The organism is Pseudonocardia sp. (assembly GCF_035305885.1).
Classification (GTDB): Bacteria; Actinomycetota; Actinomycetes; order Mycobacteriales; family Pseudonocardiaceae; genus Pseudonocardia.
This window is the reverse complement of the sequence record NZ_DATGOP010000113.1, coordinates 1-85,765: the sequence shown is the minus strand read 5'-3', so window position 1 is coordinate 85,765 and position 85,765 is coordinate 1. Positions and strand designations below refer to the sequence as shown.

Here is an 85,765-nt window from a genome sequence, read left to right as displayed (position 1 = left end):
CTAGTCCGGCCGGACCAGGGTGTTGCGGAAACCTTGTCCACTCGGACAAGCCTGTGGGGACCGCCACGCTTTACGGTCCTGCGCATGCTTCGCAGCACCCTGCTGGCCGCGGCCCGGTCGGGCACCGTGCGCGCCCTCGTGGAGGCGGGCCCGTTCGACCCCCTGGTGGACCGCTTCGTCGCCGGCACGACGGTCGACGCGGCGATCGAGGCGGCGCGCCGGATCGCGGCCGACCGGTACGTCACGGTCGATCACCTCGGTGAGGACACCACCGAGCGCGCGCAGGTCGACGCGCACGTCCACGCCTACCGCACCCTCCTGGAGCGCCTGGGGAGGGAGGGGCTCGCCGACCGGGTGGAGGTGTCGGTGAAGCTCTCGGCGTTCGGGCAGCGGCTGCCCCGCGACGGCGACAAGATCGCGCTGGAGGCGGCGCGGCAGGTGTGCGAGGCGGCGGCCGCGGTGGGCACCACCGTCACCGTCGACATGGAGGACCACACCACCACCGACGTGACGCTCGCCACCGTGCGCGACCTGCGGGTGGACTTCCCCTGGGTGGGGGCGGTGCTGCAGTCCCAGCTGCGGCGCACCGAGGCGGACTGCCGGGACCTCGCGGGGCCCGGCTCCCGGGTGCGGCTCTGCAAGGGCGCCTACGACGAGCCGGAGTCTGTGGCCTACCGCAGCGCCGCCGAGGTCGACAGGTCCTACGTCCGCTGCCTCAAGGTCCTCATGGCCGGGGAGGGCGTGCCGATGGTGGCGACGCACGATCCGCGGCTGATCGCGATCGCCCGCCACCTCGCCGACCGCAACGGGCGCTCGGTCGACGACTGGGAGCTGCAGATGCTCTACGGCGTGCGCCCCCAGGCCCAGACGGATCTCGCGGCGCGCGGGCTGCGGGTTCGCGTCTACCTGCCCTACGGCACCGAGTGGTTCGGCTATTTCATGCGGCGCCTCGCCGAGCGCCCGGCGAACATGGCCTTCTTCCTGCGCTCGCTCGCGACTCGCGGCTGAATCGTAACGCCGTAGATCTTTACGGGCACCCGGCCGGCGTGCCGAGAATGTCAAGCCCGACGGGGAGGAAAAGGGATGTCCGATCAGGCCTACGAGATCGCCGCGCTGGTCGTGTACTTCGCCGCGATGATCGGTATCGGCTATTACGCCTACCGGCAGACCGGCAACCACGAGGACTACATGCTCGGGGGGCGCAAGCTCCCACCGTGGACGGCCGCGTTGAGCGCGGGCGCATCGGACATGTCGGGCTGGCTGATGATGGGCCTCCCCGGCGCCATCTACGCCGCGGGGCTCGTCGAGGCCTGGATCGCCATCGGCCTCACCATCGGCGCCTACCTCAACTGGTTGTTCGTGGCGCCGAGGCTGCGCTCCTACACCGAGGTCGCGAAGAACTCGATCACGATCCCGAGCTTCCTCGAGAACCGCCTGCACGACACGTCGCGGGCGCTGCGGGTCGCGTCGGGCGCGATCATCCTCGTGTTCTTCACCTTCTACGTCTCGTCGATGCTGGTTGCGGGCGGCCAGTTCTTCGTGATCGCGTTCGACGGCCCCTACCTGGGGGGCGTGCTGCTCGTCGCGATCGTGACCCTGGCCTACACCCTGTTCGGCGGCTTCCTCGGCGCCTCCCTGACCGACGTGGTGCAGGGGCTCATGATGATGTTCGCCCTGCTGGTCGTGCCGGTCATCGCGATCTCCGCGGTCGGCGGGCTCGACGAGACGACCGCGGCGATCCGCGAGGTCGACCCCAACCACCTGTCCCTGCTGGGTGACGCGACGCTGTCGGCGACCACGGTGGTCGGCATCATCTCCGCGGCGGCGTGGGGGCTGGGCTACTTCGGTCAGCCGCACATCATCGTGCGCTTCATGGCCATGCGGGACGCGGCGGCGGCCGGCCCGGCGCGCCGGATCGGGATCGGCTGGATGGTCCTGTCGCTGATCGGGGCGGTCGCGTGCGGGATCATCGGCGTCGCGTTCTTCACGCGCACGGCCGCCACGCTCGACGACCCCGAGCTCGTGGTGCTGGCGATGGCGCAGGACCTGCTGCACCCGGTGCTCGTCGGCTTCGTGTTCGCCGCGGTGCTCGCGGCGATCATGAGCACGGTGTCGAGCCAGCTGATCGTCAGCTCCTCGGCCTTCGTGGAGGACCTGTACAAGGTCTTCGGGCGCGACACCTCGGAGCGCGCGCTGCTGACGCTCGGCCGGGTGTGCGTGCTGGCCGTCGCCGTGATCGCCGGCCTGCTGGCCCTCAACCCGAACAACACGATCCTCGACCTGGTCGCGTTCGCCTGGGCCGGCTTCGGCGCCTCGTTCGGCCCCGCCATCATCCTGTCGCTGTTCTGGCGCAAGCTCACGAACTGGGGTGCGCTCGCCGGAATGGTCGCCGGCGCCGTCGTGGTCTTCGCCTGGGACGCCTACGGGGAGGCCATTTCCGGGGTCGACCTGTACGAGATCGTGCCCGGGTTCATCGCGAACCTCGTGGTCGCGGCCGTCGTCAGCCGGATGACCTACGTGCCGAATGCGGAGATGGAGCGCGAGTTCGACACGGCGGTCGAGGTCGCGGGCCGCAAGAAGGTGGCCGCCGCGTAGCCGTCACCCGGCGGAACGCAGTTCGAAGACCGCAACCCGATCGGCGATCCCGGCGAACTCGTCGGGATCGCCGCTTTTCACCAGGCCGAGCCGCACGAAGAACGGGACGCCGTGCGGCACCTCGGTCGGGAAGGCGCGCACCACGGTGCGGCGCAGCTCGGGGTCGGTGACCTCGGTCAGCGTGACCTCCTCGCGCCTGCGTCCCCGGGCGAGCTCGCCCCGGCCCGCCGCCCGCGCGTTGCGGGCCCAGTCCGACTGCGGCAGCGCGGCGACCACGTAGCGGCGGCCGTCGACGGTCAGCGGGGAGACGGGGGTGGGGCGCGGGGCGCCGGAGACGCGGCCCGGCACGGTCAGCACGTGGATCGTGCCGAGCCTCAGCCCGGCCCGCTGCACCAGCCTGACCAGGCGGTTCGCCGCGGGGAGCCAGCTCGGCAGGGCGGTCGTGGCCATGTGAATCCTTTCGATCGTCGAAGTAATTCGCGACCGAGGCTAGACTCTTTCGAGTGTCGAAGCAATCGGCGGTGGAGCGGGCAGCGCGCGCCGCGGCGGAGTTCGGCGCGGCGGCCGACGCGGTGGACGAGGCGGCGGCGCTCGCGTTCGGCGTCAACCGCACCGACCTGCGCATCCTCGCCGCCGTCGCGGGCGGTCCGCGGACGGCGGGGCAGGTCGCCGCGGCCGTGCAGCTGAGCCCCGCGGCCGCCACGACCGCGATCCAGCGGCTCGTCGCGCGCGGCCACCTCACCCGCGAGACGGACCCCGAGGACCGCAGGCGCGCGGTCGTCGCGTTGACCGCCTCCGCGCGCGAGCTCGTCGACCGGATCTACGGGCCGCTCGGGGAGGCCGGGACCGCGCTGCTGCGGCGCTGGAGCGCGGCCGAGCTCGAGCTGATCGCCGACTTCCTGGAGCGCGGCCGGGCGATGCAGCTCGCGCAGGCGGAGCGGATCAGGGGGATGGCGGCACCGGGATAGCCCGGCGCGCCGCCCTCGAGGCTCGACCTCGGGCCCGCCGCGCGTCATCCTTTTACGGTGCTGAGCACGCGGTTCACCGAGCTCGTCGGCTGCGACGTCCCGATCCAGCAGGCACCGATGGGGCTGATCTCCCCGTCCGGGCTCGCGCTCGCGGTGGCGCGGGCGGGCGGCGTCGGGACGGTCAGCGCGCCGCTCGGGGTGCAGCCGCAGGAGCTGGCTGCGCAGTTGGACTCCTGGATGGACGCAGGCGCGGGCGCGCTCGCCGTCAACTTCATCACCGAGCAGATCGACCCGGAGGCGGTCGCGGTGGCCGGTGCGCGGGCGCGGATGGTCGACTTCTTCTGGAGCGCCCCGCACGCCAAGCTCGTCGACGCGGCGCACGAGGGCGGTGCGCTGGTGAACTGGCAGGTCGGGTCGCTGCCGGACGCCGTGCTCGCCGCCGAGGCCGGGGCGGACGTCGTGACCGTCCAGGGCCGGGAGGCCGGTGGGCACGTGCGCGGCGACACCCCGCTCCTGCCGCTGCTCACCGCCGTGCTGCGGGCGGTGGACGTGCCGGTGCTGGCAGCGGGCGGCATCGCCGAGCCGCGGGCGCTGGCCGCGGTGCTCGCGGCGGGCGCAGCGGGCGCCCGGATCGGCACCCGGTTCATCGCGACGTCGGAGTCGGGCGCCCACCCGGAGTACGTCCTGGCGCTGCTCGCCGCCGGCCCGGAGGGCACGGAGATCACCGACGGCTTCGCGGACTGCCCGATGTGCGCCACGCTCCCGCGGGCGCGGGTGCTGCGCTCGGCGATCGCGGCCGTGGCCGCCGTCGAGGGCGACGTGGTGGGCACCCTGCCGAGTGGCGACGGCGAGCAGCCGATCCCGCCGCGGGCCGGGTTGCCCCCGCACAAGCAGGTGAACGGCCGGATCGACGCGATGGCGCTCTACGCGGGCAGCGGCGTCGAGCACGTCACGGCCGTGCGGCCCGCCGCCGAGGTCGTGCGGGAGCTCGCCGAGGGGGCGGAGGCCCTGCTCCGGGCCTGGTGAGCGGGCGTCCCGGGGGCGCGCGCCGCGGTCGTCGCGGGTAGCGGTCGATCGCTGCCGCCGCGGGCGCCGGACAATCTCCCCATGAGTGCGACTAGCTCCGAGGGCGGGTCGGACGCGCCTGCCCGCCGCCCGGCTCGCCGGCAGGCCGAGATCGCGGCCTACGTCGTCGAGCACGGCACGGCCACCGCCCACGAGCTCGTCGAGGCGTTCGGGGTCAGCCTCATGACCGTGCACCGCGACCTCGACGCGCTCGAGCGCCAGGGCGTCGTGCGCAAGTACCGCGGCGGCGTCACCGCGCAGCCGACCAGCGTCTTCGAGAGCAACGTCGCCTACCGCCTCAACACCGCGCAGGCCCAGAAGCAGGCGCTGGCGCGGCGGGCGAGGGACATGGTCGAGCCCGGCATGTCGGTGATGCTGGACGACTCCACCAGCGCGCTCGCGGTCGTGCGCCTGCTGGAGGGCGTCGCGCCGCTCACGGTCGCGACCAACTTCCTGCCCGCGATCTCGCTGCTCACCGCGATGCCCGACGTGCGGCTGATCGTGCTCGGCGGCATCTACTCGCCCACCCACGACTCCTTCGGCGGCGTGCCGTGCGCCGAGGCCGTGGAGGCACTGCAGACCGACCTGCTGTTCTGCAGCGTCTCCGCGGTGTCGGCGACCCACGCCTACCACCAGGAGCAGGAGATCGTGCTGGTCAAGCGGGCGATGCTGCGCGCGGCGCGCACCCGGGTGCTCATGATCGACAACGCCAAGCTGAGGCGCACCGCGCTGCACCGGCTGGCCCCGCTCACCGACTTCGACCTCGTCCTCGTCGACGACCAGGCACCCGCCGACCAGGTGGCCGCCCTGCGCGACAAGGGAGCGCGGGTGGAGGTCGTCGAGGTGTGAGCGCTCCGTGCACGACCGGATGCAACCCGATCGGGGGCATGATCGGGGGAGATCGGGCGAGAGGGGGCGCGCAGGATGGAGCGCGAGAACGAGGACCCGGCGATCCGAGCGCTGGTGGAGCTGAAGGCGGGGCTGGAACGCACGATCACCGCGCTGGGCGAGGCGTCCGCCCGCGCCGATGAGCTGATCGAGCGCCGCAGGGCGGGCGCGTCCTGGTACACGATCGTGACCACCGAGGAGCGGCCGCTCGTCATCGAGACGATCTCGCGGGTGCTCGACGACCTCGGGGAGCTGGGCAGCCGGTTCCGGCGCGAGGAGGCGCGGGCGCTGCAGCGCGAGAACGTCAGCATCACGCGGATCGGTGAGCTGTTCCACGTGAGCAGGCAGCGCGTGTCGACGCTCCTGCACGGCCCGCGCTCGCGCCCGGAGGTCTGAGGGCCGGTCGAACCGGTGCCCGAAACGGCGCCGGGCGGTCAACTCTGTGAACTAACACCGAACATCACACTCTGGGGCTGTTCTTCATCATCTTCGGCTGATAACTTCCTCGCCCGTGACGCCCACCACGACGAGGAGGCGGGCATGACCGCTGTCGGGCAGCCGGTCCGAACGCGCCCGGATGCGCCCGCGCAGCGGGGGCCGGGGGCGCGGAAGCGCCCGCTGCGGGAGTACGGGTTGTTCGCGCTGATGGTGGCGCCGACCTGATCGTGATCGCGGTCTTCGCGTACTGGCCGATCGCCTACAACGCCTACCTCAGCCTGACCGAATGGAACATGATCGCGGTCCGGCCGACGTTCGTCGGATTGGCCGACTACGCGCGCACGCTCACCGACCCCGCCTTCCACCAGACGCTGTGGACGACCGTGGTGTTCACCGGCCTCATCGTGGCCGGCAGCGTGGTGATCGGCCTCGCGCTCGCCGTGCTGCTGAACCTCCCGCTGGCCGGCCGCGGGTTCGTGCGCACGCTGTCGTTCGCGCCGCACGTGCCGTCCGGGGCCGCGGTGGCCACGCTGTGGTTGTTCATCTTCGACCCGGGCTACGGGATGGTGCGGGTGCTGCTCGACCCGCTCGGGATCACCGCGCCGAACCTGGTGAACGACTCCGACGGGGCGCTCGTGGCGCTGGTCCTCGTCTACCTCTGGAAGAACATCGGCTTCGCCGGGCTGATCTACCTCACCGGCATGCAGAGCCTGCCGCGTGAGCTCGACGAGGCGGCGCTGATCGACGGCGCGGGCGCGTGGACCCGGTTCCGACGGGTGACGCTGCCGCAGCTGCGGCCGATCACGTTCTTCCTCCTGATCACCACCGTGATCGGGACGTTCCAGGCCTTCGACGTCATCGCGGTGATGACCAACGGCGGCCCCGGCGACGCGACCACCACGCTCAGCTGGGCGATCTACGAAGAGGGCTTCGAGGCGTTCGACGCCGGGAGGGCGGCCACGATCTCGGTGATCATGTTCGTGATCCTGCTGGTCGTCACGGCCGTCCAGGTCCGCGTGATGGAGAGGCGGGTGCACCCGGCATGACGCCCGTGACGACGGCGGAGCGGGGCCGCCCGGCCCGCCCGCAGCGCACGCCGCGGCCCGTCCGCGCGGTGCAGTACGTGGTGCTCGTCGGGGTGGCCGCGCTGTTCCTCGGCCCCCTGTACTGACTCGTCACCACGTCGCTGAAGCCGGCCGACGAGATCTACCAGGCCCCGCCCGAGTTCTGGCCCGCCACGCTGACCTGGGAGAACTTCGAGCTTGCGGGGCAGGCCGCCCCGTTCGACCTGTTCTTCCTCAACTCGACGTTGGTCACCGTGGTCGGCACCGCGCTCAAGGTGATGAACGCCGTGCTCACCGCGTACGCGTTCGTGTACCTGCGGTTCCCGTTCAAGAACGTCCTGTTCCTGGGCGTGCTCGGCGCGATGATGGTGCCGGGCCACGTCGTGCTGCTGCCGAACTACCTCACGGTGGCGAGCCTCGGCTGGATCAACACCTACGCCGGGCTGATCATCCCCGGCATCGGCTCGGCGTTCGCGACGTTCCTGATGCGTCAGCACTTCCGCACGCTGCCGCGCGAGGTGACCGACGCGGCGTCCGTGGACGGCGCGGGCCACCTGCGGACGCTGTGGCAGGTGGTGCTGCCGATGTCGCGGCCGATGCTGATCACGGTGCTGGTCATCACGGCCGTCGAGGAGTGGAACCAGTTCGTCTGGCCGCTGATCGTCACGAACACCGTGCAGATGCGGACGCTGCCCGTCGGCCTGCTGCTGCTCAAGGACCAGGAGGGCCCGACGAACTGGGGCACGATCATGGCGGGCGCCGCGCTCGTGCTCGCCCCCATGCTGGTGATCTTCTTCGTGGCGCAGCGCTGGATCATCGGCGGCATCACGGCCGGGGCGGTGAAGGGATGAGGAGCCGCCGTTCGTTCCTCGCGTTGCTGGGTGTCGCCGGCGCCGCCGGCATCGCCGCGTGCGGGTTCCGCTCGCCGGACGCGGTGTACGCCCAGCCCCCGGGCGTCGTGCCCCCGCAGTACGGCGGGCGCGAGCGCGTGGTGTTCTGGCACTCCTACAGCGGCCGCAACGGCAAGGTGCTCGACGAGATCGTCGGGCGGTTCAACGACTCGCAGGACGACGTCTACGTCGAGGCCCAGTACCAGGGCTCCTACGACGACACCGCGCAGAAGGTGGCCGCCTCGCTGATCGCGAGCCAGGTGCCGGACATCGCGATCTTCTCCGACGTCACGTGGGAGCGGTTCTACCTCAACGACGCCCTGGAGCCGTTCGACGCGTACTTCCGGCCCGGCTTCGACCCGAGCGTGTACGAGCCGCGGCTGTTCGGCGAGGGTGTGCTGCAGGGGCGCAGCTGGTGGATCCCGTTCGCGCGCAGCACGCCGCTGCTCTACTTCAACCGGGACGCGTTCGCCGAGGCCGGGCTGCCGGACCGGGCGCCCGAGACGTGGAGCGAGCTGCGCGAGTGGGCGCCCGCGCTCGCCCGCGTCCAGTCGGCGGGCCGGTCGCTGCGCAGCCTCGCGTTCCTCAAGGTGGACGGGGACTGGCAGTTCCAGGGCAACGTCTGGCAGTTCGGCGGCGCTTACTCCAACGGGCTCGACATCACCATCGACGAGGACGGTGCGGTCGCGGCGGGGGAGTGGCAGCGGCAGCTGATCCAGGACGGCTTCGGATACATGGCGAGCAGCGTCACCACCGACTTCGCCAACGGGCTCGTGGCCATGGCCCAGGACAGCACGGGCGCGCTGCGGACCGTCATGGAGAACTCGTCGTTCACGGTGGGTGCCGCGTTCGTGCCGGGCGAGGTGGACTCGGCGGTGGCCACCGGCGGCGGCGGGATCGGGATGATGCGCAACGCCTCGCCCGAGCGCAAGCAGGCGGCCGCGGTGTTCCTCGCCTACCTCGCCCGGCCGGAGATCGCGGCGCACTGGACGGTCGAGACGGGCTACCTGCCCGTGGTCACCGCGGCGCAGCAGGAGCCCGCGCTCGTCGACCTGATCGCGCAGGAACCCAACTACGGCGTGGCGATCCGGCAGCTGCCGCGGGCCCGCCAGCAGGACGCGATCCGGCTGTACGGGCGCAACGCCAACGTGGCCATCTACACCGGGCTGCAACAGATCTACGCCGACAACGCCGCCCCGAGGGACGTGTTCCGGTCCGTGGCGCGCCGGCTCGAGTCGATCGCCGACGAGGTGCGGCGCCAGTACGAGGAGAAGGTACGACCGTGATCGTCACCGGGCACCGGGGCGCCATGGGCAGCGAGCCCGAGAACACGCTGCGCTCGTTCCGCAGGGCCGTGCGGGAGGGGTGCGACGAGATCGAGCTCGACCTGCGCGTGACCGCGGACGGGCACCTCGTCGTCCTGCACGACGCCACGGTCGACCGCACCACGAACGGGTCCGGTGCGGTCGCGGAGATGACGCTCGACGAGGTGAGGTCGCTCGACGCGGGCCTCGGCGAGCAGGTCCCGACCTGGGCCGAGGCGGTGGCCGCGGTCGACGTCCGGTTCCAGGCCGAGGTGAAGGCGCCCGAGGCGGTGCCGCTGCTCGCCGAGTCGCTGCGCGCCGACCCCGACCTGGCCGCGCGCACGCTCGTCACGTCCTCCCGCGCCGAGGTCCTGCTCGCCGTGCGCGAGGAGCTGCCGGACGTCGAGACCGGCCTCATCCTCGGGCGCACGCCGCCGTTCGCCGAGATCGTCGCCCGGACGGCGGCCGCGCGGGCGCGCACCGCGCTGTGCGGGATCGCGGGCCTCACCGCGGAGGGCGTCGCCGGCCTGCACGAGCGCGGCTTCGAGGTCACCGGGTGGCCGGTGCCCGACGGGGACGTCCTCGCCGCGGCGGTCGAGCTCGCGGTCGACGGGATCACCACCGACCACCCGGACGTCGTCTGCGCGCTCGCCCGCGCGAGCTGACTGCGGGGCGTGAGACCCACGCCACTGAAACGCCCGGCTCATCGCGGGCGAACTAGCAGGCGGCACCCACGCGGGCCGCAAGCAGCGCAGAGCTAGGCCCTCCGGTCGACCCAGCACGCGGCGACCAGGAGGAGGTCTCGAAGGCTGGCGAGCGGACGGACGGATTGCTCCGAAGAGCGTTCCGCACCGAGCCGAGCACCGCCGGAACCCCGGCGGGAACCCACCCCTTCCGCGAGCGCCCACCCGCGCGCGGAACCAGCCCGTCCGCCGCCACCGCGGCGGATCGAGGAGACCTCGCAAGATGCAGCACCAGCAGGACCCGAACGGCCCGAACACGTACTACCAGGGCTACGGCGCGCAGCCGCCGCAGTACCCGCCCGCCCCGCCGCAGGCCTACGTCCAGCCGCCCGCGCCGGAGCCCGAGCGCAGTTGGCGCAACGCCAAGATCTTCGGCGGGATCGTGGCGGGCCTCGTGCTCCTCGGCATCGTGAGCGGCGGGGGCGACGACGACCCGGCTGCGGCGACCCCGGCGAGCGCCGGCGGCGCGGCCACTCCGGCGCTGGCCACGCCGCCGACCGAGCCGGCCCGGAGCGGGGTCGTCCCGGCGGGCCAGGCCGTGGACGTGGGCGACGGGTTCCAGGTCACGGCCGAGCCGCTGAAGTCTTCCCGGCCGCGCATCGGCGGGCCCCTGCTCTGCACGACCGTCAGCTTCGTGAACGGCACCGACGAGCGGGTGTCGGTGCACCCGTGGGAGTGGAAGCTGCAGGACCCGAACGGCGCGGCCGTGATGAGCACGATCGCGTTCGACGGCAAGGACACCTTCACCGGCGCCGACCTCGCCGTGGGCGGCAAGGGCGGCGGCCGGATCTGCTTCGACGACCCCGGTCTGAAGGGCACCTACCAGCTGCTCTACGACGGCTGGTTCCAGGGCGGGGAGCAGGCGTGGGCGACCAGCCGCGGCTGACCCTCGCCGCGGTGAGACCGGTCCCGGGCGCGTTCGCACCGGTTGCGCGCCCGGGACCGGCGCCTAGCCGCCGAGGTGCTCCAGCGCCTCGGCGAGGTCGACGACGTCGGCGTACTTCGCGTCGAGGTCGCGCAGGTTCTGCTCGTGCAGCTGCGCGCTCCGGTCCGCGCAGGCCTGGCGGACGACCTGCGGGTGGAACCCGTGGCCCAGCGCGTCCGTCGCCGTCGCCCGCACGCAGCCGGAGGTCGACACGCCGGTGACCACCACCGTGTCGACACCCTGCGCATGCAGGGTCGCCGCGAGCGACGTGCCGAAGAACGCCGACGCGTACTGCTTGACCACGACCGGCTCGCCGGGGGAGGGATTCAACGCGAGCTCGCCCCAGCCGCCCACGGCGTCCTCGGCGAACGCGGCGAGGGCGGGCACCTTCCGCACGAACAGGCCGCCGTCGGCGAGGCCCGAGGCGTAGCGCACGACCGTCCAGGCGACGGGGTGGCCGGCCGCCCGCGCGGCGTCCACCAGCTGCGCCGTCGCGGCGACGGCCTGCCCCGGCTCGGGCAGCGCGAACGGCCCGTCCGGCTCGGTGTAGGCGCGCACGAGGTCGACCACGACGACGGCGGGCCGCCGCCCCCACCCGACCCGCCCGGAGAACGCCGGGCCGTGCGGGCCGCTCACGCGTCCGACCAGACCGGCCGCTTCGGAGCGGGCAGGCCGGTCTCCTCCTCGCAGCGGGCCAGGATCTCCTCCAGCGGCGGGCCCATGTTGAACACGGGCAGCTCCGCGGGGCGCGCGGCGCGCATCTCGGCGCGCAGTGCCTCCGTCGCCGCCTCGTCGAGGCCCTCCTCGCCGATGACCACCCCGTAGCGGCGCGCGCCCTCGACCGTGACCAGCCCGCGCCGGACCTCGAGCTCGACGAGCGCCGGGTCGCGCTCGAGCGGGTCGCCCCACCCGCCGCCGCCCCAGGTGACGAAGTGCAGCACGTCGCCGGGGTGGACGGGCACGTCGTGGCACTTGCTGGGCAGCACCTCGCGGGTGCCGTCCGCGCGTTCGATCCACTTCCGGCCGCGGGCTCCGGGGAGCCCGCCGTTCACGCCCCACGGGTAGGTGAGCCAGCGGTCGTCGTGGATGGCGATGGTGCCCGGCTCCTCGAAGACGTACGCGACGTCCACGCCGTTGCCGCCGCGGTGCAGCCCGGGGCCGCCGGTGTCGGCGACGGTCTCCCACTTCTCGATCCGCAGCGGGTAGTAGGACTCCAGGTACTCGCACGGGATGTTGACGAAGCTCGGCCACAGCGAGTGGCCGTCCGGCCCGTCGCCGAGCGGGCGGCCCGGGATGCCGCCGAAGCCGATCGAGTAAAGCTGGAACCACTCGCCCTTGCGCTCGCCGGACGTGTAGTGCCCCGAGTACATGAAGTGCGGCGACGAGGAGAAGCCCGCGGCGTTGAGCAGCGCCGGGTTCGTCTGCCCCAGCAGGCCGCCGAACAGGTCGAACACCCGCCCGACGCCGTGGTTGCGGCCGTTGAGCGAGGCCGGGTGCTTCGGCTTCCAGTACGAGCCCTCCGGGATCGTCACGTCGATCAGCGGGTAGAAGCCGTCGTTCCACAGGATCTGCGGGTCGGCCACCGTGATCATGTAGATCCCGAAGAACATCCGGGTGAGGTTCTCGTTGATGTAGTAGTTGATCGGGCCCGCCGCCTGCGGGCTCGACCCGGTGAAGTCGATGTGCACCTTGTCGCCGGTGCGGGTGAGCGACATCTTCAGCTCGTAGGGCCCGTAGCCCACGCCGTCGTCGCAGATGTAGTCGGTGAAGCTGAGCGTGCGGCCCTCCTCGAAGACCGTGTGCAGCAGCACCTTCATCGCGTCGTAGTTGCGCTGCAGCAGGGCGTCGAGAGCCGACAGGTACGTCGCGGTGCCGAACCGCTCGCACATCTCCACCACGCGCCTGCCCGCGGTACGGCACGCCGCGACCAGGCCGTTGAGGTCGGCGCGGTTCCAGTCCGGCATCCGGACCTGGTTGAGGATGATCCGCAGCGCGTCCTCGTTGAGCACGCCCTTCGCGTACAGCTTGAAGGGCGGGATGACCACGCCCTCCTCGTAGATCGTGCGGGCGTCGGTGGGCATCGAGCAGGGCGTCTTGCCGCCGACGTCGGACATGTGCCCGAACATCGACGCCCAGCCGACCACCCGGCCCTCGTGGTAGATCGGCATCACGAGCAGCCAGTCGTTCGCGTGGCTGATCGCGGCGCCGCAGGCGTACGGGTCGGACGTCATGAGGATGTCGCCCTCTTCGATCGTGCCGTCGAACCCGTCGAGGAAGTCGGGCACCGAGAGGCCGAACTGGCCGACGACCATCTTCCCGCTCGGGTCGCCGATCAGCGGGAACTCGTCGTGCTGCTCGCGGATGCCCGGGGAGAGCGCGGTCCGGAACAGCACCTCGTCCATCTCGTAGCGGGCGTTGCGCAGTCCGTTCTCGATCAGGTCGAGGGTGACGGGGTCGACCTCGACCTTCTCCACCTCTCCGGTGGCGGTCTCGATGATGCGGGCCATCACGCCTCCTGTTCCGATTGCCGTCGCTTCGCTCCGGCGAGCTCGCGGGGCCGCGAAGACGCCGTCCTGCTCCTCCGGTGCTCGGTCACTCGTTCCCCGCTCCCTGCGCGCCTCCCCCGCAGGACGGCGTCGCCCCGCTCGCCTCGGGACGGATCAAAAGGCTGCCCGACGGGTGGACCGTCGCCGCGTGGCCGGGCAGCACGAGGGTGGTCGAGTCCATCTCGGTGACGATCGCGGGGCCGGCGACGACGTCGCCCGCCCGCAGCCTCGCGCGGTCGTACACGCGCGCGTCCACCCACGCCCCCGACACGTGGATCGGGTGCGTGTCGACCAGCGCCGCGGCCGGGTCGCCGTCGCCCTCCGGCAGGTGGGTGGCGGCCACCTGCGGGCGCGGGCCGGACACGGTGGCCCGGGCGTTGACGAGCTCGTGGTCGGCCTCGAGCAGGAACGAGAACAGCCGTTCGTGCTCGGCGTCGAACGCGGCGGCGAGGGCGCCGAGGGCGTCCCCGTCGAGGTCGGTGACCTCGACGGGGATCTCGAAGCCCTGCCCGTGGTAGCGCACGTCGACCTGGTAGGCGGTGGTCTGCTCGGACTCGGGGACGCCCTGCTCGGCGAGCCGGGCGCCCGCCTCGGCGGCCAGGTCGCGCAGGATCGCCGCGAGGTCCTGCGAGGTCAGGTCGGCGAAGCGGCGCAGCACCGTGCGGGCCGCCTCGCTGCGCGCCGAGGTGGTGGCGTCGCCGAGCGCGCAGAGCACGCCCGGCGAGGGCGGCACGATCACCGGCCAGGCCCCGGTCAGCTTCCCGAGCGCGTTGGCGTGCAGCGGGCCCGCGCCGCCGAACGCGACGAGCGCGAAGTCGCGCGGGTCGAAGCCCTGCTGGACCGACACCAGCCGCAGGCCGCCGAGCATGTTCTCGTTGACGATGTCGACGATCCCGGCCGCGGCCGCCTCCGGGCTGGGCAGCCCCATGGCCTCGGCGACCTTCCCGACCGCGGCGCGGGCGGCGTCGACGTCGAGGGTGATCTCGCCGCCGGCCAGCGTGGGCGGGAGGTAGCCGAGCACCACGTTGGCGTCGGTGACGGTCGGCTCGGTGCCGCCCTTGCCGTACGCCGCGGGGCCGGGGTCGGCGCCCGCGGACTGCGGGCCGACCCGCAGCGCCTTCGTCAGCTCCGGCACGTGCGCGATCGAGCCGCCGCCTGCGCCGACCGTGCGCACGTCCACGCTCGAGGCGCGCACGGTCAGGTCGCCGACCTTCGTCTCGCGCCCGATCCGCGGCGTGAGGCCCTGCACGAGGGCGACGTCGGTGGAGGTGCCGCCCATGTCGAACGTGATCAGGTCTCCGATGCCGCACTGCTCGGCGATCCACACCGCGCCGGTGACGCCGCCCGCCGGGCCGGACAGCAGCATCGTCACGGGCGCCTCGACCGCGGCGTCGGCCGAGGACAGCCCGCCGTCGCTGCGCAGGATCGCGAGCTCCCCGCCGACGCCGCCCTCGGCGAGCTTCCCGGCGAGCCCCTGCACGTAGCGCTTCACCTGCGGCTGGACGTAGCCGTTCGCGACCGTCGTGACGGTGCGCTCGTACTCCCGCAGCTCGGGCAGCACGTCCGACGACAGCGACACCGGCACGCCGGGCAGCACCTCGGCGGCGATCTCGGCGATCCGCCGCTCGTGGGTCGGATCGGCGAACGAGTTGATCAGCGAGACGGCGAGGGCGTCGATCCCGGTGAGCGTCGCGAGCTTCGCGCGGACGTCGGCCTCGTCGAGCGGGCGGATCACGCGGCCGTCGGAGGCGATGCGCTCCTCGACCTCGACGGTGTTCTCCAGCGCGGCGAGGGGCTCCGGCTTCGGCCAGATGATCCAGCCGGCGAGCCCGCCCGGGACGTAGGAGCGGGCGATCTGCAGGACCTGCCGGAAGCCCTTGGTGGTGACGAGCCCGACGGTGGCGCCCTTGCCCTCGAGGATCGCGTTGGTGGCGACCGTGGTGCCGTGCAGCACCTGGGACACGTCCGACAGGGCGATGCCCGCCTCGGCGCACACCTTGTTGATCCCGTTGAGCACGCCGACGGACTGGTCCGACGGCGTGGAGGCGGTCTTCGCCCGCCAGGTGGCGCCGGTGGCCTCGTCCACCAGCAGCACGTCGGTGAACGTGCCTCCCACGTCGACACCCAACCGGTAGGTCATCGGTGGTCCTCCTGCTCGTGGGCGGCCCGCAGCATCACGGCGCGGGCGTTGTGGATGTGTGCGGTCATGACGGCCTGCGCCCACGTCGGGTCGCCCGCCCGCATCGCGGCGACGATCTCGGCGTGGTGGGCGAGGCTGCGGCGCAGCGAGGCCTCGTCGTAGGCGTGGAAGTTGCGCAGCTGGATCGGGGCGTGGATCACCCCGGCGAGCGCCGTGGCGAGGGCCGGCTGGTCGGCGATCTCGACCAGGCGCCCGTGGAACTGCCGGTTGAGCGGGACGAGCGCGTCCAGGTCCTGGTCGGGGCCGGGGAGCCCGACGGCGAGCATCCGGTTCGCGAGCTCGTCGAGGGCGGCCACGTCGTCGGCGCTCGCGCGCGGAACGGCGTACCCGGTCAGGCGCGGCTCCAGGGCCGACCGCAGGTCGAACACGCCCTCCAGCTCGGCGACGCTCCAGCTCGCCACCCGGGCCCCGCGGTTGGGCACGAGCTCGACCAGTCCCTCGGCGGCCAGCCGGGTGAGCGCCTCCCGGACGGGGGTGCGGCTCACCCCCAGCCGCTCGGCGAGCTCGACCTCGCCGAGGCGGGCGCCGGCCGCGAAGTGGCCGTGCAGGATCAGCTCCCGCAGCGCGGACAGCGCGCGCTCGGTGGAGGTCATCGTCCGTGTCACACGTCACCCCGCTCGGCAGATTGTGTGCAATCTATGGCCGGAGGTTCCGCCAGGCAATGCTCCTGCCGTAAATTCGCCGTGAATGCATACAAAGGGGGATCGCGTGGGTGATCTACTGAGCTCCGGTCCGGCGCCGCGCGCCCGGCTGCGCGAGCTGCTCGCCGGGCCCGGCCCCGTCGTCGCGCCGGGTGCCTACGACGCGCTGTCGGCGCGGCTCGTCGAGCAGGCCGGGTTCGACGTCGTCTACATGACCGGGTTCGGCACCACGGCGTCGCTGATCGGCCGGCCGGACGTCGGGCTGCTCAGCGGCACCGAGATGGTCGACAACGCGCGCCGGATCGCCGCCGCCGTCGACGTGCCGGTGATCGCCGACGCCGACACCGGATACGGCAACGCGATCAACGTCGTCCGCACGGTGCAGTCCTACGAGCAGGCGGGCGTGGCGGGCGTGCACATCGAGGACCAGGTCATGCCCAAGAAGTGCGGGCACATGAGCGGCAAGGCCGTGATCGGCGCCGACGAGATGGTCGGCAAGATCCGCGCCGCCGTCTCCGCCCGCCGCGACCCCGACTTCGTGGTGATCGCCCGCACCGACGCGGCCGCCGTCGAGGGCCTCGACGCCGCGCTGGAGCGCGCCCGCGCCTACGCCGAGGCGGGCGCCGACCTGCTCTTCGTCGAGGCCCCGACCAGTGAGGACGACATCGCCCGGGTGGCGGGGGAGCTCGCGGGCGTCGCGCCGCTGGTGTTCAACTGGGCCGAGGGCGGGCGCACCCCGCCGCTGCCGCTGGACAAGATCGCCGCGCTCGGGTTCTCGCTCGTGCTGTTCCCGATCGGCACGCTGCTCGCCGCCACCGCGGGCATCCGCTCCCTGCTCGCCACCCTGCGCGCCGACGGCACGCCGGCGGCCGCGCTCGGCGACGTGCCGTCGTTCGACGAGTTCACCGACCTGATCGGGCTGCCCGAGATCCGGACGCTGGAGCAGCGGTTCGGCGCGTGACTGGATCGCGGGCACGATCGCCACGTCGTAGCGCGCCGGCCGCGGGTCCGCTGTGAGCAGGGGGATGTCCTCGATCTGCGGCTGGGCCACGAGCAGACAGACGTGCGTGTCGAGGAGGGCCTTCATCCGCCCTCGAACGCCTTCTGGAGCCCGTCGGGCAGCGGATCGTCGAAGTCCTCGGGAACCTCGAACACGCCGCGATCGGCGCCGAACGTGCGGCGGGCGCGGCGCCGCACCGGGACGAGTCGGGCGACCGGTTCACCGCTGCGCGTGATGACGACCTCCTCGCCTTCGGCGACCCGGCGCAGGAGGTCGGACGGCGTTGTCTCGGCCTCGTGGTCCCCGACCTCGACCACGGGGGAGAGAGCTTGGCCAAGTCCTTGGCTAGGGACACGCCGAAGCCCCGGCCGGTCGGGTCGCGCCGGTCGGCCTACCCTCGGGTCATGAGCCGGGACAAGGTGCGGGTCGCCGTCGTGTTCGGTGGTCGCAGCAGCGAACACGCGATCTCCTGCGTCTCCGCGGGGGCCGTGATGTCCCACCTGGACCCGGAGCGCTTCGAGGTCGTGCCGGTCGGGATCACCCGCGAGGGAGCCTGGGTGCTGGCCACCTCGGACCCGCGCGAGCTGGTGATCTCCGACCGCGCCCTGCCGTCGGTCGAGGCGGGCGGCACCGCGCTCGCGCTGCCCGGCGACCCCACCCGTGGCGGCCTGGTCGTGCTCGACCAGGACCGGGCGGGCGAGGTGTTCAGCGGCGTCGACGTCGTGTTCCCCGTCCTGCACGGCCCCTACGGCGAGGACGGCACGATCCAGGGCCTGCTGGAGATGGCGGGCGTGCCCTACGTCGGGGCGGGGGTGCTGGCGAGCGCCGCGGCCATGGACAAGGAGTACGCGAAGAAGCTCCTCGCCGCCGAGGGCATCCCGGTCGGCGACCACGTCGTGCTGCGCCGCGGCCGCGAGACCCTCACCGCCGAGGAGCGCGAGCGGCTCGGGTTGCCGGTGTTCGTCAAGCCGGCGCGGGCGGGCTCCTCGATCGGGATCACCCGGGTCACCGACTGGGCCGACCTCGACGCCGCCATCGCCGTTGCGCGCGAGCACGACCCGAAGGTGCTGGTGGAGGCCGCGATCGTCGGGCGCGAGGTCGAGTGCGCCGTGCTCGAGTTCCCCGACGGCACCGTGCGCGCGAGCGTCCCGGCGGAGATCCGCATCGTCGGCACCGGCCCGGACGGGCGCAAGCCGGAGTTCTACGACTTCGAGGCCAAGTACCTCGACGACGTCTGCGAGTTCGACGTCCCGGCGAAGCTCGACGACGAGGTGGCCGAGCGGCTGCGCGCGATGGCCATCGACGCCTTCCACGCCGTCGACGGGCAGGGCCTCGCCCGCGTCGACTTCTTCGTCGGGCCCGACGGCGAGCTGACCTTGAACGAGGTCAACACGATGCCGGGCTTCACCCCGATCTCGATGTACCCGCGCGCGTGGGCGGTGACCGGGATCGACTTCCCGACCCTGCTCGCGACGCTGATCGAGACGGCGCTGGCCCGCGGCACCGGGCTGCGCTAGCGGCCCAGCCGCTCGACGAGGGCCGCGACGACCTCGTCCGTGGTGGCGGTGCCGCCCACGTCGCGGGTGAGCACACCCGCCCCGGTGGTGGCGTCGATCGCCTTGCGGACCCGCTCGGCCTCGTCGGGCAGACCGAGGTGGTCGAGCATGAGCGCGGCGCTGCCGATGGCGCCGATCGGGTTGGCGAGGCCCTGCCCCGCGATGTCGGGCGCCGAGCCGTGCACGGGCTCGAACATCGACGGGAACCGGCGCTCGGGGTTGAGGTTCGCGCTGGCGGCGAGGCCGAGGCTGCCCGCGAGCGCGGAGCCGAGGTCGGACAGGATGTCGGCGTGGAGGTTGGAGGCGACCACCACCGACAGTTCCTCGGGCCGTAGCACGAACTTCGCCGACATCGCGTCGACGAGCACGCTCTCGGTCTCGACGTCGGGGTAGTCGGCGGCGACCCGGGCGAAGACCTCGTCCCACAGCACCATGCCGTGTTGCTGGGCGTTGCTCTTGGTGACCGAGGAGACCTTCTTGCGCGGGCGGCTGCGTGTGAGGTCGAACGCGAACCGCATGATCCGCTCGCAGCCCTTCTCGGTGAACAGCGCCGTCTGCAGGGCGACCTCGTTGCCCGGGCCGCGGCCGGCCAGGTTGCGCCCGCCGAAGCCCGCGTACTCGCCCTCGCTGTTCTCCCGGACGACCACCCAGTCCAGCTCGGCCTCGTCGGCCCGGCGCAGCGGGGAGACGACGCCGGGGTGGAAGCGCACCGGGCGCACGTTGGCCCACTGGTCGAAGCCCTGGCAGATGGCCAGGCGCAGGCCCCACAGGCTGATGTGGTCGGGGACCGTGGGCCAGCCGACCGCACCGAAGTAGATGGCGTCGAAGCCGCGCAGCACCTCGAGGCCGTCCGGGTCCATCATGCGGCCGGTCTTCTCGTAGTAGCCGCAGCCCCAGGGAAACCCGGTCCACTCGAACGCGAAGCGGCCGCCGGACGCGGCGGCGAGGGCGTCGAGGACGGTCCGGCCCGCGGCCACGACCTCGACGCCGACCCCGTCGGCCGGGATGGCGGCGATGCGGAACGTGCGCTTCTCGGTCGGTGCGGGCATGGGGCCAGTGAATCCCGGCCGCGTGGCCGCGTCCAAGACGCGCTGCCGATCCGACGGATAGGTCCTGCCTATCCGTCCAGGTCGACGGGGGTGTACTCGCGCGCGGTCGCGAGGAAGGCGCGTGCGGCCGGCGTGAGCGGCGCGGCCCGGCTGAGCAGGGCGATGTGCAGGTGGGCGGGCGGGTCGAGCCGGACGGCGCGCGCCCCGGCCCGCCGCGCGAGCGGGGCCCACGCCGCGGGCAGCACGGCCAGCCCGACGCCGTGCATCACCAGTGGCAGGATCGACGTGCGGTGGGCGACCTCGGCGGCGATCTCCACGTCGGTGCCGGCGGCGACGATGTCGTCGACCACCTGGCGCATCCGGCTGCCGGCCGGGGAGGCGATCAGACGGGTGCCGGAGAGGGCGGCGCGCGGGACGGGATCGCCGTCGGGGAAGCTCGGCCCCGGGCGGCCCACGAGGACGAACGGCTGGTCCTCGAGCGGCAGGACGTCGAGCCCCGGCGGTCGCAGCGGGCCGGGCGCGCCGACGAGCCCGAGCTCGCCGACGCCCTGGCGGACCTGCTCGACGACCTCGTCGGGGGTGAAGGCCGCGGCGGCGGAGACGGTGACACCCGGGTGGTGGCGCAGGAATTGCGTGGTCAGGGTCCCGAGCGGCTCGATGCCGGGGGACGGCATGGTGACCAGCTCGACCCGCCCCCTGCGCAGGCCCTTGAGCGAGTCCATCGTGGACCGGGCGGTGCGCAGGTCCCGCAGGACCTGGCGGGCCGGCTCGACCAGCTCGGCGCCTGCGTCGCTCAGGACCACGCCGCGGCCGATGCGGTGGAACAGCGGCACGCCCAGCTCGCGCTCCAGGGCGGCGATGGCCTGGGACAGCGACGGTTGCGCGATGTGCAGCTTCTGCGCGGCTCGCCCGAACCCCTCGTTGTCGACGATCGCGAGGAAGTACTCGAGCTGCCGGGCGTCCACGGCCGGCGCGCTACTCGGGGTCCTCGTGGCCGTGCACGAGCCGGGTCAGCGCGGGGCCGAGCGCGTGGCGGTTCTCCCCGACCCGCACCCAGCGGGGCCCGCCGAACGGGGCCTGCTCCTCCACCATGATCACGACGCCCGGGTAGATGCCCAGCTCGCCGAGGTAGCGCAGGGCGGCGCTGTCGCGGTCGGACACCCGGTCCACCCGGAACCGGCTGCCCGCGGGCGCGGCGTCGAGCGGCTCACCCCAGCCCTCCTCGTGCGGGCCCTCCCGCGGCGGGATGGGGTCGCCGTGCGGGTCGTGCGTGGGGTGGCCCAGCGCGGCGTCGATCCGTTCCTCGAGCCGCTCGGACAGCGCGTGCTCGAGCAGCTCGGCCTCGGCGTGCACCTCGTCCCACGGCACGTCGAGCACGCGGGCGAGGAACGTCTCCAGGAGCCGGTGGCGGCGCACGACGCGCAGCGCGGCGCGCTCGCCCAACGCCGTGAGCCGCAGGGTGCGGCTGTCGGGACGCGTGAGCAGGCTGCCGTCCTCCAGCCGCTTCACCATGGCCGAGACCGACGGCGCCGACACCCCGAGCTCGTTGGCGAGCTGACCCGTGGTGACCGGCTGACCCCGGTGGGCGAGGTGGTAGATCGCCTTGAGGTAGTCCTCGGTCGCCCGGGACATCGTCACCATGGTGGGAATCGTATGTTGCGTCGCGTCAGCGCACAGCGACCGCGGTGGCGGGCAGGGTCTCGCGCACGACGTCGGACACGTGCTGCAGCGGCGCGCTACCCGCGTCGACCGGCAGGGTGAGCGCGACGTAGACCGGTCGGTCCACCGCGATGTAGCTCACCTGGACGGGTTCGGGGAGCCCGTCGTCGAGCTGCAGCCAGCGCACCCCGTTCACCTCGAGCAGCGGCGACGTGGGCGACAGCTCGGCCGGACGGGGGAGCCCGCAGCGGAGCACGACCGGGCGGGGTGAGGCGGCCCAGGCACGCACGCCGGGCAGCGACTCGGCCTGCGCGATCGGGCGGGGCGACAGCGGGCTGTCGGGGCCGTCCAGCTGCTCGGGGAGCGCGGCGAGCAGGGCCGTGCACTCCGGGCTCGAGGCGTCGGGGGACTCGACCGGGGCGACGGCCAGCGGGCCGGTGTCGGGCGGGGGCGGCTCCCCGATCCCCCGCACGCGCGCGGTGATCGCGATGGCCGCGACCGTCACGGCGAGCAGCAGCGGCAGCGCGATCGCGATCGCCACCGGAGGGGAGAGCCGGGTGGGCACGACGTCAGGACAGGTGCACCACCGGGCAGGTCAGCGTGCGCGTGATCCCGCTGACGCCCTGCACCTGCGCGACGACGAGCTGGCCGAGCTGGTCGACGTCCTCGGCCTCGGCGCGCACGATCACGTCGTAGGGCCCGGTGACGTCCTCGGCGGACACCACGCCGGTGATCTTGGAGATCTCCGCGGCCACGGCGGCGGCCTTGCCGACCTCCGTCTGTACCAGGATGTAAGCCTGCACCACGGCGAGCCCCTTCCAGTTCGATCATCGGACGTAGGAGAGTCGGAAGCCGAACGTACCGGAGGTGACGCCCGTGACCACATCACAACCGTCCCCGACGGGCGACGCGGAGGCGGAGAACACACTCGCGGGGCTCGGCGAGTTCGGGTTGATCGCGCGGCTCACCGAAGGGCGCAGGCACTCGCCCGCCACGCTGCTCGGCCCCGGCGACGACGCCGCCGTGCTCGCGGCCGCGGACGGGCGGGTGGTCGCGACCACGGACGTGCTGGTCGCGGGCGTGCACTTCCGGCTCGACTGGTCCAGCCCGCAGCAGATCGGGCGCAAGGCGGCCGCGGCCAACCTCGCCGACATCGCGGCGATGGGCGCGGTGCCGACCGGTCTGCTCGTGGGCCTCGCCTGCCCGTCCGACAGCCCGCTCGAGGTGCTCTCCGGGCTCACCGACGGCGTGTGGGAGGAGGCGCGGTCGGTCGGCGCGGGCGTGGTGGGCGGCGATGTGGTGTCCTCCCCGACGCTCGTGTTGTCGATCACGGCGCTCGGCTCGCTGCAGGGCCGGGAGGCGGTGACCCGGGCCGGGGCGCGGCCGGGGGACACGGTCGCGCTCGCCGGGCGGATCGGGTGGGCGGCGGCCGGGTGGGCGGTGCTGGCGCGCGGCTTCCGGTCGCCGGTGGCCGTGGTGTCGGCGCACCGGGTGCCCGAGCCGCCCTACGCGGCGGGCCCGCAGGCCGCGGCCGCGGGCGCCACCTCGATGATCGACATCTCGGACGGGCTGCTCGCCGACCTCGGCCACGTCGCGCGGGCGTCCGCGGTGCGGATCGACGTGCGGACGGCCGCGCTGACGGTGCCGGACCGACTGGTCGACGTCGGCGCCGCGCTCGGCATCGACCCGATGCACTGGCTGCTCACCGGCGGCGAGGACCACGCGCTCGCCGCGACCTTCCCCGGCGAGGTGCCCGAGGGCTGGACCGCGATCGGCACGGTCGCCGAGGGCGATCCGGAGGTGCTGGTGGACGGCCGGGTCTACGACGGCGGCCCGGGCGGGTGGGACCACTTCACGCGGTGAGCGGCGCGGCGCGCTCAGCGCGGTGACGCCGGCCCGGCCACGGTCGGGCCGATCACGCTCCGCAGCGTGGCACCAATGATGGCACCTCTTTGCGGTTCGAGCGGCACCCGCTCGTGCGCATGACCTATCCCGACGGGCACGACGGCTGGCTCGCCACCGGCTACGCCGCGTGCCGCGCCGTGCTCGCGGACCGCCGGTTCAGCTCCCGCTACGAACTGATGCGCCTGCCGGTGCCGATCGCGGGCGCGCCGCCCGAGCTGCCGCCCGCACCGGTCGGCGACCTCACCGGGATCGACGCGCCCGAGCACACGCGGCTGCGGCCCCTGCTGGTCGGCTGCTTCACCGTGCGCCGGATGCGGGCCCTCACCCGGCGCGTGGAGGAGATCACCGCGGATCGGCTGGACGCGATGGAGCGCGCGGGCGCACCGGTCGACCTGGTGGCCGAGTTCGCCTCGCCGATCCGCGCCCTCGTCATCTGCGAGCTGTTCGGCGTCCCGTACGGCGACCGCGACGCGTTCCGGCGCCACGTCGCCACCCTGACCGACATGGGCACGGCGGCCGAGGAGAAGGGCGCCGCCGTCGAGGCCCTGCAGGCGTACCTGCTCGACCTGGTGCGGGCCGCGCGCGGCCGGCCCGGCGACGACGTCCTCGGCAGCCTCACCACCGGCGACCTCACCGCCGACGAGCTCGCCGGTGCCGGCGCCTTCCTGCTCGGCGCCGGGCTGGACACCACGGCCAACATGCTCGCCCTCGGCACGCTCGCGCTGCAGCGCCACCCCGACCAGCTCGCCGCACTGCGCTCGGAGCCGGGGATCGTCGAGAGCTCGGTGGAGGAGCTGCTGCGCTACCTCACGATCGCGCACACCAACGTCCGCGCCGCGCTCGAGGACGTCGTGGTGGAGGGGCAGCTGATCCGGGCGGGCGAGAGCGTCACGATCGCGATGCAGGCCGCCAACCGCGACCCCGCGCGGTACCCGGACCCCGAGGTGCTCGACCTGCGCCGGCGCGCCGCCGGCCACCTGGCCTTGGGCCACGGGATCCACCAGTGCCTCGGCCAGCAGCCGGCGCGGGTCGAGATGCGGGTGGCGTTCCCCGCGCTGTTCGCCCGGTTCCCCGCGCTGCGGCTCGACTGCGCGCCGGCGGACGTCCCGCTGCGCACCAGCTCCACCATCTACGGCGTGCACCGCCTCCCCGTCGCGTGGTGACGGCTCGCCGTCGAGCATGGTCGGCGGCTCGGCGGGCGGCCCCTTGTGCGAGCGGCGCCACGGGCCTTACGGTGATCTGACCAACAGCGGACCTCGACGATGTCGGGTGGGCGGCGCCGCCGCCGTCGTCACCGGCATCAGTGGTCGATCCGCTCCCTTGGCCGGCGTCGCGCCGTCGCGCCGCCACGTGTCTCGCCGAGGGAGCACCCCATGTCGTTGCACGTGTCCGCAGCCGACGTGCCCGAGGAGCAGTCCCGGGTCGCCGACATGACGCTCACCACCCGCGCCGTCCACGGCAACCAGGCATCGCTGATGATCGCCACGCGGCCGGCCGGGTACCACTCGAGGCCCCACACCCACGACTGCGAGCAGCTGAACTGGCTGCAAGCGGGCGAGATGTGGGTCTTCATCGAAGACCGCGCCTTCCACCTGCGGGCGGGCGACTTCCTGCGGGTGCCCGCGGGCGCGGTGCACTGGGCGTGGAACACCTCGCCGGCGCCCTGCACCATGGTCGAGGTCCACGCCCCCGGGATGCAGGCGGACCCGTCGATCGCGCGCTTCGCGGTCGGCCTGTACGACGAGCAGGAGGTTCCCGCCCCGACCGGGTCCCCGGTGAACCGGTTCCTGCCCGAGGACTCGGACTTCGACCCGAGCATCGCCGAGAAGCAGGTGGGGTGAGCCCCGTGGTGAGCCCCGTGGTGAGCACTGCGGATCTCGAACTCGCCCGCCCGCGGTGCGATGCTGCGCGGATGGGCCCGCGAGCCAGCCTGGTCGTCGTCGGATACGCGAAGGTGCCGCGCACCTCGGGGGCGCACGGGGCCGCCGAGGTGCTCGCGGTGAGCCTGCGCGTCGACAAGGAGACCGGAACGGTGGTCGACGTCGACTCGACGGCCGTGAGCTCGGTGGTCCGCGCGTGGGTCGCCGACCTGCTGCTGGGCATCGACCTCTCGGCCGACATCGCGCCCGTGCTCGCGGAGGTCGACGAGAACTACCTGAGCAACGCAGCTGGCTCGCTGAAGCAGGCGATCTTCGACGCGTGGCGGCGCTATGCGGCCTACCGCGCGGCCCGCTGACCCGCCTTCCGGCCTGCGCAGCGCGTTCACGTCCGGTCCGGTGGTCGTGCCGGGCTGCCACGACCCGCTGAGCGCACGCCTGGCTGCCGAGGCCGGAGCCGCCGTGGTGTTCCTCGCCGGGAGCGCGGTGGGGCGGGCGCTGTTCGACCAGCCCTCCGTGCCTCGCTACGGGGCGCCGACGTACCTGCGCTACGTCGAGCTCGTCTGCCGCGCCTCGCCGGTGCCGGTGATCGTCGACGGCGAGGACGGCTTCGGCGACACGGTCCGTACCTGCGCCCGCCTCGCCGCGGCCGGGGCCGCCGGCGTGATCGTCGGCGACTCCCGCCCGGACGGGGGCCTGCGCCCCGCGGAGGCCTTCGCCGCCGAGATCGCCGAGGCCCGCCGGACCGGCCTCCAGCTGGTCGTCGCCCGTGCCGACGGGATCGCGGCCGACCGGCCCGGCACCCTCGCCCGCGTCGCCCGCTACCGCGCGGCCGGCGCCGACCTCACCCTCCCCCTGCTCACATCCGTGCTGCGCACGGAGTCCCACGCCGAGCAGCTCGCCACGTTCGCGCCGCTGGCGGGCGCCGCGGCCGGGACGCTCGCGCTGCACGCCCGGCGGATCGACCAGCTCCCACCGCTGTCCCGCCTGCCCGCCGGGATCGCGGCCGTCTTCGTGACCGGCATCTCCGTCCCGACCTCCACCGACCACATCACCCGCGTGCTCTCCGCACGCCGAGGAAGGTGAACCGACGATGACGTCGCCCACCGGCATCGAGACCCGGACCCTCCGCAAGATCAAGTGGCGGTTCATCCCGCTGCTGTGCTGCTGCTACTTCGCGCTCTACCTCGACCGGCTCAACATCTCGGTCGCCGCGCTGACGATGAACGACGACCTCGGCATCACCCCGGCCGTGTTCGGGCTGGTCGCGGGCGTGTTCTTCTGGACGTACTCGCTGCTCGAGGTGCCGAGCAACTACGTCGTCTCCCGCGTCGGGGTGCGGGCGTGGGTCACCCGGATCATCATCAGCTGGGGCCTGGTGACGATGCTGACCGCCGCCGCGCAGGGCGAGGTCAGCCTGATCGTCCTGCGGCTCCTGCTCGGCGTGGCCGAGGCGGGGTTCGCGCCCGCGATGATCGTGCTCGTCGGGCTGTGGTTCCCCGCGTCGAAGCGGGCGGGCGCGATCTCACTGATGATCATCGCCGTGCTGCTCTCCGGCTTCGGCACCCCGCTGTCGGCGATGATCATGACGGGCATGGACGGCCTGCTCGGCCTGCCGGGCTGGCGGTGGATGTTCCTGGTCACCGGGCTGCCCGCGGTGGTGCTCGGCTTCGTGTTCTACGCCGTCATCCGCAACGGCCCCGAGGAGGCGACCTTCCTCGACCCCGAGGAGAAGCGGTGGCTCGCCGCCCGGCTCGCCGAGGACGACGCCGCCCTCGGCGGCCGCGCCGCGCACCCGTTCCTGCGCGGCGTGCTGAACCCGCGGGTCGCCTACCTGGTCGTCATGTACATCCTGTTCGCGTTCAGCCTCTTCGGCTTCCAGTTCTTCGTGCCGCAGATGCTGCAGCAGTTCGGCCTGGAGACGGTCGCGATCGGCTGGGTGGCCGCGCTGCCCCCGCTGCTCGCGCTCGGCCCGATGCTGTGGTGGTCGCGCCACTCCGACCGCACCGGCGAGCGGGTGCTCCACTACGCGGCCGCCGCGGCGACCGCGGGCGTCGGGTTCCTCGTCGCCGGGTTCTCGATGAGCACGCCCGCGGTCGCGATCATCGGGTTCTGCATCGCGGGCATCGGCCTCTACACCTGCATCCCGATCCAGCTGGCCATCCCGTCGACGTTCCTCACCGGCGCCGCGCTCGCGGGCGGCATCGGGGCGATCAACGGGCTCGGCAACATCGGCGGCTACATCGGCCCGCAGGTCACGGGCATCGTGCGGGAGGCCACCGGCGACTTCACGGCCGCGGTGTTCGTGCTCAGCGCGAGCATCTTCGTCGCCGCGATCCTCGCGGTGCTCTTCTCCTGCTGGCAGGGCCGCCGGCCCGCGGCCGCCGGGCCCGCGGAAGGCCCCCGGGTCGGCGCGGGGAGGACGGCGTGATCGATCTTCGGGGCCGCGTCGCCGTGGTGACCGGGGCGGGGAGCGGGATCGGGGCGGCGACGGCCCGCCTGCTCTCCGCCTCCGGGGCGGACGTCGTGGTCGTCGACATCGACGGCCCCGCGGCCGAACGGACCGCGGCGGACCTGCCGGGCCGCGCGATCGCCGTCACCGCCGACGTCGCGCGCGAGCCCGACGTCGACCGCTACCTCGAGGCGGCCGTCGAGGCGTTCGGCGCGGTCCACCTGCACCACCTCAATGCCGGGATCGCGGGCCCGGCCGACCCGATCCCGGACGTGGACGTGGCCGGCTTCGACCGGGTGATGGCGGTGAACCTGCGCGGGCCGTTCCTCGGGCTGCGCGCGGCGTTCCGCCAGTACCGCCGCCAGGGCACGGGCGGGGCCGTCGTCGTCACCACCTCCATCGCCGGCCTGCGCGGGAGCAACGACCTGTTGCCGTACCAGATCTCCAAGCACGGCCTGCTCGGCCTCGTGCACGGTGGCGCCGTGTACGGCGGGCCGGTCGGGGTCCGGGTGAACGGCGTGGCGCCCGGCCTGGTGCCGACGGGGCTCGCGTCCGACGACCTGGTGCGGCGGGGCAGCACCGTGCCCCAGCGGCGCACCGGGACCCCCGAGGAGGTGGCGAGCGCGGTGGCGTTCCTGCTCAGCGACGCCGCGGGCTACGTCAACGGCGAGGTGCTCTCCGTCGACGGCGGCGCCGCGGTGGTGAGCAGCGTCCGCGCCTCCGGTGGGGCGGGGGCGTGGGACCCGTCGGCCGTCGACGCCTACAGCCGCGGCCCGGCGACCGGCGGGTAACGATCTCGCGCCTTTTCGCGCCTTTCCCCGTGCGACCGTCCTACGCTCGTGAAATCGAGTCGATGACGCCTCGGGGAGCCCTCATGCGGATGACGGAGTTCGACCGGCGACGGTTCCTACAAGCCACGGGCCTGGCCGCGCTCGGCGGCACGCTCGCGGCCTGCGGCGGCGGGGGAGAGGAACCACCGGGCGGCATCGTGGAACCGACGGCAGCCGCGCCGGAAGGGACCTTCAACGAGCCTTCCACCAAGCTGTCCGGCTCGCTGTCGATCCTGATGTGGAGCCACTTCGTCCCGGCCCACGACACGTGGTTCGACCCATGGGCCCAGGAGTGGGGCAACCGGGTGGGCGTGCAGGTCACGGTCGACCACATCAACTACGCCGAGCTTCCCGCCCGCACCCAGGCCGAGATCCAGGCCGGGCAGGGCCACGACCTGATCCTGCACATCGCCCCGGTGCCGCAGTACGAGCCGAGCGTGCTCGACCTCACCGACGTGGTGACCGAGGCCGACCGCAGGCACGGCGCGCAGCTCGACCTGTGCCGCAAGTCCAGCTTCAACCCGACCACCCGCAAGTTCTTCGCGTACACGCCGGCGTGGGTCCCCGACCCCGGCGACTACCGCACCAGCCTGTGGACGCCGGTCGGGCTGCCGAACGGCCCGACCACGTGGGACGAGCTGCTCCGCGGCGGCGCCGAGATCAAGAACAGCCAGGGCGTCCAGCTCGGCATCGGCATGTCGCAGGAGATCGACTCGAACATGGCGGGCCGCGCCCTGCTGTGGTCGTTCGGGGCGTCGATCCAGGACGAGGCCGAGCAGGTGGTGATCAACTCGCCGCAGGCCGTCGAGGCCGTCGAGTTCATGACCCGGCTCTACAACGAGGCGATGACGCCCGAGGTGTTCTCGTGGAACGCGGCGAGCAACAACCAGGGCCTCGCGGCGGGCCAGCTGTCGTACATCCTCAACTCGATCTCGGCGTGGCGGACCTCCCAGGAGACCGACCCCGAGGTGGCCAACGACATCGGGTTCACCCGGGCACTGCGCGGGCCCGCGGACGCCCGCGTCGCGAGCCACGTCATGTACAACTGGATCATCCCGACCTACGCCGCGAACCCGGACGCGGCGAAGGAGTTCCTGCTGCACTACACCGACAACCTCGACGTGGTCGCCTGGGAGTCGCGGCTCTACGACTTCCCGGCCTACCCCGACGTCGTGCCCGACCTCGAGGCCTGGCTCAAGGACGACCCGTACGGCGCCCAGCCGCCCGACAAGCTCGCCCTGCTGGCCGACGCGGTCAACTGGAGCACCAACGTCGGGCACCCCGGGCCGGCGAACACCGCCGAGGGCGAGGTGTTCGCGACGTTCATCATCCCGAACATGTTCGCCCGGGCCGCCCGCGGCGAGGTCTCGCCGCAGGAGGCCGTCGCCGAGGCCGAGGCGCAGATCAAACCGATCTTCGACAACTGGCGGGCCCGCGGGCTGATCGGGACGGGTGGGACCTGATCCGTGTACACGGTCGAGGTCAAGAACCTGTACAAGCACTTCGACGGCGTCCACGCGATCGACGGGATCGACCTCGCCACCGACGAGGGTGAGTACCTGGTCCTGCTCGGTCCGTCGGGGTGCGGGAAGACGACGCTGCTGCGCACGATCGCCGGCCTCGAGGAGCCGACCAGCGGCGACGTGCTGATCGGCGGGCAGGTGGTCACCGGGCTGCCCCCGCGGGCGCGGCGGATCGCCATGGTGTTCCAGAGCTACGCCCTCTACCCGCACAAGACGGTGCTGGCCAACATCGTGTTCCCGCTGAAGGCGGCCGGGGTGCCCCCGGAGGAGCGCGAGCGCAAGGCCCGCACCGCGGCCGGGATGCTGGGCATCGAGCACCTGCTCGACCGCAAGCCGCGCCAGCTGTCTGGCGGCGAGCGCCAGCGGGTGGCGCTCGCCAGGGCGCTCGTGCGCGACCCCGCGGTGTTCCTGCTGGACGAGCCGCTGTCGAACCTCGACGCCAAGCTGCGGGCGAGCGCCCGCGACGAGCTGAAGCGGTTCCAGCAGGAGATCGGGACGACCACCATCTACGTCACGCACGACCAGAGCGAGGCGATGGGGCTCGGCGACCGGATCGCGGTGATGTCGCAGGGCCGGGTGCGCCAGATCGGCCACCCGGTGGAGATCTACGACGACCCGGCCGACACGTTCGTCGCGACCTTCATCGGGTCCCCGCCGATGAACCTGGTGCCGCGCGGCGACACGCTCGTCGGGTTCCGGCCCGAGCACCTGCTGCCGGTCGAGAACGTGCGCGGCGAGCGCGTGACGACCACGCTCGAGGTGCAGCGCATGGAGTACCTGTCCGGCGACCGGCACGTCTACGGCACGGTCGACCTCGGTGAGGGACCCACCCGCGTGATCGCCCGCCTGCCCGCCACCGTCGAGACGCCGATCGCGGTGGGGGAGCGGCACGAGTTCGCGGTGCCCGTCGAGCGGCTGCGGTTCTTCGACGCGGCGGAGGGCAAGCGCACCGCGCCGATCCGGCTGGGGCCGTAGATGGCGGCACCGCCGGACGTCGCCGCCCGCCGCCGTCTCGCCGACCGGGACGGCGCGCTCGCGTGGATCTTCCTCTCGCCCGCGGTCGTCTACATCCTCGCGCTCGTCGGGCTGCCCTTCGTCCTGGCCGTCGCGTTCAGCCTGTCCGACGTCACCGGCGGCGACCCGAGCTTCGACTGGGTCGGGCTGCAGAACTTCGAGCGGATCTTCAGCGACCCGGTGTTCTGGCGGTCGCTGCGCAACACGTTCGTCTTCACCGCCGTGTCGATGTTCTTCATCGTGCTGTTCGGCAAGGTGCTGGCGAACGTGCTGATCGCGGACTTCAAGGGCCGCTGGCTGGTGCGGTTCCTCGTGCTGCTGCCGTGGACCACGCCGGTGGCGCTGTCGACGATCACTTGGCTGTGGCTGCTGGACTCGGTGTTCTCGCCGATCGACTGGGTGCTGCGGCAGATCGGGCTGCTCCAGACGAACATGTTCTGGCTCGGGCAGCCCACGCTCGCCATGGCGTCGGTGATCGCCGTGCACGTGTGGCGGCTGGTCCCGCTCGCCGCGGTGATCATGATGGCCGGGCTGCTGTCGATCCCCAAGGACGTGCAGGAGCAGGCCCTCGTGGACGGCGCGGGCTACTGGCGGCGGATGTTCGAGGTCACGATCCCGCTCACCGCCCCCGTCATCGCGATCTCGGCGCTGTTCGGGGCGATCTTCACCTTCACCGACATGACCGTGGTCTACGTCCTCACCCGCGGCGGCCCGACCAACGAGACCCAGGTGCTCGCCAGCTGGGCGTTCTTCCGGGGCATCGAGGGCAGCGACATCGGGCAGGGCGCGGCGATCGCGCTGTTCCTGTTCCCGCTGCTGCTCGCCGCGGCCATCGCGATCCTGCGGGCGGTGCGGCGGATGGAGGTCGGGTGATGGACCGGCTCGTCGTCACCGATGCCGACCGGCACCGTTACGCGCGGCGCCACCGCGCGGGCCGCATCGCGCTCTACGCCATCGCCGTGATCTCGGCGCTCGCCGCCGCCGGGCCGTTCGTGTGGGCAGCGATCACCACGTTCAAGCAGGACAGCGACCTCTACCGGCGGCGCAACAACCCGTTCATCTTCAACGAGACGCCCACCACCGACCACATCGGGCTGCTGATCAACGACACCGGGTTCGTGACGTTCGCCTGGAACACGCTGTGGGTCGGCGTGCTGGTCGTGCTGATCACCCTGGCGCTGTCGCTCCCGGCGGCCTACAGCCTCGCGCGGCTGGACCGGCCGTGGGCGGGCCCGATGGGGATCGCGATCTTCTTCGTCTACCTGGTGCCGCCCACCCTGCTGTTCCTGTCGCTGTCGCGGCTGGTGGTCGCGCTCGGCCTGCAGGACTCGACGTGGTCGCTCGTGGTGATCTACCCGACCATCACCGTCCCGGTGTCGGTGTGGCTGCTCATCGGGTTCCTCAAGACGATCCCGAAGGACATCGAGGAACAGGCCATGGTCGACGGCTACAGCCGCGTGGGGGCCATGGTGCGGGTGGTCGTGCCGCTGCTGTTCCCCGGGATCGTCGCCGTGATCGTGTTCGCGTTCACGCTCACGGCCAGCGAGTTCATCTACGCCCTCGCGTTCATCTCGCCCAGCGCGGAGAAGGTCATCAGCACCGGCGTGCCCACCGAGCTGGTCCGCGGCGACGTGTTCTTCTGGCAGTCGCTGCAGGCCGCCGCCGTGCTCGTCGCGGTGCCGATCGCGTTCGTGTTCAACCTGTTCCTCGACCGCTTCATCGCCGGCTTCACGCAGGGGGCGGTGAAGGGCTGAGCGGTGAACTTCAGAACTTCAGGAAAGCCACATCCATGAACGTGGGCTTCGTGGATGTGGCTTTCCTGAAGTTGGGGGGAGGGGTCAGGTGACCTCGCGGTCGTCGCGGTGGGCGCCGTAGTACTCGACCTGCCGGGCGAGCACCTCCCGCATGGGGGTGCCACGGGGGACGCCGTAGACGGTGCCGGGGAAGTCGAGCTCGCGCTGCACCTCCCACAGCTCGTCGTGCCGGTCCGGGGAGAACAGCTGCGCCGGGTCGCCCGCCGCGATCCAGCCGATCGGGACGACCGTGCCGGGGACGAGGCGGGACCGGACGTGCAGCACCGCGTGGATCCGCAGCTCGCAGCCCGCGCCCGCCACCGCGCCGGGGAACAGCGCCGCCCCGGTGGCGATGAACACCTCGTCCTCGACGGTGGCGCCGTTGACGTGCGCGTGCGGCCCGACGAGCACCGCGTCGCCCAGCTGGGCCCGGTGCGCCGCGCGCCCGCGGACCAGGGCGTTCTCCATCACCACGACGTCCGCGCCCACCCGGACCTCGCCGTCCTCCGCGGTCAGCACGGCGCCGTGCAGCACGCGGGCCCGCTCGCCCAGCACGACCGCGCCGCACACGACGGCCGACGGGGCGACGTACGCCGACCCCGGCACGACGGGGCGCCGACCGCGGTGCTCCAGCAGCATCCGACCACCCTAGGCCGGGCCGCCCGAACTTCAGGAAAGCCACTTTCATGAAGCCCAGGTTCATGAAAGTGGCTTTCCTGAAATCCCGGCGGGTCCAGGTTGTCGTAGACGAGCCGGTCGATCACGCCGAGCGAGCAGAAGCCGAGTCGCTCCGCGGTGGCGGCCCACTCGCCGAGGGCGGTCGCGTCGGCCTCGGGGACGGCGGCGGGCAGGCCCATTCCGATTCGCATCGGACACCTCCGAGCTGTGAGGCGTCGAGGATGCCCGCGGTGCGCCCGCCGGGTCGTGAACGGATCGGACAGCCGCCCCGGTCAGCGCGGCGCGGCCTCCACCGGCGTGCGCGGCGGTTCTGCGGCGAGCGACGCGAGCAGGCCGAGCCGCTCGGCGTCGGCGGTGCCCGGCTCGGCGTGGTAGGCGATGACCTCCACGCCGTCGGAGCCGTCGGCCTGCAGCTTCGACATCCACAGGCGCATCTCGCCGACCTGGGGGTGGTTCAACCGGACCGCCTTGCTGCGCGGCGGCTTCACGTCGTGGCGGGCCCACGCCTTGCGGAACTCCTCGCTCGCCAGCGAGAGCTCGCCGACGAGCTGCACGGCGCGCGGGTCGTCGACGTCGGGCCCGAGCTGGTTGCGGAACGTGGCGACGAGCTGCGGCGCGCACCGCGCCCAGTCCGGGTACAGCAGCTGCTCGGCGGGGTCGAGGAACAGCGACCGCAGCCGGTTCTCGCCCACCCGCAGGCTCGGGGCGAGCGCGGTCGCGAGCGCGTTGGCGGCGAGCACGTCGAAGTAGGTGTCGACCGCGATCGCGGGCACGCCGATGACGTCGAGCAGCTGCGCGGTGTGCGGCGGCACGGACCGGCGCCGCGGTCGCCGGGCCCGGGTGCGCGGCCGCGGCGCGGCCAGCTCGTGCAGGTACGCGGTGGCGGTGTCGTCGAGCCGCAGCACCCGCGCGATCGCGTCCAGCACCTGCGGCGACGGGTTGCGGTCGCGGCCCTGCTCGAGCCGCAGGTAGTACTCGGCGCTGATGCCGGCGAGCATGGCCACCTCCTCGCGGCGCAGCCCCGGCACCCGCCGGATCCCGTGGGCGGGCAGGCCGACGCTCTCCGGCGTGACCAGCTCCCGGCGGGCGCGCAGATAGGTCCCGAGCCGGTTCTCCTCGCGCACGTCCCCCACGGTAACCGCGCGGATCGCCACGTCGGGTGTCCCTGCCGGTACCAGTGACGCCGGGGACCTGGGTGGGCCGGGCGTCCCCGCGCACGATCCGCGGCATGGGCATCGACACGACCACCACCACCCTCCCCGGCGGCACCTGGACGATGGGCGGGCTGACCGTGACCCGGTTCGGGTACGGCGCCATGCAGCTCGCCGGCCCGGGCGTGATGGGGCCGCCCGCCGACCGCGACGGCGCCCTCGCCGTCCTGCGCGAGGTCGTCGAGCTGGGCATCACCCACATCGACACGGCCGACGCCTACGGCCCGGTGATCACCAACGAGCTGATCCGGGAGGCGCTGCACCCCTATCCGGAGGGGCTGCACATCGTGACCAAGGTCGGCGCGGTCCGCGACGCGCAGGGCGGCTGGCCGGTCGCCCGGGAGCCGGACGAGCTGCGCCGGGCCGTGCACGACAACCTCACCCACCTCGGCCTCGACGTGCTCGACGTCGTCAACCTGAGGGTCGGCAACGCCGTCGGCCGCGAGGAGGGCTCGATCGCCCAGGCGTTCGAGACGCTCGTCGAGCTCCAGCAGCAGGGCCTCATCCGCCACCTCGGGATGAGCAACGCGACCCCGGCGCAGGTCGCCGAGGCACGGTCGATCGCACCGATCGTGTGCGTGCAGAACCTCTACAACCTCGCCCACCGCGAGGACGACGAGCTGATCGACCGGCTCGCCGAGGAGGGCATCGCCTACGTGCCGTACTTCCCGCTCGGCGGATTCACCCCGCTGCAGTCCGAGGCGCTCTCGGCGGTCGCCGCCCGGCTCGGCGCGACGCCGATGGCGGTCGCGCTCGCCTGGCTGCTGCAGCGTTCGCCGAACATCCTGTTGATCCCCGGCACGTCGTCGGTGGCGCACCTGCGCGAGAACGTCGCGGGGGCGGGGCTCGCGCTGGCCGAGGAAGACCTCGCGGAGCTGGACGCGATCGGCCGCTGAGCCCGGTCAGCGAGCCGGGATCAACGACGCGGGATCAACGACGCGGCACCGGCACCCCGCGGATGGAGGCGTCGAGCAGCTGCACCGGGTGCAGCAGCGGCAGGTCCTCACCGAGGTGCTTGCCGATCTGCAGCAGGCAGCCCGGGTTGGCGGTCACGACCAGGTCGGGCTCCACCGACCGGACGTTGGCCGCCTTGCGGGCCCCCAGCTCGGCCGCGGCGTCCGGCATGACCAGGTTGTAGATGCCGGCCGAGCCGCAGCACAGCGCCGCCTCGGGCAGGTCCACGAGCTCCAGCTCGGGGATGGAGCGCAGCACCTCCCGCGGCTGGGTGCGCACCTGCTGGGCGTGCCCGAGGTGGCAGGCGTCGTGGTAGGCCACCCGGCCCCGGAACGGGTGCCGCGGCGCCCGCGGGCCCAGGTCGGCGAGCACCTCGTGCACGTCGCGCACCCGCGCGCTGAACGCCTTCGCGCGCTCGGCCCACTCCGGGTCGTCGGCGAGCAGGTGGCCGTACTCCTTCATCGAGGAGCCACAGCCGGCGACGTTGGTGACGACGTGGTCGACGTCGAGCTTCTCGAACACGGCGATCTCGCGCTTCGCCCTGGCCAGCGCGCTGTCCTCGCGCCCGGCGTGCAGCTCGAGCGCGCCGCAGCACTGCTGCTCGCGCGGCACGAGCACGTCGCAACCCTCCGCGGCGAGCACGCGGACGGTCGCGGCGTTGACGCGGTGGAAGAACACGTCCTGCACGCAGCCGGTGAGCAGCGCGACCCGGGCGCGGCGCTCGCCGACGGCGGGGGTGTGGACCGGCAGCCGGGCGAACGCCTCGCGCACCGACACCGGCGGCAGCAGCGACTCCGCCGCCCCCAGCCGCCCCGGCAGCTTCGACGCCAGCCTCGCCACCGCGGGGATCCGGCGCAGCCGCTGGTAGAGCGCGCCCGGTACGGCGGCGGCCCGCAGCCGCCGCTTGTAGGGGAACAGCGCGAAGATCGCCTTGCGGAACCAGGCGTCCTTCCACTCGCGCGGCACGTTGCGCTCGATCTGCGGGCGCACCGACTCCAGCAGCCGGTCGTACTGCACGCCCGACGGGCACGCGGTCACGCACGCCATGCAGCCCAGGCACCGGTCGATGTGCTCGGTGAACGGCCCCTCCAGGCCGATCTCGCCCTTGGCCGCGAGGTCCATGAGGTAGATGCGGCCGCGCGGCGAGTCCATCTCCTCGCCCCACAGCTGGTAGGTGGGGCAGGTCGGCAGGCAGAAGCCGCAGTGCACGCAGTCGTCGAGCAGGTCGCGCTCCGGCGGGCGTCGGTCGTCGAAGCTGCTCGGACGGGTCTGCGGGATGTTGGTCTCGGCGGAACCGGCGGGGGTGCTCATCTCACATCCAGGGGTCGAAGCGGCCCGGGCCGAACCGGCCCTGCGGGTCGAGCTCTGCCTTGACGGCGCGCAGCACGGGCAGCGCGGACGGCGGCGGGCCCCACGCCGGGGCGGTCGCGCCCTCGGGGCGGGAGCGCAGCACGGACACCCCGCCCGCGGCGTGCACGCGGGCGTGGGCCGCCGCCACGGCGTCCGGGGGCAGCGTGACGGTGGCGACCCCGGTGCCCAGGCCCGCCGTGACGGTGCGGGTGGGCAGGTCGGCGAGCACGCCGGGCAGCCGCGACGGTCGCACCCCGATCCGCAGCGTGGCGAGGTCGGGCTCCCCGCGCACGAGCTCGGCGTGCCGCTCCCAGGGGTCTGCGTCGGCGACCTCCCCGGCGCCGAGCGCGGCGCGGAGGCGCTCCAGCCGCGCGTCCAGGGCGCCCGCCGTGCCCTCGATGCGGACCAGCAGCACGCCGTCGGAGGTCCACTCGATGGCCGTGGGCTCGTGGGGCCCACCCAGCGCGGTGGCGGTGTGCGCGGCCGCCTCCTCCAGCGAGCAGGGGATGACGAGCGTCGCGGTGCGCTCGGGCCGCGGGTGCAGCCGAAGCACCACCTCGGCGAGCACGCCGAGCGTGCCGTAGGAGCCGTGCAGCAGCTTGGCGAGGTCGTAGCCCGCGACGTTCTTGATGACGTGGCCGCCGCTGCGCGCCACCGTGCCGTCGGCGAGCACGAACGTGACACCGATGACGAGGTCGCGCAGGGAGCCGTGCACGAGCGCGGCGGGCCCGGCGTCCGCGGTGGCGATCAGGCCGCCGACCGTGGCGCCGTCGGTGACGCGGGCGGCGTCGAACGCGACGTGCTGGCCGTGCGGGGCGAGCTCGTCCTGCAGGTCCCGCAGCCGGGTGCCCGCCCGGACCGCGACGGTCATGTCGGCGGGGTTGTGGGTGATCACCCCGGCGAGGCCGGTGGTGTCGAGGACCGCGTCCACGGGCGCGAGCCGGCCCGCCCACCCGGCGGCGGTGCCCGCACCGGCGATGCCCACCGTGCCCGCGGTGTCGAGCACCGCGTCGCGGAGGGACCGCAGGTCCGTGGGCCGCAGCGGCGCCGCCGTCGCGTTGCCCTGGCTCATCGGACTCCTTCCTCGCACCCTGCCCGCGACCCCTGCGGGGTCACAGGCGCTCGATGACGCCCGCCTCCTCCAGAGGGTGGGGCCGGTACTTGCCGGGCCGCTCGCCGCACAGCCGCGGCGTGGGCAGGACCTTGCCGGGGTTGCACAGCCCGCGCGGGTCCCACGCGCTGCGGACGCGGCGCATGACCTCCAGGTCGTCGACGCCGAACATCTTCGGCATCGAGCACGCCTTGTCCGCCCCGATGCCGTGCTCGCCCGAGAGCGACCCGCCCAGCTCCACGCACAGCTCCGCGATCTCGCCGGAGAGCTTCTCGGCGCGCTCGGTCTCGCCCGCGGCCGCGTTGTAGAGCACGAGCGGGTGGAGGTTGCCGTCGCCCGCGTGGAAGACGTTGGCCACCCGCAGCCCGGCCGCCTCGCCCATGGCGGCGATGCGGTCGAGCACCTCGGCGAGCCGGGTGCGCGGCACGACGCCGTCCTGCACGAAGTAGTCGGGCGAGATGCGGCCCACCGCGGCGAACGCCGCCTTGCGCCCCCGCCAGATCGCCGCGCGCTCCTCCGGCGAGCCCGCGATGTGCAACCGGGTGCAGCCGTGCCGGTCGCAGATCTGCTTGACCTGCTCGAACTGCTCGTCGCACTCCTCGGCCGGGCCGTCCAGCTCGACGACGAGCGCGGCGGGCACCCCCACCGTGTAGCCGGCGTGCACCGCCTCCTCGGCGGCCTCGATGGCGAGCGTGTCCATCATCTCGACGGCCGCCGGGACGATGCCCGCCGCGACGATGTCGGACACCACGTCGCCCGCCGCGGCGACCGACGGGAAGTCCGCCAGCAGCGTGCGCACCGTCTCCGGGGTGCGCAGCAGCCGCACCGTGACCTTCGTGGTGATGCCGAGCGTGCCCTCCGAGCCGAGGAAGAGCCCGCGCAGGTCGGGCCCCGCCTGTTCGCCGGTGTCGGAGCCGAGCGTGACCAGCGAGCCGTCCGGGAGCACGACCTCGCAGGACAGCACGTGGTTGGTGGTGAAGCCGTACTTGAGGCAGTGCGCGCCGCCGGAGTTCTCCGCGACGTTGCCGCCGATCGTGCAGACCTGCTGGCTGGACGGGTCGGGGGCGTAGTACAGCCCGTGCGGCGCCGCGGCCGCGGTGATCTCGAGGTTGGTGACGCCCGGCTCGACGACCGCGCGCCGGTCGACGGGGTCGACCTCCAGCACCCGCTTGAGGCGCGCGAGGCTGATCACCACGCCGTCGGCCACCGGGACGGCCCCGCCGGAGAGGCCCGTGCCCGCGCCGCGCGCGACGAACGGCACGCCGTGCTCGTGGCAGACGCGCACCGCGGCGGCCACCTGCTCGGCGTCGCGGGGCAGCAGCACCAGCTCCGGCGCCACCCGGTACCCGGTGAGCCCGTCGCACTCGTACGCCCGGCACCGCACCGGGTCGCTGATCACGTCCTCCGGCGCGAGCGCCGCCTCGAATGCCCGCACGACCCTGCTGTCGATGGTCATGGAAGGGCCCCCTTCGTCGCGGGTCCACACCTTCCATGGAGACTACGACCGCGATCCCCGGAGCGCCCGGCCCTCGAGGGTGCCCGGACCGGTCCCGCACCAACGGAGAACGTTCGGGAGGTCGAAGCGGTGGGTCCCCGCCGGAAGCTGCAGCTGGCCCTCGTGCTCGTGGCCGCCGTCGTCGTGGGGCTGGCGCTGACCGGCGCCGTCGGCCCCGCGTCGGTGGACCCCGTGCCCACAGCCGTCGTCACGCGCTGAGTCTCGCTTCCGCGATGCGGAAGTTCAAGTCCGTCTGGTAAAAAAGCAGCCGGGCGGGTACCCGCCGTGCGCAGGCTGCCGACCGGAGGGTGAGACATGAGCGCACCACTGCAGATCGACCCCGCGCTGAAGGCGTTCGTGGAAGACGAGCTGTTGCCCCGCCTCGACCTGACGGCGGAGTGGTTCTGGAACACCCTCGCCGCGCTGCACGAGCGGTTCGACGGACGGATCCGGCAGCTCCTGGCCCGCCGCGACGAGCTGCAGGCCCAGCTCGACGCCTGGCACCGCGAACACGGCGCGGGCGACCCCGCCTCCTTGGAGGCGTTCCTCACCGAGATCGGCTACCTGACGCCGCCCGCGTCGCCGAAGGTGCAGGTCGACCGGGTCGACCCGGAGATCGCCCACATCGCGGGGCCGCAGCTCGTGGTGCCGGCCACCGTGCCCCGCTACGCCCTCAACGCCGCCAATGCCCGGTGGGGCTCCCTCTACGACGCCCTGTACGGCACCGACGCCCTCCCGCTCGACCGCGAGCTCGCGCCCGGCTACGACGAGGAGCGCGGCGCGCAGGTGATCGCGGAGGCCGACCGGCTGCTCGACGAGTTCTTCCCGCTCGCCCAGGGCAGCCACGCCGACGCCACGGCCTACCGCGTGGAGAACGGGCGGCTGGTCGTCGCCACCGGCGCCGGGGAGACCGGGCTCGCCGACCCGGCGCAGTTCGCCGGGTATCGCAGCCGCTCCGCTGACGGCGTGGAGGCGGTCCTGCTGCGCCGCAACAACCTGCACGTCGAGCTGACCATCGACCCCGAGCACCGGGTGGGCCGCCAGCACCACGCCGACGTCGCCGACGTCGTGGTCGAGGCGGCGGTCACCACGATCGTCGACCTGGAGGACTCCGTCGCCACCGTCGACGGGGAGGACAAGGCGCTCGCCTACCGGACCTGGCTCGGGCTCATGACCGGCGAGCTGGTCTCGGTGTTCGAGAAGAACGGCCGCACGGTCGAGCGGCGCGTGCACGGCGACCGGGAGTACACCGCGCCGGACGGCTCCCCGCTCACACTCCCCGGCCGGGCGTTGCTCCTGGTGCGCAACTGCGGCCACCACATGTTCACCGACGCCGTGCGCGTCGACGGCGAGCCGGTCGCGGAGGGCGTGCTGGACGCGCTCGTGTCCGCCGTCGCGGCCCTGTACGACCTGCGCGGGCTCGGTCGCTTCACCAACTCCCGCGCCGGCAGCGTCTACATCGTCAAGCCCAAGCAGCACGGGCCGGACGAGGTGGCGCTCACCGTCGACCTCTTCGCGGCCGTCGAGGAGGCGGTCGGGCTCGAGCCGCGCACGCTCAAGATCGGGATCATGGACGAGGAGAAGCGCACGTCGCTCACCCTCGACGCCTGCATCGCGGCCGCGCACGACCGCGTGATCTTCGTGAACACGGGCTTCCTCGACCGCACCGGCGACGAGATCCACTCCGACTTCCACGCCGGCCCGGTCATCCGCAAGAACGACATGAAGTCCACGACGTGGCTGCAGGCCTACGAGGACCGCAACGTGGACGTGGCGCTGCGCGCGGGCTTCGTCGGGCAGGCGCAGATCGGCAAGGGCATGTTCGCCAAGCCCGCCGCGATGGCCGAGCTGCTCGCCACCAAGGGCGCCCACCCGGAGGCGGGCGCCAACACCGCGTGGGTGCCCTCGCCGACGGCGGCCACCCTGCACGCGCTGCACTACCTGCGCATCGACGTCGCCGCGCGCCAGCGCGAGCTCGCCGGGCGCGAGACCGACCGGCGGCTGCTGCTGGAGGTGCCGCTGCTCACCCGCGAGCTCACGCCCGAGGAGAAGAAGCACGAGCTGGAGACCAACGCCCAGTCGATCCTCGGCTACGTGGTGCGTTGGGTGGGCCTGGGCATCGGCTGCTCCACGGTGCCCGACCTCGAGGGCGTCGGCCTGATGGAGGACCGCGCCACGCTGCGGATCTCCAGCCAGCTCATCGCCAACTGGCTGCACCACGGCCTGGTCGACGAGGCGACGGTCCGCGAGACGTTCGCGCGGATGGCCGCGCTGGTCGACGAGCAGAACGCGAACGAGCCCGGCTACGTGCCGATGGCGAAGGACCTCGACGGCAGCCCCTCGTTCCAGGCGGCGCTCGAGCTGGTGTTCACCGGCGCCACGGAACCGAACGGCTACACCGAGCGCGTGCTCACGACGTGGCGGCGCAAGGCCAAGGCGCAGGCCGCGGCGGCGTGACCGACGAACGGCGCGATGGTCGGAACCCATCCGACGAACGCGCCGCTCGTCGGAACCGGCTGCGGCCGCACACCCGGGCGGCCGCAGCGCTGTTCGCGATCGGCTACGGCGCGAACCAGTTCAGCTCCCTGATGGTGGTGTACCGGGAGCAGGCCCACTACTCGGCGGTCACGGTCGCGGCGTTCTTCGGCGTCTACGCCGCCGGACTGGTGCCGGGGCTGCTGCTGGGCGGGCCGGCGTCGGACCGGTGGGGGCGACGCCGGCTGGTGCTGCCCGCGCTCGCGGTCTCGGCGCCCGCGAGCGGCGTGCTCGCCCTCGGCGGGGTGCCCACCGTGTCCGAGCCCGCCCTCTACACCGGCCGGTTCGCGTTCGGGGTGGTCACCGGGATCGCGATGGCGGTGGGCAGCTCGTGGGTGAAGGAGCTGTCGCAGCCGCCGTGGGACCCCGCCGCGGACCCGGCCGCGGGCGCGCGCCGGGCTGCCATCGCGCTCTCGGCGGGGTTCGGGGTCGGTCCGCTGGTGGCCGGGCTGCTCGGGCAGTGGGGACCGGCGCCGATGGAACTGCCCTACCTGGTGCACGTCGTGCTCACGCTCGTCGTCCTCGCCGCGGTCGTCGGCGTGCCCGAGACGCGCCCGGGCGGGGCCCGCCCCGGCCTGCGCGTGCACCTGCCCCGGCGGTTCCGCCGGGTCGTCGCGCCGATGGCGCCCTGGGCGTTCGGGGCGCCCGCGCTGTCGTTCGCCGTGCAGCCCGCGGCGCTCGGGCCGCACATCGCCGGGTTCGGGCTGGTCTACGCCACGCTGCTCACCACCGTGACGCTCGGGATCGGCGTCGCTGTGCAGTCGTGGGCGCGGCGGCTCTCCCCGGCGACCGGCTCGCGGCTCGGGCTCGGCGCGCTGATCGCGGGGCTGCTGGTCGCGGCCTGCGCCGCCGCGCTCGGGTCGCCGGTGCTCGCCGTCCCGGCCTCCGCGGTGATCGGGGTGGCCTACGGGCTGCTGCTGGTCGCGGGCCTGGTCGAGGTGCAGCGCATGGCCACGCCCGGACAGCTCGGCGGCCTCACCGCCGTCTACTACGCGGTGACCTACGTCGGCTTCGTGCTCCCGGTGCTGCTCGCGGCGCTCGCCGGCGCGGTGGGCTACCCGCTGCTGCTGGTCGGGGTGGCGCTGCTCGTCGCGGCGAGCCTCGCCGTCGTGACCGTCACCGGGCGGCGGGAACCCGCGGGCCTACCCGCGTGCGGGTGATCGTCCGTAGGCTCGGGGCCGTGCTCGAGCTGCGCCCCACGCCCATCGACCACCCCGACGCGGCCCGCCTCATCGGCGCGCTCCAGCAGGTCTACCGCGAGCGCTACGGCGACGAGGACGCCACCGAGGTCGACCCGCGCGAGTTCGCCCCGCCGCACGGGTACTTCGTCGTCGGGTACGAGGGCGGCGAGCCGGTGGCCTGCGGGGGATGGCGGGAGCGGCACGCGGGGGAGGACGCCGCGCTGCGCGACGGCGACGCCGAGGTCAAGCGCATGTACGTGGCCGAGGCGCACCGCGGGAAGGGCTACGCCCGCGCGATCCTCGCCGAGCTCGAGCGCGCCGCTGCCGCGGCCGGGCTGCGGCGGATGGTGCTGGAGACCGGCCTCGAGCAGCCCGAGGCGATGGCGCTCTACCCGAGCGCCGGGTACGAGCCGATGCCCGCCTTCGGCGTCTACGCGGGTTCTCCGACCAGTCGCTACTTCGCCAAGCCGCTGCGCGTCGCCGACCGGGTGTAACGCAGCGGAACCCCCCTGCCACGCACCGTGCCCCGGACGTGGCGGCGCTTCGGGTGGCGGGAACGCGTGGAGCGGCGAATCATCCGCACCACGGGGGTGGCCGGAGCGAGGAGGGGGCAATGGTGGGGCCCGAAGCTGTTCTCGCGCAGACCGATCTGCGGCTGGACACGACCTGGATCGACTACGTCTTCGTCGTCTTCTACTTCCTGCTGGTCCTGGGCATCGGGGTGCTGGCACGGCGGTCGATCGCGTCGAGCCTCGACTTCCTGCTGTCCGGGCGGGCGCTGCCCGCCTGGGTGACGGGGCTGGCGTTCATCTCGGCGAACCTCGGCGCGATCGAGCTGATCGGGATGATGGCCAACGGCGCCCAGTACGGGATGCCGACGGTGCACTACTACTGGATCGGCGCCATCCCGGCGATGGTGTTCCTGGGCATCGTGATGATGCCGTTCTACTACGGCAGCAAGGCCCGCAGCGTGCCGGAGTTCCTGCTGATGCGGTTCAACGCGACCACGCAGCGGGTCAACGGCATCACGTTCGCGCTGGCGTCGGTCCTGATCGCCGGGGTGAACCTCTACGCGCTCGGCCTGATCCTCGAGGCCCTGCTGGGGTGGTCGCTCGCGATCGCGGTCCCGGTGGCCGCGCTGGTGGTGCTGAGCTACACGTTCCTCGGCGGTCTGAACGCCGCGATCTACAACGAGGTGCTGCAGTTCTTCGTGATCCTGGCGCTGCTGATCCCGCTCACGGTGGCCGGGCTGGCGCGCGTCGGCGGCTGGGACGGCCTGGTCGCGCAGGTCAGCCCGCTGCCGCCCGGGCCGGAGCAGTTGTCGTCGTGGCCCGGCACGTCGCTCACCGAGATCGCGAACCCGTTCCTGTCGGTGCTCGGCATCGTGTTCGGGCTCGGGTTCGTGCTGTCGTTCGGGTACTGGACCACCAACTTCGCCGAGGTGCAGCGCGCGCTCTCGGCGCGCAGCATGTCGGCCGCCCGGCGCACGCCGATCATCGGCGCGTTCCCGAAGGCGCTCATCCCGCTGGTCATCGTGATCCCCGGGATGATCGCCGGGGTCCTGGTGCCGCAGCTCACCACCCTCAAACAGGGCGGCGAGACCGACGTGACCTACAACAACGCGCTGTCGCTGCTGATGAACGAGGTGCTGCCGAACGGCATCCTCGGGGTGGCGCTGGCCGGCCTCTTGGCCTCGTTCATGGCGGGCATGGCGGCCAACGTCAGCTCGCTCAACACGGTGTTCACCTACGACCTGTGGCAGGACTGGATCCGGCCCGGCCGTCCCGACGAGTACTACCTGCGGGTCGGGCGCACGGTCACCGTCGCCGGCTGCCTGCTCGCGATCGGGACGGCGTTCATCGCGGGCAGCTTCGAGAACCTGATGGATTACATCCAGGCGCTGTTCAGCTTCTTCAACGCGCCCTTGTTCGCGATCTTCATCCTGGGCCTGTTCTGGAAGCGGATGACCGGGACCGCGGGCTGGACGGGGCTGATCGGCGGCACGCTCGCCGCCGTCATCGTGGACACGCTGGTGCGCACCGAGGTGATCGCGGTGTCGTCGCAGGCAGGCTCGTTCATCGGGGCGAGCGCCGCGTTCGTCGTGGGCATCGCGGTCGCCGCGGTCGTCACGCAGTTCACCACGTCGAAGCCGGACTCCGAGCTGGTCGGGTTGGTGTGGGCGCTGACGCCGCGCGGGAGCAGGGCCGAAGCGGTCGAGACCCGCGTCGCGCCGTCGGCAGCGGGTGAGGCGGGCGCCGCGGCGCCGCACGGCAGGCCCGCGACGATCGAGGAGGTGCCGACGTCGCTGCACGACGACGAAGGCGCCTGGTGGCAGTCGCCCGCGGTGATGGGCACGTTGGTGCTCGTCCTCACCGCCGTCCTGTACCTGATCTTCGCCTGAACGGGAGGGGAGCACCGTGTCCGAGCACGAGGGCCACCACATCTCGCCGAGCGCGGCGTCGCAGTTGTTCGACCTGCGCACGGTGATCGCCGTGCTGTTCGGCGTCTACGGGGTCATCCTGACCGTGATGGGCCTGTTCTTCGAGGACGAGGCCGAGCTCGCGAAGGCGGGCGGCATCGACATCAACCTGTGGTCGGGGCTCGGGATGCTCGTGGTCGCCGGCCTGTTCCTGCTGTGGGTGTGGCTGCGGCCGCTGGTTCCGCCGGGGGAGCGCGAGTAGCACCCCGGCCCGGCGGACTCAGGCGCGCGGCGTCGGGTAGCGCGGGTTGAACACCTCGAGCGTCCAGGCGTCGAGGACGCGCAGGGCGCGACGGACGGCGTTCGTGAGGCGCGACGTGATCATGTTGTCCTCCTCCGAGGTCTCGGTTGCGGTGTGCACCCGGTACAGCGCGACGGGCTTCTGGATCGTTCCAGCTCCCGGTTGTGAAGCTGCGCACGGAGGGCGCCGGTGACCCGCACCTGGCCGCGGCCGCTGCGGCCCGGCGACCGCGTGGCGGTGGTCCTCCCGGCCGGCCCGCCCGCGCCGCCCCTGCTCGCCGCCGGCCTCGACCTGCTGCGGTCGTGGGGGCTGCGCGTCGACCCGGTGCCGGCGGGCCGCCACCCGCGGCTGCCCTACCTCGCGGGCGACGACGCCGCCCGCGCCGCGCAGCTGCAGGCCGTGTGGTGCGACCCGGACGTGGCGGCCGTGCTCTGCGGCCGCGGCGGGTACGGCGCCCTGCGGGTGATCGACCTGCTGGACTGGGACGCGATGGCCGCCGCGCCGCCCCGCCTGTTCGTGGGCGCGAGCGACATCACGGCCCTGCACGCCGCGCTCGGCCCACGCTGCGGCGTGGTGACGCTGTTCGGGGCGATGGTCGCCACCGACGCGGTGCGCGACCCGCAGGCCGTCGAGCACCTGCGCCGGGCCCTGTTCGACCCGCCGCCGGTGCTGGACGGCGGGCCGCGGGCGTGGACGCTGGTCGGCGGCCGGGCGACCGGCCCGACCGCAGGGGGCACGGTCAGCCTGCTGGCCGCCACGCTCGGCGGGCCCGCGGTGCCACCCCCGCCGGACGGCGCGATCGTGCTGCTGGAGGACGTCACCGAGGCGCCGTACCGGATCGACCGCTGCCTCACCCAGCTGCTGCGCGCGGGCTGGTTCGACCGCGCCGCGGGGGTCGTGCTCGGTTCCTGGCAGGACTGCGGCCCGCCGGAGGAGGTGCTCGACGTGCTCGCCGACCGGCTGGTCCCGCTCGGCGTGCCGGTGGTGGCCGACTTCGGGTTCGGGCACTGCCCCGGCCAGCTCACCGTGCCGCTCGGGGCCGAGGTGGAACTGGACGCCGACGCGCTCACGCTCGCCGTGGCCCACCCCGGCCGCGGGCGGTAGCCGACCGGGCGCCGCGCGTGTCGGCGACCGCTTCCCGTGCCGAACCGCGGAGTTGATCGGTAGGCTGTAGGAGAGAGCCTTGTCCCGGATTGTCCGCTTCCGAGCGCGCACCACGCCAACTTTTCGCGGGACCAGGACGACGATCGGGCCGTTCCGGGTACGTCGTGCGCGAGGGCGCGCCTCGCCCGACGCTGAGCGGACCTCGCACAGCGGATCGACGGGGCCGAGCGGGCCTCGGTGGCACGACCGGGAGGAGACTGCGTGCTCGCGCTCGTGGCAGCGCACTTGGTGGTGGCGGGCCTGCTGCCCCTGGTGGCGACGCGCAGTACGAGGGCGGCGTTCGGCGTCGCGGCCGTCCTGCCCGCCGCCGCGCTGGTGTGGGCGCTCGCGAACGCGGGGCCCGCCCTCGCCGGGGGGATCTTCGAGACCACCGCGTGGTCGCCCGCGCTGGGGCTGGAGCTCGCCTTCCGCCTCGACGCGCTCGCCGTTGCCATGATCGTGCTGGTGTCGGGCGTCGGCGCGGTGATCCTCGCCTACTGCACCGGGTACTTCGGTGCCCGCTCCCCGGACGCCGGCCGGTCGGCGGCGCTGCTGCTCGCGTTCGCGGGCGCGATGCTCGGCCTCGTCCTCGCCGACGACCTGCTGTCGCTGTACGTGTTCTGGGAGCTCACGTCGATCGCGTCGTTCCTGCTGGTCGGGCAGGGCGGCGAGCGGCGCGAGGAGCGGCGGGCGGCCGTGCAGGCGCTGCTGGTCACGGTGTTCGGCGGGCTTGCGATGCTGCTCGGCTTCGTGCTGCTCGGGCAGGCCGCGGGCACCTACCGGATCTCGGAGATCCTCGCCGACCCGCCCCGCGGGGGGCTCGTCACCGCGGCCCTGGTGCTGATCCTGCTCGGCGCGTTCACCAAGTCGGCGCAGCTGCCGTTCCACCCGTGGCTGCCCGCCGCGATGGTGGCGCCCACGCCGGTCAGCGCCTACCTGCACGCGGCGTCGATGGTGAAGGCGGGCGTCTACCTGGTGGCGCGGCTCGCGCCCGCGTTCGCCGACCTCGCGGTCTGGACGGTGCCGGTGCTGGTCGTCGGCCTCGGCACCATGCTCGTCGGCGGCTGGCGGGCGCTGTCGGCAACCGACCTCAAGCGGCTGCTCGCGTTCGGCACGGTGAGCCAGCTCGGCTTCCTGATGGTGCTCTTCGGCGCGGGCGGGCGGATCGCCGCGATGGCGGGCGTCGCGATGCTGCTCGCGCACGGGATGTTCAAGGCCGCGCTGTTCCTCACCGTCGGCGCCGTGGACAAGGCGACGGGCACCCGCGACGTGCGGAAGCTGTCCGGGGTCGGGCGCGCGCTGCCCGGCCTCGCCGTCGCCGCGACGCTCGCGGCCGGGTCGATGGCGGGGCTGCCGCCGCTGCTCGGGTTCGTCGGCAAGGAGGCGGCCTTCGAGGCCTTCCTGCACGGCACCGTCGAGAACCGGGTGGTCGCGGTCGGGCTGCTGCTCGGCTCGGTGCTCACCGTCGCCTACAGCGCGCGGTTCCTGTGGGGTGCGTTCGCCCGCAAGCCCGGCCGCGACCCCACCGACGCCCGCGGCGTCGGGCCCGCGCTGAACGTCCCGGTGTGGCTGTGCGCCGCCGCGGGGCCGATCCTCGGCGTCGCCACACCGCTGGTCGACGCCGACGCGGCGAGCTACGCCGCGGCGCTGCCCGGCGACCCCGCTTACCACCTCGCGCTCTGGCACGGCCTCGGGCTCCCGCTCGTGTTCTCCGCGATCGCGGTGGCGGGCGGCCTCGCGGTGCACGCCGCCCGCGGCCGGCTCCAGCCGCTCGCGGGCCGCAGCCCGTTCGACGCCCAGCACGCCTACGAGAAGACGATCGCGGGCATCGGCCGGGTGGCGGTCGGGGTCACCGGCCGGCTGCAGGTCGGTTCGCTACCGGCCTACCTGTCGACGATCCTGGTGATGTTCATCCTGCTGCCGGGCGTGCCGACGGTGCTCGCGAACGCGTGGCCGCGGGACGTACCGGCCTACCACGAGCTGATCCAGGTCCCGCTCGCGGTCGTGGTGGTCACCGCGGCGCTCGCCGTGACGCGGACGCGGCGCCGGTTCACCGCGGTCCTGCTGGTCGGCGTGATCGGCTACGGGGTCGGTGGCCTGTTCATCGTCGACGGGGCGCCGGACCTCGCGCTCGCCCAGTTCCTCGTCGAGACGCTCTCCCTGGTCGCGTTCGTGTTCGTGCTGCGCCGGTTGCCCCTGCACTTCACCGAGACCCGCCCGTCGCGGCGGGTGCGCGTGCCGAAGGCGATGCTCGGGGCGGCCACGGGGATCACGGTCGCGGCCTTCGCGCTGGTGCTCTCCGCGACGCGGACCGCACCGGCCACCACCAGCGCCGAGCTCACCCGGCTGGCGCCCGAGGCGGGCGCCACCAACGTGGTCAGCGCGATCATCGTGGACTTCCGGGCCCTGGACACCGTCGGCGAGATCGGCGTGCTGTTCATCGCGGCCGCCGGCGTGGCGAGCCTCGTCCTCGCCACCCGTTACGACCGGCGCCGCCGCTCCGGGGCGATCGAGAGCGGGCAGGCCAGCCCACAGCACGAGGAGGACGTGCTCGGATGACTGCGCTCGAGGAAAAGCCCTTCGAGGAATGGGACCAACCCCGCCAGGCCTGGATGCTCTCCGGCGCCTGCCGCGGCGACCGCCACCGCACCCTCCTGCTGGAGATGACCACCCGGGCCCTGTTCGGGACGGTGCTGGTCTTCTCGCTCTACCTGCTGCTCGTCGGGCACTACGGGCCGGGCGGCGGCTTCGCGGCCGGGCTGGTGGCCGGCCTGGCGTTCGTCCTGCGCTACATCGCGGGCGGCAGCGAGTCCGTCCTGCAGGTCCGCCCGCCGGTGGTCATCGGGCTCGGGCTCACCGTCGCCCTGCTCACGGCGCTCGCGCCGATGCTCGTCGGCGCGCCGGTGCTCACCACCGCGAAGCTCGCGGTCGACGTGCCGCTGCTGGGCCACCTCGAGACCCAGACGAGCCTGTTCCTCGACGCAGGCGTGTACCTGTTGATCGTCGGGGTCGTGCTCGACCTGCTGCGTTCGCTCGGCGCGGGCATCGAGCGCGACATCCGCGAGGTGGGGGAGCCCCGCTCATGACCGTCAACCTCGTCATGGCCGCGACGGTCGGGGTGCTCTACGCCACCGGCATCACGCTCCTGCTGTCCCGCTCGCTCATGCGCGTGCTGATCGGCGTCGTCGTGCTGGGCCACGGCACCAACCTGCTGCTGCAGCTCGCGGGCGGACCGCCGGGCAGGCCGCCGATCCTCGGCGGCGTGCCGCCCGAGGAGTTCACCGACCCGCTGCCCCAGGCGCTCGCCCTCACCGCCATCGTGATCACGTTCGCGCTGACGACGTTCCTGCTCGCGCTCGGCTACCGCTCCTACGTCCTGGTCGGCCACGACGAGGTGCAGGACGACGTCGAGGACCGGCGGATCGCGCGCCAGAAGGCGCCGACGGCCCCGCTGGAGAACGGTGACGACGACGGCGAGCCCGACGCCGCCGAACGCACCGCGGACGAGGTCGAGGCCGAGGCGAGGGGGTCCGCCCGGTGAACGCGCTCCTGCCGCTCCCCGTCCTGCTGCCGATGCTCGGCGCCGCGGCCAGCATCGTCGGCAGCCGGTGGGCCACGCTGCAGCGGGTCGTCGGGATCGTGGTCCTCGCCGCGGTGGCGGTGCTCGCCTGCGTGCTGCTCGTGGCCACCGACCGGCAGGGCACGATCGTCGCCGAACTCGGCGGCTGGGACGCGCCCGTCGGGATCGCGCTGGTGGCCGACCGGCTGTCGGCGCTGCTGCTGCTGGTGTCCACGCTGGTCACGCTCGCCGTGCTCGTCTACGCGATCGACCAGCGCATCGCCGACTACGGCCGGGCCACGGCGAGCACCACGTTCCACCCCATGTACCTCATGCTCTGCGCCGGGGTGTCGCTCGCCTACCTCACCGGCGACCTGTTCACGCTCTTCGTGGCGTTCGAGGTGATGCTCACCGCGTCCTACGTGCTGATCACCCGGCGGACCGGGGCGAACCGGATCCGGGCGAGCATGACGTACGTGACGGTCAGCCTGCTGTCGTCGCTGCTGTTCCTCACGGCCGTCGCGCTCGTCTACGCCGCCACCGGCACCGTCAACCTCGCCGACCTGGCCGGCCGCGTGGACGAGTTGCCGACCGGGCTGCAGACGGTGCTCGGGATGATGCTGCTCGTCGTCTTCGGGATCAAGGCGGCGATCGTCCCGATGCACTTCTGGCTGCCCGACAGCTACCCGAACGCCCCGGGCCCCGTCGCGGCCCTGTTCGCCGGGCTGCTCACGAAGGTCAGCTTCTACGCGCTGCTGCGCACCCAGACGCTGCTCTTCCCCCGCGACGAGCCGTGGACGCTCATGCTCGTGCTGTCGGTCGCCACGATGCTCGTCGGGGTGCTCGGGGCGCTCGCCCAGAACGACCTCAACCGGTTGCTGTCGTTCCTGCTGGTCAGCCACATCGGATTCCTGCTCTACGGGCTCGCGGTGTTCGACCCGGCGGGGCTGTCCGGGGCCGCCCTGTACGCGGCGCACCACATCACGGTGCTCGCCACCCTGTTCCTCGTCAGCGGTCTCATCACCCGGCGCACCGGCACCGTCGCCCTCGACCGGATGGGCGGGCTGCTGCGCACCTCGCCGGGCCTCGCGGTCCTGTTCGCCATCCCCGCCTTGACCCTCGCCGGGGTCCCGCCGACCGCGGGCTTCGTCGCCAAGCTCGCGCTGCTGCAGGCCGGCGCGGGGAGCGGCCCCGCAGAGCAGGCCGTGGCCGGCGTCGTGATCCTCGCGAGCCTGCTCACCCTCTACGCGCTGGTGCGCGTGTGGGTCCAGGTGTTCTGGGGTGAACCGCAGCCCGCGGTGCCCGACGCCGACCCGACCGACGAGGTGCTCGTCGGAACGGCGCGCACGTCCGTGCCGATGTACGCGGCCACGGCGGGGCTCATCGCGGCGAGCCTCGGCATCGCCGTCTTCGCCGGGCCGCTCGCGAGCATGACCGAGCGGGCCGGCGTCGACCTGCTCGACCGCGAGCCGTACCGGATCGCCGTGCTGGGGGAGGTGCCGTGACCCGGATCCGCAGGCTGTCCCCCGTGCTGTGGCTGACCCTGGTCTGGGTGCTGCTCTGGGGCACGTTCAGCCCGGCCTCGATCGTGGGCGGCGTGCTGGTCGCGCTGCTGATCACCACGGTGTTCCGGATGCCGCCCGCCATCGACCGGCTCCCGATCCGCCCGCTGCGGGTCGCCGGGCTCGTCCTGTTCCTGATCTGGGACCTGCTCGTCTCCGGCCTGGAGGTGAGCTGGGAGGTGCTGCGCCACGGGCCCCGCGCCCGCGGCGCGATCCTCGCCGTCCCGCTGCTGACGTCGTCGGACCGCGTGGTCACGGTGATGGCCAACGCGATCTCGCTCTCCCCGGGCACCATGGCGCTGCAGATCGACCAGGACCACGCCGTCTGGTACGTCTACACGCTCGGCCCGCGCGACCGCGCCGGCGTCGAGCGGGCCCGGCTGCGCGCGATGGACATCCAGCGGCGGGTGCTCGCCGCGCTGGGCAGCCCCGAGGAGGAGGCGGAAGCGGAGCGCCTCATGGGGAGGATGTCGTGACCGTCGTCTTCACCGTCGTGCTGGTGCTGCTCTGCGCCGCCGGGGCGCTCACCCTCGTCCGGCTGCTGCTCGGCCCCGACACCCTGGACCGCATCGCCGCGCTCGACGTGCTCGTGATCCTCATCGTGGCCGCGGCCGCGGTGTACGTCGCGATCCACCGCGACTCGTCCAACATCCCGATGCTCGCGGCCGTCGCCCTCATCGGGTTCGTCGGGTCGGCGACGGCCTCGCGGCTGGCCGAGCGCAGGAGGGGAGGCCGATGATCCTCGACGTCCTCGCGGCGGTGCTGATGCTCGGTGGCGCCGTGTCCTGTTTCCTCGGGGCGCTCGGGCTGGTGCGCCTGCCCGACCTGCTGAGCCGCATGCAGGCCGCCACCAAGCCGCAGACGCTGGGCCTGCTGCTCATCCTCGCCGGCACCGCGCTGCGGCTGGAGATGGACAGCGCGGTCACGCTCCTGCTGGTCGCGTTGTTCCAGGTGATCACGGCGCCGGTGATCGCGCAGCTGCTCGGGCGCTCCGGCTACCGAGGGGGCGTCGTCCGCCGCGACACGCTGGTCGCCGACGAGCTGGCCGCCAAACTGCCCGAGGACCGCCCGTCCTAAGCTCCCCGGGTGCCCCTCTACGCGCTCGGAGACGTCGAACCGGACATCCACCCCGACGCCTACGTCCACCCGGACGCCGTCGTGATCGGGAACGTCACCATCGGCGCGGAGGCCTCGGTCTGGCCCACCGCCGTGCTGCGCGGCGACGACGGGCGGATCGAGGTCGGGCCGCGCACCAGCGTGCAGGACGGGTCGATCATCCACTGCACCCTGCGCGAGCCGACCATCATCGGCAGCGAGGTCACCGTCGGGCACAACGTGCACATCGAGGGCGCGGTGATCGGCGACAACGCCCTCATCTCGTCCGGTTCGGTCGTGCTCAACGGCGCCCGGGTCGGAGCCGGGGCCGTCGTCGCGGCCGGTGCCGTCGTGGCGCCGGGAACGGAGATCCCGCAGCGCCGGATGGCGATCGGCGTGCCGGCCCGGATCCGGGAGGGCCACGAGGTGCCAGAGGGCTACTTCGACCACGCGGTGCAGAGCTACATCCGGCGCGGCAAGCGGTTCCGCGCCGAGCTGAGGAGGATCGCCTGATGCCGGCACGACCGCTCGAGGAGGTCGTCGAGGCCGGGTGGGCCAAGGCGTTGGCCCCGGTCGCCCCGGTGATCGCGGACATGGGGGATTTCCTGCGCGCCGAGCTCGCGGCGGGCCGCCGCTACCTCCCCGCGGGCCGCAACGTCCTGCGCGCGTTCCAGCAGCCGTTCGACGACGTGCGCGTGCTGATCGTCGGCCAGGACCCGTACCCGACGCCCGGGCACGCGATCGGGCTGTCGTTCTCCGTGTCGCCGGAGACACGCCCGCTGCCCCGTTCCCTGGTGAACATCTTCCGCGAGTACTCCGACGACCTCGGCCACCCCACCCCGTCCACCGGCGACCTCACGCCGTGGGCCGAGCAGGGGGTGCTGCTGCTCAACAGGGTGCTCACCGTCGAGCCCGGCAACCCCGGCTCCCACCGGGACAAGGGCTGGGAGAAGGTCACCGAGCAGGCCATCCGCGCCCTCGTCGCCCGCGAGGGGCAGCCGCTCGTGGCGATCCTGTGGGGGCGCGACGCGCGCAACCTCGTCCCGTTGCTCGGCGACGTCCCCTGCATCGAGTCGGCCCACCCCAGCCCGATGTCGGCCGACCGCGGGTTCTTCGGCTCCCGCCCCTTCAGCCGCGCCAACGCCCTGCTCGAGGAGCTGGGTGGGGAGCCGGTGGACTGGAAGCTGCCCTGACGGCTGCGCAGGCAGGTACCCCTGGGCCGGTGGCCGACGCGCTGCGCCCGGGGAGGCCCCGGTGGACTCCTCGCAGCGCCATGAGGCTTCCTCACCCCGGGTTCCGCTGAACCTGTTCGGCGCTGTCCGGGTCAGCGGCGCCGGGTGGGCCTCACCGGTGGCGCCACGGGTCGTGCGGGGCCGCTTCTCGCAGGTCGAGGGCGCCTGACGGCGTCCGCTCCGCGGATCGCTTGGCGACCCTCGACCCGCCAGCCTCTGCGGCCCCTACCGGGCAGGCATTCGTCGGGCAGGCCCGCGGGCCTGCCCGTATTCGGCGCGGCGCCGCCGGGAGGCGGTTGCCTCGGATGTCGGGTTCCGCGGAACCTGATTCGCGCCCGAAAGGGGTCGGGCCCGGATGGGTCCCTTGCCTGAACATCGCGCTCCACGGGTCCGCCAGCCGCCTGGTGACCCTGATCCGGGCGGCCCGCCGGCTCGTCGCCCCACCCGAGGACCTGTCTCGCGCGGGGGTCGCTGATCTGGCGGTGGGCAGGGGCTCGAGCGCGGCAACGCCGAGGTGATCGTTCACGTGGATGCCTCCACCGGCGCCGCGCTGCCCGGCAACGGTCCGGTGCGGGTGCGGGCGCCGCGCGGCGGCCGGCGCGTGGTGCGGTCCGCCGGGTCGCTCAGCGGAGCTGCGGAGGGCAAACCACCCACCCGAGGCGAGAACCCGAGCGGGCCCCGGGCCACTCGCAGCGAACACACCGACCGGGCGGGGTGCCGAGACCGGCGGAGCGACCAGGCGCGCCCACCGGCGGCCGGGTGACGCGAATCGAGTTCTGCGCAACCCACCCCGGAGGATCGCTGCGCATGATCGTCGGGCGGGGTCGTGACCTGTCAGGAGCCTGTGCCGCCAGGCACCCGTCAACGCCCCTCGCTGGGGCGCCGGCGCCAGGTGGAGGCCGTCACGCGGAGCGATCGGGGGAGCCGGTGCCAACCGGCCGGACGAAGCTGGGACCGGACCGTTAGCGAACGGACCTTCCCAAAAGGGGATGTCCTCCACGAGTATCCCGATCAGAGACGAGCCACCCCGCGGGGAAGGACGGATGATGGGACGACAAGGACGTCGTGCTCAGCTCGCAGCGCTGCTGCTCGCGGCGACGCTCGCCCTGGCCGCGTGCGGCATGCGCGGTGCCGGGGCGGGCGGCGGTGATGCGGCCGGCGGCGAGACAATCACGATCAAGTTCTCGCACGTCGTCGCCCCGGCCACGCCGAAGGGGCAGGCGGCGGAGAAGTTCAAGGAGATCGTCGAGCAGCGGTCGGACGGCCGGATCAAGGTCGAGGTCTACCCGAACTCCGAGCTCTACGGCGACAAGGACGAGCTGCAGGCCCTGCAGTCCAACAGCGTGCAGGTGCTGGCCCCGGCGAGCGCGAAGTTCACGACGATCGCGCCGGCGCTGCAGGTGCTCGACCTGCCGTTCCTGTTCGACAGCGTCGAGGACATCCCGCGGGTCGCTTCGCCCGACTCGGCCGTGGGCAAGGCGATCTACGAGAACGAGCAGCTCGCCGCCAACAACATCAAGGTGATGGGCCTGTGGGACAACGGGCTCAAGCAGCTGTCGTCGAACACCGAGATGCGCACGCCCGACGACCTGGCCGGGCTGAGCTTCCGCATCCAGCCCTCCGACGTGCTGCGCACCCAGTTCGAGAAGTGGGGCGCGAGCGCCACCCCGATGGCGTTCTCCGAGGTCTACAACGCGCTGCAGCAGGGCGTGGTCGACGGCCAGGAGAACCCGTACTCGAACATCGAGTCGCAGAACATGCACACGGTGCAGCGCTACATCACCGAGTCCAACCACGGCTACATCGGCTACGTGCTGGTGATCAACAACCAGTTCTTCCAGGACCTGCCGCCCGACCTGCAGACCGTGGTCCAGGAGGCGGCCGACGAGTCGAGCGCCTACAACCGCGAGATCGCGGCGAAGCTGAACGCCGACGCCCGTGCCACGATCGAGCAGGCGGGCACCACGACGATCACCGAGCTGACCCCGGAGGAGCGCCAGGCGTTCAAGGACCGCGTGGTGCCGTCGGTCTGGGAGCAGTACGCCGACGTCATCGGCCAGGACCTGGTCAACGACCTGCTCTCCCAGCAGACCGCCCAGTAGCGCCTTGGCGGGTTCGGTGCACCGGTTGGACCGGGTGCTGACGCGGGTCGAGAACGTGCTCGCCGCGGCGACGCTCGGGGCGGCGACGGTCATCGCGATCGTCGCCATCCTGGTCAGGTACCTCTTCGGGATCTTCCTGTGGTGGTCCGAGGAGGCGATCATCTACCTGATCATCTACTCGACCTTCATCGGAGCCGTCGTCACGCTGCGGCACAACGAACACGTCAACGTCGACGTCTTCGGCCCGTTCCTGCGGGCGCGGGGGAAGCGCGCGCTCGCGGTGATCGCCGCCGCCGTCACCGTGGTGTACCTGGTGTGCATCGGCGCCTTGGCGTGGCTGCTGCTGTTCGAGCCGTTCTCCACCTCGACGATCACGCCCGCGCTCAAGCTGCCCCTGTGGGTGGTGGAGCTGGCGGTGCCCATCGGCCTGACGCTGATGCTGGTGCGCGCGCTGGAGATCCTCGTGCGCAACGCGCGGGGCGTCGAGGCGTTCGCCGAGGGGGAGCGCTCGCTCCTCGAGGTCGAGGCGGAGGCCACCGGCCTCGACCCGCGTGACGTCGAGCGCAGCGTCAAGCGGGACGACGAGGAGGAGAACGGCCGGTGACCGAAGCCTCGACCGTCCTGCTCGTCACCCTCTTCGCGCTGCTGTTCTCCTCGGCCCCGATCGCGGTGGCCCTCGGGCTCACCTCGTTCGCGTACTTCTTCTACTTCACGACGATCCCGCTCACCCAGGTGCCGGAGCGGCTGTTCAACTCGTTGAACACGTTCCCGCTGATGGCGATCCCGTTCTTCGTGCTCGCCGCGAGCATCATGAGCCGCGGCGGGATCAGCAGGAGGATCATCGCGGCCTGCAACGCGGTGGTCGGTCAGTTCCGCGGCGGCCTGGCGATGACCGGTGTGCTCGCCTGCGTGTTCTTCGCCGCCATCTCCGGGTCCAGCCCGGCCACCGTCGTCGCCGTCGGCACCTTGATCATCCCGGCGCTGATCGCGAACGGCTACCCGCGGCGCTTCTCGACCGGCCTGATCGCGACGTCCGGTTCGCTCGGCATCCTCATCCCGCCGTCGATCCCGCTGATCGTCTACGGGATCTCGACCGAGGAGTCGATCGGCGACCTGTTCGTCGCCGGCGTCCTCCCCGGTCTCGTCGCGGGCGCCATGCTGCTCGCCGTCGTCGTCGGGATCTCGTACCGGCGCGGGTACGGCTCCGGCGACGAGGCGATCGCCATGACGACGGCGGAGAAGCTGCGCGCGCTCCGCGACGCCGTGCTGAGCCTCGCCCTCCCCGCGCTCGTGCTCGGGGGGATCTACGGCGGCGTGTTCACCCCGACCGAGGCGGCCGCCATGGCCGTCTTCTACGCGGTGATCGTGTCGGTGTTCGTCTACCGGGAGCTGGACCTGCGCGACCTCGGCGGGATCCTCCTCTCCTCGGCCCGCACCTCGGCGATGATCATGTTCATCATCGCCAACGGGATCCTGTTCTCGTTCGTGCTCACCTCGGAGCAGATCCCCCGCGACATCACCGAGACCCTGCTGGGCTACGAGCTCGACAAGTGGTCGTTCCTGCTGCTCGTGAACCTGCTCCTGCTCGTGGCCGGGTGCTTCATGGAGACGTCGAGCGCGATCCTCATCATCGCGCCGATCCTGCTGCCGCTCGCGGTGGAGCTCGGCGTCAACCCGATCCACCTCGGGATCATCATGGTGATGAACCTCGAGATCGGCATGGTGACCCCGCCGCTGGGCCTGAACCTGTTCGTGGCCAGCGGCATGTCGGGCATGAGCGTGCTGCAGGTGGCGCGGGCCGCGATCCCGACGGCCCTGGTGCTGCTCGCCGCGCTGTTCCTGGTGACCTACGTCCCGGCGATCTCGCTGGCGCTGCTCGGCGGCGGGTAGCGCGGGGTCGGGGCCCGCACCCCACGACGTGCGAACGGCACCCCCATCCGGCTAGCGGACGAGGGTGCCGTTCGTACGAGTGTCTGCGCTCAGGCGCGCGCGACCTTGCCCGCCTTCAGGCACGACGTGCACACGTTCAGCCGCTTGCGGTTACCACCACCGGCGGCGGCGCGCACGGTCTGGATGTTCGGGTTCCAGCGACGGTGGGTGCGGCGGTGCGAGTGCGAGACGGACATGCCGAAGCCCGGACCCTTGCCACAGACGTCGCAGACGGCAGCCACGTCGGACACTCCTCGGGTAGTGGGTGGGTAGGCCGGGGTTGCCCCGGTCGCGAGGAACCAGGGTACCTGCGCCGTCGCGCCGTCGTGCACGGGCCCCACGGCATAGGCTCGCGGACGTGCCCTCGACCCTCGACATCGCGCTGCTCACGAGATGGACGCGGGCTGCCACGGCCGCGCTCGAGCGGCACTGCGCCGAGATCGACCGGATCAACGTCTTCCCGGTGGCCGACGGCGACACGGGGACGAACCTGCTGCTGACGATGCGCGCGGCGGCCGACGCGGTGCGGCGGTCGGCGCGGGAGAACGGGGCGGGGCGGACGGCGGCCGCGGTGGCCGCCGCGCTGGCGCGGGGCGCGCTCGTCGGCGCCCGCGGCAACTCGGGCGTGATCCTGTCCCAGGTGCTGCGCGGGCTCGCGGAGGCGGTGGCGCGGGCCAGGCGGCCCGCGGGTGCCGTGCTGGCCGACGCGCTGCAGCGGGCGCACCGGCTCGCCACCGCCGCGGTGAGCAGGCCGAAGGAAGGCACCGTGCTGTCCGTGCTCGCCGCCGCCGCGCAGGCGGCCGCCGAGGTGGAGTCCGACCGGCTCGAGGACGTCGCGGTCGCGGCGGCCGAGGCGGCCGGCGCTGCGGTGCAGAAGACCACGGGGCAGTTGCCGGAGCTGGCGAGGGCCGGGGTCGTGGACGCGGGCGGTCTGGGCCTCTACCTCGTGCTGGACGCGCTCGCCGGCCTCGTCACCGGGCGCAGCGGCGGCGAGCTGCCCCGTACCCCGGTGCCGGTGGCTCGCGGTCGAGAGGTGCTGGTGGCGCAGCGGGAGGGCGGCTCGGAGGAGCACGACTACGAGGTCATGTACCTGCTGGACGGCACGGACGAGGCGCGCGTCGCCGAGCTGCGCTCCCGCCTGGCCGCGATCGGCGACTGCGTCGCGGTGGCGGGCGACGCCGACGGGCTGTGGAACGTCCACGTCCACTGCACCGACATCGGCGCGGCGATCGAGGCGGGCATCGAGGCCGGCCGGCCGCACCGCATCACCGTCGTGCGCTTCGCCGACCAGCAGCAGGACGCCCCCGTCGAGGCCGAGGGCCGCTTCACCCGCGAGCGGGCGGTGCTGATGGTCGCCTGCGGGGCGGAGGTGGCCGACCTGGCCCGCTCCGCGGGCGCCGTGGTGCTGGAGCGCACGCCCGGCCGGGGCATCGAGGAGGGCGAGCTCGTCGCGGCCCTCGCCGGCACCCGCGCGCGCCACGTCGTGCTGCTGCCCGACGAGGCCGAGCTCGCCCCGGTGGCCGAGCGGGCCGCCGCCGCGGCCCGCGAGGACGGGCAGGAGGTGCTGGTGCTGCCCACGGCGTCGGTGCTGCAGGGGCTCTCCGCGCTCGCCGTCCACGACCCGAACCGGCGGGCCGCCGACGACGTGGTCGCGATGGCCGAGGCCGCGGCGGGCACCCGCACCGGAGGGCTGGTCGTGGCCGAGACCGAGGCCCTGACGTGGGTCGGCCGCTGCGAGCCCGGCGAGGTGCTGGGGATCACCGACGGCGAGGTCGTGTTGATCGCCCCCGACCTGGCTGTCGGTGCCCTGTGGTTGGCTCACCGCATGCTCACCGCGGGTGGTGAGATCGTCACCGTGTTGCTGGGCGAGGGCACGGACCCCTCGCTGGGGGAGGGGCTCGCGGCCGACCTGCGCCGCACCCACCCCGAGGTCGACGTCGTCGTGCACCGGGGCGGGCAGACCGACTACCCGCTCGTGCTGGGGGTGGAATGACCGGGATCGACATGTCGAGCGCGCTCGAGCCGCTCGTCGGCAAGCGCACCGCCGAGGCGTTGAAGTCGCTGGACATCACCACCGTCGGCGAGCTCGTACGCCACTACCCCCGGCGCTACGTCGACCGCGGCAAGCTCACCGACATCGCCGGGCTGGAGATCGGCGAGCAGGCCACGCTCGTGGCCCAGGTGGAGAGGTCGGTGCTGCGCGACATGCGCTCGCGGCGCGGCAAGCTGCTCAACGTCGTCCTCCGCGACGAGAAGGGCGCCACGATCGACGCCACCTTCTTCAACGGCCACAAGGTGCAGCACGTCATCAAGCCCGGGGTGCGCGCGGTCTTCTCCGGCAAGGTGGGCGTGTTCAACCGCAAGCTCCAGCTCACCCACCCGCAGTTCGAGCCGCTCGACGAGGCCGACGAGGTCCGGCCGTTCCTGTCCGTCTACCCGGCCACCGGAAAGATCACCTCGCAGCAGGTGGCGCGCTGCGTCCGGCAGGTCCTCGACCTGCTCGACGACCCCACCGACCCGCTCCCCGAGCTCGTGACGAAGCGGGAGAAGCTCACCGAGCTCGGTACGGCGCTGCGGCGCATCCACGTGCCCGAGTCCGAGGCCGACATCCACGCCGCCCGCCGCAGGCTCGTGTGGGACGAGGCCATGGGGGTGCAGCTCGCGCTCGCGCTGCGCCGCCAGAACACCGCGCAGCGCCCGGCCCCGCCCTGTCCGCCGAAGCCGGGCGGACTGCTCGACGCGTTCGACGCCCAGCTGCCGTTCGCGCTCACCGCGGGCCAGCACGCCGTCGGCACCGAGATCTCCGCCGACCTGGCGCGCGAGCACCCGATGAACCGGCTGGTCCAGGGCGACGTGGGCGCGGGCAAGACGGTCGTCGCGCTCCGGGCGATGCTGCAGGTCGTCGACAACGGCCGCCAGGCCGCGCTGCTCGCCCCCACCGAGGTGCTGGCCGCGCAGCACGCCCGCTCCCTGCGCACGCTGCTCGGCCCGCTGGGCAGGGCGGGCGAGCTGGGTGCGGCGGAGCAGGCGACGAGCGTCGCGCTGCTCACCGGCTCGCTCGGGGCGAAGGCCCGCAGGCAGGCGCTGCTCGACGCGCAGTCCGGCGCGGCGGGCATCGTCGTCGGCACGCACGCGCTGATCCAGGAGCACGTGGGGTTCGCCGACCTGGGGCTCGTGGTGGTCGACGAGCAGCACCGGTTCGGGGTGGAGCAGCGCGACGCCCTGCGCAGCCGCGGCGAGCTCGCCCCGCACATGCTGGTCATGACGGCCACGCCGATCCCGCGCACCGTCGCCATGACCGTGTACGGCGACCTCGCGGTCTCGGCGCTGCGCGAGCTGCCCCGGGGCCGCTCCCCGATCTCCACCACGGTGGTGCCGCTCGCGGAGAAGCCGAGCTGGTTCGACCGGGTCTGGCGGCGCGTGCGCGAGGAGGTCGAGGCCGGGCACCAGGCCTACGTCGTGTGCCCCCGCGTCGGCGGCACCGACGGCGAGCAGGAGCTCGTCGACACCGAGGATCCGGACATCGGCGCCGATGCCGACGAGGGCGGCTCCAAGCGCCCGCCGCTGGCGGTCCTCGACGTGGCGCCCAAGCTCGCCGAGGGCCCGCTGAAGGGGCTGCGCATCGGCGTGCTGCACGGCAAGCTCCCGCCCGACGAGAAGGACGCCGTGATGCGGGCGTTCGACCGGGGTGAGCTCGACGTGCTGGTGGCCACCACGGTCGTCGAGGTCGGGGTCGACGTGCCGAACGCCACGGCGATGATCATCCTGGACGCCGACCGGTTCGGGCTCTCCCAGCTGCACCAGCTGCGGGGGCGGGTCGGGCGCGGCTCGGCGGCGGGGGTGTGCCTGCTCGTCACCGACATGCCCGCGGGCACCACGGCCCGCGAGCGCCTCGACGCCGTCGCGGGCACCACCGACGGCTTCGAGCTCGCCCGCCTCGACCTGGAGCTGCGCCGCGAGGGCGACGTGCTGGGCGCGCTGCAGTCCGGGCGCAGGTCGGGCCTGCGCCTGCTGTCACTGCTGCACCACGAGGAGATCATCTCGAAGGCGCAGGCGTACGCCACCCACATCGTCGCCGACGACCCGGGACTGCGCCGCCACCCCGGGCTGGCGGCCCTCGTGGGGGAGACGGTCGGCGACGAGGAACGGGCCGCGTACCTCGACAAGGTCTGACGGCGACAAGGTCTGACGGCGACAAGGTCTGACGGCGGCACCGGCCGGGTATCCCTTCGACTTCACGTCGAGAGGACGAAAGCCGTGATCGCGCCGACAGCGCCCGCGTCGCCCACCGGGGCCGACCCGTTCCGGCATCCGGCCTTGTTCTACCGCGGGATCGACGAGTACCTGGCCGGGACGATGCCGTTCGTCCAGGAGGCCCTCGCGGTCGGGGACCCGGTGGCGGTGGCCGTGCCGGGGGAGCGGCTGGCGTGGGTCCGCGAGGCCCTGAGCGGCACCGCCGCCCACGTGCGGCTGCTCGACATGGCCGAGGAGGGCCGCAACCCGGGCCGGATCCTGCCGGGGGTGCTGCTCGCGTTCGCCCAGGAACACGGCGCCGCCCGGGTGTGGATCGTCGGTGAGCCGGTGTGGGCGGGCCGCAGCGACGCCGAGCTGCCGGCCTGCGCCGAGCACGAGGCGCTGATCAACCGCGCGTTCGCGGGGCGGAGCGCCGAGATCCTCTGCCCCTACGACGTCGAGGCGCTCCCCGCGGTGGTCCTCGCCGACGCCGAACGCACCCACCCGGTGCTGATCGGACGCCCCCGCAGCGCCCCGTACGGCCCCGACGAGGTGCTCGCCGACTGCAACCGGCCCCTGCCGGAGCCGCGGGGACCGGTGCCGACACTGGTCGTGGACGCCGCGACGCTGCCGTCCGCCCGCGCCCTCGCGGTCGCGGAGGGGGAGCGGGCGGGCCTGCGTCCCGACCGGGTGGACGACCTGGTGTTCGTCGTCAACGAGCTGGTCACCAACAGCCTCGAGCACGCGCGCACCACGGCCCGGTTGCGGGTGTGGGCGCACGACCGCCACGTCGTCGCCGAGGTGGCGGACGCCGGCCGGTTCGACGACCTCCTCGCCGGCCGCACGCCGCCCCTGCCCGAGCAGGCGCGCGGCCGAGGGCTGGTGCTGGTGCACCACCTCGCCGACCTCGTGCGCGTCCACCGGACGGAGCGGGGGACGACGATCCGCGCTCACCTGCGGATCTAGCGGGTTTCAGGCCGGGAGCGCACCCCGCGCGGCCTTGTCGAGGGCGGCCGCGGCGCCGCGGGGGAGGTGGATGACCCCGGCCCGGTCGAGCTTGCCCAGCTCGGCGCGGGCGCGGGCGTACGCGGCGGCGCGCTCGGGTTCGCTGTCGGAGTCGCGGGCCGTGGTGAGCAGCTTGATCACGCGCTCGACCGTGGCGCGCTCGGCGGGGTCGAGGCCGGAGAGCCGGATCCGCTCCGCCGCGTCGACGGCGGCGCGCCACGCGCGCTCGGCCCGGTCGACGGCCGACACGAACGACGTGGCGTGCTCCGCCGGCGGGTACGCGTCGGTCTCGAGCGCCTGTGCCTCGGCGAACGCGTCGACGAACCGCGCGGTGCTGGGCACGGACACGTCGGCGAGCGCGGGGCGGCGCAGCACCTCCATCGGGTCGCACTCGAAGGCGGCGTACTCGGCCTTCAGCGCGGCGAACCGGTCGCGCGCCTTCTCCCACACGGCCTCGGGCCGCGGCGGGGCGGCCGGCCTGCGCGGGAGCGGGGCCGTTCCCGCCGCCATCGCGCGGCGGCGCCGGTGGCGGCGGGTGAGCAGCACCGCGGTGCCGCCGACGAGCAGCGCGGGCCCGGCGAGCGCGCTGAGCATGAACATGAAGACGACCAGCGTGAGGGCGGTGACCGCCACGCCACCGGCGATGGTCATGCCGACCAGCAGGACGACCAGCGCGATCGCGGCGGGGTGCAGCCGGCGGGCCCGGCGCACCGCCATGCGGCGCAGGTGGCGCGCCCGGTGCCGCTGGATGCGGGCCATGTGGGCCTCCACCCGGGCCATGTGCCGCGCGCGGCGGCGTTCCGCCCGCTCCCGCAGGCGTCGGCCTTCGGCGAAGGCGGCCGTGTGGACGGCGGCCGGGTCAGGACGCATGGCGGGCACCCCTCGGCTCGGTCGAATTCCTCTCCTTGGTACCGCAGGAGTGGCGTTCTTCGCACGGGTCCGATCGAGTGCCGAGGGTACGGTTCCCTGGTGACGAACGGGATGTTCCGCAAGGTGCTGGTCGCAAACCGCGGTGAAATCGCCATCCGCGCGTTCCGCGCCGCCTACGAGTTGGGCGTGTCGACGGTGGCGGTCTTCCCGTACGAGGACCGCAACTCGCTGCACCGGGCGAAGGCCGACGAGTCGTACCAGATCGGCGAGCCCGGCCACCCGGTCCGCGCGTACCTGTCCGTCGAAGAGATCATCAAGGCGGCCAAGCGCGCGGGCGCCGACGCCATCTACCCCGGCTACGGCTTCCTCTCGGAGAACCCGGAGCTCGCCGAGGCGTGCGTGCGGGAGGGCATCACGTTCGTCGGCCCGCCCGCCGAGGTGCTGCACCTCACCGGCAACAAGGCGCGCGCGGTCGCGGCCGCCCGGGAGGCGGGCGTAGCGGTCCTGCGCTCCTCGGAGCCGTCCGCCGACGTCGACGCGCTGCTCGCGGCGGCCGACGACATCGGGTTCCCGCTCTTCGTCAAGGCGGTGGCCGGCGGCGGCGGGCGCGGGATGCGCCGCGTCGACGAGCCGCAGGCGTTGCGCGAGGCGGTCGAGGCGGCGATGCGGGAGGCCGAGTCGGCCTTCGGTGACGCCACGGTGTTCCTCGAGCAGGCGGTGATCAACCCGCGTCACATCGAGGTGCAGATCCTCGCCGATGCCTACGGCAACGTCGTGCACCTCTACGAGCGCGACTGCTCGGTGCAGCGCCGCCACCAGAAGGTCATCGAGATCGCGCCCGCGCCGAACCTCGACCCCGAGCTGCGCGAGCGGATCTGCGACGACGCGGTGAGGTTCGCCCGCCACATCGGTTACGTCAACGCGGGCACGGTGGAGTTCCTGCTCGACGAGCGCGGCAACCACGTGTTCATCGAGATGAACCCGCGCATCCAGGTGGAGCACACGGTCACCGAGCAGGTCACCGACCGGGACCTGGTGATCGCCCAGCTGCGGATCGCCGCCGGCATGAGCCTGCCGGAGCTGCGGCTGAACCAGTCCGACGTCACCCTGAACGGCGCCGCGCTGCAGTGTCGCGTCACCACCGAGGACCCGCAGAACGGGTTCCGGCCGGACACGGGCACGATCAGCGCCTACCGGTCACCCGGCGGCCCCGGCGTCCGCCTCGACGGCGGCACCACGCACACCGGCGCCGAGGTGAGCGCCCACTTCGACTCGATGCTGGTCAAGCTCACCTGCTACGGCCACGACTTCCGCAACGCGGTGCGCCGGGCCCGGCGCGCGATCGCGGAGTTCCGGATCCGCGGCGTGTCGACGAACCTGCCGTTCCTCGCCGCCGTGCTCGACGACCCCGACTTCGCCGAAGGTCGGATCACCACGAGCTTCATCGAGGAGCGCCCGCAGCTGCTCGAGGCGCGCAAGCCCGCCGACCGCGGCACGCGCGTGCTCAGCTACCTCGCCGACATCACCGTCAACAAGCCGAACGGGCCGCGGCCGCAGGTCGTCGAACCGGTGGACAAGCTGCCCCGCTGCGACGTGGACGCCCCGGCCCCGGACGGGTCGCGCCAGCTCCTGCGAGAGCTCGGCCCGGAGGGCTTCGCGCGGTGGCTGCGCGAGCAGACGCACGTACCCGTCACCGACACGACGTTCCGCGACGCCCACCAGTCGTTGCTCGCCACACGCGTGCGCACCCGCGACCTGGTCGCGGTCGCGCCGCACGTGGCCCGCATGACGCCGCAGCTGCTCTCGCTCGAGTGCTGGGGCGGGGCCACCTACGACGTGGCGCTGCGGTTCCTCGCCGAGGACCCGTGGGAGCGGCTCGCCGCGATCCGGGAGGCGGTGCCCAACATCTGCACCCAGATGCTGCTGCGCGGCCGCAACACGGTGGGTTACACGCCGTACCCGACGGAGGTGACCGACGCCTTCGTCGAGGAGGCCGTGGCCACCGGGATGGACATCTTCCGGATCTTCGACGCGCTCAACGACGTGGAGCAGATGCGCCCGGCCATCGACGCCGTGCGCGCCACCGGCACGGCCGTCGCGGAGGTCGCGCTCTGCTACACCGCCGACCTGTCCGACCCGGCGGAGAAGCTCTACACGCTCGACTACTACCTGCGCATCGCCGAGCAGATCGTCGAGGCGGGCGCGCACGTCCTCGCGATCAAGGACATGGCCGGGCTGCTGCGCCCGCCCGCGGCCCGCACGCTGGTCACGGCGCTACGCGAGCGGTTCGACCTGCCCGTGCACCTGCACACCCACGACACGGCAGGCGGCCAGCTCGCCACGCTGGTCACGGCGATCGAGGCGGGCGTGGACGCGGTGGACGCCGCGATCGCGTCGATGGCGGGCACGACGAGCCAGCCGTCGCTGTCGGCGCTGGTGGCCGCCACCGACCACACCGAGCGGCCCACCGGGCTCTCGCTGCAGGCCGTCAGCGACCTCGAGCCGTACTGGGAGGCCGTGCGCAAGGTGTACGCGCCGTTCGAGGCGGCGCTGCCCTCGCCCACCGGGCGCGTCTACCACCACGAGATCCCGGGCGGACAGCTGTCCAACCTCCGCCAGCAGGCGATCGCGCTCGGGCTCGGCGACCGGTTCGAGCTCGTCGAGGAGTGCTACGCCGCCGCCGACCGGATGCTCGGGCGGTTGGTGAAGGTCACCCCGTCGTCGAAGGTGGTCGGCGACCTCGCGCTGCACCTCGTCGGTGCGGGGGTGGAGCCGAAGGACTTCGAGGCCGACCCGTCCAAGTACGACGTGCCCGACTCGGTGATCGGCTTCCTGCGCGGCGAGTTGGGCGACCCGCCCGGCGGCTGGCCGGAGCCGTTCCGCACCCGGGCGCTCGAGGGCCGGTCCGTGGAGCGCGAGCGCGTCGAGCTGACCGACGAGGACCGCGCCGGGCTGGAGACCGACCGGCGGGCCACCCTGAACCGGTTGCTGTTCCCCGGGCCGACCAAGGAGTTCCTCGCCCACCGCGAGGCCTACGGCGACACCTCGGTGCTGTCGACCAAGGACTTCCTCTACGGCCTGGAGCCGGACGTCGAGCACACCGCGCGGCTGGAGCAGGGCGTCACGCTGATCATCGAGCTGGAGGCGATCTCAGAGCCGGACGAGCGCGGCTACCGCACCGTGGTCACCACGCTGAACGGTCAGCTGCGCCCGATCTCGATCCGCGACCGCTCCGTCGCCACCGACGTCAAGGCGGCGGAGAAGGCCGACCGGTCCAACCCGAAGCACGTCGCGGCGCCGTTCGCGGGCGTGGTGACGCTGCAGGTCGGCGAGGGCGACCAGGTCGAGGCGGGCCAGACCGTCGCCACGATCGAGGCGATGAAGATGGAGGCCTCCATCACCGCCCACGAGGCCGGCAGGGTCGGCCGCCTCGCGATCGGCAAGGTGCAGCAGGTCGAGGGCGGTGACCTGCTGCTGGTCCTGGAATGACGCGCATCATCGCGGGGAGCGCGGGCGGCCGGCGGCTCCTCGTCCCGCCCGCGGGCACCCGGCCCACATCGGACCGGGTGCGGGAGGCGCTGTTCTCCTCGCTGGAGGCCGGTCCCGGGCTCGCCGGGGCCGCCGTCCTCGACCTGTGCGCGGGCTCGGGCGCGCTCGGGCTGGAGGCGCTGTCGCGGGGCGCGGCGCACGCGCTGTTCGTCGAGTCCGACCGGCGGGCCGCGGGTGTGCTGCGGCGCAACGCCGCCGCCCTCGGCTTCGCCGGCGCGGAGGTGCGGGTGGCGCCCGCCGCCGCCGTCCTCGCAGCGCCCGCCCCCCGCGCGTACGACGTCGTGCTCGTGGACCCGCCCTACGACGTGCCCGCAACGCAGGTCGCGGGCTGGCTCGGGGTCGCCGCGGAGCACGGTTGGCTCGCGGCGGGCGCGGTGGTCGTGGTCGAGCGGGCGGGGCGCGACGGCCCGTTCCCGTGGCCGCCCGCGCTGCGGGCGAGGAGGCAACGTCGCTACGGCGACACGACCCTGCACACCGCCGTCCACGACCCGGACGGGTAGCGTCCAGACCCGTGAGGCGCGCCGTCTGTCCTGGATCGTTCGACCCGCCCACCAACGGGCACCTCGACGTCATCAGCCGCACCGCGGAGCTGTTCGACGAGGTCGTGGTCGCCGTGCTCGTGAACAAGGCCAAGAAGACCCTGTTCAGCGTGGACGAACGCATGGCGATGCTCGTCGAGATCACCGCCCCGTACCCGAACGTCCGGGTCGACTCGTTCCACGGGCTGCTGGTCGACTACTGCCGCGCCAACCAGATCAAGGCGATCGTCAAGGGCCTGCGCGTGGTCACCGACTTCGACTACGAGCTGCAGATGGCCCAGATGAACCAGCGGCTGTCGGGGGTCGACACGCTGTTCATGTCCACCAGCCCCGAGTACGGGTTCGTGTCGAGCTCGCTGGTGAAGGAGGTCGCCACCTACGGCGGCGACGTCGCCCACCTGCTGCCGGAGCCGGTGCACCGGCAGCTGCTGGAGCGGATCGCCGAGCGCGCGTAGCGCCGAGTCCCGGGGCCGCGCGGCGTCACTCGTTCGGAACTTGACACGCGCGGACCGCGCCGAATACGGGGTTCGGCCGATCGGCGGTGAGAGGATGCGCGTCGTGTACCGGGTCTTCGAATCCCTCGACGCGCTGGTGACGGTCGTCGAAGAGGCTCGGGGCGTCCCGATGACCTCCAACTGCGTCGTCCCACGCGGTGACGTGCTCGACCTGCTCGACGACGTGCGCGAGGCCCTCCCCGGCGAGCTCGACGACGCCCAGGACGTCCTGGACCGCCGCGACGAGATCCTCGACGACGCCACGCAGGAGGCCGAGCAGACCCGCAGCGCGGCGCAGGCCGAGGCCGAGCAGACGGTGTCGGACGCGCGCGCGGAGGCGGAGCGGCTGCTCGCCGAGGCCCGCGCCGAGGCCGAGCAGACGGTGGCCCGCGCCCGGCACGAGGCCGAGCGCGCGGTGGCGGAGGGGCGCCGCCAGTACACCGAGCTCACCGACCGGGCCAAGGCCGAGGCCGACCGGATCGTCACCGCCGCCCGGGCAGCGCACGATCGGTACATCGCCGACGGGCAGGCCGAGCAGGAGCGGCTGGTGTCGCAGACCGAGGTCGTCCGGGCCGCCCACGCCGAGGCGGCCCGCCTCGTCGACTCCGCCGAGGCCGAGGCCGAGCGGCTGCGCCAGGAGTGCGACAGCTACGTCGACGCGAAGCTCGCCGAGTTCGAAGACGCCCTCGGCAAGGCGCTCCGCACGATCTCCCGCGGCCGCAGCAACCTCTGGCGGGGCGGCCCGCAGAACGGCCCGGCCGGGGTCGGGTTGAACGGCCGCTCGGGTACCGGGATGGACCTCATCGACTGACTCGCCGAGCGCGTGCCGGTCGATCGTTTCTGATCGATCACCATCGCAGACGTCGGTCACGGAGCGCGTTAGGCTCAGCCCGTGGTGCGCCGTCGGGTCGAACCTGATCCCTCGATCTGGTGGGAGCGGTACGGTCATCGGCTGGAACCGCAACCGCTGCGGCACACCGAGTGGGGGCCCGAACAGCCAGGGGGTGCAGTGAGTTCGACGGGTGTGTCTCCGCTCGGTCCTCCGCAGGAGGAGCCCGGTCTCAGCGCGTCGGCGCTCGACGCCGAGTCGATCCTGCGCGCCCGGCCGGACGAGCCGTCGTCGGGCTGGCGGAGGGCCTTGCTGCGGGCGACCGGGGGGATGATCAACCCCGGGCCCAGCGCGGCCGAGGTGCGCTGGCGCGATCTCCTGCACCGCATCCGCAGGCCCCTGATCCAGTCCCACCGCATCGCCGTCAGCTCCATCAAGGGCGGCGTCGGCAAGACCACGGTGGCCACGCTGCTCGGCCTCGTCATGGCCGAGAACCGCGGCGACCGGGTGATCGTGCTCGACGCGAACCCCGACGCGGGCACGCTGGCCGACCGGCTCACGGGGGAGTCGTCGGTCACGGTGCGGGAGCTGTTGCGCGACATCGATCGCATCCACTCCTGGACCGAGGTGTCCCGCTACACGAGCCTCGCGGGCCGGCTGCAGGTGCTGGCGTCGGAGCAGGACCCGGCGTCGAGCGACGCGTTCAACCGCGATGAGTACCAGCAGATCTGTGCGCTGCTGGACCGGTTCTTCAACATCATCATCACCGACTCGGGCACCGGCCTGGTGCACTCGGCGATGGAGGGCACGCTCAAGCTCGCCGACAGCCTGATCGTGGTCGGCGCGCCGACCGTGGACGGCGCCGGCCGCGCGAGCAAGACGCTCGACTGGCTGCTGGCCCACGGGCACTCGACGCTCGCCAGCGAGGCGGTCGTGGTGCTGTCGTGCGACCGCACCAGCGCCGAGGTCGACCGCGACCGGATCCGCAAGCACTTCGAGGCCCGCAGCCGGGCGGTCGTGGAGATCCCGCACGACCCGCACCTCGCGACCGGCGGCCGGGTCGAGCTGGCCCACCTGAAGCCGGCCACGCGGGACGCGGCCTACGAGCTCGCCGCGCTCATGGCCGATCGCTTCACGACGTGAGCGAGGCCGGCGGGGTCCTCGAGGGCAGACCGGGCGAGCTGACCGAGGACGCCATCGTCCGCTACCGAGGTGAGCGCCCCGAGCGGGGCTGGCGCGGCCTCGTGTACCGCCTCACCGGTGGGCTGGTGAACCCGGGGCTCGGCGCGGCCGAACGGCTCCGCCGCGACCGGCTGCGGCGCATCCGCCGCCCGGTGCCGGGCACCCACCAGATCGCCGTCAGCTCGATCAAGGGCGGGGTCGGCAAGACCACGGTGTCGGCCTGCCTCGGGCTCGTGCTCGCCGAGCACCGCGGCGACCGCGTGATCGCCCTCGACGCGAACCCCGACGCGGGCACGCTCGCCGATCGGCTCACCGGGGACACCTCGGTGACGGTGCGGAACCTGCTGGAGAACGTCGGCTCCGCCTATTCGCTCGCCGACGTGGCGCGCTACACGAGCCTCGCCGGCCGGCTGCAGGTGTTGGCGTCGGAGCAGGACCCGGCGATGAGCGACGCGTTCGACCGCGAGGGCTACGAGCGGGTGTGCTCGGTGCTCACCCGCTTCTACAACATCATCATCACGGACTCGGGCACCGGCCTGGTGCACTCGGCGATGGAGGGCACGCTCGCGCTGGCCGACAGCCTGGTGGTGGTGGGCGCGCCCACCGTCGACGGCGCCAGCCGGGCCAGCAAGACGCTCGACTGGCTGGTGGCGCACGGCTACGAGGGCCAGGTCGCGCGCGCGGTGGTCGTGCTCTCGTGCGACCGCAAGAGCCCCGAGGTGGACCCGAAGCGGGTGCGCGGTCACTTCGAGGCCCGCTGCCGCGGGGTGGTGGAGATCCCGCACGACCCGCACCTCGCATCCGGCGGCCTCATCGAGCTGGAGCGGCTGCGCTCGGCCACCCACGACGCCTTCCTCGAGCTGGCCGCCCTGCTTGCCGACGGTTTCGGCGGCCGCCCGCCCGCGCCGCTGCGCGCCTGAGCCGTCCGGAACGACGCGAGCCCCGCCGCACGGGTGCAGCGGGGCTCGCGCGACTCGGGCAAGGGTCAGTCAGTCGTCGTCATCATCGCCGTCATCGTCGTCGCCGTCATCATCATCGCCGCCGTCGTCGTCGTCCTTGTCCTTCTTCTTCTTGCCCTTGTCCTTGTCGTCGTCCTCGTCCTTGTCCTTCTTCTTCTTGCCCTTGTCGTCGTCCTCGTCGTCCTTCTCGTCCTTGTCCTTGTCCTTCTTGTCCTTGTCCTTCTTGTCCTTGTCCTTCTTGTCGTCCTTGTCGCCGCGGTCCTTGCGCTCCTCGCGGTCCTTGCGCTCTTCGCGGTCCTTCTTGCGCTCGGCCTTGCCGCGGGGCTTCTTCTTGCCCTTCTTCTCGTCGGCCTTCTCGGCCTTCTCCTCGTCGTCGTCCTCGTCGTCGGAGTCGGCCTTCTCGCGGCGCTCCTCGCGCTCCTCGCGGTCCTTCTTGCGCTTGCGCTCGGCCTTGCTGCTGGGCTTCTTGCGGTCGTCGTCGGAGTCGGCGCGCTCTTTCCGCTCGTCCCGGTCGTCGTCGTCCTCGTCGTCGCCGCCGAGCAGCCGGTCGCTGATGTTGCGGATGACGCCCTTGCGGTCGTCGTCATCGTCATCGTCGTCGCGCTCCCGGCGGCCGCGCTCCTTGTCGCGGTCGTCGTCGTCGCGGTCCCAGCTCGCGTGGCGACGGTCGCGGCGGTCGTCGTCCTTGTCGTCCTTCTTGCTGTCTTTCTTGTCGTCTTCCTTCTTGTCGTCTTCCTTCTTGTCGTCTTTCTTGTCGTCTTTCTTGTCGGCCTTCTCGGACCGCTTCTCGCGCTTGTCGTCCTCGTCGCGGTCCTTGTTCGCGTTGCGGCCGGTGACGCCGCCGAGCAAGCCCCCGGTCACGTTGCGCACGACGTTGCCGAGCACGCCGCCGTTCGCCCGGTCGCCGGTGTCCCGGTCGGCGCCGGCCTGTTCGCCGCCGCTGGTGGCGCCGCTCTCGGAGCGCTCCTCGCCCCGCTCCGCGCCGGCGAGGTTGCGCCGGGCGCGCTCGTCCCGGTTCGAGGTGTCGGCCTGGCCGAGCGCGCTGCCCAGCGCCCCGGTGAGCGCCTGGACGGGCCCGCGGGGCGCGTCGCGGTCGCCCGACCCCTCCTGGCCGCCGTCGGAGCCCGCGTCGGCGCGACCGTCGGAGCTCGGGCCGCCGCCCGCGGCGGCGAGGATGTCCGGGGTGCTCGGGCGGTCCGGGTCGGGCGGGGCGGTGGTGCCGACGTCGCCGCGCCCCTCGTCGCCGTCCTCGCGGCGGGGGCCGGTGACCGGGTCGCCCTTGTCGGCCGGCTTGTGCTGCTGGTCGTCGTCCTTCTGGGCCGGGTCCGGCTTGCCCTCGATCACCGCCTTGACGCGCTCGACGATCGGGGTCGTCTCGTCCTTGTTCTCCGGGAGCGGCGAGCTCAGCGCCTGCTCCACGCCGTTGCGCAGGTCGGTGAGCGCCTTGGCCGCGTGGTCGCGCTGCTGGCGGCGCATCTCGCGCTGCGACTCGAGCTGCCGCAGCGCCTCCTGGTAGTCGGGCGACGCCGCGGTGGTGGTGCTCTCCTCGAGCGTGCGCTCGACCGCGTCGAGCTGGGCCTGCGCCTCGGTCAGCTCCGCCGTGCGCTCGGGCAGCGCCCGGAACGCCTCGAGCTGCGACACCAGGGTGGCGCGCTGCTGCTCCAACAGCGCCTTGCGCTCCTTGAGCGCCTGGATCGCCGCCGGCTCCTGCGCACGGCGGTCCGGCGGGAGGGCGAGCCAGCTCGCCTCGGCCTGCGCGACCGCGTCGAGCTGGCTGCTGATCGACGCGAGAACGACCTCCGCCTGGTCGGCCCACACGTCGGCGTCCATCGACGGCTGGTCGGCCGCCTGCGGGGGCAGCGGGGTGGGCGTGGTGGGGATGACGTTCTCGGTGACGAAGTAGCTGGCGCCGCCCGCGACCAGGCTCGCGATCGCCACGCTCGCGACGGCGCGGCGCCGCATGGCCGCGATGGCGTTCCTGCGCTCGGCGGCGGTCCGCGCCGGCTTCGGCTTCTTCACCCGCTTCGAGGTGATCGTGATCGTGCGCGGGGAGGGCAGCGCCGGGATGGGGGGAAGCGCCGGGCCCACCGCGGCCGGGGGCGACGTGCGGTCGGGCGCCGGGTCCGGCGCGCGTTCCTCCTGCGGGACCCCACCGAACGCTGCGGGAAGCTCGGTGGTGGGTTGGTCGTCGGTCGACGCCGCGATCGCGGGCGGTTCGGCCGGCTGGGCGTCCGGAGGCGGCGCGATCGGCCGCGTGACCTCGTCCGCCGCAGCCTGCTGGGCCGCCCGGGCCGCCGCCTCCTTCTTCTCCGCGGCCGCCTTCATCCGGGCGGCGTGGCGCATCTTGCGCGCCGCCACCCGATGGGCCGGTGAGCAGTACAGCCGCGGTGGCCCGCCGTCATCCGGCTGTTCGACGATCTCCTCGCATCCGGGCAGGGCACACTTCTGTGGCCCGTCGCTCATGTGGTCCCCCCATGGACAGCCAGCGCTGCCGTGCAACACGGCGAGCCTTCACCCGATCGAGCCGCAGCGTACCGCCAATCGGGTGGCAACACGCCGTCAAGTCGACCTTGAAGCGTGCGGTTGCTCTCCGTGACCGCATTCACCACATCCGGTCACGGGCGGCGCCCGCGGTCGTTCGATTGTTATACGATCCTTCAAAACGCACAACCGTTGCCGCCGAACCGCAGGAGGCGAGTTGACCACCGAAGCCTTGGCCACCGACCGCGCACTGCTCGCGCGGACGAGCACAGCCGAGCGGGTCGCAGCCGTCCTGCGCACGCGCATCATCGAGGGCTACTTCCCGCCGGGCACCCGGCTCGCCGAGGACGCCATCGGCAGCGCGCTCGGTGTCTCGCGCAACACCCTGCGTGAGGCGTTCCGCCTGCTGTCCCACGAACGGTTGCTCACCCACGAGCTCAACCGCGGGATGTTCGTGCGCACCCTCACCGCGGAGGACGTCATCGACCTGTACCGGGTGCGCCGCCTGGTCGAGTGCGGTGTGCTGCGCACCGTGACCTTCCCCCACCCGGGCCTGGAGGCGGTCGCCGCCGCCGTCCGGGACGGCGAGGAGGCCCTGGGGGCTCGGGACTGGCAGGCGCTCGGCACCGCCAACATCAAGTTCCACAAGGAGCTCGTGGCGCTGGCGGGCAGCCCGCGCACGGACGAGCTGATGAGCGGCATCCTCGCCGAGCTGCGGCTGGTGTTCCACGTGATGGCCGACCCGCAGCGGTTCCACGAGCCCTACCTCGCGCGCAACCGGCAGATCCTCGAGCAGCTGCAGCGCTGCGACGGCTCGGGCGCCGCCGACGAGCTCGACGTCTACCTGCGTGACGCCGAGAACCAGCTCGTCCAGGCCTTCGCCGAGCGGGAGGCCGGGCCAGGGGCGTGATCGCCCTCGCGGGGCGCTCCCGGGCAAGATAGGCGCGTTCGCGGTCGGACCGGGGGGAACGGGTAAGCGCATGCCGAAGCGATCGTTCACACCGTCGGCGGGAGCGGCGCGCCAGGGATCGGCTCCACAGCAGCAGGCACCGGAGGAGCCGGCGGTCCGGGAGGCGGCACCGGTTGCGACACAGCCCGGATCGGTGCCCGCGGAGCCCGTGGTCCCCGAACCGGCGGCCCAGGAGGCGACGGCTCAGGAGGCGGTGGCCCGGGAAGCGGACACCGAGGAAGCGGTGGCTGAGCCGGCCGCCCAGGAGCCGGTGGCGCCCAGCCCGCCGGCTCCCGCGCCCGCGGACCCCCAGCCCGCGGTGTCGGCGGCCCCGCTCACCCCACCGGGGCCACCGCTCGCCGATCGACCGGCCGCGGACCCCCGGGCCCACACCGCGGACGAGCTCACCGAGTACACGATCGTCCGTCGCCGGTCCGACCGCCCGGTCTCGGGGTGGCGGCGCGCCGTGCACACCGCGAGCGGCGGGCTGATCAACCCGGGCATCGGGCCCGCCGAGCAGCGCCGGCAGGACATGGCGCTGCGGATCCGTCGCCCGCTGCCGGGCCCGCGTCAGGTGGCGATCGTGTCGATGAAGGGCGGCGTCGGCAAGACCACCGTGACGGCCGTGCTGGGCCTGATGCTCGCCGAGCACCGGGGCGACCGGATCGTCGCGCTCGACGCCAACCCGGACGCCGGGACGCTCGCCGAGCGGCTCACCGGCCGCACCGACGCGACGGTCCGCGACCTGCTCGACTCGCTCGACACCGTGGAGGCGCTGAGCGACATCGCCCGGTTCACGAGCCTGTCCGGCCGCCTCCAGGTGCTGGCGTCCGAGCAGGACCCGGCGCGCAGCGAGGCGTTCGACCGCAGCGAGTACGAGCGGGTGTGCGCGGTGCTGTCGCGCTTCTACAACGTGGTCGTCACCGACTCCGGCACCGGCATGGTGCACTCGGCGATGGACGGCACGCTCGCGCTGGCCAACAGCCTCGTGGTGGTGGGCTCGCACACCGTGGACGGGGCGAGCCGGGCCGGCAAGACGCTCGACTGGCTGGTCGCGCACGGGCACAAGGAGCTGGCCGACCGCGCGGTCGTGGTGCTGTCGCACGACCGGACGAGCCCCGAGGTCGACGGCGAGCGCATCGTCGGCTACTTCAAGGCGCGCTGCCGGGCCGTGGTGGAGGTGCCGCGCGACCCGCACCTCGCGACGGGCGGCCGGATCGAGGTCGACAAGCTGCGGCAGGCCACGTCGGACGCCTTCCTCGAGCTCGCGGCGCTCGTCGCCGACGACCTCGGCAACCCACCGCCCGTCCGCCAGAATTAGCCGCACGCCGCGCGGACCCGGACCCGCGTGGCGACGCCGGAAGGGCGACGGCACCATGCCCGCTGTGAAGATCTTGTACACGCAGTCCCGGAGCCCGGTGGCCCGGCTGCTCGTCGGCGTGGCGGCCGCCGCGCTGCTGGCGGTGGGGTGTTCCTCGAGCGTCCCGGGCGAGGCGTCCCCCGCATCCGACGACCGGCCGAGCGTGAACGCGGCGCCGTCGCCGTCGCGCTCGTCGGGCCGCCCCGCGGCGGGGACCTGCCAGATCGAGGTCTCCTCCAACGGCTCCATCGTGAGCCGTGGGGCGGGCGGCCGGACGATCACGACGAACGGCCGCACCTCGTTCTCCTGCGGCAGGCAGGGCCCGCTGATCGCGATCGAGTCGATCGAGGCATCAGGCGTGACGTTCTCCGCGGACGGGGCGGAGGTGACCGTGGCGCCGGGGGCGACCGAGACGGTCGGGCAGTACCGGATCTCGGTGAGCTCGTCGGACTCCTCGGGCGCGGAGTTCCAGGTCGAGCCCGTCTGATCGCCGCGCCACCACGCACGCGGTAGCCTCCACCCGTGCCGAGATCATCGGTGGTCGGCCGGGTCCGGGGGGTGGACTGGTGAGTACGGATCACGCGGCTCCGGGCACCGGCGGTGCCGACGACCTGACCGCCGACACGATCGTCCGGCCCAAGGTCGACCGCCCGCGGGGCGGTTGGCGCGGTGCGGTGTTCACCGCCAGCCGGGGGTTGCTCAACCCGGGTGTGGGCCCCGAGGAGCACGCCTACCGCGATCAGGTGCGCCGCATCCGGCGCCCGCTCGGCAGCGCCCACCAGATCACGGTGACCTCGATCAACGGCGGGGTCGGCAAGACGACCGTCGCGGCCTGCGTGGGCATGGTGCTGGCCGAGCACCGCGGCGACCGGGTGGTGGTGCTCGACGCGGGGCAGAACGCGGGCACGCTGGCCGATCGGCTCACCGGCGACACGACCCGCACGGTGCGCGACATGCTCGCGGAGATCGACTCCCTGGGTTCGCTGGCCGACGTGTCCCGCTTCACGAGCCTCGCCGGCCGGCTGCAGGTGCTCGCATCCGAGCAGGACCCGGCGATGGACGAGGGCCTCGACCGCGCCGAGTACGAGCGCGTGTGCGAGGTGCTGCGTCGCTTCTACAACGTGGTGATCACCGACTCCGGCAGCGGGCTGGTGCACTCGGCGGTCGGCGGCACGCTGGCGCTCGCCGACAGCCTGGTGATCGTCGGCTCGCCCACGGCGGACGGTGCGAGCCGGCTGGACAAGACCCTCGACTGGCTCATCGCGCGCGGCCCCGCCGAGCGGGTGGCCGACGCCGTGCTCGTCCTGGTCTGCGACCGGGCGAGCAAGCACATCGACACCGCACGGGTGCGGCAACACTTCGCCGCACGCTGCCGCGCCGTCGTCGAGGTCCCGTTCGACCCGCACCTGGCCACGGGCGCGCTGATCGACATGGGGCGCATCCGGCCGGCCACCCACGAGGCGTTCCGGGAGATCGCCGCGCACCTGGCCGACCGGTTCGACCCCACCCCGATCGGGGTGGGGGCCGAGATCGTGTCGGTGCCGGCCGAGCCCCTCTGACGTTCGGCGCAGGAACGGGACGACAGGACCGCGGAGGCTTCAGGCCGCGGCGAAGCGCAGCCGGATCCGCGCGCCGCCGAGCGCGGCCCGTTCGACGTGGATCGTGCCGCCGGTCGACTCCACGGCGTCCCGGGCGATGGCGAGGCCGAGCCCGGTGCCGCCGCCCGTGCTGACGCCGCGGCTCAGCGCGGCGGCCGGGTCGGCCACCCCGATCCCCGCGTCGTCGACCACGAGCGTGACCCAGCCGGCGTGGCGGACCACCGTGACGGCGAAGGCGGCGCCTGCGGGGGTGTGACGGAAGACGTTGCCCAGCAGCGCGTCGACGACGGCGGCCAGGTCGTCCTCGGCGAGCCGCACCACGGCGGGCGGCCGGGCGTCGACCGAGCAGGGCCTGCCGCTGTGGGCGGCGAGCGTCGACCAGAACCCCATCCGCCGCTGCACGACCTCCGCCACGTCGCACCGCAGCGGACCCTCGGGGGTCGTCGGGGTCGCCCGGATGAGCGCGTCGACGTCGCGCTCCAGCGAGCCGATGGTCTGCTTGACGCGTTCGGCGACCTCGCCGTCGCCCAGCGCGCCCGCGTCGAGCGCGAGCGCGGTGAGCGGGGTGCGCAGGCGGTGCGACAGGTCGGCGGCCATCTTGCGCTCGCGGCTGCGCACCTCCGCGAACCGCGCCGTCACCGAGCCGAGCGCGGTGGCGAGCGCTGCGGTCTCCGGCACGGTCACCGCGCGCGGCTGCGGCGGCGGGTCCTCGTCGGCGAGCGCGGCGACGCCCTCGGTGAGCTCGTTCAGCTCGGCGACCACCGGGCGGACCCGGCGGGCCGCCACGACCGCGCCCGCGCCCGCCCCCACCGCGCCCGCACCGAGCAGCGCGGCGGCGAGCCCCAGCTCGGCCGTGCCCGGCGCGAGGCCGGGCACGAACACCTCGACCGCCGCCGGGCCTGCCGCCCGGACCAGCACCGTCCCGCCGTCGACCGCCACCTCGCCCGGTGTGGGCACCCCGGGCGGGAGCCGGGACGAACCGACCGCCGCCCCGTCCGCGAGATGGACGGCGAGCCTGCCCTCCCGGCCTGCCGGGGTGCGCCCGATGCCGCGTAGCAGGTCCTCGCGGTCCGCGGTGACCTCGGCGAGGCTCACGAGCGCGGCCAGGTCGGCCTCCGACGCGGCGCGCAGCCGGTCGTGCTCGTCGACCAGGTGCACGAGCACCGCCGTGGCCGTCACCGCCGCCACCGCGGCGGCGGCCGTCGCGAGGATCAGGCGGAGAACGAGGCGGCGCACGGGTCGATCAGTTTGATGCCCACCCCGCGGACCGTGTGCAGGTACCTCGGCTCGGCCGCGCTCTCCCCGAGCTTGCGCCGCAACCAGGACACGTGCACGTCGATGGTCTGGTCCAGGTTCAGCCGGGGCTGGTGCCACACCTCGCGGGCCAGCTCGGCCTTGCTCACGACCTTCCCGCAGCGGGCGGCCAGGTAGGCGAGCAGGTCGAACTCGCGGCGGGTGAGCGGGAGCGGGGCCCCGGCGAGCGTCGCCTCCCGCCGGTCGGTGTCGACGACGAGGTCGCAGATCGTGAGCGGGCCGTGCGCGGGCTCCTTGGCCGACCGACGCAGGACGGCGGTGACCCGGGCGGTGAGGACCTGGCTGGAGAACGGCTTGGTGATGTAGTCGTCGGCACCTTCGTGGAGCATGCGCACGATCGTGGCCTCGTCGGTGCGGGCCGTCGCGATGATCACCGGCACCGGGCTGAGGCCGCGCACCATGCGCAGCGTCTCCGTCCCGTCGAAGTCGGGCAGGCCGAGATCCAGTACGACGAGGTCGACCTCGTCCTTGTCCTTGGTGAGAACCCCCAGCGCATCGACGGCCGTGCCGACCGGTTGCACGACGTGCCCGGCGTCCCGCAGCGCGTCCGTCATCGCCCTCCGGACGGCGTGGTCGTCCTCGACCAGCAACACCAACGCCATGCACGCACCGTAGACCACCTGCTACCGGCTTCACCCGGTTCTGGTGGCTCCTTAAGGTCGCCTTCGGACGGCGCCACCTACTATTCGCCTCTCGAGGTCGACGGGAGCATCGTGGCGGGCATCGAGCTGGACCGCGTGAGCAAGGTCTATCCGGACGGCACGCGCGCGGTCACCGACCTGTCGATCGACGTCATGGACGGGGAGTTCCTCGTGGTCGTCGGCCCGTCGGGATGCGGCAAGACCACCGCGCTGCGGATGATCGCCGGGCTGGAGCGGGTCAGCGCGGGCGAGGTGCGCATCGACGGCGAGGTCGTCAACTGCGTGCCCGCCCGCGACCGGGACGTCGCGATGGTGTTCCAGTCGTACGCGCTCTACCCGCACCTCACGGTCTTCGACAACATCGCCTTCGGCCTCACGCTGCGCAAGGTGCCCCGCGACGTCGTCGAGAAGCGGGTGCGCGAGGTCGCCGAGGTCCTCGAGCTGACCGAGCACCTGCACCGCAAGCCCCGCCACCTGTCGGGCGGCCAGCGGCAGCGGGTCGCGATGGGGCGCGCGATCGTGCGCGAGCCGCGCGCGTTCCTCATGGACGAGCCGCTGTCGAACCTCGACGCGAAGCTGCGCGGGCAGATGCGGGCCCAGATCGCGCGGATCCAGCGCGACCTGGGCGTCACCACCGTCTACGTCACCCACGACCAGACCGAGGCGATGACCCTCGGCGACCGGGTCGCGGTCCTGCGGGACGGCGTGCTGCAGCAGATCGCGGCCCCGCAGGAGCTCTACGACGAGCCGGTGGACATGTCCGTGGCCGGGTTCATCGGCTCGCCCGCGATGAACATGGTCGTCGCCGAGTTCGAGGTGGACGACGACGGCCGCGCCACGGTGTCCTTCGGCCGCCACCGGCTCTCCGTGCCGGAGATCGTGCTGCACCGGCGGCCCGCCCTCGCCGGCTACGCCGGGCGGCGGCTCGTGCTCGGCATCCGGCCCGAGAACATGGACGACGCCGCCCTCGTCGACGGGCCCGAGGGCACCACGCTCGACTCCGTCGCCGACCTGGTGGAGGCGATGGGCGCGGACGTGATGGTCCACTTCCCGGTCGAGGCCGAGCGGGCCCGCTCCGAGGAGCACGAGTCGCTCGACCGGGAGTCCGGCCGGGTGCGCGCGGCGGACGGCGGGACCCTGCTGGTCGGCCGGTTCAGCCCGCGCACGCGCATCTTCGAGGGCCAGCCGATCACGGTGCGGGTCGACACCGAGGCCCTGCACTTCTTCGACGCCGACACCGGCCGTTCGATCCGGCGGTGACGCGTGCGCAGCTGGCGGTGCATCGGCGGGCTGGTCGCGGCGTTCCTCGCCGCGGCCGGGTGCGCGGGCCCGGCGCCGGCACCCGCCCGGCCGGGACCGCTGTCCGGGCAGACGATCGAGGTCCTCGCCGTGTGGTCGGACGAGGAGCAGGCGGCGTTCGAGCGGGTCCTCGACGTGTTCGAGCAGCGCACCGGCGCGACGGTCACCTACGTGTCCGGCGGCGACGAGGTGCCCACGGTGCTCGCCACGCGCCTGGCGGGCGGCTCCCCACCGGACGTCGCGGGCGTGGCCCAGCCCGCCCTGGTGCGCACGCTCGCCAGGGCCGGGTCGCTGGTGCCGCTCGATCCCGAGACCGAGGCGGTGATCGACGCCCAGTTCGCGCCGGTCTGGAAGGAGCTGGGCACCGTCGACGGCACGCTGTACGGGTTCGTGTTCAAGGCCGCCAACAAGTCGACGATCTGGTACGACGCCGAGCAGCTCGGCCCCGGCTTCGTGCCGCCGCGCACGTGGGACGAGTTCGTCGAGACGCTGCGCAAGCTCTCCGACACCGGTGACACCCCGCTCTCGATCGGCGGCGCCGACGGCTGGACGCTCACCGACTGGTTCGAGAACGTCTACCTGCAGACCGCGGGCGGCGAGATGTACGACCGGCTCGCCCGCCACGAGATCCCGTGGACCGACCCGTCGGTGCGCGCGGCGCTGCAGGTACTCGGGCAGGTGTTCCGGCCCGAGTACCTGCCCGGCGGCATCTCGAGCGCGTTGCAGACCGAGTTCACCGAGTCGGTCGTCGACGTGTTCGGCGAGGACCCGCAGGCGTCGATCGTGTTCGAGGCCGACTTCGTGGCCGGCGTGATCGCGGAGAGCACCTCGGCGCGGGTGGGCGTCGACGCGCGGGTGTTCCCGTTCCCGCGGATCGGGCCCGTCTCGTCGGTGGTCAGCGGCGGAGACACCCTCATCGCCCTCACCGACGAGCCCGGCACGCGGGCGCTCATGCGGTTCCTCGCGACCTCGGAGGCGGCGTCGATCTGGGCCGCGGCGGGCGGTTTCATCTCGCCGAACCGGGAGGTCGAGCTGGGCCAGTACCCCGACGACAGCACCCGCCAGATCGCGGCGGAGCTGGTCGGTGCCGAAACCCTGCGCTTCGACATGTCCGACCTCATGCCGAGCGCGTTCGGCGCCACCCGCGGGGACGGCTTCTGGCGCGCGATGCAGGACTACCTCGCCGACCCGTCCCGCATCGACGAGATCCTCGCCGAGCTCGAGGCCGAGGCCACCGCCGCCTACGCGCGGGGGGACTCGTGACCCGGACGGACCTGCAGCGGGCGGAGCCGAAGCCGACGGGCGTGCTGTCGGGCGGCAGCCCCCGCGTCGCGGCGCTCTTCCTGACCCCGGCGCTGCTGCTCGTGGTCGTCTTCCTCGTCTACCCGACGGCGTACTCGCTGGTGCGCAGCTTCTTCGACGCCCGCGGCACCGAGTTCGTCGGCGTCGACAACTACGTCACCGCGTTCACCGACGACCGCACGCTCGTCGCGCTGCGCAACACCGTGATCTGGGTGCTGGTCGCGCCGTCGCTGGTGACGACGATCGGGCTGGTGCTCGCGGTCCTCACCGAGCGGATCCGCTGGGCCACCGCGTTCCGGTTGGTCATGTTCATGCCGCTCGCGATCTCGCTGGTCGCGTCCGGGATCATCTTCCGGCTGGTCTACGAGGAGGACCCGGACCGCGGCGTGGTCAACGCGGTGCTGGTGTCGGTGCACGACGCGTTCGCCCCGGCCGCGCCGTACGCGGGCGCCCGCCCCCGGGAGGGCGGGGGGCTCGTCGCCGGCCCGGACGGCGACCTCGTGTCCGCGGCGCCGGTCGGCCCGCGGGACGCGGTCGGCCTGGCGATCACCGGCTTCGACCCCGCCGACCTCCCACCCCGGGCCGCCCCGGCGGTGCTGCCGGAGCCGGGGGAGGGGCTGCGCGGCCTCGTCTGGCTGGACGTCGGCGGCACCCCCGACCGCACCGGCGAGGTGGACGCGGGGGAGCGCGGGATGCCGGGCGTCCCGGTCGAGGTGCTGGACGGCGACCGCGTCGTCGCGACGACCACCACCGGCGACGACGGCCGGTTCACGGTGCCCGACCTCACCGACGGGCGGTACACCGTTCGGCTGCCTTCGGCGACCTTCGCCCAGCCGTTCCGGGGCCTGACCTGGCTCGGCCCCGTCCTCGTCACCCCGGTCGTGATCTCCGCCTGGTTGTGGATCATGTCCGGGTTCGCGATGACGCTCATCGCGGCCGGGCTCGCGAGCATCCCGCGGGACGCCCTCGAGGCGGCGCGGGTGGACGGCGCGACCGAGTGGCAGGTGTTCCGGCGGGTCACCGTGCCACTGCTGTCGCCGGTGCTGCTCGTCGTGTTCGTCACGCTGGTGATCAACGTGCTGAAGGTGTTCGACCTGGTCTTCGTGATCGCCCCCGGCTCGGTGCAGGAGGAGGCCAACGTGCTCGCGCTGCAGGTGTGGCAGGTCGCGTTCGGCGCGGGCGGCGGGGACCAGGGGCTGGGCAGCGCGCTCGCGGTGCTGCTGTTCCTGCTCGTGCTCCCCGCGATGGTGTTCAACATCAGGCGGTTCCGGGGGGACCGGCCGTGACGCGGCGGCTGGTGGCGCGGCTGGGCGGCCCGGTCGTGCGGATCGTGCTGGTCGCGGTCGCGCTGGTGTGGATGTTCCCCGTGGTCGGGCTGCTCGTGGCGTCGCTGCGGCCCGAGACGAGCAACGCGCGCAGCGGCTGGTGGACCGTCTTCACCGCGCCCGCCCAGCTCACGCTCGCCAACTACGCCGACCTGATGACCGACCGGGCCGTGCTCGGCTCGCTGTGGAACACCGTGCTGATCGCCGTGCCGTCCACCGTGCTCGTCGTGGTGCTCGGCGCCTGCGCGGCGTACGCGCTCGCCTGGATCGAGTTCCCCGGACGCGACCTCGTGATGCTCGGCGTCGTCGCGCTGCTGGTGGTCCCGGTGCAGGTGGCGCTGGTGCCCGTGGCCAAGCTGCTGGGCAGCATCGGGCTGTACGGAACAATCCCGGGGGTCGTCGCGTTCCACGTCGCGTTCGGCATGCCGTTCGCCGTGTTCCTGCTGCGCAACTCCTTCGTGGGGATCCCCCGTGACCTGCTCGAGGCCGCCCGACTCGACGGTGGGCGCGAATTTCGGATCTTCTGGCGATTGGTCCTGCCCATCTCCCGGCCGGCCATCGCCGCGCTCGCGACCTTCCAGTTCCTGTGGGTGTGGAACGACCTGCTGGTCGCGCTCGTCTTCGCCGACGAGAGCTCCGCGCCCATCACCGTGGCCCTGCGCAGCCAGCTGCGGCAGTTCGGCAGCAACGTCGACGTCCTCGCCAGCGGTGCGTTCGTCTCCATGATCGTGCCGCTCGTCGTGTTCTTCGCGTTCCAGCGCGCGTTCGTCCGCGGCGTGTTGGCCGGGGCGACGAAATGACCCGACGAGCCCTGCTGCACCATGATCCGAGCTCGCTCCCCGAAGTATGGAGGTTCCCCTGATGTCGAGCGGTCGCGTCTTCGCCGTGGAGCCGTGGGTCGTGCGGGAGCCGCGGTTGGACCTGGACCGGATGGGTCAGGTCGAGTCGGTGTTCGCGCTGTCCAACGGGCACATCGGGCTGCGGGGCAACCTCGATGAGGGGGAGCCGCACGCGATGCCGGGGACGTATCTGAACTCGTTCTACGAGCGGCGGC

86 protein-coding genes are annotated in these 85,765 nt (G+C 73.3%); 64 read left to right on the top strand and 22 right to left on the bottom strand.

The window, feature by feature from the left end; translation table 11 throughout:
* Window positions 1-84 precede the first annotated feature (84 nt).
* Together VKZ81_RS24410 and putP are read left to right on the top strand one after the other, a co-directional pair.
* A complete protein-coding gene (locus tag VKZ81_RS24410; RefSeq protein WP_324244001.1) occupies window positions 85-1,008 on the top strand; it encodes a proline dehydrogenase family protein in 924 nt (307 codons plus the stop codon).
* Between the two features lie 75 nt (window positions 1,009-1,083).
* Window positions 1,084-2,595 carry a sodium/proline symporter PutP gene (gene putP, locus VKZ81_RS24405; RefSeq protein ID WP_324244000.1) on the top strand — a complete coding sequence of 504 codons (1,512 nt, stop codon included), beginning with the start codon at window positions 1,084-1,086 and terminating at the stop codon, window positions 2,593-2,595.
* 3 nt (window positions 2,596-2,598) lie between these two features.
* Here the strand turns inward: putP and VKZ81_RS24400 are convergent, their stop codons facing one another.
* Complete coding sequence (locus tag VKZ81_RS24400) at window positions 2,599-3,045, bottom strand: nitroreductase/quinone reductase family protein (RefSeq protein WP_324243999.1); 447 nt, start codon at window positions 3,043-3,045, stop codon at window positions 2,599-2,601.
* A gap of 53 nt (window positions 3,046-3,098) precedes the next feature.
* Between VKZ81_RS24400 and VKZ81_RS24395 the strand changes: the two genes are divergently transcribed.
* The 11 genes from VKZ81_RS24395 (at window position 3,099) to VKZ81_RS24345 (ending at window position 10,841) form a co-directional block, all read left to right on the top strand.
* Complete coding sequence (locus VKZ81_RS24395; RefSeq protein ID WP_324243998.1) at window positions 3,099-3,563, top strand: MarR family winged helix-turn-helix transcriptional regulator; 465 nt, start codon at window positions 3,099-3,101, stop codon at window positions 3,561-3,563.
* A gap of 57 nt (window positions 3,564-3,620) precedes the next feature.
* Window positions 3,621-4,589, top strand: a complete 969-nt coding sequence (locus tag VKZ81_RS24390; protein WP_324243997.1) for an NAD(P)H-dependent flavin oxidoreductase — start codon at window positions 3,621-3,623, stop codon at window positions 4,587-4,589.
* Between the two features lie 81 nt (window positions 4,590-4,670).
* Entirely contained in the window at window positions 4,671-5,477 is an 807-nt protein-coding gene (locus VKZ81_RS24385; protein WP_324243996.1) for a DeoR/GlpR family DNA-binding transcription regulator, read from the top strand.
* Between the two features lie 75 nt (window positions 5,478-5,552).
* A complete protein-coding gene (locus tag VKZ81_RS24380; protein WP_324243995.1) occupies window positions 5,553-5,912 on the top strand; it encodes a hypothetical protein in 360 nt (119 codons plus the stop codon).
* A gap of 144 nt (window positions 5,913-6,056) precedes the next feature.
* Window positions 6,057-6,179: a hypothetical protein gene (locus VKZ81_RS24375; RefSeq protein WP_324243994.1), complete on the top strand. Its 123-nt coding sequence runs from the start codon at window positions 6,057-6,059 to the stop codon at window positions 6,177-6,179.
* A gap of 2 nt (window positions 6,180-6,181) precedes the next feature.
* Complete coding sequence (locus VKZ81_RS24370) at window positions 6,182-7,000, top strand: carbohydrate ABC transporter permease (RefSeq protein ID WP_324243993.1); 819 nt, start codon at window positions 6,182-6,184, stop codon at window positions 6,998-7,000.
* On the top strand, window positions 6,997-7,125 hold the full coding sequence (locus tag VKZ81_RS24365) for a hypothetical protein (RefSeq protein WP_324243992.1): 129 nt from the start codon (window positions 6,997-6,999) through the stop codon (window positions 7,123-7,125). The genes VKZ81_RS24370 and VKZ81_RS24365 overlap by 4 nt, the downstream gene beginning before the upstream one ends.
* Window positions 7,126-7,272: 147 nt before the next feature.
* Window positions 7,273-7,869, top strand: a complete 597-nt coding sequence (locus VKZ81_RS24360; RefSeq protein WP_324243991.1) for a carbohydrate ABC transporter permease — start codon at window positions 7,273-7,275, stop codon at window positions 7,867-7,869.
* Entirely contained in the window at window positions 7,866-9,194 is a 1,329-nt protein-coding gene (locus VKZ81_RS24355) for an ABC transporter substrate-binding protein (protein ID WP_324243990.1), read from the top strand. Before VKZ81_RS24360 ends, VKZ81_RS24355 begins: the two co-directional genes overlap by 4 nt.
* Entirely contained in the window at window positions 9,191-9,877 is a 687-nt protein-coding gene (locus VKZ81_RS24350) for a glycerophosphodiester phosphodiesterase (RefSeq protein ID WP_324243989.1), read from the top strand. Before VKZ81_RS24355 ends, VKZ81_RS24350 begins: the two co-directional genes overlap by 4 nt.
* A gap of 301 nt (window positions 9,878-10,178) precedes the next feature.
* Window positions 10,179-10,841, top strand: coding sequence for a DUF4352 domain-containing protein (locus VKZ81_RS24345; protein ID WP_324243988.1), 663 nt, complete (start codon window positions 10,179-10,181; stop codon window positions 10,839-10,841).
* 63 nt (window positions 10,842-10,904) lie between these two features.
* On the opposite strand, the gene VKZ81_RS24340 is transcribed toward VKZ81_RS24345, so the two are convergent.
* The 4 genes from VKZ81_RS24340 to VKZ81_RS24325 form a co-directional block, all read right to left on the bottom strand.
* Window positions 10,905-11,516: an isochorismatase family protein gene (locus tag VKZ81_RS24340; RefSeq protein WP_324243987.1), complete on the bottom strand. Its 612-nt coding sequence runs from the start codon at window positions 11,514-11,516 to the stop codon at window positions 10,905-10,907.
* Window positions 11,513-13,387 carry a hydantoinase B/oxoprolinase family protein gene (locus tag VKZ81_RS24335; protein ID WP_324243986.1) on the bottom strand — a complete coding sequence of 625 codons (1,875 nt, stop codon included), beginning with the start codon at window positions 13,385-13,387 and terminating at the stop codon, window positions 11,513-11,515. Before VKZ81_RS24335 ends, VKZ81_RS24340 begins: the two co-directional genes overlap by 4 nt.
* 85 nt (window positions 13,388-13,472) lie before the next feature.
* Window positions 13,473-15,566 carry a hydantoinase/oxoprolinase family protein gene (locus VKZ81_RS24330; RefSeq protein WP_324243985.1) on the bottom strand — a complete coding sequence of 698 codons (2,094 nt, stop codon included), beginning with the start codon at window positions 15,564-15,566 and terminating at the stop codon, window positions 13,473-13,475.
* The gene (locus tag VKZ81_RS24325) at window positions 15,563-16,219 is read right to left on the bottom strand and encodes a GntR family transcriptional regulator (protein WP_324243984.1); all 657 of its coding nucleotides are present in this window, start codon (window positions 16,217-16,219) and stop codon (window positions 15,563-15,565) included. The genes VKZ81_RS24330 and VKZ81_RS24325 overlap by 4 nt, the downstream gene beginning before the upstream one ends.
* Before the next feature lie 115 nt (window positions 16,220-16,334).
* Here VKZ81_RS24325 and VKZ81_RS24320 point away from each other — a divergent pair, with 115 nt between their 5' ends.
* Window positions 16,335-17,228 carry an isocitrate lyase/PEP mutase family protein gene (locus tag VKZ81_RS24320; RefSeq protein WP_324243983.1) on the top strand — a complete coding sequence of 298 codons (894 nt, stop codon included), beginning with the start codon at window positions 16,335-16,337 and terminating at the stop codon, window positions 17,226-17,228.
* A gap of 122 nt (window positions 17,229-17,350) precedes the next feature.
* Here VKZ81_RS24320 and VKZ81_RS24315 read toward each other — a convergent pair whose 3' ends face one another.
* Window positions 17,351-17,584: a type II toxin-antitoxin system Phd/YefM family antitoxin gene (locus tag VKZ81_RS24315; protein WP_324243982.1), complete on the bottom strand. Its 234-nt coding sequence runs from the start codon at window positions 17,582-17,584 to the stop codon at window positions 17,351-17,353.
* A gap of 87 nt (window positions 17,585-17,671) precedes the next feature.
* Between VKZ81_RS24315 and VKZ81_RS24310 the strand changes: the two genes are divergently transcribed.
* Complete coding sequence (locus VKZ81_RS24310) at window positions 17,672-18,784, top strand: D-alanine--D-alanine ligase family protein (protein ID WP_324243981.1); 1,113 nt, start codon at window positions 17,672-17,674, stop codon at window positions 18,782-18,784.
* Here the strand turns inward: VKZ81_RS24310 and VKZ81_RS24305 are convergent.
* The 5 genes from VKZ81_RS24305 to VKZ81_RS24285 form a co-directional block, all read right to left on the bottom strand.
* A complete protein-coding gene (locus VKZ81_RS24305; RefSeq protein ID WP_324243980.1) occupies window positions 18,781-19,872 on the bottom strand; it encodes a tartrate dehydrogenase in 1,092 nt (363 codons plus the stop codon). The genes VKZ81_RS24310 and VKZ81_RS24305 overlap by 4 nt on opposite strands.
* 68 nt (window positions 19,873-19,940) lie before the next feature.
* Complete coding sequence (locus VKZ81_RS24300; protein ID WP_324243979.1) at window positions 19,941-20,837, bottom strand: LysR family transcriptional regulator; 897 nt, start codon at window positions 20,835-20,837, stop codon at window positions 19,941-19,943.
* 10 nt (window positions 20,838-20,847) lie between these two features.
* The gene (locus tag VKZ81_RS24295; RefSeq protein ID WP_324243978.1) at window positions 20,848-21,513 is read right to left on the bottom strand and encodes a metal-dependent transcriptional regulator; all 666 of its coding nucleotides are present in this window, start codon (window positions 21,511-21,513) and stop codon (window positions 20,848-20,850) included.
* A 25-nt stretch (window positions 21,514-21,538) separates the two neighbouring features.
* On the bottom strand, window positions 21,539-22,096 hold the full coding sequence (locus VKZ81_RS24290) for a DUF3515 domain-containing protein (RefSeq protein WP_324243977.1): 558 nt from the start codon (window positions 22,094-22,096) through the stop codon (window positions 21,539-21,541).
* 4 nt (window positions 22,097-22,100) lie between these two features.
* Window positions 22,101-22,337, bottom strand: coding sequence for an Lrp/AsnC family transcriptional regulator (locus VKZ81_RS24285; protein WP_324243976.1), 237 nt, complete (start codon window positions 22,335-22,337; stop codon window positions 22,101-22,103).
* Between the two features lie 70 nt (window positions 22,338-22,407).
* Between VKZ81_RS24285 and VKZ81_RS24280 the strand changes: the two genes are divergently transcribed.
* From VKZ81_RS24280 to VKZ81_RS24230, 11 genes are all read left to right on the top strand, one after another.
* Complete coding sequence (locus VKZ81_RS24280) at window positions 22,408-23,394, top strand: thiamine-phosphate kinase (RefSeq protein WP_324243975.1); 987 nt, start codon at window positions 22,408-22,410, stop codon at window positions 23,392-23,394.
* A 119-nt stretch (window positions 23,395-23,513) separates the two neighbouring features.
* Window positions 23,514-24,599 carry a cytochrome P450 gene (locus tag VKZ81_RS24275; protein WP_324243974.1) on the top strand — a complete coding sequence of 362 codons (1,086 nt, stop codon included), beginning with the start codon at window positions 23,514-23,516 and terminating at the stop codon, window positions 24,597-24,599.
* Window positions 24,600-24,809: 210 nt separating this feature from the next.
* Window positions 24,810-25,277 (top strand): cupin domain-containing protein, encoded by a 468-nt coding sequence (locus tag VKZ81_RS24270; protein WP_324243973.1) that lies wholly within the window; start codon window positions 24,810-24,812, stop codon window positions 25,275-25,277.
* Between the two features lie 71 nt (window positions 25,278-25,348).
* A complete protein-coding gene (locus VKZ81_RS24265; protein WP_324243972.1) occupies window positions 25,349-25,672 on the top strand; it encodes a DUF3870 domain-containing protein in 324 nt (107 codons plus the stop codon).
* Window positions 25,647-26,399, top strand: a complete 753-nt coding sequence (locus VKZ81_RS24260; protein ID WP_324243971.1) for an isocitrate lyase/phosphoenolpyruvate mutase family protein — start codon at window positions 25,647-25,649, stop codon at window positions 26,397-26,399. The genes VKZ81_RS24265 and VKZ81_RS24260 overlap by 26 nt, the downstream gene beginning before the upstream one ends.
* Window positions 26,400-26,406: 7 nt before the next feature.
* Window positions 26,407-27,744, top strand: coding sequence for an MFS transporter (locus tag VKZ81_RS24255; protein WP_324243970.1), 1,338 nt, complete (start codon window positions 26,407-26,409; stop codon window positions 27,742-27,744).
* Window positions 27,741-28,556 (top strand): SDR family NAD(P)-dependent oxidoreductase, encoded by an 816-nt coding sequence (locus VKZ81_RS24250; protein ID WP_324243969.1) that lies wholly within the window; start codon window positions 27,741-27,743, stop codon window positions 28,554-28,556. The genes VKZ81_RS24255 and VKZ81_RS24250 overlap by 4 nt, the downstream gene beginning before the upstream one ends.
* An 83-nt stretch (window positions 28,557-28,639) precedes the next feature.
* Window positions 28,640-30,058, top strand: coding sequence for an ABC transporter substrate-binding protein (locus VKZ81_RS24245; RefSeq protein WP_324243968.1), 1,419 nt, complete (start codon window positions 28,640-28,642; stop codon window positions 30,056-30,058).
* A 3-nt stretch (window positions 30,059-30,061) separates the two neighbouring features.
* Window positions 30,062-31,093 (top strand): ABC transporter ATP-binding protein, encoded by a 1,032-nt coding sequence (locus VKZ81_RS24240; protein ID WP_324243967.1) that lies wholly within the window; start codon window positions 30,062-30,064, stop codon window positions 31,091-31,093.
* Window positions 31,094-32,005 carry a carbohydrate ABC transporter permease gene (locus VKZ81_RS24235; protein WP_324243966.1) on the top strand — a complete coding sequence of 304 codons (912 nt, stop codon included), beginning with the start codon at window positions 31,094-31,096 and terminating at the stop codon, window positions 32,003-32,005.
* Window positions 32,005-32,886, top strand: a complete 882-nt coding sequence (locus VKZ81_RS24230; protein WP_324243965.1) for a carbohydrate ABC transporter permease — start codon at window positions 32,005-32,007, stop codon at window positions 32,884-32,886. The genes VKZ81_RS24235 and VKZ81_RS24230 overlap by 1 nt, the downstream gene beginning before the upstream one ends.
* 84 nt (window positions 32,887-32,970) lie before the next feature.
* On the opposite strand, the gene VKZ81_RS24225 is transcribed toward VKZ81_RS24230, so the two are convergent.
* Together VKZ81_RS24225 and VKZ81_RS24220 are read right to left on the bottom strand one after the other, a co-directional pair.
* The gene (locus VKZ81_RS24225) at window positions 32,971-33,564 is read right to left on the bottom strand and encodes a gamma carbonic anhydrase family protein (protein ID WP_324243964.1); all 594 of its coding nucleotides are present in this window, start codon (window positions 33,562-33,564) and stop codon (window positions 32,971-32,973) included.
* 311 nt (window positions 33,565-33,875) lie between these two features.
* Window positions 33,876-34,727, bottom strand: coding sequence for a helix-turn-helix domain-containing protein (locus tag VKZ81_RS24220; protein WP_324243963.1), 852 nt, complete (start codon window positions 34,725-34,727; stop codon window positions 33,876-33,878).
* Window positions 34,728-34,831: 104 nt separating this feature from the next.
* Here VKZ81_RS24220 and VKZ81_RS24215 point away from each other — a divergent pair, with 104 nt between their 5' ends.
* The gene (locus tag VKZ81_RS24215) at window positions 34,832-35,710 is read left to right on the top strand and encodes an aldo/keto reductase family oxidoreductase (RefSeq protein WP_324243962.1); all 879 of its coding nucleotides are present in this window, start codon (window positions 34,832-34,834) and stop codon (window positions 35,708-35,710) included.
* Between the two features lie 34 nt (window positions 35,711-35,744).
* On the opposite strand, the gene VKZ81_RS24210 is transcribed toward VKZ81_RS24215, so the two are convergent.
* From VKZ81_RS24210 to VKZ81_RS24200, 3 genes are read right to left on the bottom strand one after another with little or no spacing between them, the layout of a single operon-like run.
* Window positions 35,745-37,079 (bottom strand): (Fe-S)-binding protein, encoded by a 1,335-nt coding sequence (locus VKZ81_RS24210; RefSeq protein WP_324243961.1) that lies wholly within the window; start codon window positions 37,077-37,079, stop codon window positions 35,745-35,747.
* 1 nt (window position 37,080) lies between these two features.
* Window positions 37,081-38,190, bottom strand: a complete 1,110-nt coding sequence (locus VKZ81_RS24205; protein ID WP_324243960.1) for an FAD-binding oxidoreductase — start codon at window positions 38,188-38,190, stop codon at window positions 37,081-37,083.
* A gap of 40 nt (window positions 38,191-38,230) precedes the next feature.
* Window positions 38,231-39,685, bottom strand: a complete 1,455-nt coding sequence (locus VKZ81_RS24200) for an FAD-linked oxidase C-terminal domain-containing protein (RefSeq protein WP_324243959.1) — start codon at window positions 39,683-39,685, stop codon at window positions 38,231-38,233.
* A gap of 129 nt (window positions 39,686-39,814) precedes the next feature.
* Between VKZ81_RS24200 and VKZ81_RS24195 the strand changes: the two genes are divergently transcribed.
* The 6 genes from VKZ81_RS24195 to VKZ81_RS24170 all read left to right on the top strand — a co-directional run bounded on the left by VKZ81_RS24195 (window position 39,815) and on the right by VKZ81_RS24170 (window position 46,121).
* Window positions 39,815-39,943: a hypothetical protein gene (locus VKZ81_RS24195; protein ID WP_324243958.1), complete on the top strand. Its 129-nt coding sequence runs from the start codon at window positions 39,815-39,817 to the stop codon at window positions 39,941-39,943.
* Window positions 39,944-40,039: 96 nt separating this feature from the next.
* Window positions 40,040-42,181 carry a malate synthase G gene (locus tag VKZ81_RS24190; RefSeq protein ID WP_324243957.1) on the top strand — a complete coding sequence of 714 codons (2,142 nt, stop codon included), beginning with the start codon at window positions 40,040-40,042 and terminating at the stop codon, window positions 42,179-42,181.
* The gene (locus tag VKZ81_RS24185; protein WP_324243956.1) at window positions 42,178-43,419 is read left to right on the top strand and encodes an MFS transporter; all 1,242 of its coding nucleotides are present in this window, start codon (window positions 42,178-42,180) and stop codon (window positions 43,417-43,419) included. Before VKZ81_RS24190 ends, VKZ81_RS24185 begins: the two co-directional genes overlap by 4 nt.
* Window positions 43,416-43,934, top strand: coding sequence for a GNAT family N-acetyltransferase (locus VKZ81_RS24180; protein WP_324243955.1), 519 nt, complete (start codon window positions 43,416-43,418; stop codon window positions 43,932-43,934). Before VKZ81_RS24185 ends, VKZ81_RS24180 begins: the two co-directional genes overlap by 4 nt.
* Window positions 43,935-44,053: 119 nt before the next feature.
* The gene (locus tag VKZ81_RS24175) at window positions 44,054-45,841 is read left to right on the top strand and encodes a sodium:solute symporter family protein (RefSeq protein WP_324243954.1); all 1,788 of its coding nucleotides are present in this window, start codon (window positions 44,054-44,056) and stop codon (window positions 45,839-45,841) included.
* A 16-nt stretch (window positions 45,842-45,857) separates the two neighbouring features.
* Complete coding sequence (locus VKZ81_RS24170) at window positions 45,858-46,121, top strand: hypothetical protein (RefSeq protein ID WP_324243953.1); 264 nt, start codon at window positions 45,858-45,860, stop codon at window positions 46,119-46,121.
* An 18-nt stretch (window positions 46,122-46,139) separates the two neighbouring features.
* On the opposite strand, the gene VKZ81_RS24165 is transcribed toward VKZ81_RS24170, so the two are convergent.
* On the bottom strand, window positions 46,140-46,280 hold the full coding sequence (locus tag VKZ81_RS24165; RefSeq protein WP_324243952.1) for a hypothetical protein: 141 nt from the start codon (window positions 46,278-46,280) through the stop codon (window positions 46,140-46,142).
* A 69-nt stretch (window positions 46,281-46,349) separates the two neighbouring features.
* Here VKZ81_RS24165 and VKZ81_RS24160 point away from each other — a divergent pair, with 69 nt between their 5' ends.
* From VKZ81_RS24160 to VKZ81_RS24100, 13 genes are all read left to right on the top strand, one after another.
* The gene (locus VKZ81_RS24160; protein WP_324243951.1) at window positions 46,350-47,264 is read left to right on the top strand and encodes a S66 peptidase family protein; all 915 of its coding nucleotides are present in this window, start codon (window positions 46,350-46,352) and stop codon (window positions 47,262-47,264) included.
* A 261-nt stretch (window positions 47,265-47,525) separates the two neighbouring features.
* Window positions 47,526-49,862, top strand: coding sequence for a hydrogen gas-evolving membrane-bound hydrogenase subunit E (mbhE, locus tag VKZ81_RS24155; protein WP_324243950.1), 2,337 nt, complete (start codon window positions 47,526-47,528; stop codon window positions 49,860-49,862).
* Window positions 49,859-50,389 (top strand): MnhB domain-containing protein, encoded by a 531-nt coding sequence (locus VKZ81_RS24150; RefSeq protein WP_324243949.1) that lies wholly within the window; start codon window positions 49,859-49,861, stop codon window positions 50,387-50,389. Before mbhE ends, VKZ81_RS24150 begins: the two co-directional genes overlap by 4 nt.
* Window positions 50,386-50,844 (top strand): Na(+)/H(+) antiporter subunit C, encoded by a 459-nt coding sequence (locus VKZ81_RS24145; RefSeq protein WP_324243948.1) that lies wholly within the window; start codon window positions 50,386-50,388, stop codon window positions 50,842-50,844. The genes VKZ81_RS24150 and VKZ81_RS24145 overlap by 4 nt, the downstream gene beginning before the upstream one ends.
* Window positions 50,841-52,367 carry a Na+/H+ antiporter subunit D gene (locus VKZ81_RS24140; RefSeq protein ID WP_324243947.1) on the top strand — a complete coding sequence of 509 codons (1,527 nt, stop codon included), beginning with the start codon at window positions 50,841-50,843 and terminating at the stop codon, window positions 52,365-52,367. Before VKZ81_RS24145 ends, VKZ81_RS24140 begins: the two co-directional genes overlap by 4 nt.
* The gene (locus tag VKZ81_RS24135; RefSeq protein ID WP_324243946.1) at window positions 52,364-52,900 is read left to right on the top strand and encodes a Na+/H+ antiporter subunit E; all 537 of its coding nucleotides are present in this window, start codon (window positions 52,364-52,366) and stop codon (window positions 52,898-52,900) included. Before VKZ81_RS24140 ends, VKZ81_RS24135 begins: the two co-directional genes overlap by 4 nt.
* A complete protein-coding gene (locus tag VKZ81_RS24130; RefSeq protein WP_324243945.1) occupies window positions 52,897-53,163 on the top strand; it encodes a monovalent cation/H+ antiporter complex subunit F in 267 nt (88 codons plus the stop codon). Before VKZ81_RS24135 ends, VKZ81_RS24130 begins: the two co-directional genes overlap by 4 nt.
* Window positions 53,160-53,501 carry a monovalent cation/H(+) antiporter subunit G gene (gene mnhG, locus VKZ81_RS24125; RefSeq protein WP_324243944.1) on the top strand — a complete coding sequence of 114 codons (342 nt, stop codon included), beginning with the start codon at window positions 53,160-53,162 and terminating at the stop codon, window positions 53,499-53,501. Before VKZ81_RS24130 ends, mnhG begins: the two co-directional genes overlap by 4 nt.
* Before the next feature lie 9 nt (window positions 53,502-53,510).
* Window positions 53,511-54,032, top strand: coding sequence for a gamma carbonic anhydrase family protein (locus VKZ81_RS24120; protein ID WP_324243943.1), 522 nt, complete (start codon window positions 53,511-53,513; stop codon window positions 54,030-54,032).
* Entirely contained in the window at window positions 54,032-54,712 is a 681-nt protein-coding gene (locus tag VKZ81_RS24115) for a uracil-DNA glycosylase (RefSeq protein ID WP_324243942.1), read from the top strand. The genes VKZ81_RS24120 and VKZ81_RS24115 overlap by 1 nt, the downstream gene beginning before the upstream one ends.
* 1,085 nt (window positions 54,713-55,797) lie before the next feature.
* Window positions 55,798-56,853: a DctP family TRAP transporter solute-binding subunit gene (locus VKZ81_RS24110; RefSeq protein WP_324243941.1), complete on the top strand. Its 1,056-nt coding sequence runs from the start codon at window positions 55,798-55,800 to the stop codon at window positions 56,851-56,853.
* Window positions 56,854-56,887: 34 nt separating this feature from the next.
* Complete coding sequence (locus VKZ81_RS24105) at window positions 56,888-57,457, top strand: TRAP transporter small permease (RefSeq protein ID WP_324244004.1); 570 nt, start codon at window positions 56,888-56,890, stop codon at window positions 57,455-57,457.
* A complete protein-coding gene (locus tag VKZ81_RS24100) occupies window positions 57,454-58,743 on the top strand; it encodes a TRAP transporter large permease (RefSeq protein ID WP_324243940.1) in 1,290 nt (429 codons plus the stop codon). Before VKZ81_RS24105 ends, VKZ81_RS24100 begins: the two co-directional genes overlap by 4 nt.
* 89 nt (window positions 58,744-58,832) lie before the next feature.
* Here VKZ81_RS24100 and rpmB read toward each other — a convergent pair whose 3' ends face one another.
* Entirely contained in the window at window positions 58,833-59,024 is a 192-nt protein-coding gene (gene rpmB, locus VKZ81_RS24095; protein ID WP_324243939.1) for a 50S ribosomal protein L28, read from the bottom strand.
* Between the two features lie 116 nt (window positions 59,025-59,140).
* Between rpmB and VKZ81_RS24090 the strand changes: the two genes are divergently transcribed.
* From VKZ81_RS24090 to VKZ81_RS24080, 3 genes are all read left to right on the top strand, one after another.
* Window positions 59,141-60,775, top strand: a complete 1,635-nt coding sequence (locus tag VKZ81_RS24090; RefSeq protein WP_324243938.1) for a DAK2 domain-containing protein — start codon at window positions 59,141-59,143, stop codon at window positions 60,773-60,775.
* Window positions 60,772-62,955 carry an ATP-dependent DNA helicase RecG gene (gene recG / locus VKZ81_RS24085; RefSeq protein ID WP_324243937.1) on the top strand — a complete coding sequence of 728 codons (2,184 nt, stop codon included), beginning with the start codon at window positions 60,772-60,774 and terminating at the stop codon, window positions 62,953-62,955. Before VKZ81_RS24090 ends, recG begins: the two co-directional genes overlap by 4 nt.
* A gap of 84 nt (window positions 62,956-63,039) precedes the next feature.
* A complete protein-coding gene (locus VKZ81_RS24080; protein ID WP_324243936.1) occupies window positions 63,040-63,981 on the top strand; it encodes a sensor histidine kinase in 942 nt (313 codons plus the stop codon).
* A gap of 6 nt (window positions 63,982-63,987) precedes the next feature.
* On the opposite strand, the gene VKZ81_RS24075 is transcribed toward VKZ81_RS24080, so the two are convergent.
* Entirely contained in the window at window positions 63,988-64,890 is a 903-nt protein-coding gene (locus VKZ81_RS24075) for a hypothetical protein (RefSeq protein WP_324243935.1), read from the bottom strand.
* 111 nt (window positions 64,891-65,001) lie between these two features.
* On the opposite strand from VKZ81_RS24075, the gene VKZ81_RS24070 reads away from it, so the two are divergent.
* The 6 genes from VKZ81_RS24070 to VKZ81_RS24045 all read left to right on the top strand — a co-directional run bounded on the left by VKZ81_RS24070 (window position 65,002) and on the right by VKZ81_RS24045 (window position 72,403).
* The gene (locus tag VKZ81_RS24070; protein ID WP_324244003.1) at window positions 65,002-68,379 is read left to right on the top strand and encodes a pyruvate carboxylase; all 3,378 of its coding nucleotides are present in this window, start codon (window positions 65,002-65,004) and stop codon (window positions 68,377-68,379) included.
* Window positions 68,376-68,939 carry a 16S rRNA (guanine(966)-N(2))-methyltransferase RsmD gene (gene rsmD / locus VKZ81_RS24065; protein ID WP_324243934.1) on the top strand — a complete coding sequence of 188 codons (564 nt, stop codon included), beginning with the start codon at window positions 68,376-68,378 and terminating at the stop codon, window positions 68,937-68,939. Before VKZ81_RS24070 ends, rsmD begins: the two co-directional genes overlap by 4 nt.
* 11 nt (window positions 68,940-68,950) lie before the next feature.
* Entirely contained in the window at window positions 68,951-69,433 is a 483-nt protein-coding gene (coaD, locus tag VKZ81_RS24060) for a pantetheine-phosphate adenylyltransferase (protein ID WP_324243933.1), read from the top strand.
* A 103-nt stretch (window positions 69,434-69,536) separates the two neighbouring features.
* Window positions 69,537-70,283: a DivIVA domain-containing protein gene (locus VKZ81_RS24055; protein WP_324244002.1), complete on the top strand. Its 747-nt coding sequence runs from the start codon at window positions 69,537-69,539 to the stop codon at window positions 70,281-70,283.
* 213 nt (window positions 70,284-70,496) lie between these two features.
* Complete coding sequence (locus VKZ81_RS24050) at window positions 70,497-71,444, top strand: MinD/ParA family ATP-binding protein (protein WP_324243932.1); 948 nt, start codon at window positions 70,497-70,499, stop codon at window positions 71,442-71,444.
* Window positions 71,441-72,403, top strand: coding sequence for a MinD/ParA family ATP-binding protein (locus VKZ81_RS24045; protein ID WP_324243931.1), 963 nt, complete (start codon window positions 71,441-71,443; stop codon window positions 72,401-72,403). The genes VKZ81_RS24050 and VKZ81_RS24045 overlap by 4 nt, the downstream gene beginning before the upstream one ends.
* 69 nt (window positions 72,404-72,472) lie before the next feature.
* Here the strand turns inward: VKZ81_RS24045 and VKZ81_RS24040 are convergent, their stop codons facing one another.
* Window positions 72,473-74,905 carry a hypothetical protein gene (locus VKZ81_RS24040; RefSeq protein WP_324243930.1) on the bottom strand — a complete coding sequence of 811 codons (2,433 nt, stop codon included), beginning with the start codon at window positions 74,903-74,905 and terminating at the stop codon, window positions 72,473-72,475.
* A gap of 235 nt (window positions 74,906-75,140) precedes the next feature.
* Here VKZ81_RS24040 and VKZ81_RS24035 point away from each other — a divergent pair, with 235 nt between their 5' ends.
* The 4 genes from VKZ81_RS24035 to VKZ81_RS24020 all read left to right on the top strand — a co-directional run bounded on the left by VKZ81_RS24035 (window position 75,141) and on the right by VKZ81_RS24020 (window position 78,791).
* Window positions 75,141-75,833 carry a GntR family transcriptional regulator gene (locus VKZ81_RS24035; RefSeq protein WP_324243929.1) on the top strand — a complete coding sequence of 231 codons (693 nt, stop codon included), beginning with the start codon at window positions 75,141-75,143 and terminating at the stop codon, window positions 75,831-75,833.
* 283 nt (window positions 75,834-76,116) lie between these two features.
* The gene (locus VKZ81_RS24030) at window positions 76,117-77,193 is read left to right on the top strand and encodes a MinD/ParA family ATP-binding protein (RefSeq protein ID WP_324243928.1); all 1,077 of its coding nucleotides are present in this window, start codon (window positions 76,117-76,119) and stop codon (window positions 77,191-77,193) included.
* Between the two features lie 64 nt (window positions 77,194-77,257).
* Complete coding sequence (locus VKZ81_RS24025) at window positions 77,258-77,719, top strand: hypothetical protein (RefSeq protein WP_324243927.1); 462 nt, start codon at window positions 77,258-77,260, stop codon at window positions 77,717-77,719.
* 79 nt (window positions 77,720-77,798) lie between these two features.
* On the top strand, window positions 77,799-78,791 hold the full coding sequence (locus tag VKZ81_RS24020; RefSeq protein WP_324243926.1) for a MinD/ParA family ATP-binding protein: 993 nt from the start codon (window positions 77,799-77,801) through the stop codon (window positions 78,789-78,791).
* A 39-nt stretch (window positions 78,792-78,830) separates the two neighbouring features.
* Here the strand turns inward: VKZ81_RS24020 and VKZ81_RS24015 are convergent, their stop codons facing one another.
* Both VKZ81_RS24015 and VKZ81_RS24010 read right to left on the bottom strand, forming a co-directional pair.
* A complete protein-coding gene (locus tag VKZ81_RS24015; protein WP_324243925.1) occupies window positions 78,831-80,066 on the bottom strand; it encodes a sensor histidine kinase in 1,236 nt (411 codons plus the stop codon).
* Window positions 80,042-80,746, bottom strand: a complete 705-nt coding sequence (locus VKZ81_RS24010) for a response regulator transcription factor (protein WP_324243924.1) — start codon at window positions 80,744-80,746, stop codon at window positions 80,042-80,044. Before VKZ81_RS24010 ends, VKZ81_RS24015 begins: the two co-directional genes overlap by 25 nt.
* Window positions 80,747-80,857: 111 nt before the next feature.
* Between VKZ81_RS24010 and VKZ81_RS24005 the strand changes: the two genes are divergently transcribed.
* From VKZ81_RS24005 to VKZ81_RS23985, 5 genes are all read left to right on the top strand, one after another.
* Complete coding sequence (locus tag VKZ81_RS24005; protein WP_414709460.1) at window positions 80,858-82,045, top strand: ABC transporter ATP-binding protein; 1,188 nt, start codon at window positions 80,858-80,860, stop codon at window positions 82,043-82,045.
* Window positions 82,046-82,048: 3 nt separating this feature from the next.
* Window positions 82,049-83,347 carry an ABC transporter substrate-binding protein gene (locus tag VKZ81_RS24000; protein ID WP_324243922.1) on the top strand — a complete coding sequence of 433 codons (1,299 nt, stop codon included), beginning with the start codon at window positions 82,049-82,051 and terminating at the stop codon, window positions 83,345-83,347.
* Window positions 83,344-84,672: an ABC transporter permease gene (locus VKZ81_RS23995; RefSeq protein WP_324243921.1), complete on the top strand. Its 1,329-nt coding sequence runs from the start codon at window positions 83,344-83,346 to the stop codon at window positions 84,670-84,672. The genes VKZ81_RS24000 and VKZ81_RS23995 overlap by 4 nt, the downstream gene beginning before the upstream one ends.
* On the top strand, window positions 84,669-85,511 hold the full coding sequence (locus tag VKZ81_RS23990) for a carbohydrate ABC transporter permease (RefSeq protein ID WP_324243920.1): 843 nt from the start codon (window positions 84,669-84,671) through the stop codon (window positions 85,509-85,511). The genes VKZ81_RS23995 and VKZ81_RS23990 overlap by 4 nt, the downstream gene beginning before the upstream one ends.
* Window positions 85,512-85,572: 61 nt before the next feature.
* Window positions 85,573-85,765 (top strand): hypothetical protein (locus VKZ81_RS23985; RefSeq protein ID WP_324243919.1); only part of this gene is annotated, 193 nt, incomplete at its 3' end.

Bases quoted from the DNA above. Each gene is read 5' to 3' on its own strand.
- VKZ81_RS24410 (WP_324244001.1), top strand. From the start codon at position 85: ATGCTTCGCAGCACCCTGCTGGCCGCGGCCCGGTCGGGCACCGTGCGC.
- putP (WP_324244000.1), top strand. From the start codon at position 1,084: ATGTCCGATCAGGCCTACGAGATCGCCGCGCTGGTCGTGTACTTCGCC.
- VKZ81_RS24400 (WP_324243999.1), bottom strand. From the start codon at position 3,045: ATGGCCACGACCGCCCTGCCGAGCTGGCTCCCCGCGGCGAACCGCCTG.
- VKZ81_RS24385 (WP_324243996.1), top strand. From the start codon at position 4,671: ATGAGTGCGACTAGCTCCGAGGGCGGGTCGGACGCGCCTGCCCGCCGC.
- VKZ81_RS24380 (WP_324243995.1), top strand. From the start codon at position 5,553: ATGGAGCGCGAGAACGAGGACCCGGCGATCCGAGCGCTGGTGGAGCTG.
- VKZ81_RS24375 (WP_324243994.1), top strand. From the start codon at position 6,057: ATGACCGCTGTCGGGCAGCCGGTCCGAACGCGCCCGGATGCGCCCGCG.
- VKZ81_RS24365 (WP_324243992.1), top strand. From the start codon at position 6,997: ATGACGCCCGTGACGACGGCGGAGCGGGGCCGCCCGGCCCGCCCGCAG.
- VKZ81_RS24355 (WP_324243990.1), top strand. From the start codon at position 7,866: ATGAGGAGCCGCCGTTCGTTCCTCGCGTTGCTGGGTGTCGCCGGCGCC.
- VKZ81_RS24345 (WP_324243988.1), top strand. From the start codon at position 10,179: ATGCAGCACCAGCAGGACCCGAACGGCCCGAACACGTACTACCAGGGC.
- VKZ81_RS24335 (WP_324243986.1), bottom strand. From the start codon at position 13,387: ATGGCCCGCATCATCGAGACCGCCACCGGAGAGGTGGAGAAGGTCGAG.
- VKZ81_RS24330 (WP_324243985.1), bottom strand. From the start codon at position 15,566: ATGACCTACCGGTTGGGTGTCGACGTGGGAGGCACGTTCACCGACGTG.
- VKZ81_RS24325 (WP_324243984.1), bottom strand. From the start codon at position 16,219: ATGACCTCCACCGAGCGCGCGCTGTCCGCGCTGCGGGAGCTGATCCTG.
- VKZ81_RS24310 (WP_324243981.1), top strand. From the start codon at position 17,672: ATGAGCCGGGACAAGGTGCGGGTCGCCGTCGTGTTCGGTGGTCGCAGC.
- VKZ81_RS24305 (WP_324243980.1), bottom strand. From the start codon at position 19,872: ATGCCCGCACCGACCGAGAAGCGCACGTTCCGCATCGCCGCCATCCCG.
- VKZ81_RS24295 (WP_324243978.1), bottom strand. From the start codon at position 21,513: ATGGTGACGATGTCCCGGGCGACCGAGGACTACCTCAAGGCGATCTAC.
- VKZ81_RS24275 (WP_324243974.1), top strand. From the start codon at position 23,514: ATGACCTATCCCGACGGGCACGACGGCTGGCTCGCCACCGGCTACGCC.
- VKZ81_RS24270 (WP_324243973.1), top strand. From the start codon at position 24,810: ATGTCGTTGCACGTGTCCGCAGCCGACGTGCCCGAGGAGCAGTCCCGG.
- VKZ81_RS24265 (WP_324243972.1), top strand. From the start codon at position 25,349: ATGGGCCCGCGAGCCAGCCTGGTCGTCGTCGGATACGCGAAGGTGCCG.
- VKZ81_RS24260 (WP_324243971.1), top strand. From the start codon at position 25,647: ATGCGGCCTACCGCGCGGCCCGCTGACCCGCCTTCCGGCCTGCGCAGC.
- VKZ81_RS24255 (WP_324243970.1), top strand. From the start codon at position 26,407: ATGACGTCGCCCACCGGCATCGAGACCCGGACCCTCCGCAAGATCAAG.
- VKZ81_RS24245 (WP_324243968.1), top strand. From the start codon at position 28,640: ATGCGGATGACGGAGTTCGACCGGCGACGGTTCCTACAAGCCACGGGC.
- VKZ81_RS24235 (WP_324243966.1), top strand. From the start codon at position 31,094: ATGGCGGCACCGCCGGACGTCGCCGCCCGCCGCCGTCTCGCCGACCGG.
- VKZ81_RS24230 (WP_324243965.1), top strand. From the start codon at position 32,005: ATGGACCGGCTCGTCGTCACCGATGCCGACCGGCACCGTTACGCGCGG.
- VKZ81_RS24225 (WP_324243964.1), bottom strand. From the start codon at position 33,564: ATGCTGCTGGAGCACCGCGGTCGGCGCCCCGTCGTGCCGGGGTCGGCG.
- VKZ81_RS24215 (WP_324243962.1), top strand. From the start codon at position 34,832: ATGGGCATCGACACGACCACCACCACCCTCCCCGGCGGCACCTGGACG.
- VKZ81_RS24210 (WP_324243961.1), bottom strand. From the start codon at position 37,079: ATGAGCACCCCCGCCGGTTCCGCCGAGACCAACATCCCGCAGACCCGT.
- VKZ81_RS24205 (WP_324243960.1), bottom strand. From the start codon at position 38,190: ATGAGCCAGGGCAACGCGACGGCGGCGCCGCTGCGGCCCACGGACCTG.
- VKZ81_RS24200 (WP_324243959.1), bottom strand. From the start codon at position 39,685: ATGACCATCGACAGCAGGGTCGTGCGGGCATTCGAGGCGGCGCTCGCG.
- VKZ81_RS24190 (WP_324243957.1), top strand. From the start codon at position 40,040: ATGAGCGCACCACTGCAGATCGACCCCGCGCTGAAGGCGTTCGTGGAA.
- VKZ81_RS24175 (WP_324243954.1), top strand. From the start codon at position 44,054: ATGGTGGGGCCCGAAGCTGTTCTCGCGCAGACCGATCTGCGGCTGGAC.
- VKZ81_RS24150 (WP_324243949.1), top strand. From the start codon at position 49,859: ATGACTGCGCTCGAGGAAAAGCCCTTCGAGGAATGGGACCAACCCCGC.
- VKZ81_RS24145 (WP_324243948.1), top strand. From the start codon at position 50,386: ATGACCGTCAACCTCGTCATGGCCGCGACGGTCGGGGTGCTCTACGCC.
- mnhG (WP_324243944.1), top strand. From the start codon at position 53,160: ATGATCCTCGACGTCCTCGCGGCGGTGCTGATGCTCGGTGGCGCCGTG.
- VKZ81_RS24115 (WP_324243942.1), top strand. From the start codon at position 54,032: ATGCCGGCACGACCGCTCGAGGAGGTCGTCGAGGCCGGGTGGGCCAAG.
- VKZ81_RS24110 (WP_324243941.1), top strand. From the start codon at position 55,798: ATGGGACGACAAGGACGTCGTGCTCAGCTCGCAGCGCTGCTGCTCGCG.
- recG (WP_324243937.1), top strand. From the start codon at position 60,772: ATGACCGGGATCGACATGTCGAGCGCGCTCGAGCCGCTCGTCGGCAAG.
- VKZ81_RS24075 (WP_324243935.1), bottom strand. From the start codon at position 64,890: ATGCGTCCTGACCCGGCCGCCGTCCACACGGCCGCCTTCGCCGAAGGC.
- VKZ81_RS24070 (WP_324244003.1), top strand. From the start codon at position 65,002: ATGTTCCGCAAGGTGCTGGTCGCAAACCGCGGTGAAATCGCCATCCGC.
- rsmD (WP_324243934.1), top strand. From the start codon at position 68,376: ATGACGCGCATCATCGCGGGGAGCGCGGGCGGCCGGCGGCTCCTCGTC.
- VKZ81_RS24040 (WP_324243930.1), bottom strand. From the start codon at position 74,905: ATGAGCGACGGGCCACAGAAGTGTGCCCTGCCCGGATGCGAGGAGATC.
- VKZ81_RS24010 (WP_324243924.1), bottom strand. From the start codon at position 80,746: ATGGCGTTGGTGTTGCTGGTCGAGGACGACCACGCCGTCCGGAGGGCG.